The 115,343-nt window shown below is 61.9% G+C and carries 95 protein-coding genes and 3 riboswitches (2 of these 98 running past the window's edge); of the genes, 27 read left to right on the plus strand and 68 right to left on the minus strand.

What is annotated here, in order from left to right; translation table 11 throughout:
• Positions 1-829, plus strand: the 3' portion of a protein-coding gene (locus ACZ9HU_RS02860; protein ID WP_476102105.1) for an MFS transporter. The gene continues 506 nt to the left of window position 1, outside the view; only the last 829 of its 1,335 coding nucleotides appear in the window; the start codon falls outside the window, past its left edge; its stop codon occupies positions 827-829.
• Here ACZ9HU_RS02860 and ACZ9HU_RS02865 read toward each other — a convergent pair whose 3' ends face one another.
• From ACZ9HU_RS02865 to ACZ9HU_RS02905, 9 genes are all read right to left on the minus strand, one after another.
• Positions 830-1,597, minus strand: a complete 768-nt coding sequence (locus ACZ9HU_RS02865; protein ID WP_476102107.1) for a DUF1838 family protein — start codon at positions 1,595-1,597, stop codon at positions 830-832.
• A 74-nt stretch (positions 1,598-1,671) separates the two neighbouring features.
• Positions 1,672-1,965, minus strand: a complete 294-nt coding sequence (locus ACZ9HU_RS02870; protein ID WP_476102109.1) for a DUF1330 domain-containing protein — start codon at positions 1,963-1,965, stop codon at positions 1,672-1,674.
• A gap of 104 nt (positions 1,966-2,069) precedes the next feature.
• Entirely contained in the window at positions 2,070-4,475 is a 2,406-nt protein-coding gene (locus tag ACZ9HU_RS02875) for a TonB-dependent receptor (protein ID WP_476102111.1), read from the minus strand.
• A gap of 478 nt (positions 4,476-4,953) precedes the next feature.
• Positions 4,954-5,916, minus strand: a complete 963-nt coding sequence (locus tag ACZ9HU_RS02880) for an alpha/beta fold hydrolase (RefSeq protein ID WP_476102113.1) — start codon at positions 5,914-5,916, stop codon at positions 4,954-4,956.
• The gene (locus ACZ9HU_RS02885) at positions 5,913-6,974 is read right to left on the minus strand and encodes a DUF3089 domain-containing protein (protein WP_476102115.1); all 1,062 of its coding nucleotides are present in this window, start codon (positions 6,972-6,974) and stop codon (positions 5,913-5,915) included. The genes ACZ9HU_RS02880 and ACZ9HU_RS02885 overlap by 4 nt, the downstream gene beginning before the upstream one ends.
• Before the next feature lie 105 nt (positions 6,975-7,079).
• Positions 7,080-8,285: a class I SAM-dependent methyltransferase gene (locus ACZ9HU_RS02890; RefSeq protein WP_476102117.1), complete on the minus strand. Its 1,206-nt coding sequence runs from the start codon at positions 8,283-8,285 to the stop codon at positions 7,080-7,082.
• Between the two features lie 12 nt (positions 8,286-8,297).
• Positions 8,298-8,660: a hypothetical protein gene (locus tag ACZ9HU_RS02895; RefSeq protein ID WP_476102121.1), complete on the minus strand. Its 363-nt coding sequence runs from the start codon at positions 8,658-8,660 to the stop codon at positions 8,298-8,300.
• Positions 8,653-9,222 (minus strand): ureidoglycolate lyase, encoded by a 570-nt coding sequence (locus ACZ9HU_RS02900; RefSeq protein WP_476102123.1) that lies wholly within the window; start codon positions 9,220-9,222, stop codon positions 8,653-8,655. The genes ACZ9HU_RS02895 and ACZ9HU_RS02900 overlap by 8 nt, the downstream gene beginning before the upstream one ends.
• Positions 9,219-9,839, minus strand: a complete 621-nt coding sequence (locus ACZ9HU_RS02905; protein WP_476102125.1) for a cytochrome b — start codon at positions 9,837-9,839, stop codon at positions 9,219-9,221. The genes ACZ9HU_RS02900 and ACZ9HU_RS02905 overlap by 4 nt, the downstream gene beginning before the upstream one ends.
• A 192-nt stretch (positions 9,840-10,031) precedes the next feature.
• Between ACZ9HU_RS02905 and ACZ9HU_RS02910 the strand changes: the two genes are divergently transcribed.
• Positions 10,032-11,591, plus strand: a complete 1,560-nt coding sequence (locus tag ACZ9HU_RS02910) for an FAD-binding oxidoreductase (protein ID WP_476102127.1) — start codon at positions 10,032-10,034, stop codon at positions 11,589-11,591.
• Positions 11,592-11,658: 67 nt separating this feature from the next.
• Here the strand turns inward: ACZ9HU_RS02910 and ACZ9HU_RS02915 are convergent, their stop codons facing one another.
• Positions 11,659-12,696, minus strand: coding sequence for a DUF1838 family protein (locus tag ACZ9HU_RS02915; protein WP_476102129.1), 1,038 nt, complete (start codon positions 12,694-12,696; stop codon positions 11,659-11,661).
• Between the two features lie 186 nt (positions 12,697-12,882).
• On the opposite strand from ACZ9HU_RS02915, the gene ACZ9HU_RS02920 reads away from it, so the two are divergent.
• Positions 12,883-14,112 (plus strand): methyltransferase domain-containing protein, encoded by a 1,230-nt coding sequence (locus ACZ9HU_RS02920; protein WP_476102131.1) that lies wholly within the window; start codon positions 12,883-12,885, stop codon positions 14,110-14,112.
• Positions 14,113-14,123: 11 nt separating this feature from the next.
• Positions 14,124-14,486: a hypothetical protein gene (locus ACZ9HU_RS02925; protein WP_476102133.1), complete on the plus strand. Its 363-nt coding sequence runs from the start codon at positions 14,124-14,126 to the stop codon at positions 14,484-14,486.
• 112 nt (positions 14,487-14,598) lie between these two features.
• Here ACZ9HU_RS02925 and ACZ9HU_RS02930 read toward each other — a convergent pair whose 3' ends face one another.
• The 6 genes from ACZ9HU_RS02930 to ACZ9HU_RS02955 form a co-directional block, all read right to left on the minus strand.
• Positions 14,599-15,495 carry an alpha/beta fold hydrolase gene (locus ACZ9HU_RS02930; RefSeq protein WP_476102135.1) on the minus strand — a complete coding sequence of 299 codons (897 nt, stop codon included), beginning with the start codon at positions 15,493-15,495 and terminating at the stop codon, positions 14,599-14,601.
• Positions 15,492-15,890, minus strand: a complete 399-nt coding sequence (locus ACZ9HU_RS02935) for a c-type cytochrome (RefSeq protein ID WP_476102137.1) — start codon at positions 15,888-15,890, stop codon at positions 15,492-15,494. The genes ACZ9HU_RS02930 and ACZ9HU_RS02935 overlap by 4 nt, the downstream gene beginning before the upstream one ends.
• A 57-nt stretch (positions 15,891-15,947) precedes the next feature.
• Entirely contained in the window at positions 15,948-18,086 is a 2,139-nt protein-coding gene (locus tag ACZ9HU_RS02940) for a TonB-dependent receptor (protein ID WP_476102140.1), read from the minus strand.
• Positions 18,087-18,257: 171 nt separating this feature from the next.
• On the minus strand, positions 18,258-19,643 hold the full coding sequence (locus ACZ9HU_RS02945; RefSeq protein WP_476102142.1) for an MFS transporter: 1,386 nt from the start codon (positions 19,641-19,643) through the stop codon (positions 18,258-18,260).
• Positions 19,644-19,777: 134 nt separating this feature from the next.
• The gene (locus ACZ9HU_RS02950) at positions 19,778-20,413 is read right to left on the minus strand and encodes a hypothetical protein (protein ID WP_476102144.1); all 636 of its coding nucleotides are present in this window, start codon (positions 20,411-20,413) and stop codon (positions 19,778-19,780) included.
• On the minus strand, positions 20,410-21,225 hold the full coding sequence (locus tag ACZ9HU_RS02955) for an alpha/beta fold hydrolase (RefSeq protein WP_476102146.1): 816 nt from the start codon (positions 21,223-21,225) through the stop codon (positions 20,410-20,412). The genes ACZ9HU_RS02950 and ACZ9HU_RS02955 overlap by 4 nt, the downstream gene beginning before the upstream one ends.
• 174 nt (positions 21,226-21,399) lie before the next feature.
• On the opposite strand from ACZ9HU_RS02955, the gene ACZ9HU_RS02960 reads away from it, so the two are divergent.
• Positions 21,400-22,638, plus strand: a complete 1,239-nt coding sequence (locus tag ACZ9HU_RS02960) for an MFS transporter (protein ID WP_476102149.1) — start codon at positions 21,400-21,402, stop codon at positions 22,636-22,638.
• A gap of 12 nt (positions 22,639-22,650) precedes the next feature.
• On the opposite strand, the gene bluB is transcribed toward ACZ9HU_RS02960, so the two are convergent.
• The 7 genes from bluB to cbiE are packed head-to-tail and all read right to left on the minus strand — an operon-like array spanning position 22,651 to position 28,304.
• A complete protein-coding gene (gene bluB / locus ACZ9HU_RS02965) occupies positions 22,651-23,298 on the minus strand; it encodes a 5,6-dimethylbenzimidazole synthase (protein ID WP_476102151.1) in 648 nt (215 codons plus the stop codon).
• Positions 23,295-23,864 carry a cob(I)yrinic acid a,c-diamide adenosyltransferase gene (gene cobO / locus ACZ9HU_RS02970; protein WP_476102402.1) on the minus strand — a complete coding sequence of 190 codons (570 nt, stop codon included), beginning with the start codon at positions 23,862-23,864 and terminating at the stop codon, positions 23,295-23,297. Before cobO ends, bluB begins: the two co-directional genes overlap by 4 nt.
• A 22-nt stretch (positions 23,865-23,886) precedes the next feature.
• A complete protein-coding gene (cobF, locus tag ACZ9HU_RS02975; protein ID WP_476102153.1) occupies positions 23,887-24,651 on the minus strand; it encodes a precorrin-6A synthase (deacetylating) in 765 nt (254 codons plus the stop codon).
• Complete coding sequence (locus tag ACZ9HU_RS02980; RefSeq protein WP_476102155.1) at positions 24,648-25,955, minus strand: cobyrinate a,c-diamide synthase; 1,308 nt, start codon at positions 25,953-25,955, stop codon at positions 24,648-24,650. The genes cobF and ACZ9HU_RS02980 overlap by 4 nt, the downstream gene beginning before the upstream one ends.
• Complete coding sequence (gene cobM, locus ACZ9HU_RS02985) at positions 25,952-26,737, minus strand: precorrin-4 C(11)-methyltransferase (protein WP_476102157.1); 786 nt, start codon at positions 26,735-26,737, stop codon at positions 25,952-25,954. The genes ACZ9HU_RS02980 and cobM overlap by 4 nt, the downstream gene beginning before the upstream one ends.
• Entirely contained in the window at positions 26,734-27,093 is a 360-nt protein-coding gene (locus ACZ9HU_RS02990) for a cobalamin biosynthesis protein (protein WP_476102404.1), read from the minus strand. The genes cobM and ACZ9HU_RS02990 overlap by 4 nt, the downstream gene beginning before the upstream one ends.
• An 8-nt stretch (positions 27,094-27,101) precedes the next feature.
• The gene (gene cbiE, locus ACZ9HU_RS02995; protein WP_476102159.1) at positions 27,102-28,304 is read right to left on the minus strand and encodes a precorrin-6y C5,15-methyltransferase (decarboxylating) subunit CbiE; all 1,203 of its coding nucleotides are present in this window, start codon (positions 28,302-28,304) and stop codon (positions 27,102-27,104) included.
• Here cbiE and ACZ9HU_RS03000 point away from each other — a divergent pair.
• Positions 28,303-29,064 carry a cobalt-precorrin-6A reductase gene (locus ACZ9HU_RS03000; RefSeq protein ID WP_476102161.1) on the plus strand — a complete coding sequence of 254 codons (762 nt, stop codon included), beginning with the start codon at positions 28,303-28,305 and terminating at the stop codon, positions 29,062-29,064. The genes cbiE and ACZ9HU_RS03000 overlap by 2 nt on opposite strands.
• Here the strand turns inward: ACZ9HU_RS03000 and cobJ are convergent.
• From cobJ to ACZ9HU_RS03055, 11 genes are all read right to left on the minus strand, one after another.
• Positions 29,028-29,789 (minus strand): precorrin-3B C(17)-methyltransferase, encoded by a 762-nt coding sequence (gene cobJ / locus ACZ9HU_RS03005; RefSeq protein WP_476102163.1) that lies wholly within the window; start codon positions 29,787-29,789, stop codon positions 29,028-29,030. The two genes, ACZ9HU_RS03000 and cobJ, sit on opposite strands and share 37 nt — an antisense overlap.
• Positions 29,786-30,511, minus strand: a complete 726-nt coding sequence (gene cobI / locus ACZ9HU_RS03010; protein WP_476102165.1) for a precorrin-2 C(20)-methyltransferase — start codon at positions 30,509-30,511, stop codon at positions 29,786-29,788. The genes cobJ and cobI overlap by 4 nt, the downstream gene beginning before the upstream one ends.
• Positions 30,508-31,137, minus strand: coding sequence for a precorrin-8X methylmutase (locus tag ACZ9HU_RS03015; protein WP_476102167.1), 630 nt, complete (start codon positions 31,135-31,137; stop codon positions 30,508-30,510). Before ACZ9HU_RS03015 ends, cobI begins: the two co-directional genes overlap by 4 nt.
• Entirely contained in the window at positions 31,137-32,252 is a 1,116-nt protein-coding gene (locus ACZ9HU_RS03020; RefSeq protein ID WP_476102170.1) for a cobalamin biosynthesis protein CobG, read from the minus strand. The genes ACZ9HU_RS03015 and ACZ9HU_RS03020 overlap by 1 nt, the downstream gene beginning before the upstream one ends.
• Complete coding sequence (cobN, locus tag ACZ9HU_RS03025) at positions 32,249-35,515, minus strand: cobaltochelatase subunit CobN (RefSeq protein WP_476102172.1); 3,267 nt, start codon at positions 35,513-35,515, stop codon at positions 32,249-32,251. The genes ACZ9HU_RS03020 and cobN overlap by 4 nt, the downstream gene beginning before the upstream one ends.
• A gap of 7 nt (positions 35,516-35,522) precedes the next feature.
• Entirely contained in the window at positions 35,523-36,578 is a 1,056-nt protein-coding gene (gene cobW / locus ACZ9HU_RS03030; RefSeq protein WP_476102174.1) for a cobalamin biosynthesis protein CobW, read from the minus strand.
• Between the two features lie 203 nt (positions 36,579-36,781).
• Positions 36,782-37,001: riboswitch (cobalamin riboswitch) on the minus strand.
• 46 nt (positions 37,002-37,047) lie between these two features.
• Positions 37,048-38,040, minus strand: a complete 993-nt coding sequence (locus ACZ9HU_RS03035) for a HoxN/HupN/NixA family nickel/cobalt transporter (RefSeq protein ID WP_476102406.1) — start codon at positions 38,038-38,040, stop codon at positions 37,048-37,050.
• Positions 38,041-38,220: 180 nt separating this feature from the next.
• Positions 38,221-38,461, minus strand: a riboswitch (cobalamin riboswitch).
• Positions 38,462-38,527: 66 nt separating this feature from the next.
• A complete protein-coding gene (locus tag ACZ9HU_RS03040) occupies positions 38,528-39,715 on the minus strand; it encodes an MFS transporter (RefSeq protein WP_476102176.1) in 1,188 nt (395 codons plus the stop codon).
• A gap of 139 nt (positions 39,716-39,854) precedes the next feature.
• Positions 39,855-41,144 (minus strand): dicarboxylate/amino acid:cation symporter, encoded by a 1,290-nt coding sequence (locus ACZ9HU_RS03045; RefSeq protein ID WP_476102178.1) that lies wholly within the window; start codon positions 41,142-41,144, stop codon positions 39,855-39,857.
• A gap of 62 nt (positions 41,145-41,206) precedes the next feature.
• Positions 41,207-42,751 carry a sensor histidine kinase gene (locus ACZ9HU_RS03050; protein ID WP_476102180.1) on the minus strand — a complete coding sequence of 515 codons (1,545 nt, stop codon included), beginning with the start codon at positions 42,749-42,751 and terminating at the stop codon, positions 41,207-41,209.
• A 10-nt stretch (positions 42,752-42,761) separates the two neighbouring features.
• The gene (locus ACZ9HU_RS03055) at positions 42,762-43,427 is read right to left on the minus strand and encodes a response regulator (RefSeq protein ID WP_476102182.1); all 666 of its coding nucleotides are present in this window, start codon (positions 43,425-43,427) and stop codon (positions 42,762-42,764) included.
• Positions 43,428-43,716: 289 nt separating this feature from the next.
• On the opposite strand from ACZ9HU_RS03055, the gene ACZ9HU_RS03060 reads away from it, so the two are divergent.
• The 6 genes from ACZ9HU_RS03060 to ACZ9HU_RS03085 all read left to right on the plus strand — a co-directional run bounded on the left by ACZ9HU_RS03060 (position 43,717) and on the right by ACZ9HU_RS03085 (position 51,548).
• Positions 43,717-46,032, plus strand: a complete 2,316-nt coding sequence (locus ACZ9HU_RS03060; protein WP_476102184.1) for a TonB-dependent receptor — start codon at positions 43,717-43,719, stop codon at positions 46,030-46,032.
• Between the two features lie 72 nt (positions 46,033-46,104).
• A complete protein-coding gene (locus ACZ9HU_RS03065; RefSeq protein WP_476102186.1) occupies positions 46,105-47,403 on the plus strand; it encodes a M20/M25/M40 family metallo-hydrolase in 1,299 nt (432 codons plus the stop codon).
• A gap of 19 nt (positions 47,404-47,422) precedes the next feature.
• Positions 47,423-48,538 (plus strand): nucleoside hydrolase, encoded by a 1,116-nt coding sequence (locus tag ACZ9HU_RS03070; protein ID WP_476102188.1) that lies wholly within the window; start codon positions 47,423-47,425, stop codon positions 48,536-48,538.
• Entirely contained in the window at positions 48,535-49,851 is a 1,317-nt protein-coding gene (locus tag ACZ9HU_RS03075; RefSeq protein ID WP_476102190.1) for an NCS2 family permease, read from the plus strand. Before ACZ9HU_RS03070 ends, ACZ9HU_RS03075 begins: the two co-directional genes overlap by 4 nt.
• Positions 49,852-49,856: 5 nt before the next feature.
• Positions 49,857-50,978, plus strand: coding sequence for an adenosine deaminase family protein (locus ACZ9HU_RS03080; protein WP_476102192.1), 1,122 nt, complete (start codon positions 49,857-49,859; stop codon positions 50,976-50,978).
• A 39-nt stretch (positions 50,979-51,017) separates the two neighbouring features.
• On the plus strand, positions 51,018-51,548 hold the full coding sequence (locus ACZ9HU_RS03085) for a nucleoside 2-deoxyribosyltransferase domain-containing protein (RefSeq protein ID WP_476102194.1): 531 nt from the start codon (positions 51,018-51,020) through the stop codon (positions 51,546-51,548).
• Here ACZ9HU_RS03085 and ACZ9HU_RS03090 read toward each other — a convergent pair.
• From ACZ9HU_RS03090 to ACZ9HU_RS03105, 4 genes are all read right to left on the minus strand, one after another.
• On the minus strand, positions 51,535-53,298 hold the full coding sequence (locus ACZ9HU_RS03090; RefSeq protein ID WP_476102196.1) for an amidohydrolase family protein: 1,764 nt from the start codon (positions 53,296-53,298) through the stop codon (positions 51,535-51,537). The genes ACZ9HU_RS03085 and ACZ9HU_RS03090 overlap by 14 nt on opposite strands.
• 92 nt (positions 53,299-53,390) lie before the next feature.
• Entirely contained in the window at positions 53,391-54,659 is a 1,269-nt protein-coding gene (locus ACZ9HU_RS03095) for an amidohydrolase family protein (protein ID WP_476102198.1), read from the minus strand.
• Positions 54,649-56,085: an amidohydrolase gene (locus ACZ9HU_RS03100; RefSeq protein ID WP_476102200.1), complete on the minus strand. Its 1,437-nt coding sequence runs from the start codon at positions 56,083-56,085 to the stop codon at positions 54,649-54,651. Before ACZ9HU_RS03100 ends, ACZ9HU_RS03095 begins: the two co-directional genes overlap by 11 nt.
• A gap of 67 nt (positions 56,086-56,152) precedes the next feature.
• Positions 56,153-59,518, minus strand: coding sequence for a TonB-dependent receptor domain-containing protein (locus ACZ9HU_RS03105; protein ID WP_476102202.1), 3,366 nt, complete (start codon positions 59,516-59,518; stop codon positions 56,153-56,155).
• A gap of 190 nt (positions 59,519-59,708) precedes the next feature.
• On the opposite strand from ACZ9HU_RS03105, the gene ACZ9HU_RS03110 reads away from it, so the two are divergent.
• Together ACZ9HU_RS03110 and ACZ9HU_RS03115 are read left to right on the plus strand one after the other, a co-directional pair.
• Positions 59,709-60,287 (plus strand): RNA polymerase sigma factor, encoded by a 579-nt coding sequence (locus ACZ9HU_RS03110; protein ID WP_476102204.1) that lies wholly within the window; start codon positions 59,709-59,711, stop codon positions 60,285-60,287.
• Positions 60,220-61,266: a FecR family protein gene (locus tag ACZ9HU_RS03115; RefSeq protein WP_476102206.1), complete on the plus strand. Its 1,047-nt coding sequence runs from the start codon at positions 60,220-60,222 to the stop codon at positions 61,264-61,266. Before ACZ9HU_RS03110 ends, ACZ9HU_RS03115 begins: the two co-directional genes overlap by 68 nt.
• A gap of 4 nt (positions 61,267-61,270) precedes the next feature.
• On the opposite strand, the gene rutA is transcribed toward ACZ9HU_RS03115, so the two are convergent.
• The 4 genes from rutA to rutB are packed head-to-tail and all read right to left on the minus strand — an operon-like array spanning position 61,271 to position 64,263.
• A complete protein-coding gene (gene rutA / locus ACZ9HU_RS03120; protein WP_476102208.1) occupies positions 61,271-62,329 on the minus strand; it encodes a pyrimidine utilization protein A in 1,059 nt (352 codons plus the stop codon).
• Positions 62,330-62,339: 10 nt separating this feature from the next.
• Positions 62,340-63,140, minus strand: a complete 801-nt coding sequence (gene rutD / locus ACZ9HU_RS03125; RefSeq protein ID WP_476102210.1) for a pyrimidine utilization protein D — start codon at positions 63,138-63,140, stop codon at positions 62,340-62,342.
• Positions 63,140-63,523 (minus strand): pyrimidine utilization protein C, encoded by a 384-nt coding sequence (gene rutC, locus ACZ9HU_RS03130; protein ID WP_476102407.1) that lies wholly within the window; start codon positions 63,521-63,523, stop codon positions 63,140-63,142. Before rutC ends, rutD begins: the two co-directional genes overlap by 1 nt.
• Entirely contained in the window at positions 63,523-64,263 is a 741-nt protein-coding gene (gene rutB, locus ACZ9HU_RS03135) for a pyrimidine utilization protein B (protein WP_476102212.1), read from the minus strand. The genes rutC and rutB overlap by 1 nt, the downstream gene beginning before the upstream one ends.
• Before the next feature lie 169 nt (positions 64,264-64,432).
• Here rutB and ACZ9HU_RS03140 point away from each other — a divergent pair, with 169 nt between their 5' ends.
• The 4 genes from ACZ9HU_RS03140 to ACZ9HU_RS03155 all read left to right on the plus strand — a co-directional run bounded on the left by ACZ9HU_RS03140 (position 64,433) and on the right by ACZ9HU_RS03155 (position 71,379).
• A complete protein-coding gene (locus ACZ9HU_RS03140) occupies positions 64,433-65,059 on the plus strand; it encodes a TetR/AcrR family transcriptional regulator (protein WP_476102214.1) in 627 nt (208 codons plus the stop codon).
• 431 nt (positions 65,060-65,490) lie between these two features.
• Positions 65,491-66,762: an efflux RND transporter periplasmic adaptor subunit gene (locus ACZ9HU_RS03145; protein ID WP_476102216.1), complete on the plus strand. Its 1,272-nt coding sequence runs from the start codon at positions 65,491-65,493 to the stop codon at positions 66,760-66,762.
• Between the two features lie 19 nt (positions 66,763-66,781).
• Entirely contained in the window at positions 66,782-69,961 is a 3,180-nt protein-coding gene (locus tag ACZ9HU_RS03150) for an efflux RND transporter permease subunit (protein WP_476102218.1), read from the plus strand.
• An 11-nt stretch (positions 69,962-69,972) separates the two neighbouring features.
• Positions 69,973-71,379, plus strand: coding sequence for an efflux transporter outer membrane subunit (locus ACZ9HU_RS03155; RefSeq protein WP_476102220.1), 1,407 nt, complete (start codon positions 69,973-69,975; stop codon positions 71,377-71,379).
• 43 nt (positions 71,380-71,422) lie between these two features.
• On the opposite strand, the gene ACZ9HU_RS03160 is transcribed toward ACZ9HU_RS03155, so the two are convergent.
• The 7 genes from ACZ9HU_RS03160 to ACZ9HU_RS03190 all read right to left on the minus strand — a co-directional run bounded on the left by ACZ9HU_RS03160 (position 71,423) and on the right by ACZ9HU_RS03190 (position 82,101).
• Positions 71,423-72,409 (minus strand): DUF6607 family protein, encoded by a 987-nt coding sequence (locus ACZ9HU_RS03160; RefSeq protein WP_476102222.1) that lies wholly within the window; start codon positions 72,407-72,409, stop codon positions 71,423-71,425.
• Positions 72,410-72,427: 18 nt separating this feature from the next.
• Positions 72,428-74,536, minus strand: coding sequence for a TonB-dependent hemoglobin/transferrin/lactoferrin family receptor (locus ACZ9HU_RS03165; protein WP_476102224.1), 2,109 nt, complete (start codon positions 74,534-74,536; stop codon positions 72,428-72,430).
• A gap of 268 nt (positions 74,537-74,804) precedes the next feature.
• Positions 74,805-75,563: a GntR family transcriptional regulator gene (locus tag ACZ9HU_RS03170; RefSeq protein WP_476102226.1), complete on the minus strand. Its 759-nt coding sequence runs from the start codon at positions 75,561-75,563 to the stop codon at positions 74,805-74,807.
• A 128-nt stretch (positions 75,564-75,691) separates the two neighbouring features.
• Positions 75,692-77,416 carry an N-acetylglucosamine-specific PTS transporter subunit IIBC gene (gene nagE / locus ACZ9HU_RS03175; protein WP_476102228.1) on the minus strand — a complete coding sequence of 575 codons (1,725 nt, stop codon included), beginning with the start codon at positions 77,414-77,416 and terminating at the stop codon, positions 75,692-75,694.
• Positions 77,413-79,923: a phosphoenolpyruvate--protein phosphotransferase gene (ptsP, locus tag ACZ9HU_RS03180; protein ID WP_476102230.1), complete on the minus strand. Its 2,511-nt coding sequence runs from the start codon at positions 79,921-79,923 to the stop codon at positions 77,413-77,415. The genes nagE and ptsP overlap by 4 nt, the downstream gene beginning before the upstream one ends.
• 10 nt (positions 79,924-79,933) lie before the next feature.
• Positions 79,934-81,079: an N-acetylglucosamine-6-phosphate deacetylase gene (gene nagA, locus ACZ9HU_RS03185; protein WP_476102232.1), complete on the minus strand. Its 1,146-nt coding sequence runs from the start codon at positions 81,077-81,079 to the stop codon at positions 79,934-79,936.
• On the minus strand, positions 81,076-82,101 hold the full coding sequence (locus ACZ9HU_RS03190) for an SIS domain-containing protein (protein WP_476102409.1): 1,026 nt from the start codon (positions 82,099-82,101) through the stop codon (positions 81,076-81,078). The genes nagA and ACZ9HU_RS03190 overlap by 4 nt, the downstream gene beginning before the upstream one ends.
• Before the next feature lie 501 nt (positions 82,102-82,602).
• On the opposite strand from ACZ9HU_RS03190, the gene ACZ9HU_RS03195 reads away from it, so the two are divergent.
• From ACZ9HU_RS03195 to ACZ9HU_RS03210, 4 genes are all read left to right on the plus strand, one after another.
• Positions 82,603-85,332: a TonB-dependent receptor gene (locus ACZ9HU_RS03195; RefSeq protein WP_476102234.1), complete on the plus strand. Its 2,730-nt coding sequence runs from the start codon at positions 82,603-82,605 to the stop codon at positions 85,330-85,332.
• A 140-nt stretch (positions 85,333-85,472) separates the two neighbouring features.
• Positions 85,473-87,761 carry an alpha-N-acetylglucosaminidase gene (locus ACZ9HU_RS03200; protein WP_476102236.1) on the plus strand — a complete coding sequence of 763 codons (2,289 nt, stop codon included), beginning with the start codon at positions 85,473-85,475 and terminating at the stop codon, positions 87,759-87,761.
• Positions 87,758-88,885, plus strand: a complete 1,128-nt coding sequence (locus ACZ9HU_RS03205; protein WP_476102238.1) for an acyltransferase family protein — start codon at positions 87,758-87,760, stop codon at positions 88,883-88,885. Before ACZ9HU_RS03200 ends, ACZ9HU_RS03205 begins: the two co-directional genes overlap by 4 nt.
• Positions 88,886-88,919: 34 nt before the next feature.
• Positions 88,920-91,400, plus strand: coding sequence for a glycosyl hydrolase 115 family protein (locus ACZ9HU_RS03210; RefSeq protein ID WP_476102240.1), 2,481 nt, complete (start codon positions 88,920-88,922; stop codon positions 91,398-91,400).
• Positions 91,401-91,445: 45 nt separating this feature from the next.
• Here ACZ9HU_RS03210 and ACZ9HU_RS03215 read toward each other — a convergent pair whose 3' ends face one another.
• The 12 genes from ACZ9HU_RS03215 to ACZ9HU_RS03270 all read right to left on the minus strand — a co-directional run bounded on the left by ACZ9HU_RS03215 (position 91,446) and on the right by ACZ9HU_RS03270 (position 103,803).
• On the minus strand, positions 91,446-92,579 hold the full coding sequence (locus tag ACZ9HU_RS03215) for a CehA/McbA family metallohydrolase (protein WP_476102411.1): 1,134 nt from the start codon (positions 92,577-92,579) through the stop codon (positions 91,446-91,448).
• A gap of 59 nt (positions 92,580-92,638) precedes the next feature.
• Positions 92,639-93,154, minus strand: a complete 516-nt coding sequence (cobU, locus tag ACZ9HU_RS03220; RefSeq protein WP_476102242.1) for a bifunctional adenosylcobinamide kinase/adenosylcobinamide-phosphate guanylyltransferase — start codon at positions 93,152-93,154, stop codon at positions 92,639-92,641.
• On the minus strand, positions 93,151-94,602 hold the full coding sequence (locus ACZ9HU_RS03225) for a cobyric acid synthase (RefSeq protein WP_476102244.1): 1,452 nt from the start codon (positions 94,600-94,602) through the stop codon (positions 93,151-93,153). Before ACZ9HU_RS03225 ends, cobU begins: the two co-directional genes overlap by 4 nt.
• The gene (gene cbiB, locus ACZ9HU_RS03230) at positions 94,590-95,513 is read right to left on the minus strand and encodes an adenosylcobinamide-phosphate synthase CbiB (RefSeq protein ID WP_476102246.1); all 924 of its coding nucleotides are present in this window, start codon (positions 95,511-95,513) and stop codon (positions 94,590-94,592) included. The genes ACZ9HU_RS03225 and cbiB overlap by 13 nt, the downstream gene beginning before the upstream one ends.
• Positions 95,506-96,471: a threonine-phosphate decarboxylase gene (locus tag ACZ9HU_RS03235; RefSeq protein WP_476102248.1), complete on the minus strand. Its 966-nt coding sequence runs from the start codon at positions 96,469-96,471 to the stop codon at positions 95,506-95,508. Before ACZ9HU_RS03235 ends, cbiB begins: the two co-directional genes overlap by 8 nt.
• On the minus strand, positions 96,468-97,169 hold the full coding sequence (locus tag ACZ9HU_RS03240; protein WP_476102250.1) for an adenosylcobinamide-GDP ribazoletransferase: 702 nt from the start codon (positions 97,167-97,169) through the stop codon (positions 96,468-96,470). The genes ACZ9HU_RS03235 and ACZ9HU_RS03240 overlap by 4 nt, the downstream gene beginning before the upstream one ends.
• A complete protein-coding gene (locus ACZ9HU_RS03245) occupies positions 97,166-97,714 on the minus strand; it encodes a histidine phosphatase family protein (protein WP_476102252.1) in 549 nt (182 codons plus the stop codon). Before ACZ9HU_RS03245 ends, ACZ9HU_RS03240 begins: the two co-directional genes overlap by 4 nt.
• Positions 97,715-97,716: 2 nt before the next feature.
• Entirely contained in the window at positions 97,717-98,733 is a 1,017-nt protein-coding gene (gene cobT / locus ACZ9HU_RS03250) for a nicotinate-nucleotide--dimethylbenzimidazole phosphoribosyltransferase (RefSeq protein WP_476102254.1), read from the minus strand.
• The gene (locus ACZ9HU_RS03255; protein WP_476102414.1) at positions 98,730-99,137 is read right to left on the minus strand and encodes a DUF1636 family protein; all 408 of its coding nucleotides are present in this window, start codon (positions 99,135-99,137) and stop codon (positions 98,730-98,732) included. Before ACZ9HU_RS03255 ends, cobT begins: the two co-directional genes overlap by 4 nt.
• Before the next feature lie 212 nt (positions 99,138-99,349).
• Positions 99,350-99,535, minus strand: a riboswitch (cobalamin riboswitch).
• A gap of 115 nt (positions 99,536-99,650) precedes the next feature.
• Positions 99,651-101,183, minus strand: a complete 1,533-nt coding sequence (locus ACZ9HU_RS03260; protein ID WP_476102256.1) for a DHA2 family efflux MFS transporter permease subunit — start codon at positions 101,181-101,183, stop codon at positions 99,651-99,653.
• Positions 101,180-102,358, minus strand: a complete 1,179-nt coding sequence (locus ACZ9HU_RS03265) for an EmrA/EmrK family multidrug efflux transporter periplasmic adaptor subunit (protein ID WP_476102258.1) — start codon at positions 102,356-102,358, stop codon at positions 101,180-101,182. The genes ACZ9HU_RS03260 and ACZ9HU_RS03265 overlap by 4 nt, the downstream gene beginning before the upstream one ends.
• Positions 102,359-102,369: 11 nt before the next feature.
• Positions 102,370-103,803, minus strand: coding sequence for an efflux transporter outer membrane subunit (locus ACZ9HU_RS03270; RefSeq protein ID WP_476102260.1), 1,434 nt, complete (start codon positions 103,801-103,803; stop codon positions 102,370-102,372).
• 98 nt (positions 103,804-103,901) lie between these two features.
• Here ACZ9HU_RS03270 and ACZ9HU_RS03275 point away from each other — a divergent pair, with 98 nt between their 5' ends.
• Together ACZ9HU_RS03275 and ACZ9HU_RS03280 are read left to right on the plus strand one after the other, a co-directional pair.
• Positions 103,902-104,495, plus strand: a complete 594-nt coding sequence (locus ACZ9HU_RS03275; RefSeq protein WP_476102262.1) for a TetR/AcrR family transcriptional regulator — start codon at positions 103,902-103,904, stop codon at positions 104,493-104,495.
• A gap of 67 nt (positions 104,496-104,562) precedes the next feature.
• Positions 104,563-105,729, plus strand: coding sequence for an MFS transporter (locus tag ACZ9HU_RS03280; protein WP_476102265.1), 1,167 nt, complete (start codon positions 104,563-104,565; stop codon positions 105,727-105,729).
• Here the strand turns inward: ACZ9HU_RS03280 and madM are convergent.
• Genes madM through ACZ9HU_RS03295 form a run of 3 tightly spaced genes read right to left on the minus strand, consistent with a single transcriptional unit; the run spans position 105,713 to position 107,526 of the window.
• Positions 105,713-106,474 (minus strand): malonate transporter subunit MadM, encoded by a 762-nt coding sequence (madM, locus tag ACZ9HU_RS03285; RefSeq protein WP_476102267.1) that lies wholly within the window; start codon positions 106,472-106,474, stop codon positions 105,713-105,715. The genes ACZ9HU_RS03280 and madM overlap by 17 nt on opposite strands.
• On the minus strand, positions 106,467-106,832 hold the full coding sequence (gene madL, locus ACZ9HU_RS03290) for a malonate transporter subunit MadL (RefSeq protein ID WP_476102269.1): 366 nt from the start codon (positions 106,830-106,832) through the stop codon (positions 106,467-106,469). Before madL ends, madM begins: the two co-directional genes overlap by 8 nt.
• 37 nt (positions 106,833-106,869) lie before the next feature.
• Positions 106,870-107,526 (minus strand): GntR family transcriptional regulator, encoded by a 657-nt coding sequence (locus tag ACZ9HU_RS03295; protein ID WP_476102271.1) that lies wholly within the window; start codon positions 107,524-107,526, stop codon positions 106,870-106,872.
• A gap of 139 nt (positions 107,527-107,665) precedes the next feature.
• Here ACZ9HU_RS03295 and ACZ9HU_RS03300 point away from each other — a divergent pair, with 139 nt between their 5' ends.
• Positions 107,666-109,183: a malonate--CoA ligase gene (locus ACZ9HU_RS03300; RefSeq protein ID WP_476102273.1), complete on the plus strand. Its 1,518-nt coding sequence runs from the start codon at positions 107,666-107,668 to the stop codon at positions 109,181-109,183.
• Between the two features lie 3 nt (positions 109,184-109,186).
• Here ACZ9HU_RS03300 and ACZ9HU_RS03305 read toward each other — a convergent pair whose 3' ends face one another.
• From ACZ9HU_RS03305 to ACZ9HU_RS03320, 4 genes are all read right to left on the minus strand, one after another.
• The gene (locus ACZ9HU_RS03305) at positions 109,187-110,545 is read right to left on the minus strand and encodes a malonyl-CoA decarboxylase (protein ID WP_476102275.1); all 1,359 of its coding nucleotides are present in this window, start codon (positions 110,543-110,545) and stop codon (positions 109,187-109,189) included.
• 183 nt (positions 110,546-110,728) lie between these two features.
• The gene (locus ACZ9HU_RS03310) at positions 110,729-111,508 is read right to left on the minus strand and encodes a TIM barrel protein (RefSeq protein WP_476102277.1); all 780 of its coding nucleotides are present in this window, start codon (positions 111,506-111,508) and stop codon (positions 110,729-110,731) included.
• A gap of 22 nt (positions 111,509-111,530) precedes the next feature.
• Complete coding sequence (locus ACZ9HU_RS03315; RefSeq protein WP_476102278.1) at positions 111,531-112,940, minus strand: MFS transporter; 1,410 nt, start codon at positions 112,938-112,940, stop codon at positions 111,531-111,533.
• A 1-nt stretch (position 112,941) separates the two neighbouring features.
• The gene (locus tag ACZ9HU_RS03320) at positions 112,942-113,235 is read right to left on the minus strand and encodes a hypothetical protein (protein WP_476102280.1); all 294 of its coding nucleotides are present in this window, start codon (positions 113,233-113,235) and stop codon (positions 112,942-112,944) included.
• A gap of 57 nt (positions 113,236-113,292) precedes the next feature.
• On the opposite strand from ACZ9HU_RS03320, the gene ACZ9HU_RS03325 reads away from it, so the two are divergent.
• Both ACZ9HU_RS03325 and ACZ9HU_RS03330 read left to right on the plus strand, forming a co-directional pair.
• Positions 113,293-114,183, plus strand: coding sequence for a LysR family transcriptional regulator (locus ACZ9HU_RS03325; RefSeq protein WP_476102282.1), 891 nt, complete (start codon positions 113,293-113,295; stop codon positions 114,181-114,183).
• Between the two features lie 90 nt (positions 114,184-114,273).
• Positions 114,274-115,343 carry the 5' portion of an FdhF/YdeP family oxidoreductase gene (locus ACZ9HU_RS03330; protein WP_476102284.1) on the plus strand. The gene runs 1,174 nt beyond the window's last position, so only the first 1,070 of its 2,244 coding nucleotides appear in the window; it begins with the start codon at positions 114,274-114,276; the stop codon falls past the right edge of the window.

A 115,343-nucleotide genomic window follows, 5' to 3' on the forward strand; every position in this document is an offset into this window, starting at 1 on the left:
GAAGGGTGCTTTTGTCCATTGGCCCGTGCTGGCCACCCTGGCGCCGTGGCGCACGGTTTTTGTCATTTCAGGTTCGCTTGGTTTGTTTGTCGTGTTGGGCATGTTGACCACACGCGAACCGACGCGGCGTGGATTGTCGCCACTGGCCGCCCATCCGGGGACAAAGGAAAGCGCGGTCTGGTTCTGGCGCAATCGGGCGGTTCTGGCACCGCTCTATCTGGGCTTTGGCGTGTGTTTTATCGCGGCCTATGGTGGCGCGGCATGGCAGCCCACTATGCTGATGCGCGGCTTTGGCGTGACACCGCAATTTGTCGGGGCGTGGCTTGGCCCGCTCTCGATGCTGTTTTCGGCCACCGGGCCGCTGATCGGTGGCTGGCTGGTTGATCGTTCGATGAAGGCGGGCAAGCCTATGCTGCGCTTTGGCCTGCTCTCTTTTATGCCCTTGCTGGCGCTGCCATCCACCCTGGCGGTGTTGGCGGGCAATGCGAAACTTGCCGCCTTTATCGTGGCGTCGGGCAATGCGGTCTTCGCGGTGTGCGGCACATTGATGTTCGCCACGTTGCAGGCGATCGTTCCGGCACGGATGCGTGGCACATCAATTGCCCTGACCCTTGTCCTGAACACCCTGCTCGGCGCGGCTTGCGGTCCTTTGCTGGTGGCCAGTGTCAGCAATGGCATCCTGCATGATCCGGCCAAAGTGGGCTGGGCCATTGCCATGGTCGCCGGTCCGGCCGTCATCGTGGCCGCAGGACTTTTTACCCTCGCGCGCCGCGCCATGCACCGCGCGGTTGTGCAGGGCAGCGATACCGCCACCCTGCTTTTCACCTGATCATTTGGAATTCCACAGTGGCGCCAACAGCGCTGCGGGATCTTTAAGCACTTCCGGACGGAATTGGCGGGTTGCAGCCTTCCATTCCTCCGGGATGCTTTCCATGGTGGCGCCCTGCTTGCCGACGCCAATGGCGGTCAAATGGCCCGCAATATCGCCCATTTCCATCCACGGTCGCCAACTGCACACATTGGTAAAACTGACATCGCTGGGCACATGCGGGGCGCCGGACCGAACATCGGAAAGCCGCGCGTGGAAGGTGTTGCTTTCCGAATAGCGAAATGGCTTGGCCCCCGGGGCGAAACGCATGGCCGTTCGCGACCTTTCCGTGATGTAGAGATCATCGCCGCGCACCTCAAAGGGTAGCACTTCATGATCGATCTCCAGCCCCGGCACAGGTTTGGCCAAGGCAAAGCCCAGATCCGGACGGATGAAAATCTTTGATGGAGCATAGCCGCCCATCGGCACTTTGACATCGCGCCCGGTATAGGGATTTCGCCAATTGGTGAGGACATTGCCCGTTTCCGGGTCTGTGAACCAGGCGATCTCGGCATTGACCGCTTCATATCCGCCATCAGCCGAAGGCCGATAACGCGAAAATACCGCAGACCGGACGTTAAACAGGGGCCGCATCTCGTCCCCTGTGACGCCGTAATAGCGGGCTGAAACCCAGCTGTTGATCAGCCTGTCGTCAAGGCAACCGCGCATTTTTACGAAAGCCTTGAGACGGTCCTTGGGTTTGGACAGATCAAGCAGCGGTTGGCGCATGATAGTACGTGACAAAGCCGGAGCGGCCATGGTCAAGCCAAGCCCACCCAGCATGCTGCGTCGGGTCGCGCCGCTCACGATTGCACCACAAGGCGCGAGTTGACGCTGCCCCCCGCCCCTTCGCGCAGGGCCTTGGCGGTTTTATACCCATCACTGGCCATATAGGCGCGCGCGGCATCGGCATCGGGAAAGCGGATCAGGATGGCCCGCCCCGCATCCTCGCATTCGCCTTCGAAAACTTCCTCGATCACGCCACGGACAATATATTCGCCACCGAATTCCGCCGCGACCACCGCCGCCGCTTTGGCATAGGCCATGAACTGTTCGGCCTTGCCACCTTTCACGGTGGCCCAAATATAGGCTGTCATATCGCTCTCCTCTCATGCAAAAGGGCCGGCCCCGTTTTACAGAGCCAGCCCGATCGATTTAAATTGATGAGGCCGACAACCCAGCCATCGGCCTCATCCTGGTATTACATCTTGATTTTGACCTGCACGCCCAGGGTGCGCAAATCGGGCAGACCGACCAGAGCGGCCGAGCTGTAGCCAAAACGAGCCAAAGTATTATCGATCGCATAATTGTCGGAGATCGACGTGTAAGTGTGGTTATTGAACAGGTTGTTGACGAATGCCTCAACCGTCACGTTACCCTTCGACACACCGCCGCGCAGATTGAAGATATGACGATCAGGCGTGCGCAGGATATTGGCCTCGTTGGACCACTGGCCGGACTTATAGCTCCAGTCAAAGCGGGCAAACCAATTGCCGTCGATGTCCGAAGGCAGGCTGCCACGGAACATGATGCCCATGTTGGCCGAATACTTCGACGTATTCTTCATTTCCTTGCCCGAGAAGTCAAACATGCCGGTCAACTGGCTGACAGTCGTGCTGCGATACTGCTTGATATCCGAAGCGTTGATCGCGGCGGCACCGTCCAGCGTGATCATATCATTGACCTTGAACGAGAAATCACCCTCGATACCATAAAGATCAACATTGCCGGTGTTCGCAGCGACGTTTTGGAAGCTTGTGCCTGTTGCCGAGGTCGGATCCGCCACGATGATCGAGATCGCGTTGATCTGATCGCGCCACTGGGCATAATAAAGCGCCGCCGTGTAACGCAACGCGCCATTCATCGTCTTGCCCTTCACACCCACTTCATAGTTGGTGATCTTTTCAGGACGGATCGAGAGCTGACCACCGGCTGCCATAGCCGCATTCTGGATTGCCGAACTCGTGGCCAGAATGGCGGTATTGAACTGCGCGGGGTTCACACCCTTTGCCCAAGAAGCATAGGCCATGAATTGCGGCGTGAACTGATAGTTCACGATGGCGCGAGGAGCAAAGTTGTTATACTTCGCCGACGCCAACAGACTGCCGCCAGCATAGGTTCCTGCAGGCAGATAACCAGCTTGAATGGTCTGACCAGCAGGACGGGTGAACGCGCCCAGCCAGTCGATCTGATAGCGGCCTTCAACGCTGGCGGAAAGCTTGTCCGTGAAATCATAGGTCGCGCCAAAGAACAGGCCCGTGGTACGGCTTTCAGCCTTGCCACCCGGAATGAGCAAAGCACTGCTGAGCGCGGCGAAGCCGCCGCCGCCGCCCTGAACCTGTTGCGCCTTGAGGTAGGAGGCACCAACAACACCACGCAATGCGCCGAACTTATAGTTCACGCGCCCTTCCATCGACCAGTCATTGGTCTTGCGCTCGATCAGGTAAGGGAAGTCCCAATAGCCCTTGGGGTTGGTCGTCGAAGTGATGCTGCTGGTATCCAGGCCATCAAGATCGATCAGCGTCGACCAGACTTCGCGGTTATAGCCCGCCAAAACCGACGCCGTGATGTTCGGGTTGATAACCCATTCCGCCGTCGCATGCGCATGGCTGCTCAGACGACGAAGGCCATAGCCGTCCACGCCTTCGCTTGGGCTGACGACACGGTTGGTGCCCGATGCAAGCCATTGACGGATAGCGTCGGTATTGGTCACGTTGGCCGATACCGGATAGGCAAGCTTGGGTGCAACGCCGCAAATGTAGGCATTGGTAACTGCGGTACCCTGACCCTGCACGCCGCGGCTATTGCCCTGGAACGAACAGTTCGACTGGCTGGGCGCAATGACCGCGCCCGAGCTGGACTTGATATCATATCCATAGATGCGAGCCTGCGCCGGGGCACCGTCGCGATCTTCGCTCATCAGGCCGAACAGCTTGACCGTGAAATTCGAGGCCGGCTTGAACAACAGGGTCGCGGTGCCGATCGTGCTCTTCTGATCGCCCAGCGTGCCGCCGCCTGCGGCGCCATTCACCCACGAACCATTTTTGGCATAGCGTTCGCCGGTGACGCGGAAGGTCAACACATCGCCAAAAATCGGCCCTTCGACCGAGCCCTGAAGACGATAGTTGTTACGCGTGCCAACCATGCCCAGCATGCTGCCATGCCATTCGCTGGTCGGATCCTTGGTGCTGATGTTGATGGCGCCGGCAAAGGTGTTACGGCCATAATAGGCGCTTTGCGGACCCTTGACGATTTCAATCTGCTTGGGATCGGAAATCGACATGATGGCCGACGGCGAGGCAACCGCCACGCCATCGATAAACATCGACGTCGTCGTGGCCAGCGTGGTCGAAGGCGTAAAGCCACGGATCACGATCTGTTGGAACGAACGGTCGGCGTGACCGGACGAGTTGTCGTTGATGTTGATGCCGGGCGTGGACTGCGCCAGATTCGACATCTGCACGACGCCCTTCTGGGCCAAAGTCTCGGCCGTCAACGCCGTGACAGTGACAGGAACCTTGAGGATGTCTTCGCTGCGCTTACGCGCCGTCACCGTGATGGCGCCCGCATCGTCAACAGGCGCGGCGGCGGCCGGTTCGGCAGCCATGGCCGGGGCGGCAACGCCAAGCGCTACGAAAATTGCAATAGCTGAGGCTGACGCCGCCACAGAAGCTTTCAAAAAGCGAGTTTCCATTTTTCCCTCACTGGATAATTGTTAAGTCGGCAAATACCGATCCAGAAATTATTTTAGTTCCCGCTGCTATCTGTTCTTATAAAATTCTATCGCCGTTTAATTACCCGGCACCGAGCGGCGCTTTTCGTCCAAACCGAGAGGTGGTGATTTACGCCTGACGCAAAATACCCTGGCCCATAATTGACCTCAATAACTTGAACCCCCCGGTTTGGCCGATTCCGCTTGTCCCTATCGGCTAAGCAGAGAGTGCCTTGCGACTGTATTACTTGGCGCAAGAAATGAGGCGTATTCGCCTGTCGGATGCGAGGATTGAGCAAAATGGTCACATTCGAATGCTAGTGACGGCGGCCTTTGGGTCAAATGCGCAGGAATCCTTAGCGATAATTAATCATTATCGGGAAATCCGGCGCAAAAACGCCTGAAACGGCGGCAATGAAGTCGCCGGACATTCCAGCGGCATCATGTGGCCGCAATCTTTGACCACGATCAATGACTTATCCTTCGAACCCAATCTTTCAAAGGTTTGGCGGCCATCTTTGGCCAAGGGCACTTCCGGGTCACGGTCCGACCAAAGCGCCAGCGAGGGCACGCTAATCGCCGCCAGATCATCGGGGGTACCGGCAAACGGCGGCTTGGTACCAAAATGCCTTGGCCACCCCTGGGCTCGATTGTTCAACTCGGTCCATTCGCGAATGACATCGGGCGAAACCCGCGCCGGGTCGGCATAATTCATACGCAAAATTCCAGCCCAGAGAGCCGGAATATGATGACCACCCAACATTGCGTCAAAGGCCAGCACGGCCTTGAACCATGGCGAGAAATGGGGATCAGGTTTTAGCGGTCCGGCGGCAATATTGGCCAGCACTACCCCGCGCAATGTCTCGGGATGCTGCGCAGCAAAACGGGCAACCCCTTCACCCGCGCTGCTCGTGCCGACCAGGACAAAAGGCGGCAAGGCCATCTGCGCCGAAAGGGCCGCAATCAGTTCCGCTTCGGCATCGCCATTATACATGCCCTGCGGCTGCGGCCCGGACAGCCCCATGCCGGGACGGTCAAACCGAATGACGCGATAGTGGGGCTTCAATTCTTTGGCCCACGCATCCCACATATGGATCGAGGCAAATGACCCGTGGACCAACATCACGACCGGCGCGTCGGCGCGCGCCGGCCCTTCATCGACAACGTGCAACCGCTGATCACCAACCGTGATGAAACGTGAGGCAGGCGTCGCATAACGCGCCACCATCACCTGCTCATCCGGGCGCAACCATCCGGCCCGCGCCGCGCCGACATAGGCGCCGACACCCAGGACCGCCGTCAGCAACGCGGCCCCCGCCCAGCGCGCGGCCCTCACTTCCGACCCTTAAGATAGGAGCGCACACGCAACGTAGCATTCGCACTCGTATCGGCCCAGAACAACCCCAGATCGTGATAATGCATGGCCCCACCCGGCAGCGGTTCGAGATCAAGCCCGTTATCCACACGCGCCAGCAACAGACCGGATGCACAACGCGCCGACACAGCGCCAGCCTTCAAAGGTTGCAACGCGCCGAAACCGGGACTGCCCGGAACAGCCCCCTTGGATGCCGCAGAGGGCGCCTCCTTCAACCTTGCATCAAAGGTCAAAGGGTTCACGCAAAGGGTGATCTTCCCGGCATCATCGCCATATTTCTGCACATAGGTCGATTGCGAAAAGCCCGCCATCTTGGCCACATCGGCAACCCCGTCGATATAGGCATTCCATTGGACAACGCATGAGGTCTGATCCGGGGTGGCGCAGGGTTTCACACTCTTGAACCTTTTGCCAAACTCACCCTCGGCCAGATTGATGCCGATGATATAGGCCGCCACCAAACGTTTTTGCAGCGCCGCCCCGTCGATACGCTTTTCCAGCAAGGTCGCGGAATGAAACGCCCCTTGCGAATGTCCCGCGATGATAAAGGGGCGATCGCCGATCTGCTTGAGAAAGGCGTCAAAGGCGCGTTCAACATCGCCAAAGGCCAAGGCAAAGGCCGCCTCGCGCGCAGGGCCGCTGGCGAAACTGTTATAGGTCGCGGCGCGATAACGCGGGGCATAGACATCGCAGCATGCGGCAAACACACTGGCCTGACGCGCTATGCTGCTTTCGTCGGTCCATTTGTTGGCCTGCGCATCGGCGGTATTCTGGTTCATCTCGCCCGTGGCGCTGCGCAAAGTCGTGGGATGCAGGAAAAACACCGCAACCTTGGGTGATACCGCCGCTTTGACCGCGCCCTTGGGCAGGGCCGACGCCCAGCCTTTGGAGGCAAAGACCGACCAATTGGCCTTTGCGCTGTAATCGGGTGCAGGCGGCGTCTTGACCACGGCATCCTGCGCCCAAGCAGGCATCGAAACCGACAGGCACAGCCCCATCAAAACCAAAGCTTTACGCATCACTTCCCTCTCGCCCAGACAAAACGGCCGCCAAGATGCCCGATGATGCAGGGCAAATTGGCGGCCGGTTGGGATCTCAAGCAAATCTTCGTCAGGCGGACAGGATCAGTCCTTGATCGCCGAACAGGCATACCAACTGCCCATCAACGTGCGCCCTTCGGGATGGCCTTCGGTGAAGAAGTCATCCGTGTTGGGGTTAAGGAAATAGCTGCCCTTGCGATAGCCTACGGCCACCTTGTCCGCTGCGAAACCGGCGTCGGTCGCGACCTTCATCCAGTCGGTACGGGCCAGCGAGGTCATGAAGGGTTCGTTATTGTAATGCGATTCGAAATCGCAGCGCATCTGGTCCCACAGGCTGAGATGTTCGTGGCGCGGCGGCACGTCCACATGGCACATGATCCCGCCCGAACGCAGCAGGCGGTGGCTTTCCTTGAAAATCTGCCGCATGCCCTTGGCCGAAGTTTCGTGCAGCACCGCCGAGGAGCAGACAAGGTCAAAGCTGCCGTCTTCAAAATCGGTGTGTTCGGCATCCTGCTGGCTGAAATGGATGGCAACGCCCATGCTTTCGGCGCGGGCATGGCCATAGCGCAGCATCGGCGCCCCAACGTCCAAAGCGTAAACTTCGGCATCCGGGAAAGCCTGAGCAATGGCGACCGTCGAATGACCCACCGCGCAACCCAGATCGAGAATGCGCTTGGGCTTGAAATCGGGATAGAAGCCCTGAACATGGCTGGCCAGAGTATGGCCGCGCCCGTCATTCTTCCACCCGCCGTTCAGATTGCGCAAATAGGTCGAGGCGAAGCGATCATAAAGCGCGCCGGCACGGAAATCCTGATCCGACGTGTCGGTGATATAGCCGCCCGCCATACGGTGATGGTCAATCGAGCTGATATAGCGCGGCATCACCAGATCGGGGTTCAGACGCAGCGAGCCCTTGGGCGCGGCGGTCTGTTCGGCTACCTTTTCGGCCAGTTCATCATATTGACGGTCGATTGAACCATCGAGCGAGTGCCAGATGCGATCCTGATAGAACAACGAGAGCGTCAGCCAATATTGATGCAAAGGATGGTTTTCCAGCGCATTGCGGACTTCGCCGCTGCGCGTGGGGGCCTTGCCGTTCTTGGCCGTCACTTCGGGCACGATCACTTCGTCCAGAAGGCGGCGGTCAAGCGGATCCATCTTCATGTTGGTCCACATGCGCATGGCCAGGAAGTGATCTTCCATCGCCTGTTCGTCATGGGTGGCCTGCGGCATGACGGCGTGGCCGTAATGGGTGGAATTGGGGCGGGCGTTATCGGCAAGAGTGGCCATGGGGGAACCTCCTCAGTTAGCGTCAGCGGCGACTCGCGCCAGTTCGTTTTCGTAAGCGTTCTGATCGGCCAGAGCTTCCGGCAAAAGCCGGTCGCGGGCAACACCCAGAACGCGGTCATAGGCCTTTTGCTTATAGGCCCCGCGATAGGTGCGAGCGTCGGCATCAGGGTGATAGGCATCGATGTCGTCCGGCCCGTGCAGGCCCGCCGCCTTGAGCAAACGCTCATTGGCGTCCAGACGATCCTTCAGCACCATCACCTCGCCCAGCAGGGCCAACACCATACCGGCCAGCGCATCCTGCGTCGCGCTTTCCAGCACAACGGGCTGGCTGCCCTTGGAACGGGATGTCCGGTCCAGATTTTTGCGTTCAACCAAGATCTTGCTCCAAACTGAAACGAAACAGGCGCCCGGTCCGGGCGCGAATATCCTTTTTGTCGAGGTCCGGCCCATGGGCCTCCTCGGTCACGGCATCCTTGGATTTGAGATCATACCCGGTCTGGCTGGAAAGCAAGACGATGATCTGCGTATCGGGGACAATGGCAAAGGGGAATTCATGCCATGTGCCGCGGTGCATCGAAAAACCCGCGCCGCCGTCAAAATAAAAGGCGCGCACCGCCGAAAGATCCGGCAAATCGCCGTCGCTGGGCGGGGCCATCACCGCCACGAAAGGCTTGCCCCCCAATGGGATGAAGGCCTGCGTATGTTGGGCATGGCGCTCCATGTAACGGACCTCGCATTCGCGCGGGTCCATGCTGGCCAGGCTGATGTCGACCGGATGGTCACATTCGAACGGGGCGGGATAGCTCATCCGCACCGCACCTTTATAGAAATCGACCGCCACGCTTTTGACGCCCGTTCCGGGCCCGATGATCGCGCCAAACGGCGCCAGAGCCTCGGCCGTGGCTGGTTCGGGGGTTAAGGTAATGATCTCGCTCACTTTCCGCCCTTCCACATGCGGATCAGGACATCGCTGCGCGCCACGAAATGCTGCTTCAAAGCGCCCGCGATATGCAGCACCAGCAAGGCCCCGCCCAGCCACAGGCCATAAACATGCATGCGTGCAAAGAAGCCATATTTGAACAGAACCGGCGCGTTCCATGCGACGGGCGGCACGATATGCGGGATAAACCCATCCGGCCCAAAGCCATCCGTCCAGAAAAACCACATTTCCGGCGCGGGATAGCCCGCCCCCGCCGCCATGGAGGACAGCGCGGCCCAGCCCGAAAGCGGCAGGGCCAAAAGCAACAAATAGAGCAACCCCTGCACCGCAGCGGCCAGCACGACCTCAAAGCGCGAAGATGTGGCAGGCGGTGGCGGGCTGGCATGGGTCAACCGCCAGACGATACGAAAGGCCACCGCCATCAGCATCAACAAACCCAGCGTGTGATGGATCTGGCTGGATAGGATGTGGCTCGCCTTGCCCCCCGCATCGCGGGCGGCATAGGTCCAGCTCATGATGAAACCGGCAGGAACCTCGACCAGCACGGCCAACGCCGTTCCCCAATGCAGGGCGCGCGCGATACGGTTCCAGCCTGATGCTGCGGGTACTCCCATGGGCGACTCTTTCTCCCGCCGCGTATGATGTGCGGCTTATGATGGAGGATGCATGTGATACTGCCTCCCCCACTGTCCCTCGCCCAATTTGCCCGCAGACCGGATAAATCACCCCCGCACCTCGCCCGCCCCCCATGCTTGCGCCAGCGATAGAGGCTGGATATTCCCCCGACAGATGAAAGGCCACAACCAATGAGCGCGATAATGCAGGATGAGACGCTGATGGCCCGGCTGGTTCAGGCGCTGGGCGCGGACGCGGTGGTCGATGATGAGGCTCGCCTCGCCTATGTGGCCAATGACGTTTACCGCACAGGCGGCACGCCCTGGTGCATCCTGCGCCCGGCCAGCGTCGAGGCCCTGCAAACCGCCGTTCGCCTCTGCGCCGAGGCGGGCGTGGCGATTGTCCCGCGTGGGGGCGGGGCATCCTATACCGATGGCTATCTGTTTCCGGCGGGCGGCCATGTGCTGATCGACACCGGCGCGCTGAACGCGATGGAAATTGACGAACAAAACGCCATCGTCACCGTCGAGGCGGGCGTGACATGGGCCGCGCTCAAGGCCGCGCTCGATGCGCGGGGGCTGCGTACGCCCTTCTGGGGGCCGTTCTCTGGCATCGCGGCCACCGTGGGCGGTTCAATCAGCCAGAACAGCGTCAGCCACGGCACAGCCGCCCATGGCATTTCGGCGCAAAGCGTGCTGGGGCTGGATGTGGTGCTGGCCAATGGCGAATTGCTGACCACCAATGCGGCCGAATCGATGCGCTTTTATGGCCCGGACATCACCGGCCTTTTCACCGGCGATTGCGGCACACTGGGGGTCAAGGCGCGCATCCGCCTGCCACTGATCGCCGCCCTGCCCCATGCCGAGGCGCTCTCTTTTGCCTTTGACACCTTCGATGCCTATCACGCCGCCATCCGCCGCGCACAAATCGCCCGGATCGACGACAGCCATTTCATGATCGACCTTGCCCTTTCACAAGGCCAGATCGGGCGCCAGCAAAGCATGGGCGCCCGGATGCAAATCGCATGGAGCGTGTTCAGCAAGGCGCCCAACAAGATCAAGGGCCTGACCCAGGTTTTGAAAATGGCGTTGGCCGGTGAAGACCCGATGCGTTCGGGCCAATATATGTGCCATTTCATCGTTGAAGGCTTTGACGCCGCCGATGCCGCCCACAAGGCCGAAAGGCTGCGCCGGATTATCGGCGACGATGGGCGCGAGATCGCCAACACGATCCCAGCCTTTGTTCGCACCATGCCTTTTGCACCGCTTGGCAATATCCTTGGTCCCGATGGCGAACGCTGGGTGCCGATCCATGGCGTGCTGACGCATGAACAGACCGTGCCGTTCCACAATGCGTTCAAGGCGATGCTGGACGCCCGCAAGGCCGACATGGACCGACTGGGCATCTGGACCGGGACCATGGCGTCTCCGGTCAATTCGGCCGGGTTCCTCTATGAGATCGCGCTGTACTGGCCCGATGCGCGCACGCCCTATCATCTGGAAACGCTGGGTGATGAATGGATCGCCGGGCTGAAAGACTATCCGGCCAATCCCGAGGCCAAGGCCTATGCCAATGAGCTGAAGGAAGCGATTGTCGCGCTGATGCAGGAGTATGGCTCTGGTCATTTCCAGATCGGTCGCGCCTATCCCTATCAATCGCGTCTGACGCCGCAAGCCTCGGTGCTGGTGCGCGCGCTCAAGGATCAGCTGGACCCCAAGGGCGTGATGAACCCCGGCGCGCTGGGCTTCTAATCTGCCGGACACAAAAAAGGGGGCGGGAAGGTTCAGCCTTCCCGCCCCCCTTTTTTGCCCCTAACCCTTACTTGGCGAAGGGATTGCGCGGCGCGGGCGGCTGCGGCGGGCTCCAACCGGCGGGAACCGGCGCGGGCTTCTGCTCGCGGGCATAGTTCTCAAGGCTGGAAAGCGACGGGCCGTAATCCGTTTCCGGCGCATGCAGCCACTTTTCATCCATCGCGCGCGCAGCCGCCACCAGATCCTTGGGCAGACCGGCAATACCGTTGGGGATGGTCGAGAAGTGGGTGAAATAATTCATATGACCCGGCGCCTGACCCATCAGCATCCACGGCAGCCAAGGCGTCACGCGGCTCCACGAACCGGTGTGGGGAATGTGCGTCAGATAGGGATTTTCAACGTCCTCTTTCTTGACCACATAGATGAACTGTTCCGACACACGGTTCATGAACCCCGAGCTTTCACGCGGCCATTTGTCCGGTTGCAGCGCGTTGGGATACATCATGTCGATCCCGGTGTTCAGGATCATCGTGCCTTCCGGACCCCACTGCCAATCCTGCAGGAACGGCTTGGGTTCGCGCTTTGCCGTCTGTAACCCGCCATAGCTGGGCGGTTCGGGCACGAATTCGCTGATGGTGAAATTGAACGGGTCATTGGCAATAGGCACGACCTTGACGCGCTCGCCAGTGTAGGGATTGTCCCATTCCTTCAGGATTTCATTGGTGTTGATGTCGCGATAGAACACGATTTCACGCAACAGGCGGCGCCACGAACCATCGGCCTGACGATTGATGCGGACGAAGGAGAAGCCTTCGACATTCATCAGCGGGCGCACAGGCTCATTGTCGCGCACGCCAAAAATCTTGCCACGGATCCAGCCGCACTTTTCCTTGCCCGGCGCAACGTCGGCGTCCAGACGGGCATAGGTATCGCGGGTCCACTTGGGGTCCTTGAAGTCGATCTTGGTCACAAAATCGATCGGCGGCTTGCCCTTGGGCGCTGCCTTCTTGGCCGCGGCCTCAGCCGCCGCCGGCACCAAGGCCGCCCCGGCAGCCATTCCGGCCATACCCAGCGCGCCGCGCCGACTTAGCTTCATATCGTCCATCTTCATCCGACTCCTAGTACGCCCAAGCGGGGGAACTTCCGGGGCGCAGTTTTCCGTATTCCCGCCGCCGCCACACGGCGGCAGGCTTACGCTGTCCACCAGACGGATAGCACATGCCCCGCCGCCTTGCCTTTGGCGCGCGTGCAACCCATCTCTTATATCAGAGCCCCTACCGATGGAGTCGAGATGCTCAACACGTTTCAGCAAGCGAGCCACAAGATGCTCCCCACCGCGACGGCCGATGAAGCCGCGCGGCAGGAATTTGCCAAGAGCCTCAAGGGCTTTGTTCAAAGCACCCTGCTCCCCGGCCTGACGCCGGTCTATAACACGCGCGTTTCGGCGGCCTTTGAAAAAGAACATGGCCGCAAGCCCCAGAACCGTCGCGACATCCGCAACGGCATGGTCAAGGACGCCTATTTCCAGCACTATGCCGCGACCAACCGTATCGCGCAGGAATTGCTGTGGGAATCGGTGAATGTCTCGGTCGATCGCCAATTGCCCGAACTGATCGAGCGCGCCCGTGAACTTTCGGCCAGCACCAAGGCGGAACTGCGCATCCCGCCCGATTTCGTGCCGCCGCGTTATGTGACGGCCTTTGACATCCACTGCATGCCCGGCGGCTATTGCAGCGAAGTGGCCAAGGATGACGTGGCCGCCGGCGCGCTCTATGATCGCGGTGTGTTCCTCTATGCGATGGGCTATACCGGCCCGGACAATGATGACATGGGCCGGTCGGTCTGCAACTATCTGCGCCGCAACGCACCCGATTTCAAACCGCGCCGCATCCTCGACATGGGCTGCACGGTGGGACACTCCACCTTGCCCTATAAGGAATATTTCCCCGACGCAGAGATCTGGGGCATTGACGTTGGCGTGCCTTGCGTGCGTTACGCCCATGCCCGCGCCGCCGGGATGGGGCTGGAGGTCAATTTCGCCGCGATGAATGCGGAGGAAACCACCTTCGAAGACGGCTATTTCGACCTCGTGGTCAGCCACATCCTGCTGCACGAAACCAGCGGCAAGGCCATGCCCCGCGTGTTTGCCGAAGCGCATCGCGTGCTGGCGCCGGGCGGTTTGATGATCCATGCTGACTTGCCGCCGTTCGACCTGATGGACCCGTTCACCCAGTTCATTCTGGACAATGAAACCTGGTACAATAACGAACCGTTCTGGGGCGCGATGCGCGATATGGACCAGATCGCTCTGGCCGAAAAGGTCGGGTTTGACCGCGCTGCCGTGAAATTCGACACCGCGCCGATGGCCGTGATGGAATTTGCCGCCGCCGCCGATGGTTACAGCCAGCAGGCCGCCGAAGATGTCGCCGAACGCGAATTCACCGCCGGCGAATTTGCCCCCGGCGGAGGCTGGGAAGTGCTGATCGCACGCAAGGCCGATGCCGCGGCTCTGGCTGCATAAGAGGATTGGACATGAACGATACGATGGACCGCCCTCACGTCATCCGTGACGCCAAGGGCAAGCGCCCCCAGTTCTATGACACCGACGGGCTGGATACGGCCATGTCGATGATCATGGTGCTGGCGAGCGAAATATCGACCCTGCGTGACCGTCTCGACAGCGCCGAACGCGCCGCCAAGGCACAAGGGATCGACCTGGCCGCCGGAATCGAGGCTTTGGTGCTGGATCAGGAAGCATTGGAGGAACGCGAAGCGCGCCGTCAGGACTTCCTTGGCCGCCTGTTCTATCTGGCCCGCAAGGATGCGCAGGAAGCGCGCGATGCGGAGACCGGCGCTGGCTTTGCCAAGACCATCGAGGAAATTGCAGAGCAGTAAGATGAGGATGCGAGAGACTTGTCCCTCGCGCTCCCGTTACTGTCTTTGTTGAACCAAGGGTTGGGCCTTGGTTTAAAATACACAGCGTCGCAGGCCAAAAAGCCTGCGACACTTATTTTTTCATCAGCCGAACCGGAAGGTCTGGCGACACAGCGCCATCCAGCTTGACCTGCGCACGCTTGTCACCCCGCCCGTAAGCGTTCAGGAACAGACCAGCGATACGGTTCGCATCCTTGATCCCCTGCACCGCAGGCGGGCCCTTTTGCGAAAAGTCACAGATCAGCCCGCCAAAATAATGGCTGACATCCGACAAAACCAGACCATAGCGATGTCCACCCGGTGCGGCGGCCTCATAAGCGTCGAGGTGCACTTTCCACCCATCCGCATCCGTTGCCGTCATGCCCGGCACCAGATCCAGTGTCCCGGTTTGCACTAGCGCAGGGACAGAAACCTTGCCGTAGCCTTCACGGGTGATCAGGACCGGAATGGCGGCGGGAGGTGAAAACGCTATCACCGCCTTGGCCATGCCATCGCTTTGCGGCCCGGCCCAGCCCTGCGGCGCCACACTTTGTGCCCCGCCCAGAACCAGCGCGGTCAGCCCGCCATAGGAATGGCCCACCGCCACATAGGGACGATGCCCAATATGCGCCGTCAAGGCCGCAAAATCCTCCAACCGCGCCTTCCAACTGGCAAGACCGGGAAATTTTGCCGTGTCGGGATGTTCGCGCGAATCCACATGCAACGGGGCCAGAACATGCCACCCCGCCGCGATCATCGGGCCAAGCAGCGCATCATAAAAGCGGGGCGATGATCCCGCGCCATGACTGAACAGGATCGTCCCGACGCTGTGGGCGGGACGCCATTCGGTGATGCGGACCTTGCGCCCGACTGCGGCCTCGATTTCGTACACATGCGATGAAGCCGTCGCCAGCGCGGGGATAGCCGCGCCAGCGCCCAAGGCCGCGCCCGATGCAATCAGGGCGCGGCGTGAAAAGCGGGGGCCGTTCACTTCAACGTCTTGAGATAGGCGATCACAGCCTTGCGATCCTCCGCCTTGGGCAATCCGGGGAAGAGCATGATCGTGCCCGGCACCACCTTGGCGGGAGCCAGCAGCCACTTGTCGAGATTGGCTTCATCCCAGGTCAAGCCGGCCTTGGCCATGGCGGGTGAATATTTGAAATTGGCGGCCGCGCCAGCCTTGCGGCCGAACACGCCCGACAGGTTCGGTCCAACCTTGGCCGGAGCGCCCGGCACCACCGCATGACATGCCCCGCATTGCAGGAACAGCAACTTGCCACGAACCGCCGGATTGGCGCCCTGCGCCTGCGCGCTGCCGGCCATCGTCATACCTGCCGCCAGGCCCAAGGCCAGAGCGGTCAGCCCCTTGAAACGCGAATCCACCATTCCACTTCCTCCATTCTACGAGGCGAGCGGCACCCATCAACGCCGCCCGTCCCTATCTTACATCTTATAGGTGAACGTTAGCTGCCAAGTACGCGGATCGCTCATGTAACGCGGGCGAACAACCGAGAAACCAAAGCCCGTGGTCCAGACGATCTGGTTGGTCAGGTTCTTGACATTGGCGCGCAGCGACCAGTTATCTTTGCCAAAACCCAAATAGGCGTTGGCAATCGTGGTGGCCGGAACATGACCGATATAGAGATTGTCCGGCGTCGAATAATAATCCGAACGCGCCGTGGTGTTCACACCCATCGACACTTCGCCGCCATGGGCCGGGACGCTGGCGTCGGCGCCGAACGATGCCTGATATTTGAACACATTGGTCATCGCATTGCCGACATAGGAACCAACGCCCGCGATCGTGGCCGATGATGCCTTGTACTTGCCGTCATTATACGTGCCATTGGCCCAGAGCGTCAGGCCGGTGATGGGCTTGATCGAGAATTCGGCCTCGATCCCCTTGTGGTCGGCGGCATAATTCTGGGTGATGAAGGCACCCGTGCCGGTCACGCCCTGTTGTTGCAGGCTGGAATAATCGTTGAAGAAGGCCGAGATGTTGAGCTTGGCCTTGCGGTCAAGGAATTCGGTCTTGAGGCCGATTTCATAGGCCTTCATCTTCTGCGGGGCGAAAGGCGAATTCAAAGCCACCGCATCGCTGGCCAGACCATTATAGCCGCCCGCCTTGAACCCTTCGGAAAAGCTGGCATAGGCCAGAATGCGCGGCGTGATCTGATATTCCAGCGCCGCCTTGGGCAGGAAAGTGCCCCAACTGTCCTTGCGATTGACCGCGATGCCGGTGATCGTCGCGTTCAGCTTCTTGTCGTCCTGCGTATAGCGACCGCCCAGCGAGAGCGTCAGTTTCGGCGTAAAGTGAATGCCGATCTGGCCAAAAGCGGCATAGGAATTGGTCTCGATGTTGAAGACCGTCGTCGAAGGCGTGAAGAAGATGCTGGACTTCAGCGTCTGGGCGCCCGTTTCACGGAAGTAGTAGAGACCGCCGACATAGCTGACCTTGCCGTCCAGAACATCGCCATGGAGCTGAAGTTCCTGACTGAACGAAGTGTCATGCAGCGACGAGGTACGGTCGAACAGCGAGGTATAGCCCGGCAGCGACAAGCCCAGCGCCGACCATGGCACGCCGCCCGAAAAATCCTGCGCCCAATTGTCGCGCAAATGGCTCCATCCCGTGATCGAGGTCAGCTTGGCATTGCCGACATCGGCCTCGATATTCAGATTGGCGCCATACTGTACCACTTTGGTAAAGCTTTTGGACGGGCTCAACACTGTTTGATACGAACCGCTGGTGGGGGTTACGGCCAGATAGTCATTGCCCGCATAGGTGGGGGAAAGGGCCGACGGATAAAGCCCATCACCATCCAGTGTCGAATAATAGCCCGACAGGCGCGCCGTCAGGCCGGACCCGACATAGGCCAGATCGCCCTTGATGCCGTAATAGTTTTCCGCGCCCACTTTGCGGGCCAGCGTGGCATTATACTGACGCCCGCCATCCTGACCGCGATACAGCGAGGAAACGCCCGCACGCCATACCCCGTCCGAGGAAAGCGGCGTGTTGCCAACCAGCTTGACACTGCGGCCATCCCAGCTGCCGGTCCCCACTTCCACTTTCAGGCCCGGCGTATTGCCCGGTATGCGGCTGACAATCTTGAGCGCGCCGGCCGAGGAATTGCGCCCATAAAGCGTGCCCTGCGGCCCGCGCAGAACCTCGATCCGTTCAATATCCAGCAGGTCGATGAAGGATGCAGCCGCGCGCGGCTGATACACATCATCGATATAGATGCCGACTTCGGGTTCAGAGGTGACATTCGCGCCATCCGTCACACCGCCGCCACGGATATAGGGCGTGATCCCCGCCGAACCGCCCGACACGGTGCGGATCTGGACATTGGGGGCAATCTGGCTGATGTCCTTGACGCTGGTGATGCCCTGTTTGGCGATCGTTTCCGAACCCAGCGCGGTGACGGCCACGGCCACCTTTTGCACGGTCGATGCGGTGCGCGTGGCGGTCACGGTGATCTCGGCATTGTCGGCAACAGGCGCCGTTTCGGCGGCCCTCGCTACGCCTGACATGCCCAGCGCAAGCAAAGCTGCGCCAGCATAAAAACGGTAAGAATTCCTCATGATGATGTCACTCCCCGTGCATGGTTTATCCCATGCATTCGCCGGGAAAACTTGCGTCAGATGACAGACCGAACCATCGCCGCAGGGGGCTTTCTCCGCAGAGCGGGCAGAAAATGTTCGCCCTGCGGAGAGGTGTACCGACATGGTGAAAAGCCACCTTGCGGCAAGGACTTATCCGCCAATTTCCGGCAGGCGATAGCGGCTGAACACCAGCAGGGCGAGACACTGCATCGCGGCTGGAATGGCGCTGTAAAGCAGAACGATTCCGGTGATGGCATGAGGAGTTTGCGCGGCCGCGCCGCCGGTCGATGAAACGAAGCCAAACGCGGTCATCACCAGCCCGGCAATAACCGGCCCCATGGCAAAGGCCAGCTTTTCAAAGGCCGAGAACAGGCCCGCAAAAACCCCTTCATTCGCCACGCCCATCAATCGGCGCTGATAATCGACCGTATCGGTCATCATCGAAAGCGCCAGCAGGATAAACCCGCCATTGACCATGCCGATGATCACCGCACGTACCAGAACCAGCACATGCTGCGTACCCAAAGCCTGGGCGCCAACATGCATCACCACATCATCGGCCGGCGTCGCCCACAGCCAGGTGACCGTCACAGCCACCCAAACCATGGCCGCAACCATATACGAACGCGGCTTGCCAATCCGGCGCGGCAGCCAGAGCCACAGCGGTTGCGCCGCAAGGCTGGCCGCCGACATGCACAGGATGAACATCGGGATCAGCCAGATCGCCTGAAGCGCGTAAAGGAACACAAAGCCGATCACCGTATAGGAAGCGGCCTGACCCACGTTCGAGACAAAACTGGTGGTCAGCAGCACAAGGAAAGGCTTGTTCTGGCGCACTACGGCCAATTGCTGGCGCAAATTACCCGGCACATCGCCTGCCATGATCAGAGGCACGCGGCGCAATCCGCTGGCCGTAATCAGCATGGAAACCAGACAGATCGCGCCCAGCACATAGCTCATCATGTGCCAGCCTTCTGCTGCGCCGCCGAAATGCTCGATGATCGGCTGCGCCACGCCCACCCCGATCAACACCCCAAACGTGGCAAAAAACATGCGCAGCACCATGATCCGGTTGCGCTGATGCGGATCACCCGACAATTCGGCCGCAATCGCCAGATAGGGCACCGAATAAATACTGAAGGCCGTCGAGCCGATAAAGAACAGCGCGCAGACCGTTGCCGCCGCCCAATAGGGGCTGGAAAAACTGGTGGCCGCAAACAGCGCCACAAACGAGGCCGCCGTACCAATGGCCCCGCCCAACAGAAAGGGCGTGCGGCCATAGAGCGCCTTGACCCGATCCGACCATGCACCCACCAGCGGATCGCACAGGATCAGCCACAATTTCGGCCCCAATACCACCAGACCGGCCAGCCAGGCCGGAACACCCAACATCGTGGTCATGAACAGAGGCAGCAACACGGCGGGCGTATCGCGGAACACTTGCGCGCCCAATTGCCCGATGCCATAGCGCAGCACGACGCCGGTTGGCACTTTATCGTGAAGCTCGGCTTGATTTGTAACAGGGGCGGATGACATCGCAGGCATTTCCTGTGGTTTTGGGGGATTGTTCGGTTGGCCCGATTGCACGGGCGCGCCCATCCGTATTCTTGCGCAAGAGGCCCGAACAAAGCGCCTCGCGCCAATTTTATCCACTGATCGGATAACGGGGCCTATTTTTCGGACCAATCGGTCAATTCAAACCACGCAGGCACCATATCCCATCGCATCAAGAGGAACATTCCGTCCCCGGCCCTTACCCAAAGATCCGCCGGCGGCCAGTCATCGCGCCAACGAAGACGATAGTGCCATGCATCAAATTGTCCGGCCGTCACCGACAGATCTTCCTGCCCCATATAGGCGACGGAAATCTGCATCGCCTGCATATGCAGATCCTCTTCGCCATTGGGCGAGATGGAGTTGGTGACGCATAGAATTTCACGATATTCACCCGGTGCGTCGGTCCCCCGCTGATGGATGATCAACGCGTCGCCGGACAAAGGGTGCAGCCCAAGATAGGGCAAGGCCCGCCCCAAAGGCAGATATTCTGCACCACAGCGCACACCGTGCCCATCGACATCAAAACGCATCAGACTTTCCGCGCCATCCTGCCAGATGCGGCAATATCCATCTTGGGGATGCCAATCATCGCCCATGCCGATGGAGACCTCGCGGATCAGTCCGATATCCTCCATCACGCAAAGCGCGCGCAGCAACCGTCGCCCCTGCGTTGAGATCAGGTCGAATGTCTCATGCCCCGTTTCGCGCCCCGTCGCATCGCGATAGGCAATCCGCCCGCACAGGATCATAGGGCCTTCAGGAATTGCGCAATGGCATCGGCCCATGCCTGCGGTTCCTCATCGCAAATGTCGATGCCGCCCCCTGCAATCTCGGCATAGGCGAAATCGGGCCGCATGGCCCGTGCCGTTTGTGCCCATGGATGGGTCATATCCCCCGTATTCGACAGGATCAGCACCGGCAGGGCCAATTGCTGCAAGGGCACAGTATGGTCATAGGCAAAGGCGGCCGTATGGCCATAGGCATAGGCCCCCATGGCATAGGCCTGCATCGCCTGAATCACATAATCGCTGATGCGATCCGGTGCGACCCTGCCTTCGGAAAGTCTCTCGCGGATGCGGGCGATATCCTGGAAATGCGCTCCCTCTGCCCGCGCGACAAAGGCAACTTCGCGGCTGCAAATATCCGTTGCCAACGCCTCACGCTCGGCATCGGGCAGGATCATCGGCCCATGGATGATCAAACCCGTAACACGCTCCGGACAGGCCAAGGCGAATTCGGTCCCCACCAGCGCCCCTGTGTGATGCCCCGCAACCCCGGCGCGCCCGACGCCCAGCGCGTCCAGCACCGGGGCAACACATTGCGCATAATCGACAATCGAAGGCTGTGAAGGCGGCGCGTCGGACAGGCCAAAGCCCGGCATATCGATGGCGACAGGCGCAAAGCCATGGGCGATCAACGGGTCGAAAACATTGTCAAACTGACCGCTTGCCATAATGGCCTGATGCAGCAGAACCAGCGGCATGGCACCGTCGCCCAGCGCAGATGCGGCATATTGATAATGGATTTGGCCAAAGGGACCATCGGTATAGGCGCGGCGCATGGGAACCTCCTGATAGGTCACAAGAGACTGCCCAGCAACGGACTTAATGCCCCGCCTGCTTCGCCAACTATCCGCACAGCGGACTGCGCCGCCCCCGCCATTGCCGCAAGGCCGCCCTGCTGCGCCAATTCGTTCCTTAACCCGCCCCACACGACCTTATTGCACCGAGGCACCATGAACAATCTGTCCGCCCGTCCCCTGACCTCGAAAGAGGAGTTTTCTCGAGGGTGGGGTGTCATTCTGGCCTCGACACTGGGTATCGGCTTGGGGATGGCGGCGGTGCCGACCTATTCGATGGGCCTGTTTGCGCCCCATCTGGTTCGCGAATTCGGCTGGTCGGTGGGGCAAATCATGGCGTCGATGTCGATCATCACGCTGATGTCGCTTTGGGCCGGACCGACTTATGGCGCATGGGCGGAACGTATCGGGGCGCGGCGGATCATTCTGGTGGCCATTCCGCTTTGGGGTCTGGGCTTTATCTCGCTTGCGCTGCTCAATGGTTCGTTGGTGCAGTTTTATCTGACCTGGCTGGCCATCGGGCTGGTGGGGGCCGCGACATTGCCCATCACCTTTACCCGCGCGGTCAACCGCGGCTTTGATAAGGCCAAAGGGCTGGCCTTGGGACTGGCTATGACCGGAACCGGCCTGTTCGGCATTTTCGGCAAGCCGTTTTTGGGTGCCATTCTGGCCGCCTATGGGTGGCGGCTTGGGTTTGTGGCGGTCGGACTTCTTCCCATCCTGATTGCCTTTCCCGCGGCATGGTTCCTGTTCCGCGAGGATGATCGCAGCCTGCCCGATGGCAACCATGTGCCGGTGGAGCGGCCCGGCATGACCGTGCCCGAGGCGCTGCGCGACTGGCGTTTCTGGTTGATCGCGGCGGCGTTGGTGCCCACATCCTTTGCCATGGGCGGGCCGGTGCCCAATCTGGAACTGATCCTCAAGGATGGCGGCCTGACGGCGGAGCAAGCGTTGACGGTTACGCCGCTGATCGGGCTTGCCGCGATTATCGGGCGGCTGGTGGGCGGCTGGTTGCTTGACCGCATCTGGGCGCCGCTGGTGGGTTTTGTCATCCTCTCCCTGCCTGCGGTCAGCCTGTGGTATCTGGGCAGCGGCCTTCTGGATGTTGGCAACGCGCGCCTTGCCACCTTTGTCCTCGGCTTCGCGCTGGGCATTGAATATGATATGGTCGCCTTCTTCGTCGCGCGTTATTTCGGGTTGCGACGCTATGGGGCCATCTATGGCTTGCTCTATGTCTGCTTTGCGGCCGGGGCCGGGTTTTCGCCGATGATTTTTGGCCATAACCACGACACGACCGGCAATTTCCACGCGATCCTGTCGGCATCGGCTGTGGCGCTTTTGCTGTCGGCGGCCAGCTTCCTTCTGCTGGGACGCTATCGTCAGTTCGAAAGGTAACCGCCCCGCGTCCTAGCGCTCGAACAGGCGGTCGGCCAAGGGTTCGCGCGCTTGCCAATGGCGCCGCGCCAGTTCGGGTTCATCGGCGGCTTCCTCTGGATAACCAAGGCACAGAACCGCCACCAAGGACCAATGGGCCGGTACGTCCAGCATGGCCGTCACGACTTGCGGGTCAAGGATAGATACCCATCCTATCCCGATCCCGCGAATACGCGCGGCCAGCCACATGGTCTGGATCGCCGCGGCACAGGAATAGCGCAGCATTTCAGGCATCGTGGCTATGCCAAGCCCATGGCCTGCCTGCGCCTGTTCATCGCAAAATACCGCCATCAATTCCGGCGCCTCGCGAATACCGTGCAACTTGAGCGCGAGATAGGCCTCCTCTTGCGCCCCTCCGGCATAGCGTCGGGCCGTCAGGGCCTTTTGCGCATCCACATGGGCGGCCAATCCTTCGCGCAGACCGGCGCTGCGCAAGCGGACAAAGCGCCACGGCTGTGCATTGCCGACCGATGGCGCCAAGGCGGCGCTGGCAAGCACTTCGGCCAAATCCTCCTCCGCCACCGGGCGCGGGGAAAAATGCCGCACATCCCGGCGCCAGCGGAGCAGTTGCATGAACTGCCCGGCAAAGGCCGCGTCAAATTGGGGCGGGCCCTCGCTCAAAACTCAATGCCCGCCTGCGCCTTCACGCCGGAGCGGAAGGGGTGTTTGACCATCGCCATTTCCGTGACCAGATCGGCCGCCTCCATCAAGGCGTCAGGCGCATTGCGTCCCGTCACGATCACATGCTTCATTTCCGGCTTGGCGCCCAAAACCTCCAGCACTTCATCCAAGGGCAGGTAATCATAGCGCAGCACGATATTGAGTTCATCGGCCAGAACCATATGATAGGCCGGATCGGCAATCATCCGCTTGACCTCTTGCCAAGCCACGCGGGCCGATGCGATGTCACGGCTGCGGTCCTGTGTGTTCCAGGTAAAACCTTCACCCATCGGCTTGAATTCGACATTGTCGGGAAAAGCGTCAAAGACTGCCTTTTCACCCGTGACCATCGCGCCTTTCACGAATTGGACGACGCCCACCTTCATCCCATGCCCGATGGCGCGCACCACCATGCCAAGGGCGGCGCTGGTCTTGCCCTTACCCTTGCCGGTGTGGACGATCAGCAGGCCCTTTTCACGGGTTTTGGTTTCCATGATCGTGTCGCGCGCGGCCTGTTTCTTGCGCATTTTCTCGGCATGGCGCTCATTATCAGTTTCCACCACTTCGTTCCCTTCGCATCAGATAGACATCCATGATCCAGCCATGCGCCGCGCGTAATTCCGCCCGACGTTCTGCAATGCGCGGCGCGGCCTCTCTCAAAGGCCCATGTTCGAGCGCCTCTTGCGGCATACCCAGATAGGCGCCCCACCAGATCGTGATCCCCGCCGGGTCCAGAACGTCAAAGGCACAGCCACCGTCCAGCATCACCACCAGAGTATCGAACCCATCGGGCCAGCCATATCGGCCCAGCAACCGCCCGGTGGTAATCACCAAAGACCCCGCCAGAGGGTTGAGCGGAATGGCATGGGCTGCGGTCAAAGCCTGAATGCTGGTGATGCCGGGGATGACCTTGACCGCCACCTCCATCCCGCCTGCCATCAACCTTTCGGCAATCCGTAGGCTGCTGTCATAGAGCGAGGGGTCTCCCCAGACGAGCAGGGCCATCCGCCCGCCATGCGGCAAATGCAACGCCATCTGATCCCGCCAAGCCTGCGCAATGGCATCGTGCCATTCATGCACCGCGCGCCCATATTCGGCCCCGCCGTCACGGACGGGCATGTCGAATTCGACAATGCGGGCGGTACGATCGAGAAACTGCGCACAAATCTCGCGCCGCACATCGACTAACTCCTCTTTTCCCTCGCCCTTGCGCGGCAAAAGAATCAGCTCCGCATCCCGCATGGCCCGCACCGCCTGCGCCGTCAGATGGTCCGGATTGCCGGTGCCAATGCCGATCAGGAACAGTTCCATCATACCGGGGCTATCATGTGAAAAAAGCTGCCCGTGACATGGCCACGCCATGATCCGGTTTCAGCGACAGCCGCACCATTGGCATCGGTGACATGGGCCAAAGGTGCATCGCGCTGATCCACGATGGTGGAATAATGAAACTCATGCCCGCGCCATGACGATCCCGCCGCAATCCCGCCGATTGGGGCCAACAATTGCGCCTGACGATAGCCAAGGTGCATCTTGCGTTTGGCATGGCTGGTTGTCAGGCTCAAAAGGCCCGCCATGGTGTGACGTTCCCCGTTCTTGTCGATCAACCCTTCGCCCAGCACCATATAGCCACCGCATTCGCCATGAACGGGCCGGGTTTGCGCATGACAACGCAGGCCGGACAGAAAGTTCTCCGCCGCCGCAATCCGCCCGCCGTGCAATTCGGGATAGCCGCCCGGCAGCCAGACCAGATCGGCGTCCTTATCCGGCGCCTCGTCCGCCAAAGGCGAGAAGGGCAGAACCTGCGCGCCCGCCGCCCGCCATCCAGCCAGCAGATGGGGATAGATAAAGGAAAACGCCTCATCCTGCGCCAAGGCAATCCGCTGAGCTGGGGGCTGACCGAATGCCGAACCCGGCACGCTATCAACCCTGCCTTGCGACGCTTGGCGTAGGGCCACCAAATCGACATGCTGACGCAGGAAATCGGCATAGTCATCCAGCTTCCGGTCAAGGTCGGCATGCTCGACCGCCTGTACCAACCCCAGATGGCGTTCGGGCAGGGTCAGATCGGTCCGGCGTGGCAACACCCCCAGCACCGGGATGCCCACGGCCTCCAACCCCTTGCGGATCAGGCTTTCATGGCGCGCACTGGCAACACGGTTCAGGATGACGCCGGCGAAAGGCAGATCGGGATCGAAGCGGTGAAACCCCAAAGCCGTGGCCGCCGCCGATTGCGCCTGACCCGATGCGTCAAGGACCAGCACCACCGGCCACCCCAGCCGCCGCGCGAGATCGGCGCTGGCCCCATTGCCCCATGCGCCCGCCGCCGCCACGCCGTCGAACAGGCCCATCGACCCTTCGGCCAGCACCATGTCCGCGCCGACGCAATGGGCGGCAATGGAGTCCATCAACCCTTCGCCCATGGCCCAACTGTCCAAATTGAATGATGGCCGCCCGCATGCCGCGCGGTGAAAGGCCGGATCGATATAATCCGGCCCGTTCTTAAAAGGCTGAACCACCACCCCATCCTGCCTCAGCGCGCGCAGCAGGCCCAGCATCACTGTGGTCTTTCCCGCCCCGGATGAGGGCGCGGCGATCAAAAGGCCCGGAACACTCATTCCTCGACCCCCGCGAAACGCGATGCGGCATTCTGCGGGCGAAACCGACGGTCATAATTGGCGGCATAGAGGCTGCTCTCCCCAAACCCGTCGGCGTTCAGAACCGGGCCGACAAGGATTAGCGCAGTGCGCTCCATTGTGCCCGCCACGGCATCCGCGACCGTGGCCAAAGTGGCTCGCACAATCCGCTGATCGGGCCAGCTTGCGCGCCACACCACCGCGACCGGGCAATCACCGCCATAGGAAGGGGCCAGATCCTCGACCACCTTGGCCAGATTGTGAATCGAGAGGTGTATGGCCAAGGTCGCGCCGCTCATCGCAAAATTGCGCAGGTTTTCGCCCGGCGGCATCGAACTGGCCCGCCCCGGCGTACGGGTCAGGATCAGCGATTGCCCCAGTTCCGGCAGGGTCAATTCGCATTCCAACGCCGCCGCCGCCGCCGCAAAGGCAGGCACGCCGGGGGTCATGGTAAAAGGAATATCCATCGCGCGCAGCCGACGAAGCTGCTCCCCCATGGCCGACCACACCGAGAGGTCACCCGAATGGAGCCGCGCCACATCCTGTCCCCGCGCATGGGCCTGCGCGATTTCCGCCATGATCTGATCCAGCGAGAGCGGCGCTGTGTTGACGATATGCGCGCCGGGGGGACAATGGCCCAACACCGCCTTCGGGATCAGCGATCCGGCATAGAGACACACCGGACTGGCCGCGATCAGGTCGCGCCCGCGCAGGGTCAGAAGATCGGGCGCGCCCGGCCCCGCGCCAATGAAATGAACGGTCATAGGATGTGCCCCTCGGCAATGGCGCATGTTGCCATGCGGTCGATGGAAATGCGGCGCGGATGGATCAGACGGGCGCCCGCACCACCCCCGGCCAGAGCGGCGGCTTCGGCCACGCTGCCTGTGCCTCGCGCGGCCTGGCTATGCTTGGAAACGGTTGCGGTCCGGGCGGCGCGCAAAGCCTCTGCGTCGAGCCCGATGACCGGCAATCCGATTTCGCGGGCCAAAGGTTCCAACGCGCCGAGCTTATCCTTCGCCGTGGCCAGATGGGTGATCTCCACCGCCCCATGCCCCGCCAAGGCGCAACGCAGGGACGCAAGTGAAGCGCCCCCGCGAAAGCCAAATCCGGCCACGATCATGACGCCCCTCATCGCGTGACGCTCCATTGCACGATGGGATAGCGGGCCTTCCACCCGCGACGGGGGCCGATGGGTGCGGCATCGGACAATTCGATGCGCAGCAAAGTCCCGCCCTTTGCCCCATGCCAGAGTGTCAGCAAGGCTTCGGTCTCCAGCGTGACCGCATTGGCCACAACCCGCACGCCCGCCGGCAACCGATCCCACAAAGCCTCCAACATGGTTTGAGACAGGCCCCCGCCGATAAAGACAGCATCGGGCAAAGAACCTTCGGGCAAGGCGTCGGGCGCTTTGCCCTGCACCACGGTCAATCGCGGCACGCCCAATTGAACGGCATTCGCCCGCGCTCGGGTTGCCCGGATGGGGTCGGCCTCCACCGCAATCGCCCGATTGGCGCGGTGGGCCAGCAACCATTCAATAGCAACCGAGCCGGAGCCCGCGCCAATATCCCACAACAATTCCCCCGCGCGCGGGGCCAGAGCCGACAGCGTCAGGGCGCGAATGGGGGACTTGGTTATCTGACCATCATGGGCGAACCAACTGTCGGCCAAACCCGGTGTTTGCGGCAAGGCTGCGCCATCACCGGCAACATCGACGCCCACGGCAACGGGGTGAACGACATCGGTGAAATCATAAACCGCCGCGAAAATTTCACGCAGCCTTTCGCGTGGCCCGCCCAAAGCCTCCATCACATGAAGGCGTGACGCGCCAAAGCCCAGATCATCGAGATAGGCCGCCAATGCGCCCACCGCATCGCCGTCACGCAACAGGACGATAATCCTTTGCCCCCGCGCCACATGCGGACGCATTGTTGTCAAAGGCGCGGCATGAAGCCCAAGACACACAACGTCCTGTACCCCCCACCCCAATCGCGCCGACGCCAGAGTAAATGTCGATGGCGCGGGATGGGCCACCCATTCATGGCGTTCCAGATGCCGCGTCACGCTGAGCCCAGCGCCAAACCAGAACGGATCGCCCGATGTCAACATCACCACCGCCCGCCCGCGATGTTGCATCAGTCGCGCGATTCCATCGGCAAAAGGCGCTGGCCATTCGATGGTCGGGGCATTAAGAGCCTGCAAAAGAGCAAGATGGCGCGGCGGGCCGATCACCACGTCCGCATGCGCCAGCGCTTCGCGGGCCGCGGGCGAAAGGCCGTCGGCCCCGTCCTCCCCCATGCCGATGATCGTCAACCAGGGCGCAGGATCAGCCATGAACCACATCCTCATTCTGGGCGGCACGACCGAAGCAAGCGCTCTGGCCCGACTGCTGGCCGACGCGGGTATGCAGGCCACGCTCAGCTATGCCGGACGCACGCAACATCCGCGCCCCCAGCCAGTGCCGGTGCGGATCGGCGGATTTGGCGGTGTTGACGGCCTGATCCGCTTCATCCGTGATGCGGGCGTCACCCATCTGGTCGACGCCACCCACCCCTTTGCCGCCCAAATGAGCGCCAACGCTGTCGCGGCGGCCAAACAGGCCGACATCGCCCATATCGCCCTGACCCGCCCCGCGTGGGCCGCGCAACAAGGCGACCAATGGACCCATGTCGCCGATATGGATCAGGCCATTGCCGCCATCGATGGACCGGCGCGGCGCGTCTTTCTGGCCTTGGGCCGAATGCATGCCACGGTTTTTGCCGTCCATCCCCAGCATCATTACCTGCTGCGCTTTGTCGATGCGCCCGATGTGCCGCCGCCTTTGCCTCGGCACAGTCTGGTGGTGGATTGCGGCCCTTTCTCCGTCGCGGGTGATCGCGCATTGATGGAGGAGCATCGCATCGACCTGATCATCTGCAAGAATGCAGGCGGCGTTGGGGCGCAGGCCAAGCTGATCGCGGCGCGCGAATTGGGTCTGCCAGTGTTGATGATTAATCGCCCCGCATTGCCCGAAAGGCGCGAGGTACACAAACCCGAAGCGGTGCTGGACTGGATTCTTCACGACGCCACCTCTGCCATTGAGCGGGGGGTGTAGAGGATCGGCCCGCGCGGGCGCTCGATGATCCGCGTTTGGCTTGACCCGACGATCACCATCGTGCGCATATCGGCCATTTCCGGCGTTGCGGATTGCAGGCCCACGACGCGCAACACTTCATCCGGCGTTGATACGGCGCGGGCGAACAGGACGGGGCGATTATCGCCGCAAACCTCCCGCAGGACGGCGAGCACGCGTGAGAAACCTTCAGGCCTAGATTTGGATCGCGGATTATAAAACGCCATCGCGAAATCGGCCTCAGCGGCCAGACGCAGCCTCTTTTCGATCACAGCCCAAGGTTTAAGATTGTCCGACAGGTTGATCGCACAAAAGTCATGCCCCAATGGCGCGCCCGCACGAGCAGCAGCGGCCAACATGGCGGTAATCCCCGGCAAGACCCGAATATCCAGATCGCGCCAGGCGCTCTCCCCGCCCTCTAACGCCTCAAACACGGCCGAGGCCATGGCAAAAACCCCCGGATCACCCGATGAGACCACCACCACCACCCGCCCTGCCGCCGCTAGGGTCAGGGCATGGCGCGCACGGTCCAATTCCACCCGATTGTCCGACGGGTGCAGCGTCAATCCATCGCGCGGCGCAATCCGCGCGACATAGGGGATATAGCCGATCACATCCGCCGCCTCGGCGATGGCCGCGCTGACCTCTGGCGTGATCATGGCGTCGTCGCCCGGCCCCAGACCGACGATGGAGAGGCGACCGCTCATGGCCGACGCCCCTGTCCATGGATCAAAAGGATCGAGAAATAGGGCGTCACCTCATCGGCCTGCGCCAAAGGCGTCACCCGCTGGCCCGGCATGGCGGCATATTCGACCAGCCACGCGCTGTCCGCTCGTCCGGCAGCGGCAATGGCGCGGCGCAATTTGGGCATGTTGCGCCCGATCTTCATGACCACCAGCGCGTCCGTATCGCGAATGCGGCGCACCAGTTCTTCTTCGGGCAAAGTCGCCATCGCCACGGTCAGGACATCGTCGCCCCACGTGATCGGCATACCCGTCGCATTCCACGCGCCCGCCATGCCGGTAATGCCCGGCACGACCGATACCGGCGCCACGCCCGACAGGCGCGTGTGCAAATGCATGAAAGAGCCGTAGAAAAACGGATCCCCTTCGCACAGGACCACAACATCGTCGCCCGTCCCGGCAATATCCAGCAGCCTCTGGGTACATTGCGCGTAGAATCCCGAAAGACATTCATTATAACGCGGATCGGTCAGCGGAATTTCGGTGGTCACCGGATATTCCATCGCGATTTCAACCGCATCGGCGCGCAACATGCCATCGGCAATGCGCCGCGCCTGTCCGGGGCGCCCCGCCTTGCGGAAATAGGCGATGTGGCGCGTGCCGCGCACCAGTCGATCGGCGCGCACGCTGAGCAAATCGGGCGCACCGGGGCCAAGGCCGACGCCGTGAATGGTGCCGATGATCATTCCGCGCGGCTCGCCAATGCGTTGATGGCGGCCACGGTGATCGCGCTCCCCCCCAATCGCCCTTCAACGATACAGCATGGGGCGGGTATCGCGTTCCATAAAGTATCCTTGGATTCCACCGCGCCGACAAAGCCCACCGGGCAGCCGATTATCGTGGCTGGGCGTGGACATTCCGGTTCCTCCAACATGTTGAGCAGGTGGAACAAGGCCGTAGGCGCATTGCCGATCGCTACGACTGCGCCCTCCAGATGGGGACGCCATAATTCCAGCGCGGCGGCGGATCGTGTGTTGCCCATAGCCATCGCAAGGGCAGGCACCTGCGGGTCATGCAGGGTACAAATCACCGCATTATCGGCGGGCAGGCGCGCCCGTGTCACCCCTTCGGACACCATCCGCGCATCGCACAGGATCGGCGCCCCGCCCGCCAGTGCCGCCCGCGCCGCATCCGCAAAACCGGGCGAAAAACGGATATAGGGGGCCAGAGCCACCATGCCCGCCGCGTGGATCATACGCACCGCCACCGGCTCTTCCGAGGTAGAAAAGCGCGCCAGATCAGCCTCCTCGCGGATCGTCGCAAAGGATTGGCGATAGATCGCCGCCCCATCGGTTTGATAGGCGTAAGGCATCAGGCTACTCCGAAATGCGAGAGGATTTGGGCTTCATCAAGGCCGGCAAAGCAGGCGGGCGCCCCGGCGACGGCGCAAAAGGCCAGATCGAATCGGCCATCACAGCCGGTTATCGTGACATCGGCCTCCTTCGAACGCGCGCATCCTTTGGCGCAGCCGGAGACATGAAGGCTGCCGCCCAAATGCAGGGCAAGCGCGCGCGCCAGTGGTCTGGTCGCCACGCTGGCCTGCGGACAAAAAGGGGCGCCGGAACAGGCATCGACCCGCAACAAGGGGTCGGTGGGACGGGATAGCCAATCTCCGTCCAGTTCTCCCCCCTCTGCGACAAGAACGCGCCAGGGCGTGATGCGCAACGCAAGATCCCCTATGGCCGCGGCCAAATCCTCGGCCTTTATATGGCCAAAGGCCGCGCCATAGGCCATGCCCATCGCACATGGCCCCGGCGCAATGATGGGACGAGCGGCGACGGGACGGATCGAGCCTTGCGCCCATGGCGGCATCGGGGCCAAGTGCCGCGCCATGCGTTTGGATTGCAGCCCCCCGCTTTCGACAAACCAGTTGGCCAGCGCGATCAGCGCATCAGCCTCGCCGCCATTTTCCAACGGCGCGCCCGAATCTTGGCCATCGGCCCGTAGGATCAAGCCCCCCGTTTCGCCGCGTTCGACCCGAAAATCACCAGATTGCCCCATCAAGATCGGCGCCGCGCCAGCATCGATGACAAACCCCGCCTTGCCCGGCAAATCGGGCCAATCATCGATCCGGGCCAACAAATCGCGCGCGATGCGGCAGGTATCATCGCCCTCCTGCCAATCTGGGGCGACCAGCACATTACGCTTGCGCTCCTGAACCGCGTCGGCATCAACCAACCCATGGCCGATCAGGTCGCGAAGCAGGGCGGGCCAGACTTCGCTGCGCACGCCCCGGATCTGGAAATTGGCGCGGCGCGACAGGTCGATCATGCCATTGCCATAGGTCATGGCCAGACCGCACAGGCTGTGCAACCGATCCGCCGTCATCCGCCCCAGATAGGGTTTGACCCGAACCAAAAGGCCATCGCCCGCCGCCATCGGATGCCACGCATCGGGGCACCATCCCTGCACCTTGAAGCCGGTCATGCCTTGCCCTCCGACAGTTTCAGATTGGCCAGAATGGCGTTGCGGCGCGTCGGCCACAGACCTGCGGTATAGAGCGCGGCAAACCGGGCCTCGATCGCGGCCAGCGCCAGTGGATTTTCAAGGGCCATAAATTCACGCACATCGCTTTGGCCAAGGGTGGCCTCGTAATAGAGGTCGAAAAGTTGCGGCGGCACATGGCCCGCCAGATGGGCAAAGGCGCCCAGATGATCGAGCGTGGCCGAAATTTCCGCCGCGCCGCGAAAGCCGTGCCGCATCATGCCCGCGATCCACCCCGGATGCGCGGCGCGGGCGCGGACAACGCGCGCGATTTCCTCGGTCAGGGCGCGCGCAACGGGGCGCGCCGGATCGCGGCTGTCCAGATGATAGAGTGCCGCATTGCCCCCGGTGATCGCCTGGGCAGCGGCAAAGCCGCCTTCATGCGCGGCATAATCGGCCGCCAGCAACAGATCGCTTTCCGCCAAATCCTGAAGGTGGACAAAGGCATCGGCCCCGGCCACGCGGGCGCGCAGGCCACCGGGATCGGACGCCCCTTCGCCATGATCGAGCGCAAATTGCGACGCCGATAGCCACGCCTCTCCTGCCGCCCGGCGCGCCTCCTCGGTATAGACCTCTGTCGCATCGCCCATTGACAGACCATAGCGACCACGCGGCGGTCCATACACACGCGCCCCGGCGTCTTTTCCGGCAAAGGGGTTCCAGTCATCCGGTTCATCGCGCCGGGACAGCGCCCGTACCGCCTGACCAAAGAGCAGGGGCAGCATCGGAAAGGCATCACGAAACAGACCCGAAACCCGCAAGGTCACATCGATGCGCGGCCTGTCCATCATGGCCAGAGGCAGGATCTCCAATCCTGTCACCCGGTCCGAGGCCATATCCCAGACCGGCTTTGCCCCCAGCAAATGCAGCGCCACGGCAAATTCCTCGCCGGCCGTGCGCATCGTCGCCGAACCCCAAAGGTCCACCACCAAAGCCTTGGGGTAATCGCCATGATCCTGCAAATGACGGCGGATCAATTCCTCGGCCAGCACGACGCCCTGCGCATGGGCCGCGCGCGAGGGTACGGCCCGTGGGTCAATCGTGTAGAGATTGCGCCCCGTCGGCAAAACGTCGCTCCGCCCGCGAAAGGGAGAGCCCGACGGTCCCGGCGCCACCCTTTGCCCCGCCAGAGCGGTCAAAAGGCCCCGGCTTTCGGCTTCGCCATATTCGCCGCGGCCAAAGATGTGGAGGCCGTCGCCAAACTGGCTCTCCTTGATGTCACACACGAAGCGGTCGATGCGGGTGATGACCTCCATGGGCGTCGCATCGGGATCAAGGCCCAGTTCTGCCTCCAGCCCCAAAGCTCGTGCCTCATGGACAATGTTGGCCTGCAACCGGGTCCGACGCGCGGGATCAAGACCCCCGGCATTGGAAAATTCATCCAGTAGCGCCTCAATCCGGCCCAGCCCTGCGCCTTGGGCGCTGGTGCCCATCGGGGGCGGGACGTGGCCAATGGTAACGGCGCCGATCCGGCGCTTGGCCTGCGCCGCCTCGCCCGGATCGTTGACGATGAAGGGATAGATGACCGGCAAGCCTGCGGTCAGCACTTCCGGCCAGCATTGATCGGAAAGCGCGACCGCCTTGCCCGGCAACCATTCCAGCGTGCCATGCGCCCCGATATGGACCATCGCGTCGAAACCCTGCGCCCTGAGCCAAAGGTAAAAGGCGACATAGGCATGGCGCGGGTGGCGCGAGAGGTCGTGATAATCGCCATCGCGCGCGGCCCTTTCGCCTCGTTCGGGTTGCAGGGCCACCATCGCATGGCCAAGGTTGATCGCCAGGAAGCGAAAGGCCCCGTCGATAACGGCGGGGTCATCCTCGGGCGCGCCCCAGCAATCATGGATAGCCTGTTGCAAAGGCGCGGGCAGATCGGCCAAGGCCCGCCGATATTCCGAGAGCCGCCAAGACAGCGTCTGAGCCTGCAACGCCATGGCCAGATCAAGCCCCGGCGTGACGCAATATCCCGCCTGTGCCATGTCGGCCACAATGGCCTGCGTCGAGGAGAGCGCATCGAGCCCCACCGCATGGGCCATCGCCTCGGGCCGCCCCGGATAGGTGGATAGCACGAGCGCCACGCGCCGCTCCGTCACAGGCTTGGCCGCCAGAGCGATCCAGCCCGACACTTTTTCGACAATGGCGGCGACACGGTCACTTTGCGAAAGATGCCGGTTTCGGGCAAAGCCAAGCGCAGCATCGCGCGGATCCCCGGCCTTGAAACTGGCCACGCCCATGAACACCCGGCCATCGATTTCGGGCAGGACGACATGCATGGCCAAATCGGCGGGAGATAGTCCGCGCGCCCCCTCGGCCCAAGCTTCTTGGCCAGAGGTCGCCAATGCGATCTGGAACACGGGCGACCCGGCAATATCAAGCGGGCTGTGCCCATGTTCATCAAGCGCCGAAAAGCCCGTGGCATTAACGATGGCGACGGGGGATAGCTGGCGCAGCCACGCCTCTATCTGTGCCTTCGCCGCAGGCTCCTTGAGCGAGGGCGCAAAGAGCGAAAGCGCGGCATAGCCCTTGGCCTCAAACCCGGCGTGGAGGGCGATAAAAGGATCGAGGTCATCGGCAACCAGATAAGACCGATAGAAAATGATCACGACCAGCGGCTTGTCGAAATCGCATGCCGCCGGATCGCACAGACCCCTTGCCGGGTGCCATGCCCCCACCGTCGGCAAAGGCTCAAAAGGCTCCACCCGCCGATCCGTCAGACCCGCCGCCCCGGCCAGCAAGGTCAAAGCCCCATAAGCCCCATCCGCCCCGCCCGCATCACACATCGCCGCCAGATCGTGCAATATGGCGGGGGGCAAGGTCGAAGCCTGCGCCAACCGATCATCGGGCCGCCCATCTCCGGGCAGAACAGCCAAGGCAATCCCTTGATTGCGCGCCAGCAATTCGACCTGTTGCAAGCCATAGGGCCAATAGGCCGCGCCCCCGATCAACCGGATCAGAATCGCCTTGGCCCCGGCCAGCGTCCGCTGGATATAGGTGTCGACCGACAAGGGATGCTGTAAAGAAGCGATATTGGCGAGGCGAAGTGTCGGGAAATCCGCGTCCTGCGCCCGCGCCTTGTGCCACCCGCCCGCAAACGCGCCCAGATCGCTGTCCGAAAACGACAGGACCACCAGATCCGCGGGCGATTGCCCCAGATCCTGCGGGATGGCGATTTCCTCCATCCCGTGCGTTTCGCGGAAAATGACATGCATCGGGTGATCAGTCCGCCAGAGCGGCGAGGATCGCAGTCGGCTTTACATGGTCACGCTCGGCAATCGCGACCAGAGTGGTCTGACGTGGCTCACCCATGCGCCACGGGCGGTCATATTGATGGCGCACGCGACCGCCTACGGCCTGAATCAGCATGCGCATGGGCTTGCCCTGAACCGCCGCATAGCCTTTGACGCGCAGGATTTGTTGCTCGCGGGCCAGAGCCTCGATCCGGGCGACGAGATCAGCGGGATCGGCAATCTCACCAAAGCTAACCACCGTGCTGTCGAAATCATCGTGTTCGTGGTCATCTTCGCCATCATGGTGCGATGGGCGCGCGGCAATGTCATCTTCCGCCGCAGCGCCAAGGCCGAGGATGATGCGCGGATCGACCGAGCCTTCGGCCAATTCGATGATGGGAACAGGTTTGGCCGAAAGATCAGCAATGATCGCACGGGCCTTGGCCACGGCGTCTGGTCCGGCAAGATCAATCTTGGTCAACAGCACCATGTCGGCGCAGGCCAGCTGATCCTCGAACACTTCGGCCAGCGGCACTTCATGATCAAGCCCCGGATCGGCAAGGCGCTGCGCCTCCAGCGCGTTCAGGTCGGGGGCAAAACGCCCCTGCGCCACGGCTTCGGCATCGGCCAGAGCCAGCACGCCATCGACCGTGATCCGGCTGCGAATGGCGGGCCAGTCAAAAGCCTTGAGCAGGGGTTTGGGCAAAGCCAGGCCCGATGTTTCGATCAGGATATGGTCCGGGCGCGGATCAAGCGCCAGCAGTTTTTCCACCGTCGGGATAAAGTCATCCGCCACCGTGCAGCAGATGCAGCCATTGGCCAGTTCGACGATATTTTCCGCCGGGCAATCGGGAATGGCGCAGGATTGCAATATGTCGCCATCCACCCCCAGCGTGCCAAATTCATTGACCACCACGGCCAGCCTGCGCCCGCCCGCGTTGCGGATCAGATGGCTGATCAACGTGGTCTTTCCCGCGCCCAGAAAGCCGGTGATGATGGTAACGGGCACTTTGGCCAGATCGGCCGCCAATGCGTTCATGGTCATAACTTCCCCGCGCGCCGAAACGAGACCCAATTCAGGCCTCGGAGCGAGAACAGGCGGGGGCTTGCCGGAAAATCCGGTCGGCGCGCGACGGCGGGCCGACGCGCAAAGCGCCCGACACCACGCAACCCGTGCAGCCCCAGCCGCACAGTTTCGTCGCTCAGACGGAAGTTGACCGTGCCGTGACCATCCCCTGGACCAAGGCAAGAGCGACCAGAGCGCCGGCAGGTCTCCTGGCTCGCGGGTCACAGCTTGATGCACGCCTTCCCAGATCTGCATAGCAAGACCCAGTGGCCGCCCCGCGTGGGGCATGTGCATCGCGCTATCCGCTTACAGTTGCAGGGACAGCCGCGGATTTGGGCCGTTTCCGGCCCGCACCGCATTCCCGATTAAGCCCTTTCAGGCACCGGCGCGATCATGTGAGGGGCAAGCCCTCGATTGAGGATCTAGCCCATAAGAACGCCCGGCGCAATCACGGCGCGGGCGAAATCTCGATTTCATCCAACCGCTTCCAGCGATAGATCGCGAAACTTATGATCCAACAGGCGGCAAACAGGCCGATGATCGAAAAGCCCAGATTGTTGAAATTGCGCCCCAATCTCGCCACCATACCCCATGGCCATCCGGTCAGGCTCAGCTTATCGCCGATCAGGGCCAGCGTCTCGATCCCGCCAATCACGATCGCCACAAGGGCCGACATCATCGTAATGGTGATGTTGTAGTAAAGCTTGCGAACCGGCTTTACAAAGGCCCATTCATAGGCCCCCACCATCATCACACCGTCCAGCGTATCGACCAGCGCCATCCCGGCCGCAAACAGCGCGGGCAGGACCAGCAACCGGCCCAGAAACATACCACTGGCCGCCTGATTGGCCGAAATGCCAAGGATGGCGACCTCGGTCGCGGTATCAAACCCCAGCCCGAACAGAAAACCCAGCGGCGCCATATGCCATGGCCTCGAAATCAAACGAAACATTGGCCCGAACAGGCGCGAGAGTATCCCGCGCGACACCGGCAACATATCCAGATCATCGGCATCGACAACGCCCCCGGCGCGAACATGGCGAAACTTGGCCCAGACAGAGCGCAGGATGGCCAAGTTCATCCCCGCAATGGTGAACAGGAACAGGGCCGAAACCGCCGTCGCGATCATGCCGCCCAAATCCTTGAACGCGCTGAACCGCGACAGCGCACTGGCGGTCAGGGCAACGCTGATCGAGGCAACGGCGATGATCCCGGAATGGCCCAGCGCGAACCAGAAGCCTGCGGAAATCGGGCGCTGGCCTTCCTGCATCAATTTGCGGGTGACATTGTCGATGGCGGCGATGTGATCGGCATCGACCGCATGGCGCAGCCCCAAACCCCATGCCAAAAGGGCCGTGCCCAACATCAAAGGCTGCGCACCGAACAGGGCAAAGGCCCAGACCCAAGCCATAATATTGGCCGCCACCAAACCGGCCATCATCGCGCCGATACGCCAGCGCAAAGGCGCTGACAAAAATCTCTTTCTCACAAGCAGGAACCCCCGGCCTTGAACGACACAGCCGGACCTTTCGCAAAGCGCCGCGCGCCCTGCGTCCATTCCGACCAACACACGTCGCTCAGACGGAGTTCACCGTGCCGCGGCCATCCCCTGGGCCAAGGCAAGAGCGACCAGACGCCGGCAGGTATCCTGGCTCGCGGGTCAAGGCTTGATGCATGCCTTCCCAGACCTCGCATGATTTAGCGTCCGGCCCAGTGGCTGCTTCCCCCATGTGTGAGGAAGCCTATGCATCGCGCTCACCGCTTACAGTTGCAGGGACAGCCTCGGCCTCGGGCTGGACAGGCCAGCCCTCACCGTGTTCCCGAATTAAGCCCTTTCGGGCACCGGCGCGATCTTTTGCCCGGAGCCAAGCCCCGGACAGATCGGTTCTTACGCCAAAGCCAGTCTAAAGCAATCCCTTTGAAAAGGTTCAGTCCTGAGTGCGGTAAGGCCCAAGCAACGCGATCAAAGCCACCACCAACGCCAGTCCGGCGGCCGATGCGCCCAACGCCAGGCCATAGCCGCCCGTGCGATCAACACTGAACCCCACCAACATCGGGCCAAGTGCCGCACCAAGGCTGAATGTGCCCAGAATGACGCCATAGGTCGCGCCATAGTTCTTCATCGCGGCATAGCGACTGGTGAAAAACGCCAGCATATCAACCTCGGCGCCCGCGGCCAGCCCCAGCATCAGCGCAGCCGGCAACACCGGTCCGCCCAGCCCCAGCAAGATGCACGAGCCCACCGGCATGGCCAAAAAGATTGCGGCGACAAAGGGCGCATAAAACCGGTCGAACAACCAACCCACGATCACCCTCGCCGCAATCACCGCCAGACCGATGCTGGCCGCCATCTTGGCCGCCAAAGCGGCGTCCATCCCGCGATCAACCAGCAAGGGAACCAGATGAATGATCAACCCGGCCACAATCACCCCCACCAAAAAGGCAATGGCCAGCAACATGAAGATCGCCCGATTGCGTTCAAAATGTCCGGCATGGCGCTTTTCCGGCGTCGGCGCTTCCCGACTTTGCAGGAACGAGAGAGGAATCCCGACAAGGGCCGCCGCCCCGGCCATCACCAACGTTGCCGTGCGCCATCCATCCTGGGCAAAAATCGGCCCCAAAAGCGCGGGAACCAAGGCCGCCGCCAAGCCTGTCCCGACCAGCATGAGGCCCAACGCGAGACCTCGCGCTTTATCAAAACGCATGGAAACCATCCGCGCCCATGCCGCCGGCGTCGTCCCACATCCCGCCAGCGACACCATCAGCCACAGCCCGTACCAGCCCCAGACCGACGATCCGGCAAAGGATAAAGCCAAAAGCGCCAGCGGCATGGCGACATAAGAGGCCAGTGCCAAAGGCCGCAGTCCGATACGATCAGCCAACCGCCCGACCAATGGCGCCGACAGAAAGATGCCCAATTGCTGAAACGTAGCCGCACCCGAAACGGCCGCCCGGCTCCAGCCAAATTCGGCCTGAAGCGGTTTGACAAACAGGCCCAGCGAATAGAAGCCGATCCCCATTGTGCCGAACCCCACGCCCAGCGCGGCGGCCAGCACGATAGGCCAGTGGCGCGCCAATTCCTGTCGCGCGGTGATATTGGTATTGCGATCCGTCATCGGTTCAGCTTGCGAGCATAGGCTTCGCCCTGCAAGCGACAATCATCCGACAGGCGGATAGGTCCGAAATTCTGTCGAACGTGATGTCACGCCCACGGGCGCGACATCATAGACCGCAACCCCGCCAAAGGCCGGGCCGTCACGCCAATTGCCGCACGCTGACCTCTTGCCCCTGTTCCTCGACGCTGTGGCGCAGGGCCGCGGCGACGGCCAGATCGCCCACGACATTGGGAACGGTACGGCACATGTCCAGCAAACGGTCGATACCGATGACCAGACCGATCCCCTCATTGGGGACATGCAGCAGGGCAAGCAGCATGGCCGTCAAAGGCAGGCTTCCCGCCGGTACGCCCATCGTGCCGAGACCCGCCAAGATCGACAGACCAAAGATCATGAATTGCTGCCACATGGTCAATTCCATGCCAAAACATTGGGACAAAAAGATCACCGTCACCGTGGTATAGACAATCGTTCCGCCCTGATTGGCCACACATCCCAGCCCCAAGGTTGGCCGAGCGACGCGCGCGGGCAGGCCCAAATCCTGTTCGGCGGTATGGAGCGCGGCGGGCAAAGTGGAAAAGGAGGATGACGTCGTAAACGCAATCACCATGACCGAGCGCAACGAACGCAGGAACTGAACCGGGCTGATATCGCCCGCCATCCACGCCAGCCCCGCCGATACGACCAACAGGTGGAGGCACAGCGCCGCCACAACGACGCTGAAATAGCTGCTGAGATGAACCAGCAGCGTCCAGCCGAAAACCGCCGTCATGTCGAACATCACGCATAGCACCGCAATCGGGGCAAACCGCGCGACCAGCGTGACGATGGACATGCCAACCTCGAACAGGCCCTCGGTCGTCATGACCAGATGGCGGATATTGCGATTGCGGCTGCGGCTGATGACAAAGCCGACCAGCACCGACATCACCGCCAAAGCGGTGACCGGACGGCCCAGCAACAGATCAAGCAAGCCGCTGATATTGCCAGAGGGATTGATGCCCCCTGCGACCCCGGCATTCTGGCGCAGGTCAATGGCCATGCCTTCGCCCGGGCGGAACAGATTGGCCATCGCCATGCCGATCACCGCCGAAACCACCGTCATGCCCAACATATATGCAAACAGGCGCAGCAACAGATCGCGTATCATCCGCCCCCCGCGCAGCCGGGCAAGCCCGGTCACAATCGCGGAAAACACCATGGGCAGGATCAACAGGAACAGCACCTGAAGAAACAATTGTTCGACCGGGCGCACCAGATTGGCCAACGCGAAGTCCAGCCATTCGCGCCGCACCGGCAGCACATGCACCATAGCCCCGGCCAGCGCCCCCACCACCAAACCCGCCAGCAGCGGCCAATGCGGCAAAGGCTCTGTCCAGCGCAGTGATGGGGCAAAACGGGACGGGGGAGGATTGTTCGATGATGCCATGGAAATGGTGCAAACCGACTGTGGAGCCTGGCGTGTGAAACAATCCGCCTGTCATCACCCTGTCACGATTGGGCCTCGTGCTTATGGTTTGCGGCCATGACGAAACTTTCCGCATCCCCTGCCATCACGAAATCAACCGTGGCACGCGTACCGCGCCCATCCGCCCCATCGCCCAGCGTGACGCGGGCACCCAACCGATCGGCCAAGGCGCGCACAATCGGCAGGCCCAGACCGCTGCCGCTGCTATTGGCGTTCACGGCCATGCGATAGAACCGTTCCCACACTTTCTCGCGTTCGCCGGGCGGTATGCCGGGGCCATCATCCTCGATCTCAACCCGCATCGTCTGGCCCATGCGAAGAACGCGAATGACCACTTTTCCGCCCGGTCGATTATAGGCGACCGCATTGTCGAGCAGATTGCCAAAAATCTCCGCCGCCAACGCCGCCTCGCCCGCGGCCATGCCATGTCCGCGTTCCTCAAAACTGATATCGACGTCGGCCCGTTGCAATGCGGGTAAACGCGCCGCGATCACGTCGGTCACCACCAGCGCGGGGTCGAACTGGCCACCACTGCGCCCTGCGGCCTTGCCAACGGCCTGTTCGTCCAGCCGCGCCAAGGCCAGCAATTGCTGCAACAATCGCTCCAGCGTATCGACCGAATGGGCTATGTCATCCAACGCCATCCTGCCTTGCGGGCTTTGCGGGCCATAGGTCTGCAACACATCGAGATGGACCCGCAAGACGGCCAGTGGCGTGCGCAATTGATGCGAGGCGTTGGAGGTGAATTGGCGCAACGAACTCACCGCCTGCTCCGCCCGCGCCATCAGCGCATTATAGGCCCGCGCAATCATCTGGGCTTCACGCGGTCCATCGCCATCGGGCAAGCGTTGGAAATGCAACGGATCGTGCGGATTGGCCGCGATGCGGTTCGTAAGCGTGGCAAAGGGAATCAGGCCCCAAGCGAGCGCCGAATAGAACAGCAGCAAAGCCACCAATGTCACCAACACGCTGGCGCTGACCACGCGTTGCAATGCCACTCGCGTGGCCAAGGCCCGATCTTCGGTGAAATCGGCCACCTGGACCGCGACCAGATGACCGTTATGTTTCAGGGTCCGCATTTCGGTTGCGATCCGCACCGGGCGGCCATTGAGCATGCCGTCGCGCAGATAGGCGGGCTGGACCACCCCTTCGGCATCACGCGGATCGACATATCCGCGTGTCAGCGCCGGATCGCGCGATGTAACCGTAAAACGCGCGCCCGGATGCAACGGCCCGCTCAACCGGCCATCGGCGCCATAATCGGGCGGCGGGCGCAAATCCGCGCGTCCGGCCATCAACCTGTCGCCGTCATAGATGCTGTAATAGGTCACCGGAGCGGAACGCCGTTGCAACAACGCCACCGCCATGGGCAGCAGCCTTTCGCGCAGGATTTCGTCGTAATTGACCGCGCGGCTGATCAGGCGCGTCGAACCGACCAGAATGCGATCCGACGTATCATTGGTCGACGAATCGATCATCCAGCAGGTGATCGTCGCGAAAATCGAAACCAGCACGACCAGCGGTACCATCACCACAACGGTCAGATGCCCCCGAAGAGAACGGGGCATCCATCGCATTCTAATGGGCATCGATCATGTAACCAAGCCCGCGCACCGTATGGATTGTCGGGCCATCCGGGCTCAGCTTGCGGCGCAGGCGGCCGACATAGACCTCCAACGCATTGGGCGCGACAGCTTCGGACAGGGCAAAAACTTCGGCGGCCATGCGATCCTTGGGTACGACCTTTCCGGGGCGGCCCATCAATGTTTCCAGCACCGCCATTTCGCGGCGGCGCAGGTCAATCGGCGAATTGCCCAATTCCACCCGCCGCGTCGAACGATCCAGCGTCAGCGCCCCAATACGCAGCACTGGATCAGGGCTGCCCAGACTGCGCCGGACCAAGGCCCGGACCCGCGATTCGAGTTCGCGCGGATGAAACGGCTTGGCCATATAATCGTCGGCCCCGTAATCCAGACCGGCCACACGATCATCCACCGCATCGCGCGCGGTGACGATCACGATTGGCGTCGTATCCCCGCTGCGCCGCAATTTTTTCAGCAATTCCAAGCCATCGCCGTCGGGCAATCCAAGGTCGAGGATTATCGCATTGAACGGGTCGCCCGCCGCAAAGGCTTGGGCATCTTCGCAATTATGGGCCACATCGACGGCAAAGCTGGCCGCCTCCAGTGATGCCGCCATGCCACGCGCCAAACGAGGGTCATCCTCCACGATCAGAACGCGCATGATTTCATCTCCAAACCCCAATGCCATCGCCGAAAGGCGGCAGCCCCTGAACGATTGTTACCATGAAACGGCAATCTCTTGTCAAAAAATACGTAAAACGCGCATCCCCTGACCAAATCCATGACAGCTTGATGACAGGCATCGCCCCCTAGCACCGAAAAGCGAGAGGACGGGCAGGATAGCTCGCGGACCGAAATAAGCTCTCCATGGATCACGCCGCCCGGCAGAAGGCAGGCAAGGACCATGGTGAGCCGGAGGCGGTCTGGCGATCGCAATTGAGGGATGGTTTATGAACAACAAGCTTTATGCAGCACTGCTGCTTTCGGTTTCCAGCCTGGCGGTTTCGCCGGCCATGGCGCAAACGGCGGGTCAGGGCGACGACATCGTGGTTACCGCGCTCAAGCGCGAAACGCGCGTGCAGGACACCCCGCTGGCCATCACCGCGATGAGCGGCAACACGCTCAACAACATGGGCGCGGCCGGTATTGCCGATGTGGCGCGTTCGGTCCCCAGCCTCAACCTGCTGGCCAGTGAATCGGGCCGTACCCGCGTGTCGATCCGCGGCATTCAGACCGCCGGTGAAGCCACGGTCGGCATCTATTTCGGCGAAGTTCCGCTGACAGGTCCCGCCGGCACCACCTCGGACCCTTCGGGTTCGACCCCCAACCTCAACCTGTTCGACACCGAACGCCTCGAAGTGCTGCGCGGGCCGCAGGGCACGCTGTATGGTTCGGGTTCGATGGGCGGCACGCTGCGCGTTCTGTTCAAGCAGGCCAATCTGAGCAAGTATGAAGCCTCTTTCGATGCGGGCGCGGAAACCACCAAGAATGGCGGCACCGGCTACAGCATCAAGGGCGCGGTCAACGTGCCGATCATCGAAGACAAGCTGGCCGCGCGCGTAGTGCTGTATCGTCAGCGCACCGGCGGTTTCGTCGATGATCCGTCCATCGGTCGCTATAACATGAACAGCGTGATGACCACCGGTGGTCGCGTGATGCTGGGCTTCCGCCCGACCAACAACCTGCGCATCAATTTCATGGGCATCATCCAGGATCAGCACACGGGCGGTACCTCGCTCTGGGCGCCTTCGGTGGGCAATTACACATCGGGCCTGCGCATCTATACGCCCGCCATCGACAAGCAGAAGATCTTCTCGCTCGACACCAAGTGGAACACGTCGATCGGCACGATCTCGCTGGCCAACGGCTATTACCGTTGGGATGTGCGTCAGACCAACGACAATTCCGACAATTATCAGTCGGTGGCCAATTCCTATCGCTATTGCGGGCTTTTCCAGAACACCTATGCCGGTTCAATGCTGCAAACCGGCCCGGCGGGCACCACGACCTCGTCCAGCAACTGCGCTTCGAGCGCTGGCGGTTACACCTCGGCTCAACTGCGCGCCAATTACCTCAATTGGGCCAACAGCCAGATGCCGATCGGCAATTATCAGCCGCGCTGGGTGGAAAATGTCACCAACGAACTGCGCCTCAATTCCGATGGCAAGGGTCGCATCAACTATACGCTGGGCGCCTTCTTTGAAAACCGTAAGGACCGCGTCGACACGACCGTATTCGCGGGCGTTCCCGGCACCGGCATGATGCGCATGCCGCTGGTCGATCTGGGCTCGCGCTTTGTGCGCAATGAAATCAACCAGACGGCTCAGTTTGGTGAACTGTCCTATCGCCCCATTGATATCCTGAACATCACGGCGGGTCTGCGTCACTATCACTATACCAAGACCGTTGGCGGCGCCTATCTGGGTTACAACTATTACAACGGCCAGACGCCGATGAACTATACCACGGTCAACGCCAATGCCGACGGCTTCATCCAGAAGTATAACGTCGAGCTGAAGCCCACCCGCGACCTGATGATCTATGCCACCGCATCGCAGGGCTTTCGCCCCGGCGGCGCAAACCTGACGCCGGGCATTCCGGCCTCGGCCACGCAGTACAAGGCGGACTCGCTGTGGAACTATGAACTGGGCTTCAAGAGCCAGTGGTTTGACCGCAAGCTGACCTTCAACGCCGACATCTATCGCATCGACTGGACGAACATGCAGACCTCGGTCACCGCGACCTATGGCAATTTCAGCTATATCAGCAATGTCGGGTCGGCACGCATCGAAGGTATCGAAGCTGAACTGAGCGGCACGCCCACCAAGGGTCTGTTCCTCAACAGCTCGCTCTCGATCGTCTATCCGCGTCTGACCGCCGATCAGGTCAATTCGGAAGTGACCGCCGCGGGCCGCGTGGGTAACATCCTGACCGGCATTCCGCGCACCACGGCCAGCGCGGGCGCTGAATATGGCTGGGATATCAACAACAAGTGGAAGGGCATGATGCGTGCCGACTTCTCCTATACGGGCAAGATGACCACGCAGCTTAATCCGACCAACGCGCTCTATCGCACCTATGGCAAGTATTCGCAGGTCAACCTGCGCGCCGGTATCGAGAACGAGCGCTATGGCGTCTATGTCTACGTCCGCAACCTGCTCGATGCAGGCGGCGTCAGCTACTACTCGGCGGTGAACGGCACGCCCGATTACATCGCCACCCAGACCCCGCGCACCATTGGCGTCAACCTGCGCGGCAATTTCTAATCTGCTGAACGACCATTTTCCCGGTCAGGTTTCGGCTTGACCGGGAAATCTTCCAAGCGAGGATGTCTCCTTATGCGTAACACTCTGTTTGCTTTTGCATCGCTGGCCACCATCGCCATGATCGCGCCCCAGGCCAGCGCCGCCACCCCCGAAGAGGCGGCCGCCAAGGCGCTGCTGAAAAGCCCCAAGTTTGCCAAGGCGACCGCCTCGCTGGCGGGCGATTATGATCGGATCGTTGCCGACATCATCACCCTGACCGAAATCGCGGCCCCGCCTTTTAAGGAAGAAGCCCGCGCCAAGGCCTATATGGCCATGCTCAAGGCCGAAGGTCTGGAAGATGTCGAGATGGACGGCGTGGGCAATGTGATGGGCCTGCGTCGCGGCACCGGGGCTGCGAAAGACGAGGCGACGCCCCTGATCGTCATCACCGCCCACCTCGACACCGTTTTCCCCGAAGGCACCAATGTGAAGGTCCGCCGCGAGGGCGACACGCTTTACGCCCCCGGCATCGGCGATGATACGTGCAGCCTGCCGGTCCTGCTGGCTTTCATCCGCGCGATGAAGGCGGGCGCCTTCTCGACCAAGGCCGACATCCTGTTCATGGGCAATGTGGGCGAAGAAGGTCCGGGCGACCTGCGCGGCGTGCGCTACCTGTTCTCCAAGGGCAAGTATAAGGACCGCATCACCCATTTCATCAGCTTTGAACCCGGCCAGCCCGAACGCATCACCAATGCGGGCACCGGCTCGCGTCGTTACAAGGTGACGTTCAACGGTCCGGGCGGCCATTCGATGGGCGATTTCGGTCTGGTCAACCCGGCCTATGCGATGGCCAACGCCATGGTCGGCTTTGCCAAAATGCAGGTCCCGACCGAACCCAAGACGGTCTATAACGTGGGCATCGTCGAGGGCGGCACCTCGGTCAATTCGATCCCCTTTGCCACGGCCATGACCATCGACATGCGTTCGAACGGCAAGGCGGAACTGGACGCTGAAGAAAAGACCTTCCTCTCGATCCTGCCCGAAGCCGTGGCCGCCGAAAACGCCGCCCGCTCGACCGCCAAGGGCAAGATCACCTATGACGCCAAGCTGGTGGGCGACCGCCCCGGCGGCACCACGCCGATGGACGCGCGCATTGTGAAGGTCGCCGATGCCGTGGCCAAGGCCAATGGTTTCGCCCCCAAGTACAGCGCCGGTTCGACCGACAGCAACATCCCGATGAGCAAGGGCATTTCCGCTCTCACGCTGGGTTCGGGCTTTGAAACCTTCCGCAACCACTCGCTGGACGAAGGGCTCAAGCTCGAAAAGGCGGTCAACCTGCGCAACTTCAACAATGAACTGGCCACCGTGCTGGTTCTGGCCGAAGCGAAATAAGCAGGAGGGGGATCAGGGTATGAAATTGTGGCTGACATTGCTGGGCAGCGCGTCCCTCGCCATGGGCTCCCTCGCCATGGCCGCGCCGCCCCGTGCCGTCAGCGGTCCGGTCGAGGCGGACAGTCGAACCCCAGAAAATCGCACGATGGTGTGGTTCGACAATGACTTCCTCGGCCCCGGACAGAGCAATCTTCAGGCCCTGATCCCTTTGATCCGCGACCCACAGGTCAACCTTGTGGGCATTGGCGTCGTCACCGGCGACCAATGGCTGGAGGAAGAAACGCAACACGCCCTGCGCTTCCTCGAAATTGCCGGCCGCGCCGATGTGCCTGTGGCGCGGGGCGCTCAGACGCCGCTGATCCGCTCCCTGCCCGAAATGAAGGCATGGGAGGCGCGTTTCGGCCCCATCCCGTGGAAGGGCGCATGGAACGCGCCCAAGCCGGGCCGCACCTATCACCCCGAAGACCCCGATCTGGTCCCGCCCATGGTCGAGGGTGCGCCCACCGCAAAACCCATCGCGCAGGATGCCGTCCACCGCCTGATCGACACCGTCCGCGCCCACCCCGGACAGGTGACGATCATCTGTGCCGGGCCGCTGACCAATATCGCGCTGGCGCTGCGCATCGCGCCCGACATTGCGGCCAAGGCCAAAGGCATTACCATGCAGGGCGGCGGCTATGACATGCAGGGCGCGCGCGTTCTGGACAATGCCGACTATGCCACCGATTTCAACTTCGTCTTTGATCCAGAGGCCGCGCATATCGTCCTGACCGCGCCTTGGAAAAAGATCACCGTGGTCGGCAATGTGACGACTTCGGCCCGCATGACCAAGGCATTGGCCGACCAGATCGGCGCATCGGGCACGCCGACGGCGCGCTATATCGCCCAATATGCCCGGATTGATCAGCCCTTGTGGGATGAAATGACGGTGGCCGTGGCTCTGGACCCGACACTGGTGACCAAGAAATTCACCGCCCGCATGGATGTCGACCTGATGCCCGGCGCGGGCTATGGCACGGCCCAGATGTGGAAAGACGAATTGGCCCCCCATCGCGGCGAACAGATCGTCGAAGTGGTCGAGACCATCGACGTCCCTCGCTTTATCGCCAGGTTTACGGCACAGGCCCGCCAATGATTGCAAAGCTTTGGCGCCAACGCCTTGATGAACGAGGCACCACCCTGCCGCGCGAAGCCGTGGCGGGGCTTACGACATTTATGGCCTCGGCCTATCTGGTGGTGGTGATCCCGCGCCTGCTGTCGGGCGGAGGCATGGATCAGGGCGCAGCGACAACGGCTACACTGATCGTCATGGCGCTGGGCAGTCTGGCGATGGGCCTTTACGCCAACCTGCCCTTTATCGTCGGGCCGGGGATCGGCGGGGCGGCCCTCTTGGGCATCACTCTGACACAGGTTGAACATCTTTCGTGGCAGGCGGCTCTTGGCATTGCCATGGCGTCGGGCGTGCTGTTTACCTTGCTGACGGTGACAGGCGCGCGCGGTTGGGTGATGCGATTGGTGCCGCGAGAGATCAAGCTCGGCCTTGGTGCTTCAATTGGCCTGTTCATCGCTTTGCTGGGCGCGCGCGATGCGGGCATGGTGGCGGTCAATGCCAAGACGAACGCCCTGTCGCTGGGTGACTTTACCCAACCCGGACCGATCATGGCCCTGATCGGCCTTGGCGTAGCCGTCGCCTTGCAGGCCCGGCGCGTTCCCGGCGCCATCCTTGCCGGGATTGGCGCGGCCGCTGTTATCGGTGCCATGATGGGCGTCACCCACGCCCCGGCCAGCCCCATTGCCTTGCCCCCTTCGGTGGGGCCGGTGCTGGGCCATGTCGATTGGGCGGCGGTCTTTACCATCAAGGCACTGCCTTACCTTTTCGCCTATTTCGTCGCGGAATTTTTTTCGACCATGGGCACCACGCTGGCCGTCGGGGCCAAGGCGGGGTTGACCGATGCGGACGGCAATCTGCCCCGGATCGATCGGCCCTTTCTGGTCGATGCGCTGGCGGCCACCTTCGGCCCGGTCTTGGGCATTCCGGGCGGCACGGCGCTGGTTGAATCGGCGGCGGGGGCAACGGCGGGCGGACGTACCGGCCTCGTGCCGATCACGGCCTCGATCTGCTATCTGGCTTCTTTGCTGGCCATTCCGCTGGCCATGGCCATTCCCAAACAGGCGACGGCTCCGGCCCTCATTCTGGTAGGCGCGGGGATGATGGGCTCGCTGCGTCAATTGGGCGGGGAAAGGCTGGATGAAACCCTGCCTCCGGTGCTGATGCTAATGGCCACTCTTATCGCCAACAGTTTCGGCACCGGGATCGCGGTCGGTCTTGTCTCCTATGTTCTGGTCAGCCTGATCGGCGGACGGGCGCGGCAGATTTCGCCCAGCCTGTTGTTGCTCTCACTGCCGCTGGCCTATTATCTCTACACCACCGCCACCGGACATCGGTAATCCACATGCCCATTGCCATGGAAGAAACGCTGGCGGTTCTGCCGCCCTCGGCCACAGGCCGGGTGGTGAGCACGGATCAGCGGAAGTTTTTCACGCGCCTGCCCAAGGTGGAGATCCATTGCCACCTGCTGGGCGCCATGCGCGAGGAGACCTTTCGCGATCTGGCGATACGCTATGACGCGCCGATCCCATCCGACATGGCCGCAGGGCTTTATACCCGCGGGCGAAAACCCGTGGGCGTCCTCCACGCATTGCGCGCGATGGAACAGCATCTTTTGCGCCGCCCCGAGGATCTGGCCCGGTTGGTGCGCGAATATCTGGAGGATGCCGCGGCCGATGGCGTCCGCCATGCCGAGTTTTTCTGGAACCCAACCGCGACGCTGGCCGCCCATGGCCTGCCCTATGATGAAATCCAGCAGGCCATGGTGGAAGCGATAGAGGCTGCGGAGATTTCCGCCCTCCTGATCCCGGCCATTGATCGCGAGGCCCCGCCCGCCGAGGCAACAGCGATGGTCGAAGCCATGCTGGCCCATCGCCACGACAAGGTTCCCGGCATCGGCATCGATTATCGCGAGAATGACGGGCCGCCCGAATGGTTTGCGTCGGCCTATCATCTGGCACGCGCCAATGGACTGCGCGCCACGGCCCATGCGGGTGAATTCGGCATGCCATGGACCAATGTCGCCATCGCGGTCGATGCGTTGGGTGTGGACAGGATCGATCATGGTTATACGGTGATCGATAATCCCGATTTTGCGCAACGCATGCGGGATATGGGCATGGTCTTTACGGTGGTGCCGACAAATTCCTATTATCTGCGCACGATGACGCCGCAGGAATGGGCGCAAGATCACCCAATCCGCAAAATGCTGGCCATGGGCCTTGCCTTGCATCCCAACAGCGATGATCCGCAATTGCACCGGGTCAGCCCCGCGGGCGCATGGGAATTGATGTACAGCCATATGGGCGTCAGCCGAGATGACCTGCGCGCCATGATGCTGGCGGGCATCCGCGCCAGTTGGGTCGGCAAAGCGCAAAAGGCCGAATGGTCCGCGCACTGGCCGCAGGAATTCGAACAGCTTTGCACGCAGGTTTCATGGGAGGAAGATGCGGCAAGCCGTCGCTGATTGCTTGCCGTGTTTGGCCCACCGGACTATCGGCGAGGCATGAAATTTCTTCTGCCGCTCGCCCTATGCCTGCTTGCCGCGCCTGCGGCCCATGCGGTGACCATCACATCGCCTGAACCTTTGCCCGCCAAGCATGATCGCCCCCGCATATTCCTTGGCGGCAGCATCGATATGGGCAATGCGCCAGATTGGCAAAAGCGCATGATCGAGGCGTTGGCAGGGGATGATGTGGTGATCCTCAATCCCCGCCGGCCCGACTGGAACCCAAAATGGCGGCCCGAAGCCGATGAACCGGAATTTCGCCGTCAGGTCGAATGGGAACTGGGCGCATTGGAAAGCGCCGATGTCATTGTCCTCTATTTCTCGCCCGGATCGCAAAGCCCGATCAGCCTGCTGGAAATGGGCCTGCATGCACGAAGCGGCAAGCTGATCGTGCTGTGCCCGCCCGGATATTGGCGCAAGGGCAATGTCGATATCACCAGCACCCGTTACGGGGTCGAGCAGGTGTCAAACCTGCCCGACCTGCTGGCCGCCGTGAAGCGCCGGGTGGCCGCCATCAATAGAAAGTGATGTTGTCCACCTCGACCCAAAGGCGCTGACCGCCCCCACGCGTGCCGCCCAATTCGATCTGGACAATGCCGTCGCCAGTAAAGGCCGGTCCCGGCTTGCCGCGCTGGGTCGCGGCCACCAGTGCGGAGAACGGCACTTCAACGCTGGTCCATGCGCTGTTTCCAGTAACGGGTGCGCTCCACACCCCGTCCAGACCGTTGAGGCGAAGGACATAGGCCCCATCACCCTTGATGTCGAAACGGACGCCTTTATAGTCCGCCAAATTGACCGGCACCACCGAACCGCGCGTCAAAGGCACGGCAAAACCGGCATAGGCATCGCCCTTCATCGCCATTTTGGCCGATAGCAACAGCGCCTGTCCTCCGCCATCACGCGGGACGGTCTGGGTAATCTCGACGGTGCGGTCCATGCCGCCATCGCCGGTTTCCAGACGCAAAGTATCAAGCGAGGAGCGGCGATCCTTGCGCTCGAAATCATCCACCAGCGCCCCAACCTTCACCGAAGGCAGGCGGTTGGCCAGATTGGCGGCGGGCAAGGGCGGAGCGCCAACGCCGCTGACCAGACGGCCGTCGATATAGACCTGCGTGATTTTGTGGATGTCGGCGATGTTTTCCCACGGCTTGCCGTCGATCAGCAGGATGTCGGCCCGCTTGCCCGCCGCAATCGTCCCGCGATCCGCGTCAAGGCGCATAACCTTCGCGCTGGTTTGCGTGGCGGCGACCAAGGCCTGTGCCGGGGTCAGTCCGGCCCGAACCAGCAATTCCAATTCATGCAAGGTCGCCGTACCATGGGGCGTTCCGGGCATGCCCGCATCCGTCCCCACCGAAATCGGCACGCCTGCGTCGAACAAGGCCTTCACATTGCGCAAAGCATAGGAAAATTTGCGCTGGCGGATTTCGTCGGCCTTGGGCTGACCGGGCTTATCGGGATCATAGACGGCCAGCGTGGGGGCCATGCCCATCCCGCTCTTGGCGATTTGGGCGACTTCCTCGGGCGTGGCCAAACGGTCCTGAATGACATGGCCCAGCGAATCCACCCCCGACATGGATGCCGCCACCCCGCGCTCCACCGTCACCGTATGGGTCAGCACCGACCAGTTGCGCTTATGCGCTTCCTCGGTCAGCGCCTTCAATGTCCAGCGATCCATGCTGGTGTTGTCGGGCGCCGAACCATAGCGCCAGCCATCGGTAAAGGCCTTGATCAGATCAGGCTTGTACGCCTCCAGCCCCAGAATCGCCGCGCGGGCGGCTTCGGGCGTGTTGATCCAGATGGTTGTGGACTGATCCGCCCAATCGGCGCCGTGGCCGCCCGGCGTGCTGATGCGGGCGGCAAAATTCACATGGGGCGCTACCATCTGGGCCAACCATGCGCGGCGGGGCGCATAGGATTCGGGCTGCTGGTGGAAATCATTGACCGTGGTGATGCCCGATTGGACATAGGCCGTGGCAATTTGCGGCGTAGTGTCGGGCGATCCGCCCGGCGTCCAATGGGTGTGAACGTCAAAGAAGCCCGGAACCAACGCCTTGCCCTGCGCCGCGACCTTCTTCGTTCCGGCGGGCAGTTTCAGCTTTGGTCCTACCGCCGTGATGCGGCCATTTTGCACCAGAACCGTTTCCTTGACCGGCGCCGCGCCGGTGCCGTCAAAGACCGTGGCATCGATAAAGGCAATGGCCGGTTCTGCCGCCTGTGCCGATCCAATACCGGGGATCAATGCTGCACCGCAAAGCAGGATAAGAGACTTCTTTGACATCACATCATTCCTTGGTCACCCCACCGGCGATGCCGATGAGAACGTCCCTGTTTTCATGGGGCCGGCCAATTGCCAAGCCACCATGGGCGGGATCACTGATGGTATTTGGCGTATTGCCGGGCCAATGCTTCGGGGCGCGAATCGGTGCTGATCGGGGCGCCCCGGACAAAGACCTGCTCGACCTGCGTCAAAGGCTCCAGAGGGTCGCCGCTCCACACCACGATGTCGGCCTGTTTGCCTTTCGAAAGGCTGCCAATTTGACCGTCCAATCCAAACAATCGGGCAGGCGTGAGCGTAATGGCGTCGATGGCATCGGCATAATTCAGCCCCCGCGCCACCGCCATACCGGCGTTGAACCGCATTTCGGCCACACGATGGGTGCTGTCATTGCCGATGATGGCCACCTGTACCCCGGCCTTGCGCAGGATAGCCGCGCTGTCGGAACGTGCGCCCAAAACCTCGAATGACGTGGGCAGATTGTCGGTCGGGTTCAGGATCACGCCCACCTTGGCCTTGGCCAGACGGTCGGCCACGCGCCATGCTTCTTCACCGCCACGGATGATGATGCGCAGCTTGAATTCACTGGCCAGATCCAGCGCCTGAAGAATATCGGCCCGGCTATGCGCGCCGACGACCAGCGGGATTTGCCCCGACAGGATCGGCTGCATCGCCTCCAGATCGACATGCGACAAGGAAAGCGAACGCAGGTTGCCCGCTTCATAGGCCTTGCGATTGCGGGCATAGAGACGCGCATCGTCCAGCGCCTCACGCAGAAGCACAAGATCCGAAGCGCGCGATCCGCCGCCAATCTTTGCGCCCGCCTCGCCCAATTCGAGCACAGCCGCGATCCGGCCGCGACGCAGGATCGTTGCCCCATCACCCAACGTAATCGCCGCCGCCAGCCCCGACATCAGATGGTGCCCCCCGGCATCCCCGCGCGCGCCATCGGGCAGGGTGATGGCCGATGTGACCCCGCCCGCCCGCGCCACGCCCAGCGCGGTGGAATCCGCGTTCAGGGCAAATTGGACATCGGCCCCGATGCTCAGATCCCCGGCGGAGGGATGCGCATCATTGGTGCCCGACACAGACGAAACCTCGACCAGCCCCAGTGTCGTGTCAGAAGCGATCAGGCCTGCGGTGATCGTCTTGCCGGTGGCATCGACCACCTTGGCTCCGGCGGGCGCGGCAATCCCGGCGCCGATTTCGGCAATCGCGCCATCACGCAAAACCAACGTTGCATCCTCGATCACACGCCCTTCGCCCGCCAGAACGCGGGCATGGACAATGGCCACAGGCACCGTTTGCGCCATTGCCGGGGATGCCAGCAGAGCGGCGACCAAAAGCGAGATTTTACTGCGCATGGACCACCTGCCCTCTCTCAAAATCGGATTGATGCTGATAGCGCGGATCGTGCCGGTCATATTGCAGGACGCCATCGATAAAGACCTTTTCGGTCAAGGCATAAATGCTGAAGGGATTGGCGCTCCAGATGACCACATCGCCGTCCTTGCCCGGAACCAGCGATCCGGTGCGATCGGCAATGCCCATCACGCGTGCGGCGTTGGATGTGAACCAACTGACCGCGTCGGCCTGGCTGATATTGATGCCGTGGCGGCGCCCGGCGGCCAAGGCTACGGCGGTTTCCACGTTCAAACGCTGTGCCAATGCGGCCTCGTCCGAATGGATCGCCACACAAACGCCCGCCTGTTGCAAGAGGGCGGCATTTTCCTCCACCGCGTCATAGGCCTCCATCTTGAAACCCCATCGCTGCGCCCATGTGGCAACGCAAATACCTTCGCGGGCCAGAATGTCGCGGATCTTATAGGCCTCGACAGCATGGTGGAATGCGGTGGTGCGATAACCGAATTCCTTGCCCATATCGACCATCAGCGCCATTTCATCGGCGCGATAGCAATGGTTTTCGAGCATGATCTGGCCGTCCAGCACGCCTGCCTGCGATTCCAGCGCAAGGTCACGCTTGGGCGCTTCGCCGCCCTGACCGTTGGCCTGTTTGTTGCGATAGGACCGCCAGCGATTGCGATAGTCGGTGGCATCGATCCACGCCCGGCGGAAACCGGCCATGTTGCCCATCCGTGTGGCGGGCGAGCGGCCGCGGCTGCCATACCGGCCTTTGGGGTTTTCACCGCAGGCAATTTTCAAGCCATAGGGCGCATCGGGAATTTTCATCCCCTGCATCGTGGCCGAGGGCACATTCTTGACCGAAACGCTGCGCCCGCCAAACAGGTTGGCCGAACCGGGCAGGATGAGCAGCGAAGTCACCCCCCCTTCACGCGCACGGTCGAACGAGGGATCCTGCGGCCAGAGCGAATGTTCGGCCCATACCTGCGCGGTGTTGGGATCGACATTCTCATTGCCATCGGCATGGCCCTGAACCCCCGGAGCGGCAAAGACACCCATGTGCGAATGGGAATCGATGACGCCCGGCGTCACCCATTTGCCACGCCCGTCGATCACCTGCCAACCGGACGGGACGGCAATATCCTTGCCCGCCGCGCGGATCTTGCCATCCTCGACCAGAACCGTTCCGCCCTCAAACAGATGCCCCGCCCCGTCAAAGACATTGGCCCCGACGATGGCGAAAGGCGCCGATTTTGCTGGTCGATAGGTGCTGGCATAGGCGGGCGGCGGAGGAGGCGGCGGGGATGCGATCGGCGCCGGATTGGCAACAGGCTTGGGCGGCGCGGCGCTGGCCGCCATGCCCAACAGGCTGACGCCAAGGGCCAGCGCCCATCCGCCACGGATGGATCGGGAAAGCGTTTTCGTCACGAAAATTCTCCATCTGGAGGCGAAAGAGGGGGCGGCGCGTCAAGCCATGCGCGCCGCCCGAGTGGCATCAGAACTCGCGCCGGATGCCGCCATAGAGATAGCGGCCATAGCCCTGATAGAGCGAGCCCATGTAGCCAAAGGCGCTGATCGCCAAAGGCGGCTTTTCATCGGTGATGTTGCGTGCGCCAAGGCGGATGCTGGTGCCCTTGAGCGCGCCTTTGCCGAACTCATATTGTGCGTAGAGATTGCCCGTGGTCTGGGCCTTTACGCGCCAGTAATTGCCCGAAGCATCGACCGCGCTCGTATCCCAGACCGCGCCGGTATATTGGACCGAGCCGCCAACGGTGATGCCGTTCAGCTTCCACGTCAACGAGCCCTGCGCCTTCCACGCCGGACGACCGTCCTGACCCAGCAGCGAACCGCCGCCGGTGATGATCGTGCCCGAATTGATCAGGCCTGCCGCGCGCCCATCCAGCAATTGCTGGATCTGGGGCGAAGGCGAGCGATAGAAGCGGATCAGATGCGCGCCATTGCCCGTCAGCGTGAAATCGCCAAAGCGGGTGCCGCGCAGACGCCACGACAGGCCAATATCCAGCCCGCGCACGTCCTGCGGCTGAAGGTTTACATATTGATCCTTCACATATTGCACCTGCCCCGCCGCGGCCAGACCCGTGTTGGCGTAAAGCGCAATATCGTCCGCCGTGGGCGCAAGACGGATGACATTGGGGTTGCTCGACCCCTGCTGGCGCAACAGATAATCGAGGATCAGCGCATTGCCTTCGCCGAATACGCCCACAATGCCCTTCTGCTTGACCGCCCAATAATCGACGGTCAGCGTCAGGCGGCCCCAGCTGGGCGGCAGGAATTTGGGTTCAAGTACGGCGCCCACAGACCAGCTCGTCGATTCTTCGGGCTTCAGGTTCGGATTGCCCGAACGTTGGGCCGTGGCGACATAGGATTGCGAGCAATTGGCAAAGGAGGAAATGCGTCCGGAGCGCAAATCAGCCTCACAACGTGAATAGTCGACACGCGTATTGCCACGGGTAACGATAGAGGCGTTCATAACCTCCAGATTGGGCGCCTTGAAACCCTGCGCCCATGAACCGCGCAGGCGCAGGCCATCAACGATGTCCCATGAGGCGGCGAATTTGGGTTTCGCCACGCTGCCGAAATCGCTGTAATGTTCGTAACGGCCCGCCGCCTGAAGATCGAGGCTGCGCACCAGCGGCACATGCATGTCGGGCGAGATCAGCGGAATGGCGAATTCAGTATAGGCCGCCGCCACGACACGGCTGCCGCGTGTGTCGGGGGTGGGGCTGACACCATATAGGTCGCTGGGCTGGGTCACGCCGGTAACGGTGTTGGTCCATGTGACCGTGCCATCGACGCGCGCATCACGGTCGTCCATCTGCGTGTCGCGACGCACTTCGCCACCAAAGGCAACGCCCACATCGCCGCCCGGCAGCCGGAACAGATCCTTGCGCGATGCCTTGAAGTCGGCCGAAGCCAGCGTGGTACGGTCGCGGCGCACCGACACGACCTTGATCGCATCAATCGCGGCCTGAGTGTTCACCGATGTGCCGAAGGGATTATACGCGTCGACCGTCGAGAGCGCGAGCTGGTTTTGCAGCGCGGTGGCGCTGACGCCATTCTGCTTGTCGATGACACTGGCCTCGGAATAGAGCAGCGCCGATTCCCAGTCATAACCATGCCATTGCCCGCGAAGCCCCGCCAAGGCGCGGAACTGGCTGTTGTTCACCACGTCATACGTCGGCCCGAGATCGGTAAGCCGGATCGAGGAAATCGTGACCGGCAGGCCCGCCGCGCCAATATTCAACCCCGACAGCCGGTTGGGGTTCGCCGTGCCATTGGGCAAGGTCGTCGCGCCAAACGGGTTCCAGTAATTGGAGGCCGGGATGACCATCGGGATCGAACTGATCGAAAAAACGCTGTCCTGCACGCTGGTCGAACGGGCCATGTAATAACCCAATTCGCCAAAGGCGGTGACATCATCGTTCAGATCATAGTGCCACGTACCGAACAGATTGAGGCGACGCACCGCCGGCGAAATCGAGATATTATTCCTGGCATTGCCATCCCAGCGCAGATTTCGGTCGGTGCCGGAGGTCGACAATGTGCCCGTATCGACACACATCCCATTGGCCAAAACCGCCTTGCACCCCGAATTGGTGGTGGGCTGAATATGGAACGTGCCCGAAGCGCTGGTAACCGCGCTGCCATTTCTGGTGATCGCGCTGGTGCGGCCGATGGCGCCAAAACTGCCGTAATTGGTCAAAGTGCTGCGCAGGTCGAGCGAGGTCAGACCTTCAAAGCTGGTCCCGGCAAACAGGGCACGTTTATCGGCAGAGGACGTATAATCCTGATCCGCTGACTCCAGCGCGGTACGGTCAACATAGGAAAAATTGAGCGAGAAATTTCCGCGCCCTTCGGAAAAATTGTGCCCGACCAAGCCGCTGACCTGAAGATCGCGCAGATGCGTCCCTTCCGCTCCGCCATATTGCAGATCGACATAGCCGCCCTCGACGTTGCCGCGCGTAACGGTATTCACCACGCCCGCCACCGCATCGGCACCGTAAAGCGCGGCCGCACCATCGCGCAGAACCTCGACCCGTTGCAACCCGGCGACCGGAATCGTATTCGAGTTATAGGTGATGACAGGCGCAAGGTTTTCGTCGGCCTGGCTGCCCGGATGGGCCACCATGCGGCGGCCGTTGAGCAGAACCAGCGTGCTGCCGACACCAAGATTGCGCAGATTGATCGAGCCGACGTCGCCGCGTGCGAAATTGCTGCTGGTCTGACCCGAGGTGCTGTTGAACGATACATCGCCCATCTGTGGGATCGAGCGCAACAGATCATCACCCGACACCGCGCCGGTCGCCTTGATCTGGTCCAGATCCATGACTGTGACGGGCACGGCCTCGTTGATCTTCGCGCCCTTGATCTGGCTGCCCACGACGGTGATGGCGGATGCCTGTTCAGGTGTAACGGGGGCCTCAATCGGCGCGGCAATTCCGCCGCTGCTCTGTTCAATCGGCGCGGCGCCGCTGGTGGTCAGGGCGATGGCGCGAAATTCCGGCGCATTCTGACGCCCCGGAACCTTGACCAGTTTCAACGCAATCGAGCGGCTGCCGACATTGCTGGCCGCGACGCCCGTGCCGTTGATCAGCACCGCCACCGCGCGTTCGGGCGACATGCGACCGTCCACCGGATTGGTGACGATGTTCTTGAACTGATCATAGGGGAAAAGGATCTGCACGCCCGACTGGCGCGAAAATTCCGCCATTGCGGCGGGCAAAGTCTGACGCGCAATATGAAAATCAACCGCGCCGGCCTGCGCCGATGCGGGCGCACAAACGGCCATGCTGATCGCCATGGCGCTGGCGCAATAGAACTGATGTCTTGAAATGCCCACTCACGTTCCCCCGTGTTTTAAAGCGTTGCAATTGGTGGGAACGAACGAGACGAACGTTTCTGCCATCACCTATTTTGCTTATGACAATTTGTCATTACCCTGCGTTTTTTGCGTATGGCAATGCGCAAGCTCTTCGATGAAGTGACACGCCCAAGCGCAGCATGGGCCGATATGCAGGGGCACAATTTTCGTGACAGATCCGGTTCGCCTTCGGCTCGATTGGTTCAAAGCCGCCATCCTTCCCCATGAGGCCGCGCTGCGCAGCCGCATGCGCCGCGTGATGCGTCAGGCGCAGGACGTCGAAGATGTCGTGGCCGAAGTCATGGCGCGGGCCTATGCCACCAGCGATTTTACGCGCGTGGGCAATGGGCGGTCCTATCTGTTCCAGATCGCGCGCAACCTGTTGATCGATCAGGCGCGTCGTCAGAAAATCATCACGCTCGAAGAAATCGCCGACCTTGATCTGGTGGCCGATACGCTTTCGGCCGAACGGATGTTGCAGGCCCGCGATCACCTTCGCAAATTGTCGGCCATCGTCGATACGTTGCCCCCGCAATGCCGACAGGCGTTTCTGTTGCGGCGGGTTCATGATATGCCGGTCAAGGAAATAGCAGAACAGATGGGCTTGTCCGTCTTCACCGTTGACAAGCATATTGCCAAAGCCACTTTAAAAGTCATGCAGGCCATTGGCCATTTTGAGGATGCGCGTTTTGACACTCTCGACCACGCCCGGTCAGACCCCGCAAGGGCAGCAAAGACAGGCGATTGAGCAGGAAGCCGCGCGCCTTTTTCACGAAGCGCGTGAGGCCGATACGCCCGAAGCATGGGATGCGGCCTATCGATGGGTTGAACGCAGCCCCGCCCATGGCGTGGCTTTTGCCAAGGCCGAGGCGAGTTGGGACATGGCCAAGGCGCTGGCCGGGCCAATGGCCCATCAACCCGAACCCAATGTCCAGATTGCAAATGCGGTCAATGATGACCACCCTCCCTTGCAGGTTTCCCGTCGCCGGTTTGGTGCATGGACCGCAGGTGCCGGGCTGGTGGCGGTCGCTGGCGGGGCGCTATGGCGCTATGTCATGCCCGAAAGATACAGCACCGGCATTGGCGAAACCCGCATGGTGCAATTGCCCGATGGCAGCAAGGTCCGCCTGAACACGGACAGCGCGATCGACGTGGCCTTTGAAAAGGAAATCCGTCAGGTCCGTTTTGTAAAGGGCGAGGCGCATTTCCGCATCGCCCGCGATAGCGCCCGGCCCTTTCTGATTTCCGCGCGTGATGGTGACGTCGAAAGTTCGGGCACGGAACTTAACCTGCGCGTCAGACCGGACTTGACCGAATTGACCGTGCTGGACGGCAAGGTCGCGGTGCTGGATCACGGGCGCACCTTGACCGAGGTGTCTTCGGGTTCGAGCGCGATGATGCGCGCCGCCGCCATTTCGGTCATCCCCCTGCCCAAGGGCGAATTGGCACAGAAAACCGCTTGGCAGCAGGGCGAAATCTATCTTCAGGGCGAAACGCTGGCGCAGGCGGTCGAAGAGTTCAACCGCTATCGCAAAACGCCCATGGTGATCAGCGATTCCCGCATCGCCAATATCCGGGTGGGCGGCATGTTTTCGGCGCGCAATTCCGATGACTTCATCGCCACCATCCATGAATCGCTGGGCATTGACGCGATTGGGGGCAGCGATGGTTCGATCATGCTGATCCGCAAGGCCCGCGCCGGAGAGACGCAGGCCGACGCCACCTGACGCTCTACTGGCGGCTTTTCATCAAAGGCTGAATGCGGGTGCCAAAAGCCTCCACCCCTTCGACAAAATCATCGAAAGTCAGCAGAACCCCGCCCGTATTGGGCACCAAGGCCATTTCATCCAGCATCCGCGCCACGCTTGCATAAGATCCCACCAACGTACCCATATTGATGTTCACCGCACCCTCCGGGGCGGCCAGTTGGCGCACATTGGTGTCGGTGTTGACCGTATCCTTGGCCCCCTGTTCGGCCAGCCATGCGATCGCGTCGAGATCAACGCCGTCATTATAGCTCTTCCACTTGGCCATCGCCTCTTCATCGGTTTCCGCCGCGATCACCATCACCAGCACAAAGACCTGAACATCGCGCCGGGTCACCTCCAGCGCCTTGGCCAGACGGTCATTGTTGAAGGAAAAGGCGGTCGGCGTATTCACCCCCTTGCCAAGACAGAAGGCATAATCGGCCCATTTCGCCGAAAATGCCAAACCGGCATCCGATGATCCGGCACAGATGATTTTCATATCGCCTTCCGGTTGGGGCCGGACGCGGCAATCCTCCATCTTGTAATAATCGCCCTTGAAATCGGAGACGCCGGTCGCCCACAATTCGCGCAGGATATGGGCATATTCGTCCAGCATCTGATAGCGGTTGCGGAAATGCTCGTCGCCGGGCCACACGCCCATCTGGGTATATTCGGGAGGCTGCCATCCGGTGATCAGGTTGAGGCCAAAGCGGCCATGGCTGATGCTGTCGATGGTTGAACACATCCGCGCGGCAAAGGCGGGCGGGATAATCAATGTCGGGCAAGTGGCGTAAATCTTGATCTTTTCCGTCACCGCGGCCAATCCGGCCATCAACGTAAAACTTTCCAGCCCATATTCCCAAAACTCGGTCTTGCCGCCAAACCCGCGCAGTTTGATCATCGAAAGCAGGAAATCGAGCCCATATTTCTCTGCGCTCTGGGCGATCTGTTTGTTCAGGTCAAAGCTGGGGTGGTATTGCGGCGCGTTCTCGCTGATCAGCCAGCCATTGTTGTTGATGGGCACGAAAACGCCGACTTGCATGGGGCTGCTCCTAAAATGGCGTGGCTCCATTGGTGAGCCAGGCGATGGTGTCGCGGTTGAACAATTCGGAGGCGGTGACATTGAGAGCATGCCCGCCCCAATCCACATGGCGGTGCAACGCATGGGGCAAAGCCGCCGCCAGACCCGCCGAATTACGCCATGGCACGAGCAGATCATCAGAAGCGCTGACCACAAAGACCCGTGAACCGACCGCGTCCAGCCAGCGCGAAGCATCAAAGGCCCGCGCCGCCGCGATACGCTTTTCCATCACCGCATCGCCCGGCCAATGTGCCAGATGATGCTCGGTTTCTTCACGCAAGGCGGCGTCGTGATCGCTCAACCAATCGGGCGGGAACAGGAACAAGGGCTGCGCCTCAAGATAGGCGCGCGGTCCGGCATGGCGCAAAATCGACAATCGCACATCGAAACAACGCGCCGTTTGCGGGTCCAGCCGCGCCCATCCATTGATGACGACGATCCGGTCCACGCGCTCCGGCGCCATGCGCGCCGCCTCCAGCGCGGCCATACCGCCGATGGCGTGGCCAATCATGCTGGCCCGCGTGATCTTGAGCGCATCCATCAGCGCCAGCATATCCGCGCCCAGATCGCCCAACGTCACAAACTCGGGCAAGGCGCGATCGCTGCGCCCCGTTCCGCGATGGTCATAGGCAATCACGCGAAAATGCCCCGCCAGCGCCGCGATATTAGGCCGCCAATAGGCCGCCGAACCACCCAACCCGCTCGACAGGATCAAAGGTTGCGCGTCGGGACGGCCATGTTCCTCATAATAAAGGCTCGCCGCCTCTGGCATCAGCCGATATGCGCCACGCTGGCGATTTCGACCAGGCAATCAGGTTTGACCAGATCGGCCCGGATGCAATAGCGCGCCGGTTTGTCGCCCGGAAAATATTCGGCATAGACCGCGTTGAAAGCGGCATAATCGCCAAGGTCTTTCAGGAAAATGTGGTTCATCGCCACGTCCGCCATCGTCGCCCCCGCCGCCTCCAGCGTGATGGCGATCACGTCCAGAATATGGCGCGTCTGCGCCGCCGCGTCTCCCACATGCAGCACCACGCCCCCTTCGCCCAGTGCCAGCACGCCCGAAACATAGACCGTGTTGCCAGCCTTGGCGCCCGCGGAATAGGGCGCGATGGGGGTAGGGAACTGTGGCGGATTGATCGGTTCAAAAGGCATCATTCCCCTCCCTTAGGCAATTGCCCCAGGCTGCCGCAAAAATCGCCCACGGTGCTGACCCAGCCAAAGAATTTTTCGACATTATAGATCGTGGCCTGATGCACGAAATCGGGGCCGAGGTGGTGGGTGGCATCCTCGATCATCACGCTGAAATATTCGAGATGGAACGCGTCACGCAGCGTCGATTCCACGCAGACATTGCTGGCGATCCCGACAAAGACGATGGTCTTGATCCCGCGCGAACGCAAAACGCTGTCGAGCTGCGAATTGAAAAAGGCGCTGTAACGGGTTTTGTGGACGCGAATATCGCCCGGTTGGGGTTTCAAAGCATCGACCAGTTCATAATCCCAACCGCCACGCGCCAAAAGCTGGCCCTGTAATTCCGGCCTCGCGCGCATGGTTTTGAGCGCATTGGATTTGTGCCAGTTGGGCGATCCCGGCCCGCCTGCCTCGACATAATCCTCGTCCCAGCCATTTTGCAGGAAGACAACCTGCACACCGGCCCCACGCGCCGTGTCCAAGACCTGCGCAATGCGGCCGATGACGCCCGCCGCCCCGGCGATGTCAAATCCGGCCAGATCGACATACCCCCCCGGCGAAGCATAGGCGTTCTGCATATCGATAACGACCACGGCGGTCGTCGCCGGATCGATGCGCATCGCTTCTGGTCGTGCTGGCAGGATCGCGCTTGCGCCGCCTGTTGGCCCGCGCCCTTGCAATGGATCGATGGTCCCCGTCATACCCGGTTCTCCTCACGCGATTCGTCAAGTTTCCCAGAAAGATGTCGATCACGCAAGGCTTGCGCCTCACCGTTAAAATGCGCATGTATCGGAGGCCGTCCTGCATTCGCCCGGCGACCCGAAATGAATGCTATGGACCATGTCGTAAAAACCTTATATACTGTCTGGTATGAAATTCGATCCTGAAACGCTCGTGGCCCCCGGCCCTGCGCAACGTGGGCGCCCGAGACAGTTCTGTCCCGACGCGGCGCTGACGGCTGCGCTCAAAGTGTTCTGGGAGCGCGGCTATGAAGGCGCCTCCATGGCCGAATTGACCGAGGCGATGGGCATCACCAAACCCAGCCTCTATGCCTGTTTCGGCAATAAGGAAGCCTTATTCCGTAAGGCGTTGGACCTGTATGAACGCGACAAAATGGCCTATGTCCGGGCCGGCCTGACCGCGCCAACGGCCAAGGGCGTTGCCGAAGCCTTTTTGCGCGGGGCGCTGGCGATGCAAACCGGCAATGATCCGCGCGGCTGCCTTGGCGTGATGAGCGCTGTGGCCTGCACCAATTATGCCGATTCGATTCGTGACGAAATCGTGTCGCTTCGCGTTGCGACCGAGCGGGCCATGACCGAACGTTTTCAACGCGCACGGGACGATGGTGATTTCTCATCCGACATCGATCCGGCCGCAATGACGCATTACCTGACCGCCGTTCTTCAGGGCATGTCGGTCCATGCCCGCGCCGGCGCCTCGGCCAAGGAATTGGAAGGTCTGGTGCAGACGACCCTGTCCCTTTGGCCGGGCAGGTAAGTTAATTCACCGCAAATTCAGGTGTATGAATAAAAAATACCGAACGGTATAAAAATCTGGTTGACGCTGAGGCCACCTCATTCTATACCGTTTGGTATTGAAAGGGCGCGGGCCGATAACCCCCCGTCCACCAAGCGCAGGATAGTCCCATCCTGCCCGACCTGACCCTTTCAATGGACGCCTGAACAGCGCGTCCAACCCAAAAGGCACGGCATTCACCCCAATGCCGGATGCCCAGACCGGTTCCCGTCCGGGGCGCAATCCCCCCCACCCCCCCGTGTCACGGACGGGACCGGTTTTATCCATCATCACGTGGCCTTTGCGCCTCGTAATCCATCTCTACCCGGCGCGCCGGGGAAGGCATGTTGCCGCGCCCATCCCGCGCGACGCAGTCATCCCCGGCGCGTGTCCTGCCTGCCCGGAGCCGACCCATGGACATGCTGACCACCCTGATTGACGACGCGATTGAGCGTGAAACCCATGAGCCAAAGGCAACAAAGAACCCCCTTATCCGCCGCGTGGCCTGGGCCGCGATTGCTCTGGCATTTGCCGGCGGCGTGGGCTGGAAAGTTCTTCATAACGAACCCGCCACCGCCGCGGTCATGCCCACCCCGACGCTGGGCGTGTCCAGCCCGCTTGTCGCGCCCGTGACGCAATGGGACGATTATGTTGGCCGTTTCGCCCCCAGCCAGAGCGTCGAACTGCGCCCGCGCGTCGGCGGCCAGATCACCGCCCGCCATTTCCGCGATGGCGACATCGTGCAAAAGGGGCAACTGCTCTTCACCATTGACCAACGCCCCTATCGCGCCGCTCTGGCCGAAGCATCGGCCAATGTCGCCTCGGCGCGCAGCGCACTGGCGCTGGCCCGCAATGATCTGGCCCGCGCAACGCGCCTGTCGGGCGATGAAGCCATTTCGGCGGGCGAACTCGATGGCCTCAAGGCTCGGCTTCAGGCCGCACAGGCCTCCCTCGCCGCTGCCGAAGCGCGCCAACAGGCCCGCGCGCTGGACATGGAATTCACGCAGGTCCGCGCCCCCATCGCGGGCCGCATCTCCGACCGTCGCGTCGATGTGGGCAATCTGGTCGCTGCGGGCGAAGGCCCCAATGCCACGCTGCTGACCACGATCAACGCGCTCGATCCGATCTATTTCACCTTCGATTCCTCCGAAGCGCTTTTCCTGAAAGCCCAGCGCGACAAGGCGGCGGGCAACACCAGCACCAAAGTCGAAATCAAGCTTCAGGACGAGCCCGATTACCGTCATCAGGGCCAATTGGACTTCACCGACAACGGGCTTGATCCGCATTCAGGCACGATCCGTGGCCGCGCATTGCTGGCCAACCCCGGCCTTTTCCTGACCCCCGGCATGTTCGGCGCGATGCGTCTGAGCCATGGCGGCACGGTGCAGGCTCTGCTGGTGCCCGATGAAGCGATCCAGTCCGATCAGGCCCGCAAAACCGTGCTGGTCGTCGCCCCGGACGGCACATTGACGGCTAAGCCGGTCATTCTTGGGCCAGTCGTGCGCGGATTGCGCGTGATCCGTTCGGGCCTTGCGCCCACCGATCGCGTGGCCATCACCAATCTTCAGGCCGCGATGCCCGGCGCCAAGGTCAACACCCGCCCGGCCACCATCACCGCCCTGCCCGCCCAGCAGCCCACGGCCATCGCCACCCCGGCCGCCGCCGAAGCCACGCTGGCCCGATAATTTCCAGGGGAATTTTCCCATGCGCTTTTCCCGTTTCTTCATAGACCGCCCGATCTTCGCGGCGGTGCTGGCGGTGCTTATCACCGTGGTGGGCGCGCTGGCCTTTGTGGGCCTGCCCGTCTCGCAATATCCCGAAGTGGTGCCGCCAACAGTCACCGTTTCGGCCCAATATCCCGGCGCCTCGGCCGAAACCGTGGCGGCCACCGTTGCCACGCCCATCGAGCAGGAAATCAACGGCGTCGACAATATGCTCTATATGAGCAGCCAGTCGACCGGCGACGGCAAGGTGACGATCACGGCCACCTTCAAGATCGGCACGAACCTTGATGCCGCGCAGGTGCTGGTGCAGAACCGAGTGGCGATTGCCGTGCCGCGTCTGCCGCAGGAAGTGCAAAGACTGGGCGTGGTGACGCGCAAGACCAGCCCTGACTTCCTGATGGTGGTCAATCTGCAATCGCCCGATGGCAGCCTGCCGCGTGACTATATCTCGAACTATGCGCTGACGCAGGTCCGCGACCGTCTGGCCCGGCTTGACGGCGTGGGCGATGTGCAGCTGTTTGGCGGCCGCGATTATGCGATGCGCGTGTGGATCGATCCTGCCCGCGCCGCCGCGCTCAACCTGACGGCGGGCGAGATCGTTGCGGCCCTGCGCGCACAGAATGTGCAGGTATCCTCCGGCGCTCTGGGCCAGCCCCCCTATTCCAAAGGCGAGGCTTTCCAGCTTGGCGTCGAAACGCAAGGCCGCCTGACCGATCCGCAGCAGTTCTATGATGTGGTGATCCGCACCGACGCCGCCGGCCATCAGGTCCGCGTGCGCGATGTGGCCCGCGTCGAATTGGGCGCGCAGGATTACGGCATCAACACCTATCTCTCGAACAAGCCTACCGTGGTGATCGCGGTGATGCAGCGCCCCGGCTCGAACGCTCTGGCCGCCGCCGCGCGCATCAAGTCCGAGATGGACACGATCGCCAAGACCTTCCCCAAGGGCTTGGAATATTCGACAATTTATAACCCCACCGAATTCATCAGCCAGTCGATTGATGCCGTCTATCACACGCTGTTCGAGGCGGTGGTGCTGGTGGTGCTGGTGATCCTCATCTTCCTGCAAAGCTGGCGCGCGGCGATCATTCCGGTGTTGGCCATCCCCGTCTCGCTGATCGGTACGGCGGTGATGTTGGCGGCGGTGGGCTATTCGCTCAACAATCTCTCGCTCTTTGGGCTGGTGCTGGCCATCGGCATCGTGGTCGATGACGCTATTGTCGTTGTCGAAAATGTCGAGCGCAACATGGCTTTGGGCATGAGCCCGCTGGAAGCCTCGCGCACGTCGATGGATGAAGTGGCCACCGCGCTGGTTGCCATCGTGCTGGTGCTTTGCGCGGTGTTTGTCCCCACCTTGTTCATCACCGGCCTTTCGGGTCAGTTCTACAAGCAGTTTGCCGTCACCATCTCGACCGCAACGGTCATCTCGCTGCTGCTCAGCCTGACGCTTTCGCCTGCTCTGGCCGCTCTCCTGCTGCGCGGGCACGTCGATGCGGCCCATGCGCACTTGCCCCGCTGGCGGCGGATGCTGCAAACGGGTGCGGACCGGTTCAACACCGGCTTCGACCGGATGAGCGCAGCCTATGCCCGCCTGACCCGCCGCCTTTTGGGCAGCCCCAAGCGGATGATGGCGGCCTATGGCGCGCTGATTGCGGCAACCATTGGATTATTTGTCATCACGCCTTCGGGCTTCATCCCGGCGCAGGATCAGGGCTATTTCCTCGCCATCGTGCAATTGCCCTCGGGCGCCTCGCTGGAACGCACGGACGGCGTGGTGCGTGACGTTGCTGCGCGTATCCTGCCCATCAAGGGTATTCGCGGCGCGGTGATGTTTGCCGGGTTCCACGGCCCTTCGCGCACATCGGCCCCCAATTCGGGCGCGATCTATTTCCCCTTCAAGAGCTTTGCCGAGCGCAAGGAAATGGGCGTGACCTATCAGGGCATCATGGATCAAGCCAACAAGGCGATGGCCGGTTATGACAAGGCGCGCATCATCCTTGTGCCGCCCCCGGTCATTCAGGGCCTTGGCGCAGCGGGCGGCTATCGCTTCATGCTGCAGGACCGCGAAGGGCGCGGCTATGACGCTCTCAATGCGCAAGCATGGGCGTTGATCGCCAAGGCCAATGCGCAGGCCGGATTGAAGCAGGTCTATACATTGTTCGATGTGGGCACACCGCGCGTCTATGCCGATATTGACCGCCGCAAGGCCGACCTGCTGGGCGTGCCGCCGGAACGCATTTTCGAAGCGTTGGAAGTCTATCTCGGCTCAGCCTTCGTCAATGACTTCAACCTTTTGGGCCGCACCTATCGCGTCACCGCACAGGCCGACCCGGAACACCGCTCGACCGTGGCCGATATTGCCAACCTGAAAACCCGTTCGAACACCGGCGAGATGGTGCCCATTGGTGCGGTCGCCAATTTCGAGGACAAGACCGGTCCCTATCGCGTGGTGCGCTATAACCTGCAACCGGCCGTAGAGGTCGATGGCGACAGCGCGCCCGGCTTCTCCACCGGCCAATCATTGGCCACGATGGAAAAGCTGGCCGATGATACGCTGGCGCCCGGTTACGGCGGCGAATGGACCGACATCGCCTATCAACAGGTCCATGCAGGCAATACCGCCGCGATGGTCTTTGGCATGGCAGTTCTTTTCGTCTTCCTCGTGCTGGCCGCGCAATATGAAAGCCTGACGCTGCCGCTTTCGATCATCCTGATCGTCCCCATGTGTCTGTTGGCGGCCATGTTGGGGGTCAATCTGCGGGGGATGGATAACAACATCCTGACGCAAATCGGTCTGGTGGTGCTGATCGCTCTGGCGGCGAAGAACGCCATTCTGGTGGTGGAATTTGCCAAGCAGGCCGAGGACGAGCAGGGCATGAACCCCATCGATGCTGCGGTCTATGCCTCGCAAACCCGTCTGCGTCCGATCCTGATGACCAGCCTTGCCTTCATCCTGGGCGCCGTGCCTCTGGTGATTGCAACCGGCGCAGGCGCGGAACTGCGTCAGGCGCTGGGCACGGCGGTGTTCTTTGGCATGGTGGGCGTCACCGGCTTTGGCCTGATTTTCACCCCCACCTTCTATGTCTTGTGCCGGAAAATGGCGCTGCGTTTTGCCAAGGCCCGTCGCGGTCATGGCGGCGCGATGCAACCGGCCGAATAAGGAAATTTGCGATGACACGCATCATTCCAATCCTGCTGGCCACCAGTCTGCTGGCCGGATGTGCGGTGGGGCCGAATTATCACGCCCCGGTTGCCGCCTCCTCGGCCAAGGCCCCCTTTGCGGGGGCCGAAGCGCCCGGTTTCGCCGCCGCCCCTGCCGCCGATCAATGGTGGACCATGTATGGCGACCCGGTCCTTGATGGCCTTGTTCACGATGCTCTGGCCGCCAACACCGACATCCGTGTCGCCGTGGCAAGGGTAGAGGCCGCCCGCGCCAGCCTGACCGGTGCGCGCGCGCCGCTCCTTCTGCCTGAAACGACATTGTCGGCCTCGGGCAATCGTCAGCGCATTTCCTCGATCCAGACCATTCCGGGCCAATCGCGTGAGCGCTGGGCCTATGATGGCGGATTGGCTTTGTCCTATGAAGTCGATGCCTTTGGCCGTTTGCGCCGGGGCGTAGAAGCCGCCAAAGGCGATGCCGCCGCTGCGCAGGCCGATGCCGATGCGGTGCGTCTGGCCGTGGTGTCCGATACGGTCCGCGCCTATCTGGACGCCACCACCAGCGCCGAGCGCGAAAAGGTGGCGCAGGAAACGGTGGACCTGCTCGACCGATCGATCCGCATCACCGGGGCGCGGGTCGATGTCGGGCGGTCTGATCGGCTGGACCTGATCCGCGTTTCGACGCTGCGCGATCAGCAGGCCGCATCGATCCCGCAATTGCAGGCCGACCGTCAGGCCGCCCTGCTTCGCCTTGCAACGTTGACCGGGCGCACACCTGCGGACCTTCCGGCGGCGCTGCGACAGGTAAACGTGACGCCGGAATTGAAGCAGCCGATCCCAGTGGGTGATGGGGCGGCATTGCTGGCGCGGCGTCCTGATGTGCGTGCTGCCGAACGCCGCCTTGCCGCCGATACGGCGCGCATTGGTGTGGCGACGGCGGATCTCTTCCCACGCATCACGCTGGGTGCCTCCGGTGGTGCCACGGCGCTGGGCGGAATGGATGTAACGGGGGCCTCGGCCTCGCGCTGGTCATTGGGGCCGTTGGTCAGCTGGACCATCCCCAATATCGTCGCGGCGCGGGCGCGGATCGCGGCGGCCAAGGCCGAAACCAAAGCCTCGCTGGCGCAATTTGACGGCGCGGTGCTGATCGCGCTGGAGGAAACCGAGAGGGCCTTGTCCAACCTGTCCCATGCCCGCCAACGCGCCGATACTTTGCAGCGCGCCCGCGATGAGGCATCACGCGCGGCCCGCATCAGCCTTGCCCGTCAACGCGAGGGGCAGATTGATTTCCTCACCGTACTGGATGCGCAACGCACCTTGGCCGGGGCTGAGGCTGATCTAGTCGCGGCCCGCCGCGCCGCCGCCTTTGCCGAGGTCGATGTGTTCCGCGCCCTTGCCGGAGGATGGCAGGCGACATGAAAAACGGGCGGGGGGGTGTCGCCTCTCCCCCCCGCCCGCCCTGTCAGCGCGTTACTTCGGCAATGACCGCCCGCGCGCTGACAATTGCTTTATCGGTGGTGATTTTTCCGGCCCGGATATCATCGGCCAGCCCCATCAACCTTTCAGCGCCCGCCGATCCGGTTTCGGCTACCTCGGCCACTTTGACGCCCTGCCCTTTGGCGATGGCATCGCCCCATGCGCCGCGCACCGCAGCCCAGTAGTCCTTGGTCGCGGCCCAATAGGCCTCGGCCGCTGCGACATCGAACCGGCCATCGCGGACATAGGTGTTGAGGCCCGATTCCTGCACAAAGGGCACGATCTGACCCGATCCTGCCGGGTCGGGGCCTTCTTTCAAATTGTCCTGCCAATGGATCCAGCCCGTCGGCGTCGGCGAATGGCGATTGATGGCCAGATAGCGGTCATAGGCCGGATGGCGCACCGCATCGCGCCGGGCCAGCGGGCGGAGCGTCCAGCTTGAACGCCAGCGGCGTACCCCGCCCTCGTCGCTCCATTGGCCCCATCCGCCATAGCGGGGGGAATCGTCGGTCTGCCACACGGTTTGCGACCAGCGGCCCGCGCGCATGGTGGCCGGGATGGTTTCAAGTTTCCATTCCCCCTTGCCCGCATAGGTCAGCAGGTTTTCGGGTTCATAGTTCCAGTCCTGCCGCCAATGCTTGATGACCATGGTCTTGCCGCTCTCATCTTTCACCACCAACAGGTGCTGCAAGGCGATATGGCGGCCGGCGTCCTCAATCACGCGCACCACCTCATGCCCGCCTGACAGTTTCGACGGGATCGCCGTGTAATCAGCCCGCCAGCTTGTCGTTTCGCGCAGATCGAACGTCACCTTGTAATCGCCCGCCATGGCCAATATCGCGGCGCGATCAGCGGTAAAGGCCTGGGCATTGGCCTGAGCTGAACGCGGGGCGATGGGGCCGTCGGCCATGGCGGGCGCTGCCGGGGTCATGGCCAGACCCAGCAGGAGGGATGCAAGAAGGGCTTTCTTCATGGGAATTATCCTTAAAGTTCAGAAACGGGCGGTCAGCGAGACGGAGGCATTGCGCCCCGGCTGGGTATAGGCATCGGTGACGGTCGAACTGGCCGACAGACCACGCACATCGCTCCACCATGCGTATTTGGCGTTGGTCAGATTGAACACGCCCGCCCGCAGCGTCAGCGCCTGTCCAAGGCGGACATAGGCGGTGGCGTCGAGGATCGTGAAAGCGCCGGGGCGATAGCACAGGCTGTTGCTGCAATCGGCGGCATTGGTGGCCGACATTTCCTTTTGCGCCGAATGGGTCATGATGATCTGTCCGCCGATACGCCCGCCCGGCGCGTCATAGCCCAGTCCCATAATCAGCTTGAGCGGGTCGATGGTGGAAAGCGGGGTCCGCGCGCCATCGGTGCCGGTGACAGTGCCTGTGGCATAGGAAATCGCCAAGCGCCCGGAAATGCCGTTGCGCGCGCGCAGCGCCACCTGGCCCTCCGCGCCCGAAATACGCACGCGGTTGAGGTTGATGAATTGATAGACCGCCGGATTGCTGGGGGTGAAGGCGCCGCTCACCACCTGCTGGCTGATGAAATCGCGATATCGGCCCGTAAAGCCGGTGATGCCTGCGCTGATGCCGCCTTGGGCAATACGGATCCCGCCCTCGAAGGTCTCGCTGGTTTCCGGTTTCAGGTTCGGGTTGGGCACCGAGGTATAGCCAAAGGCAAGGTTCTCGAAGAACTGGTTGACCTGTGTCGGGGCGGGTGCCTTGAACCCTTGGGCATAATTGCCGAAAACACTGACCAGACCCAGTTTGACCCGCGCCCCGATCTTGGGCGAAACGCGCGATCCACTCTGCCCCTGCCCGGTGAAATTCGAGGTCAGCCCATCGCCCTTGGGGCTGAGCCGATAATGGTCGAAACGCAGGACAGGATAAAGCGTTAACACCTTGCCCCCCACGCCGATCTCGTCGCCCAGATAAAAGCCGGCCAGCGTAAAATCGGTGGGCGGAAAGGCGCGGGTGGGAAATGTCTCATTCGTGGGCGGAACGGTCCCATCACGCACCCCCTGCTGACGGGTAAAGCTGGCGTCGGCGCCATAGACGAAGGCATGGGTCAGCGGGCCTGTGTTCAGGTTGGAGTGCAGTTCCGCCGACAGGCCGATCACCCGATTGGCAAAAGTGTTCAGGCGTGTGCGGTCCGCCGCCGCATTGCGATCCTCGGCGGAATATTGGCGATTGTCGGCTTTTTGATACCAGCCCGTGATCTGCGCCATCTCGATCGCGCCCGCCCCCTGCCATCGCCAATCAAGGCTGACGCGATCTCGCCGGATCGTGTCACGCCCGCTCAGGCCGATCACACTGGTTGAGGCGGAGGCGGTCGGCGCGACGCCGGACAGCCCATTTGTGTAAGTGTGATTGTCCAGATGATCCAGCGTCAGGCGCAGGCGATGCGCCGCGGACGGCGCCCATACCAGTTTGGCCAGCACCGCGTTGGATTGCGTGTCCTGCGGATTGGCGGCGGTGCGGGTGGAATTGGCGGCATTATTGCTGCCCTTGGTTTCCTGTTCATGCCCGTCGCGCCGGGTATAGGCGATCAGCGCGGACCACGCCCCGGATTTGCCCGCAAGGATGCCGGTTTCGGTCGCCTTGTCGTCCGCGGAATCATAGGCGACGCGGCCAAGCCCGGCGACCTTGCGTCCATTTTTCAGGAAGTCTTCCGGGTCGCTGGTGATGAAGCTGACGGCGCCGGCCAGGCCATCGCTGCCATAGAGCGCCGAGGCGGGACCGCGTAGAATTTCGACCGATTTGACCAGGCCGAGGTCCACATAGTCTCCTCGCCCCGCAGATTGCGCGCCAAATTCAAAACCATCAGGAACGCGAACACCGTCCACCTGAACCAGCACCCGATTGCCTTCCAGTCCGCGAATGTTGAAACCGGCGTTGCCATCGCGCCCCGTCGTGCCGCTGGCGGCGCCAAAGCGGGCGGGTGCGCGATGGACCGATACGCCCGGCTCAAAACGGATCAGGTCCTTGATGTCGGCGGCCATTTGGTCGGCGATTTGGCGGTCGGTGATGACCGAGACGGTGGCGGGCACTTCACCGATGGTGGTCGGACGGCGGGTCGCCGTCACGGTGATCGCGTTCATCGGGTTAAGCGTGACGAGCGGATCGCCGTCCTGCGCGGAGGCTGGCGAAGAAAGGCAGGTTGCGGCGAGCAGGAAACCCGCAACCGGATACCGCCGGAAATGGCGGATAGGTGACGAATGAAAGGAAATGACACGGCCCCTTAAACTGCGATTGATTCGCAATATCGTTTAAGGCGTGAAGACGTGAACGGTCAAGCAGCGACAAGCCGCTTAACTCAAGTTTTTGCGAATTATTCTCAATTTATGGTTTGAAAGCCGGTACCAGCCCTCACGACTGGCTCAATTCCGCAACCAGATCATAGGCATCGCCGCGATAATAGCATTGCGCCACCTCGATCACTCGCCCATCCGGCAGGAAAGCGCGGCGGTCGATGAACAGGCAGGGATCCCCCTTTTCGACGCCCAAAAGCGCCGCATGTTCCTCGCTGAAGCCAATGGCGCGCACACGTTGCAACACGCGTACCGGACGCAATCCACGCAAGTCCAGCGCATCATAGAGCGATTCCTCAACCGCATCGGCCGAAGGCAGACCCCATGCCGGAACCGCCACATGCTCCAACGCCATGGTTTCACCATCGGCATAGCGGATACGTTGGAACCGATAGACCGGCGATCCGGGCGAAAGGCCCAGAGAGAGCGCCTCATCAGGCGTAACCGCACCTTCACTGCGATCCAGCCACCGGCTGGACGGCTTGCGCCCGCGCGAAAGCATGTCTTCCGAAAAGGAGGAGAGCTTGGAAATACTCTTTTCCACGCGGCCCGATGACGCAGGCGCCGCGCCGCCGACGAAGGTTCCCGCCCCCTTGCGCCGTTCCAGCAAACCTTCATCGACCAGCTTGTCGATTGCCTTGCGGATCGTGACGCGCGACAGGGCATAGACCTCGCCCAATTCCCGCTCGCTGGGCAAGGCGCTGCCCACCGGCAGGCGGCGATTGTCGATGGCGTTGCGCAACAGTTTTTGCAGACGCAGGTAGCGCGGACCGGCCTCATCGTCATCCAACGTGCCTACCTGATCGATAAAGGCCATAATACTCCTTTGCCCACATGCCGGGGCGGGTGTGGTCTGCTTTCGGTCTTATCCAAAATGGAATGGGGCTCGGCAAGGCTTTAATGTGCCTTGCCAAGCCCCCTCCTGCAAACGCCTGTCGATATGTCTTATGATGTCCAGGCGGATATGGTGTCGGCGGGGAAAAGCAGATGCCACTGCCCTGCGAACTGGCCGCCCCCGCGCAGGCCAAATTGTTCAAGCGCCGCCATATCGGGCGCAGCGACGCATTCCACAACCAGACGGCTGCGACCAGCGCGCACAAAGGTAACAGGACCAAGCGCGGCCTGAACACCCGATGGCAAGGCGGTGATGGAGAGATCAGTCAGCCCGACTTCGGCCTTGTCCGCCGCCGGTTGTGCCGGAGCAGGGGCCACCGTGATGCCGCCCGCGATGGCCGCCTGAATTTCGCTGGCGACACTGTCGGCCTGCGGGCCAAGGATGACCTGAAGCCCCTGCGCCGAAGGACGGATCAGACCGCGCGCACCCAATGCCTTGAGCGCGGCTTCATCGACCGCCTCCTGATTGGAGACGACCAGGCGCAGGCGCGTGGTGCAGGCGCCGACCTCCACCAGATTGCCCGCGCCGCCCAGCGCCGAGACAAAGGCCGCCCCGCGTCCCATTTCGGTCGAGACATCGGCAACAGCGGCGCTGTCATCTTCACGCCCCGGCGTTTTCAGGTCGAACTTGACGATGGCAAAGCGGAACACCGCGTAATAGATCGCGAAATAGGCCAAACCGACCGGGATCAAGACCAAGGGCCGGGTCGCCTTGGAAAAGTTCAGCACAAAGTCGAACAGACCGGCCGAAAAGCCAAAACCCAGATGCACGCCTAGCACAGACATCAAGGCCATGGCCGCCCCGGTCAAAACCGCATGCAGGGCAAAGAGCGCAGGCGCCAAAAACATGAAGCTGAATTCAATGGGTTCGGTCACGCCCGTCAGGAATGAAGTCGCCGCAAGGCTGGCCAGCATACCGCCCGTTTCGCGCCGCTTTTCCGGCCGCGCGCTGCGATACATGGCAAGGCAGGCCGCAGGCAGGCCGAACATCATCACCGGGAAAAAGCCACTCATGAACGCGCCCGCGCCCGGATCGCCCGCAAAGAAGCGACGCAGATCGCCCGTCACCCCATGATAATCGCCCAGTACAAACCACGCGATATTGTTGAGGATATGATGCAAGCCCGTCACCAACAGCAGGCGGTTGAGCAAGCCATAGGCAAACAGGCCAATCTCACCGCTGCCCAAGGCCGCGCGCGAGGCTCCATCGACGCCCGCATTGATGGCATCATGGCTGAACCCGACCATGGCCGCCAGCACGACGCCGCAGGCCCCCGCAATGATCGGCACAAAACGCTTGCCGCCGAAAAAGGCCAGAAAATCTGGCGGTCGAAAGCCGGAGAAGCGGTTGTAACCAAGCCCGCCGACCATGCCCGAAATAATGCCCAAAGGCACCGCGACGCGGCCGATCTGGCCCTGACGCCACGCACCTTCGACGGCGCCGCGCGCGGTTTCGGCAACCCCCACCACTACATCGGCGGGCACCTTGAGCAAAGCCTTTGCCCCTTCGGAGGCGACCAGAAAACAGACGACGCCCGCCAAAGGCGCCGCACCATTGCCATCACGGGCAAAGCCGGTCGCCACACCAATGGCAAACAACAGGCCCAGATTGGCAAACATCGCCTCACCCGCCGCGCTGACGAAAGGCAGGCCCAACAGATCGGGTTGGCCAAGGCGGAGCAACAATGCCGCCACCGGCAATACCGCAATCGGCAACATCAGGGCGCGGCCCAAACGTTGCAACCCTTGCGCAAAGACGTGGAATGAAGCCGTCACAGCGCAATCCCCCCAATAAATTCAGCCGCCAAGGCCCGCACCTGCGCCGGGCCGGCAACCTCCAGAACACGCTGGGCCAATTGGCGGCACTCCGCGATGTTCAAACTGCGGACCAGCGCCTTGATTTCCGCCACCATGGCGGGCGCGGCGGACAATTCGCCCACGCCCAGACCGATCAGGATCGGCACCGCCAAAGGATCAGAGGCCAGACCGCCGCAAACACCCACCCATCTGCCATGACGCGCGCCGCCCTGACAGGTCTGACCGATCAGGCGCAGGACCGAAGGGTCCAACCCGTCCAGCCCCGCCGCAACCGCCGGATTTCCGCGATCCATCGCCAGCGTATATTGCGTCAGGTCATTCGTGCCGATCGACAGGAACGCACATTCCGCCGCCAGCGCATCGGCCATCACCGCCGCCGCGGGCGTTTCAACCATCACGCCAATGTCCGGCAACGCGACGCCCAAATTCGCCGCTTCTTCGGCGGCCACTTTTTGCAGGGCGCGCAATTCATCCACACGGGCCACCATGGGGGCCATGATCTTGATCTTGCGCCCGACGCTGGCGCGCAAGATGGCGCGCACTTGCGTCCGCAGGACATCCGGACGGGCCAGACCAACACGCAACCCGCGCAATCCCATCGCCGGATTTTCTTCGGGCGCAATGGGCAGATAGGGCGCAGGCTTGTCCCCGCCAATATCGAGCAGGCGGATGATCAGCGGACGTCCATCAAGGGCATCGGCGATCCCGGCATATTGCGCGGTTTGTTCGTCCTCGTCCGGCGCGCTTTGGCGGTCAAGGAACAGGAATTCGGTCCGCAACAGGCCGCAACCCTCGGCCCCGCCAAGGACAGCCGGGGCGGCTTCGGACAATTTGCCCAGATTGGCAAAGATCTCGATTCTGGTGCCGTCGGCGGTGCGGCCTTCCTCATGCGCGCTGGCCATGGCCGCGGCGCGTCGGGTGGCGCGCGCCTCGATCATGTTGCGCACCGTCACCAATCGATTGGCCTCTGGCGCAACTTCAACCGCGCCGCCATCAGCGTCCAACACCAAGGGCGTGCCTTCGTCGATCAACAACAAACCTTCGCCCAAGGCCACCAAGGCGGGCAGGCCCCGGCTCGATGCAATAATGGCGACATGCGACGTCGGCCCACCCCGCGCCGTGGCCAAGCCGACCACGCGGGACAGGTCGAGCGCCGCCACTTCGCTGGGCATCAGATCTTCGGCGATCAGGATCGCGCCATGCGGCGGCAAAGGTGCTTCGGGTTCGCCGCCCACCAATTGCCATTGCAGGCGCAGTTCCAGATCCATGAGATCGCCCGCCCTTTCGGCAAAGCGCGGATCGGGCAATTGGCGCAAGGCCTCGGCCTGCGCCCAAAGGGTCTTGCGCCAGCCTTGCGCCGCCGTCGCCCCGGCGTCGATAGCGCCGCGTGCGGTCTCGATCAGTTCTTCATCATCCAGCAGGGCAAGATGCGCGCCAAGGATCGCTTTTTGCTGGGCAGTGCCGCTCATGGATTGCGCGCTCAATTGCGCGCGCAGCAACGTCAGTGCGTCATTGAGCAGCGATTTTTCCGCCAACGCCCCTTGTGAGACGGTAGCCAATTCCGGTTCGGCGCGACGCGGGCGCCATGCGGTGCCCACGGCCATGCCGGTTGCGGCGGTAACGCCCGTGATGCGGTCCCCGGCCTGCGGAGCCTGAACGGCAAAAACGGGCGCTTCAATCACAACATCCTGCGACAGGGCAAGAAATTCGCCCATCCCGCTTTCGATCAGCGCGCAAATTGCGTCGAGCGCTTCGCCCGCTTCATCGCCCTGTGCGACCAGACGGATGGAATCGCCGTGGCCAACGCCCAGACGCAGCATGGCGCTGGGGCTGGTGATCGCAGCCGTTGCGCCTGACTTCTCCACGGTCACTTTGGCCGCAAACCCGCGCGCGCATTCGGCAAGCCGCGCACTTGGGCGGGCGTGCAGGCCGTGAGCCAAGGGTACGCGGAGGCTGCGTTCGATCTGTTCCCCCGCCATCACCTGATCCGCGCCGGATTGCGCATGGCCAATGATGCGGCCCAAAATACGGCCCTTGGCCACCATGCCCTGTTCAATCAAGGGCTGCCATTGCCAGCCTTCGGCCTCGATCAGGATGATCGGCATCACAAGGCTTTTGGCCCGCGCAACGACCGAGGCGACATCGACGCGCAGCAAGGCTTGCCCCGCCTTGACCTGCTCTCCAACCTTGACCAGAGGCGTGAAGCCCGCGCCGCCGAGGCGGACCGTTTCCAGCCCGAAGTGCAGCAGAAGATCGAGCCCCGGCGCCAAACGCAGCGTCACCGCATGGCCTGCGGCGTGAACCGCCAGCACCTCTGCATCGGCGGGCGCGTGGACCGTGTCGGACACCGGATCAATCGCCAAACCCGGCCCCAGAAGGCCGCTGGCAAAGGCATCATCGGGAACATCGCCCAGCGGGCTGATCCAGCCATCCATCGGGGCGAGCAGGTCGAAAGCCTTATCCATCACCGCCTCTTTAACCCGCAAAACGGCAGGCGCCGCCAATCCAAGTCTGCGTCACGATCAGATCCGCGTCCAGCGCGACAAAATCCGCCGTCATGCCCGGCGCAATCTGCCCAATCCGGCCTTCAAGCCCAAGGAAAGCCGCAGGCGTGGCCGAGGCCATTTGCGAGATCTTTTCCATCGGCAAACCCGTCATGGTCAATGTGTTGCGCACAGCCGTTGCCATATCCAGCCCTGACCCTGCCAGCGTTCCGGCGGCATCGGTACACATGCCATCACGCACATAGATCGGACGACCATCCAGCATGAACGGCTGACCGCCATTGCCCACACCGGGCATGGCGTCGGTCACCAGCATCAGACGCTCGGCGCCCTTGACCCGGCAGGCCAGACGAACCGCCGCATTGGCGACATGGACGCCATCCACGATCAGGCCGCAATAGACATCATCCCGATCAAACGCCGCGCCGACCATGCCGGGCGCGCGATGCATCAGAGGCGTCATTGCATTATACAGATGCGTCACGCCGCGCACGCCATGTTCGAAACCGGCGACGGCTTCCTCATAGGTGGCATCGGTGTGACCTGCGCTGATGACCACGCCCGCGCGGGCCAGCGCCACGATCTGTTCCGGCGCCGCCAGTTCTGGAGCCAGCGTGAGCATCACCACACCCTTGCGAGGGCGGGTGAGCAAAGCCATGGCCGCATCGTCGAGAACGCAAAGACGCTCCTCGCTGTGGATGCCCTTGCGCGCCGGGTTGATAAAGGGGCCTTCGATATGAACGCCGACAATGCCGGGCACGCCCTGTTCAATGGCGTCGTCCACCGCATCAAGAGCGGCAGCGACAACATCAACCGAATCGCTGATCAAGGTTGGCATCATGGCCGTCGTGCCAAAGCGCGCATGGGCCGCGGCAATGGCCGCCACGCCATCGGCGGTGGTGCAATCATTGAACAGCACGCCGCCGCCGCCATTGACCTGTGTATCGACAAAGCCGGGCAGCAGATAACCACCGGCAAGATCGATAACCGAGTCAACCGGGCCTTCCCCGGCCTGTCCGATGGCGGAAATCCGGCCATCCTCAATCGTCAACCGGGCCGAATTGCGCCATTCACCCGCGATAAGGGCCTGACCGTTCAGGGCATCAACAGTGGTCATCGCGTGCGTGTCACCTTGGCGAGATAGGGAGGTTGATCGGGATCATGCCCGCGCGCCTGCGACAAAGTGTTAGCCATGCGATAGAAGCTGGCAATCATCAAAAGCGGGGCCAGTTCATCACGGGCCGTCAGGGCAGGCAAATGGACCACGCCTTCGGGCGCATTGTCGCGCACATCGGCCAGCCAAACACGCGCGCCGCGCTGGGCAAATTCGCCCGCGATCTTGCGCACATCGTCGCCCGTCGCATCCTCACCCGCAAAGGCCAGAACCGGGAAGCCCTCGCGCACGACGGCCATCGGTCCGTGGCGCACTTCGGCGGCGGAGAATGCCTCGCCATGCAGGCCTGAGGTTTCCTTGAGCTTGAGCGCGGCTTCCTGCGCAATGGCAAGGCCATAACCGCGGCCAAGGATGAACAGATTGCTGGCATCGACCAGACCGCCGATCAACGGCGTCCAGTCCAGAACAAAGGCCCGATCCAGCAAGGCAGGCAGAGCCTCCACATCACGGGTCAGCGCTTCATCACCCGACCATGCCGCCACCAATGCGGCAATCCCGGCCAGCGAGGTGATATAGGACTTGGTGGCCGCCACCGAACGCTCCACCCCGGCATGCAGCGGCAGGGTGAAATCGGCCATCTGGGCCAGAGGCGATGCCTCATCATTGACCAGCGCGACGACAGTGGCGCCCGAAGCCTGCTGACGTTCAACCGTCGCCAGCATGTCCGGACTGCGGCCCGATTGCGAGATGGCCAGGCACAATACGCCGCCCTTGGCCGCATGGACCACCGGCGCGTCATAGACCGACACCGTCGAGAAGGCCGCCGACGATGTCGGCAGGCCAAGCCGGGTTTCGATCATGTATTTGGCAAAGGTCGCCGCATGATCCGACGAACCGCGCGCACAGGTCACCACGAAAGCAGGCGGGCATTGCGCCAAATGGGCCGCAAGGCGGGCCAGTTCACCCTTATTGCGCGCCATGAACCGGGCCACCGACTCGCCCGCCTCGGCGGCCTCGGCATACATCAGGGTAGAGGTGATATTGCGCCGATTATCTTCAGACGCGCGGTCATCAAGCGAAGGTGTCACGAATTGGTTCCTGCCTTGCGCCCATCCCGACAAGGGAGGGGCTGTCGTGCCGCAGATGTCGGCAAGTGATATTTAATTGGTATTATTTTAAGCGTGACACCATTGCAACAGCTTTCATTCGTATTCGCATTTTGGCGTACAAAACCCTTACCAACCCGCTCCCGGAATTGAGCGTTGGACGGCACGCAATTTACCCTAAATCGCGAGAAAGCTTGGGCTATACGGCCTTGATTCGCATCAAAAGGCCCATCCCACCCGGATTGTCAGGCCAGCGTACAGACATGTGGCAATACCAAAATGAGCAAATGTGTCATCAAAATGACTTGACACGTCGCGCCATCCAGCAGATTTCTGAGCGCAGAACGGGGCAGATCCGGCACAGATATGTGCCACCCCCGGGGGTTCAGAGGGTTTAGCTCAATTTTTTGAGGGGGTTTTATGACGATCTCGCGTGTTTCGCTTGTTTCGCCGCTTTCACGTGTTGCCAAGATGGCCATGCTTTCCACTTGTGGTGTTTCCGCGCTGATGGTTGCCGGCGTTGCCCACGCCCAAACCGCCGCTCCTGCGGCGCAGGCCGACGCTTCGGACGGCATTGTCGTCACCGGCTTCCGCGCCAGCCTCAAGTCGGCGCTGGACGCCAAGCGCAAGGACACGCGCGTTTCGGACGGCATTTCGTCCGAAGACATCGGCAAGTTCCCGGCCGAAAACATCACCGAATCGATTCAGCGCATTTCCGGCGTCCAGATGTCGAACATCAACGGTCGCGGCGCAACGATCAGCATTCGCGGCCTTGGCCCCCAATATGCGATGACCACCATCAATGGTCAGACCATCAAGAGCGCCGACTTCACCGACGGCTTCCGCTTTGACATCATCCAGACCGAACTGGCCAGCGCCATTCAGGTCATCAAGTCGCCCACCGCCGACATGGATGCAGGCGGCCTGTCGGGCACGGTGAACATCGAAACCACCAAGCCGCTGGATTATCGCAAGCGCCAGCTGGTCGTTTCGGCCAAGGCGCAGAATTCGCAATATGCGGGCGGCAAGATCACGCCCAAGGTCGGCGTCAGCTATATCGACCAGTTCCTTGACGGCACGCTGGGCGTCTATGTCAACCTTGGCTATCAGAAGCTGAACGACCGCGCCGACTATATGTGGATGGACCGCTGGACGCGCAAGACCGTTGGGACCGATACCAACATCCTGACCCCGCGCCGCCCGCGCTATCGCCGCATCGACCGCGAAACCGAACGCCTGATGGCCAGCGGCGGTCTGCAATGGCGCCCTTCGGATCGCATCGAAGTCGGCTTCAACGCGATCTATGCCAAGGACAAGACCACCTATGACGTAAACCAGCAGGTTTTCCTGTTTGCCGATGACCCCACCAAGGGCTCCGTCATCACGGTCAATTCCTATGCCAATGGTGCGGCCACCAATGTGACGGCCACCAATTTCACCATGGAAAACAACCGTCAGCACGAAGACCGCAACCTGACGACCCAGCTTTACACGCTGTCGGCCAAGTGGACGGGCGACAATGGCTGGAGCGGGCGCGCGATTGCCAATTATTCCAAGGGCACCTCGTATCAGCGCGAAGCGGCCGCCATTCTGGGCATCAATATCGCCAGCGCCACGCTGGACATTTCGAACCCGGAATCGATCAAGTTCAACACCACGTCGGACCTGAATTCGACCGCAACCTATGCGCGCGGCTCGCTTACCCGCAACGAATATCCCAATGGCGCCACGCGCAACATGCGCACGACCGAATGGTCGAGCCAGGCCGACCTGTATAAAGAAGTCCACTTTGGTCCGTTCAGCAAGCTGGCCGCGGGCGTCAAGTTCCGCCACGAAACCTTCAACCGCTTTGTTTCGCGCCACGACCTGATCGCGCTGGGTTCGGCCCAGCCCGCCGCGTCCAGCACGATCTTCCCGGCCATGGCCACCAACAACTATCCGGTCAGCGGTTTCCTGAACAATGCTTCGGGCATCCCCAACGCCTGGGTTGGCCCGGATCTGGCCGCCTATGACAAGGCGCTGGCCGCAGCCGGTATCGTGGTGCCCGAAATCTTTGCGCCCGAAGCCTCGTATCACGTCGATCGCTATATGCCTTCGGTCTATGGCCAGGCCACGATCGACACCGAAATCGCGGGCATGCCCCTGCGCGGCAATGTCGGGCTGCGTTATGAATACACGACGCAAAAGGTGCAGGGCAATGTCACCGCTCCGCGTACCGATGGCTATACCGAAGTTCAGAACAAGATCGGCAACTACAACCTGAACCAGAAATACGGGAACCTGCTGCCCAGCATGAACCTTGTTCTGGAACCGGCCAAGGCGGTTCAGGTCCGTCTGGCTGCGGCCAAGGTGCTGGTCCGTCCGATCATGGACAGCAACACCTCGATGGCCCAGACGCAGTCGTTCTCGCGCCCCGGCGGCGTGCCGACCTACACGGTCGATCTGGGTCAGGCCGGTCTGAAGGCTTTGACCGCCAATCAGGTCGATGTGGGCGTCGAATGGTATTATGAACGCTCCAGCGCGATTGCCATCAACGGCTTCTACAAGTGGATCAAGAACGGCACCTATTCGTCGCTGATCTGCCCGTCGTCGTACAATGGCACGTCGCTTTCGACCAATTCTTCGGGTGACTGCGTTGATGGCGCGGGCAATGCCTATGACATCACCCAGTCGTTGAACGATCCCAGCACGATCAAGGTCAAGGGCTATGAAATCAGCCTCAACCATTCGTTCGACAAGATGCTGCCGGTCAAGGGTTTCGGCCTGATCGCCAACTATACCCGCGTGATCCCGCAAAAGCTGGCCGTGGGCACGGGCTACACCATCCGCAACCTGTCGAAGGTGACGTGGAACGTGACGCCTTACTGGGAAAACCGCTACTTCTCGTTGCGCGCATCGGTCAACTATCGCAGCGGTTATGACCAGAACAATGCGGACAGCTTCTTTGCCCGCGAAGGTCACACCGTCAAGGCACGCACCCAGGTTGACCTGAGCGCCGGTTACACGCCGGACGCGCACCTCAGCTTTACCGCTGGCGTGATCAACCTGAACAACAGCCGTGAAAAGGCAACCTACACCGGCACCTCCGTGTGGCAGGAATCCAGCTTCTATGGCCGCAGCTTCTATGCCTCGGCTTCGTACAAGTTCTAAGAACCTACCCTGACTGTCCGGCAAGGGAATGGCGGGGCGGGGCACAAACCCCGCCTTGCCAGACCCTTGCCGGATTTTTTGTTTTTACGCCTCGTTTTGCCTGATTGACCTGCCTGTCTGCACGGAAGAAAACTGGACCCATGCTCAGCCCCAAATCCCCCGCGCGTCTGACCAGCCTTGCTCTTGCCCTGATGCTGGGCGGCGCGGCGCAAGCGGCCGATACGCCCGATATTGCCGCAGCGCGTGCGGCCATCGCGCGTTTGGGGGTCAAAGCGGCAAAGGTTGACCTGAACATCCGCCCTGCCGCGCATCCCACCTATCGGGTACGCATTCGCAACGGCGCGATCATGGCCAGCGGTTCCTCCTCGGTCGCGCTGGTGCATGGCGTGGCCCAGGCGTTGGAGGCCAAGGGTAAGCTGCATTTAAGCTGGGAAGGCCGCCGCGCAGCGCCCCTTTCCCGCACCGACAATTTTGACAGCGGCGAGGTGTCGTCGCCCTTTGACCTGCGCGCCTATCTCAACACCTGCACCTATGGCTACACCACCCCTTGGTGGAACTGGACCCGTTGGAGCAGCGAGATCGATTGGATGGCGGCCCATGGCATCGACACGCCGCTGGCCATGGAAGGGCAGGAATATGTCTGGCGCGCGCTCTGGCGCGAGGAAGGCATGGACGAGGCCGCCATCGGGCAAAGCCTGTCCGCCGCGCCATTCCTGCCGTGGCAGCGGATGGGCAATATTGCGGGCTATCGCGCCCCGCTCTCACCCGGATGGATCGAGAAGAAGCATCAGTTGCAGGTCCAGATCCTGAAACGGATGCGCAGCCTTGGCATGAAGCCGGTGCTGCCCGCTTTTGCCGGCTATGTGCCCGAAGGTTTCGCCAAAGCACACCCCAAGGCGCGCATTTATAAAATGCGCAGTTGGGAAGGTTTCCCGCCGACCTATTGGCTCGACCCGTCCGATCCGCTTTTTGCGCGTCTGGCCAAGCGTTTCATCGAGATCTACAACGCCACCTACGGCGCGGGTGATTATTACCTTGCCGATGCGTTCAACGAAATGGTCCCCCCGATTGCCGAGGACGGATCAGACGCCACCAACGCGCAATATGGCGATGCCATCGCCAACACCGCCGCCGCCAACACGCAGGCCGAAAAAGTCGCCGCCCTGCCGCCTGCCGTGCGCGATGCGCGTCTGGCCGCCTATGGCGAGAAGCTCTATCATTCCATCACCGCCGCCGCGCCGCACGCCACTTGGGTGATGCAGGGCTGGCTGTTCGGTGCGGACAAGGCGTTCTGGACCCCGGACGCGGTCCGAGCGTTCCTGTCCAAGGTGCCCGATGACAAGATGCTGGTGCTTGACATCGGCAATGACCGTTATCCCGGCATCTGGCAGCAGACGCAGGCCTTTTACGGCAAGCAATGGGTTTACGGCTATGTCCATAATTACGGTGGCAGCAACCCGGCCTATGGCGATCTGGGCTTTTACAAATCGGACATCGCCGCCGCGCTGAACAATGCGGGCAAGGGTCAAATGGCCGGTTTCGGCATGTTCCCCGAAGGTCTGCATTCGAACAGCATCGTCTATGCCTATGCCTATGATCTGGCATGGGGGCCAAAGCGCGATTTGGGCGAATGGCTGATGAATTACACCACCGCCCGCTATGGCACCACCTCGCGCGCGCTGGTTTCGGCATGGCAAACGGCCATCGGCGGGGCCTATCAAACCCGCTATTGGACCCCGCGCTGGTGGAACCAGATGGCCGGCGCCTATCTCTTCTTTAAGCGCCCCAGCATGAGCGGCGCGGATTATCCCGCCGCCCCCGGTGATCCTGCGGCACTGCGCCGGGGGATCGAAGCGATGCTGGACGCCGCGCCTGCGCGCCCTTCGGCCTTGTTCGCCAAGGACATCGTCGATCTTACCCGCCATTATGCCAGCATGATGCTGGACGATCGGCTTAAGGCCGCGCTGGCCGCCTACAAGGCAGGCGATGTGGCGAGGGGCGACAAGGCCCGCGCGCAGGTTGAAAGCCTTGCCCGCAAGATCGACACATTGGCCGCCAATCAACAGGAAACGCTGGCTTCTTGGGTACGGGACGCCCGCGCCTATGGCGATACGCCGCGTGAAAAGGAGGAATTCGCAACGCAGGCCAAGGCCATCGTCACCATCTGGGGCGGGACGGGCCATCTGTCCGATTATGCCTCGCGGGCATGGTCGGGGCTTTATGCCGATTACTATCTGCCGCGCTGGCAAATGATGCTGGATGATGCGCGCGCCGCAGCTCTGACGCACAAGCCTTTGGACGAAGCCGCCTCTATCGCCCGCATTCGGGTGTGGGAGGAAAAGTGGGTGGCCAATGGCCAATCTTATGCCCATGCCGCCCCCGCCGATCCGGTGCGCGCCGCCGCGCAATTGTTGAAAGAACTGCCGTGAGTGAACTGGCCGCCAGCAAACCCCAGCGTTTCGTCTCGCTCGACGTGTTTCGCGGTGCGACGATGTTCCTGATGATTCTGGTCAACACCGCAGGACCGGGCGCACGGGCCTATGATCAGTTGATCCATACCAAATGGATTGGCTTCACGCTGGCGGATCTTGTGTTTCCCACATTCCTGTTCGCCATGGGCAATGCGATGAGCTTTGCCATGCGCAGGCCCCTGCCCGCCGGGCCCTATCTGGCCCGCTTGCTGCGACGCGGGGCGATCATCTTTGCGCTGGGCTTCCTGATGTACTGGTTCCCCTTTATCCGCCACACGAACGCAGGATGGGAATTCATCCCCTTTGCCCAGACCCGCGTGCCGGGCGTGCTGCAACGACTAGCGCTGTGCTATGTGCTGGCGGGCGTCATGGTACGTTGGCTGGATTGGCGGGTAGTATTGGGCGCCTGCGCGGCATTGCTGCTGGGCTATTGGGCCATCATGCTGCAATTTGGCGTTCCGGGCGATGCCTTTGGCAAGATGGGCAATGCGGGCACGCGGTTCGACATGTGGCTGCTGTCGCCGGGACATCTCTACAAGAAAGACGGCGGTTTCGATCCTGAAGGTTTCCTTGGCACCCTGCCCGCCGTGGTCAATGTGCTGGCCGGTTATCTGGCCGGTTTGCTGATCCAGCGTAGAGGCGATCTGCGTGACGCTTTGCGGGTGATGCTGGTGGCGGGCCTTGCCTGCATCGCGGCGGCTCATGCGTGGGAGCCTTTGTTCCCCATCGCCAAGAAACTGTGGACCAGCCCCTTTGTCCTGCTGACCACCGGGCTGGATCTGCTGCTGCTGGGCTGGACCATCTGGATCATCGAATTGCGGGGGAAACAGGGCGGGGTCCGCTTCTTCACCATTCTGGGGCGCAATCCACTGGCGATCTATCTGTTTTCCGAAATGTTCGTGACAGTGCTGAACATGGTGCCGGTGGGCGAGGACGGGGTTTACGACTGGGTCGGCATCCATCTGTTTCAGGCGGTCGCGCCGGGGGCATTCGGATCGCTGCTCTGTGCGCTGGCATATACGATGCTGTGCTGGGCCGTGGGTTGGTGGATGGACCGCAAGGGCCTGATCCTGAAAGCATGAATGTACCGATAAGCCCCTTGGGGCACGGGAGAGAATGATGAAATTTGCAAAGAATGCCATGCTGGCCGCCGCCCTGTGCGCGACCAGCCTTTCGAGCCACGCCCAAGCGGGGGATGATGCGATCATCCGCTTTGCCCCGGTCAAGGGCGGCTTCGCGCTGGCCGATAAAACCCATGCCGCGCCCATTATCGTTTCGCCGGGCGAAGCCATGGCGGTCCGCCACGCCGCGCAGGATCTGGCCAAGGATCTGGAACGCGTGACCGGACAGACCCCGCGCCTTCTCGATCAGGCGACCGCATCGGCGCAGGCCATCATTATCGGCACGCTGGGGCAAAGCCCGATGATCGACGCCATGGTCAAGAAGGGCACCATTAAGGCGCAAGCACTGGTGGGCAAGTGGGAAAGCTTCCTGATCCTGACGGTGGAACATCCCCTGCCCGGCGTCGATCACGCACTGGTGGTCGTGGGCAGCGACCGTCGCGGAACGGCCTTTGGCGCCTATGAAGTTTCGCGCGCGATGGGGGTCAATCCGTGGAACTGGTGGGCCGATCTGGCGCCGCGCCATCACGATACGCTCTATGCCGCGTCCGGATTGCATCACTTTGGCCCGCCTTCGGTGCGCTATCGCGGCATCTTCGTGAATGACGAGGATTGGGGCCTGTTCCCATGGGCCGCGCAGAACTTTGACCCGGAACGCAAGGATATTGGCCCCAAAACCTATGCCCGCATCTTTGAACTGATGCTGCGGCTGAAAGCCAACACCCTCTGGCCCGCGATGCACAAGACCACGGCGGCGTTCAATTCCGATCCCGCCAATGCCAAACTGGCGGACGACTACGGCATCATCATGGGTTCTTCGCATTCCGAGGTGATGCTGCGCAACAATGTGGGCGAATGGAAAGACGCGCCCGACGCCTTCAACTATGCCGCAAACCCGGAAAAGATCCGCCTCTATTGGGAGGAGCGGGTCCAAAAGAACGCGGCCTATGAGAACCTGTGGACCATCGGCATGCGGGGCCTGCACGATACCGGCATGGTGGGCACCAGCACGATGGCCGAAAAGGTTGCCCTGCTGGACAAGGTCATCAAGGATCAGCGCGCCTTGCTGGACAAACATGTCGCGGGCGGGGCGGAAAAGGCCGGACAGATCTTCGTGCCCTATAAGGAAGTGCTGGAAATCTACCGCTCCGGGCTGAAGGTGCCGGAGAATGTCTCGATCGTCTGGCCCGACGACAATTTTGGCTATATCCGCCAATTCCCCAGCAAGGCCGAAGCATCGCGTTCAGGCGGCGCAGGCGTCTATTATCACCTCTCCTATCTGGGCTATCCGCTTGCCTATCTCTGGCTTTCGACCACCCCGCCCGCGCTGGTGCGTGAAGAAATGGTCCGCGCCTATGACAAAGGTTCGCGCAATATCTGGATCGTCAATGTCGGCGATATCAAGCCTGCCGAAATCGGCACGACCCATTTCCTCGACATGGCTTGGGATGTCGAAAAGCATCGTGGCGAGAGCCAGAAGGAGTACCTGAAGGGCTGGCTGGGCGACGCTTTCGGGCCGGAACTGGGCGCGAAGGCCGCGGCGATGATGGATGAATATTTCCTCCTCAACTTTGCCCGCCGCCCCGAACATCTCGAATGGCCGGCCAAGGCGGAAGATCGACACCTCTCCGACTTCACCTTGGCCGAGGCGCATGATCGCCTGCGTCGCTGGCGCGCTTTGGCGGCACAGGCACAATCCTTGGCCACCCAAGTTCCCGCCGACCGGCAGGATGCATGGTTCGAACTGGTCGAATTTCCGATCCGGGCGGCGTCGGCGGCCAATATCCGCTATTTCGCCGCCGAATATTACGACGAAATGATCGAGGTCATCGCCGCCGAAGCCTATTCCGCAGGCGGCGCCATCGCATGGGCCGAGGATGAAATTGCGGCCATTACGGCGCGCTATAACAATGCCGTCGCGGGCGGGAAATGGCGCAACATCATGCCCGCCGAACCCGCCGATCCGCAATGGCGCATCTATCGCCCGCGCCCGATTGTCACCCCGGCAGCCTCCCTGCGCAGCGCGCCAGACCGGTTTTTCGCCCGGGTCGATGCAACCCAATTGCCAGAAATGCCGGTGCTGGAAGCAGAAAGCATCCCCGCCAAAGGCTGGCGCAAAGTCGAGGGCATGGGACGCGGCAACGGTGTGATGATCTCCGATGCACAAGGCGCGCCTTGGTCGGCCAATGTTACGCTGGCACCGGGCCAATCAGGCATATCGCTTGGCATCCTGCCCATGTTCCCCGATGGCGATGATCGCGCGCTCAAGATCGAAGTCAGTATTGATGGCGGGGCGCCTATTGCCCTGACCGTACCGCGTCAGGTCGGCAATGCGGCATGGGTCGAAGGCGTTTTGAGCAACCTGATCAAAGTTCCGGTTCCCGGCCAATTGGCATCCGGCCGGCACCGCATTGCCGTAACAGCGCGCAGCGGCGGTATCGCATTGGACCGCCTGATTTTCACGACGGCACCGTAATATTTCATTGGGGCCAGCTGATACCCAGCCGGCCCCAATGCTGCATCAGAAATTAGGATCGAAATTGAAATAGATGGGGTTCGACAAAGCCACCATCGTGCCGGTCATCCCCGCCGACATGGGCACGGCTGCATAGTCAGCCTGCGGCCCGGTCACTTCCAATCGGTAATAGCTGCGTTTGCCTAACGGGGGCGTATCAGTGAACGTGGCCTCGGCATCCTTGGCATTGACCGGGACGGTGGCGAATGTTTCACCATCGCGCACCACACGCACCTGATATTGCGCCCAAGGGATGGTCGCATTGGAAAGGCGGATTCGGAATGTAACCGGCTTTCCATTGGCGCGAAGATTATCCCCCATCATGCCATCGATTTTTTCGTCGCTGTCCAGATCGGCATAGAATTCAACGCGGGGATCATGTGGATTTGCGCTGATCGAGGTATGGCCCTGGGTCAACGCATCCACCACCCCTTGCCGATCGCGTTTGGCCGCATAAACCCAGGTGGTCGGCGTGCCCACATAATTGACCATCCGTTCACCGCTCATCGCGCTGCGGTCCTCGGGCTTGTCGGGCCAACCGTGGTGGGAATCGCTGCCCCCGCGTCCGGCCAGCATCCGCCCGGATTTGAGCATATCATCCCAGACCAGCAGCGCGGGCGGGTTCTTGGCCCAGTTCGAGCTGTTCCAGACCTCGATGGAATCCACCATGTCAAAGGAGAAGCCAAAGTGATCCTTATTCGTGGGATGGTTGCCCGACATATGCACGCCCATCGCCTTGCGCAGCGGGATCAGTTTTACGTCGCGGGCATCGCTCATCGCACGCAACATTTTTTGGTCGTAGGGATGGGATGAGAAGATATTGACGTGCCCGCGATCCGTCGTCCATTCCGCAGCATAAAGCAGCACGATACGATCCGAGCGCCATTCAGGATCGGCCCAGGTGTGATGCTGGGTATCGCCATCGACGTGATTGTCGTGATCGGTAATGCCAAGGAAGTCGAAGCCTTCACCTTCCGCAAATCGGATGATTTTGCCCACCGAATTGTTGGTCGTATCGCGGCTGTGGCGGGAATGGAGGTGGAGATCACCCTTCATCCAGACCCCCGGTTCAACCGGCGCCGAAACGCCTTGGGCATGGGCGGTTGTCGCCATCAGCATGCCGCAAAGCATCGCGTTCATTTTTTTCACAAAACTTCCCCGAAACTGGTCAAGAATCCATGGGAAGCCTTATGGCATATTCAAGCCAAAGACTTGAGCGTTAATGGCAATCCGGCGGCGACAAATACGACTTCATGCGCCACTTTTGCGATCCGCTGATTGAGCCATCCGGCCTCATCCCGAAACCGCCGCGCCAGGGCGTTATCGGGGACAATGCCCAGCCCTACCTCATTGGCGATCAGCGCAATAGGAACGCAGCATTTTTCTATCGCGCTGCACAATGCGTCCCCTGCTGCGATGCAATCGTGATCCGCCAAAATCAGATTGGACAACCACAGCGTCAGGCAATCGACGAGCAAGGCTCCACCTTCGTGCTGCGCCGCAACAATTGCGCGGGGCAGGTCAATCGGCGCCTCCATCGTGCGCCAACGCGGTCCGCGATCCGCTCTATGCTGCGCAATACGATGCGCCATTTCATCATCAAATGCCTGCGCCGTGGCAATATAGGTCAAGGGGCCGGAATGGGCTTCTATCCACGCCTGACCATAACGGCTTTTGCCCGAACGCGCGCCGCCCAATATCAACAAACTCGTCATGCCGCGTCCCGCGCCAGCGCGATAAGTCCGTCCATATCGAGATGCTCCTCCAATGCCGCTGCCACAGCGTCCAGCGCAGCGTCAACCTCTGCGGCATAATCGCGCTGATCCGAGGCAATGCCCAAACGCGCCAACAGGGCCGCCCGCAATCGGGTCGAACCCAAAAGCCCGTGGCAATAGGTGCCCATCACCAGACCATCCGCGCTGATCGCGCCATCTGTCTGCCCATCATCAAAGCGGGCGAATGGCGGAACATAGCCCTCGGTTTGCCCCATATGCATTTCATATCCGGCAAACCCCGCGCCCAGAGCTGTTCCGCTCACCTCACGCAACATCTTGCTTTCGCCCAGCACCGTAGAGACATTAAGCAATCCCAACCCCGGAGCCTTGCCCGGCGCGCCCTCGATTCCATGGGGATCATCAATGCTGCGACCAAGCATTTGATATCCGCCGCAAATGCCCAAAACCGCACCGCCGCGTCGATGATGCGCCAGAATGTCAATATCCCACCCCTGCGCCCGCAGAAACGCCAGATCGGCCAATGTCGCCTTTGAACCGGGCAGCACAATCAACCCCGCCTCCGCCGGGATAGGCGTTCCCGGAGGGATCATCACCAACTCGACGCCTTGCTCCATTTTCAGCGGATCAAGATCATCGAAATTGGCAATGCGCGGCAAGATGGGACAGGCGACGATCAACTTGCCGCCCGCAATATGCCGCCCCTTTTCCAGCACCACCGCATCCTCGCTGGGCAAGCGGACAACATCGCCTAACCAAGGCACAAGCCCAAAGCCGCGCCACCCCGAACGTTGTTCAATGGCCGCGTAACCATCTGCAAACAGAGCCGGATCGCCGCGAAACTTGTTGATGATAAACCCATGAATCATCGCGGCATCATCGGGGTCAATCACCGCCCGCGTACCCACGATCGAGGCAATCACCCCGCCCCGGTCAATGTCGCCGACCAGCACCACCGGCACGCACGCCGCTCGTGCAAAGCCCATATTGGCGATGTCGCCGGATCGCAGGTTGATTTCCGCGGGCGACCCTGCCCCCTCCACCACGACAATGTCGCAATTGGCCCGCAGCCTTTCGAAACTGTCCAGCACTTCGGGCAGGAGGCCACGCCGCCCTTCGCGGAAATTGCCCGAACCCAGCGTCCCGCGCACCCGCCCGTGAACCACCAGTTGCGACGTTCGATCAGCCTGCGGTTTCAGCAAAACCGGGTTCATATCGGTGTGCAACGGCACCCGCGCCGCCAAGGCCTGCAATGCCTGCGCGCGCCCGATTTCGCCGCCGTCGCTGGTGACGGCTGCATTGTTCGACATGTTCTGCGGCTTGAAAGGCATGACGCACAGCCCCCTGTTGGCCAGAGCGCGACAAATACCGGCCACCAGCACCGATTTGCCGACATCCGACCCGGTGCCTTGCAACATTATCGCAGCCATAAAACCCCCACCAAGACAAACATCAGCGCGCAGCCCCGCCGATAGACCGACAATGCCCGCGCCAATTGCGCCAAACCCGCCGGTGGTCCATCACCGATCCACGGCTTATCGCGCAAGACGCCGTCATAACTGATCGGCCCGGCCAGTCGGGCGTGAATGGCCCCGGCCATGGCGGCTTCGGGCCATCCGGCATTGGGCGAGGCATGACGGCGGCAATCGCGCCACATGATCCGCCACCCGCCACCCATCATACATAACAGAGCGCCGGATAGACGCGCCGGTATCCAGTTGGCCACATCATCGCTGCGCGCGGCGGCCCATCCGAAATCGCGCAAATCCGGTTCAGGATGGCCAATCATACTGTCGGCCGTATTCAGCGCCTTATACACCCACAATCCCGGCAGCCCCAAAGCCACCAACCAGAACAGCGGGGCCGCGATCCCATCACAAAAGCTCTCGGCCAGACTTTCAATCGCCGCGCGGGCGACGCCATCGGCATCCAATTGCGCCGTATCGCGCCCGACGATCATGCCCACCGCCCGACGCGCTTGGGGCTCATCACCCATCTTCAACGGGCGCCAAACGGCACGAACATGGTCATCCAGACTGCGCATGGCCAAACCGGGCCATGCCAAAATAGCCAGCCACAAGGTTGATCCCGGTAGTGCTTGAGCCAGATTTTGAAGGCCCCAAGCGCCGCCGCCCGCAACCAGCACCAGCAACGCAACGGTCAATACCCCGAAAACCCGCTTTGTCACCGGCGCGAACCTGGCGCGATTGCCATATCGTCTCGCACGGTCGATCAACCATGCGAACAGTCCCACCGGATGGCCCACGGCCCGGTACAACCATCCCGGCCAGCCCAGCGCCAAATCCAGCGCCATCGCCCCCAAAATGAACAACTCACCCATCGGCGAGCACCTTGTCCAATCGTTCGAAATCCTCATCCCGCGCTGGAATGCCCAATCGCAACCAATGGGGGGCATAATCAAAGGGCCTGCTCAGAATGTGCGCCTGCGCCAACGTGTTGAACAGGGTTTGGGCCGCATCGTCCTCGATCAGGCGGAAATGCGGACATGCCCCGCGCGTTTTCAGCCCATGGCCCGCCAATAGTCTGTCCATCTGCGTGGCCCGCTGCGCCAAATCGCGGCGCGCCTGTGCGATCCACGCTGCATCCTGATAGGCCGCGCGCCCCATCGCAATGGCCCCTGCGCTCAACGGCCAATCGCCCAAAATAGCGCGCAACATGGCTGTCACTTCCGGCGGAGCAATCACAAAACCCAGCCGCAATCCCGCCAGACCGAAGAATTTGCCAAAGGAGCGCAAGGTAATCAGCCTTGGCCATTGCCCGACCTTGGAACTGACCGAAAACTGCGGGGCCGCATCGGCAAAGGCTTCATCCACCACCAGCCAGCCATCGCGGCGCATCAGGCGATCATGCCAATCGCGCAGATCATCACGCGCAACAATCCGCCCGTCGGGATTGTTTGGATTGGCCAGCAACAGCGCCGCCGTGCCGCTGTTAATATCGCCCGCAGCGCCTTCGGGAAAAGCCGAAGCATGGGTGCGATAGGACGGCCAGTGATAGGCGCCGCGCCCCAGCCATTGCCCCATCAGACGCAGCGCCATTTCGCTGCCCGGAACAGCACAGCAGAATTGGGGCGCCACACCAAAATGCTGGGCCGCTGCGGCCTCCAGTTCGGCCAAATCCTGCGCACCCGGCAAAGGATACCAGTCAATTTCGACCTGCCCCTGCCACGGCACGGGGTTGATGCCGGTGGAAAGGTCCAGCCAGTCGCGAAACCCGCCGCCAAAATGCTGGACGGCGGCGGCAAGAGAGCCGCCATGGTGCGTGAACAACTCCGTCATCGCGCCGCCGCCCATGCCAGCAGCAGGGCCGTTTCAACCAACTCGATGCCTGCGCCATGACTATCGCCCGATATGCCGCCTATGCGCCGCATGATCCACATGCGCCAAATAATAATTGCCGGAACCGCCACCAGCAGCCAAGGTGCCCAATGAGCGGCCAAAGCGATAATCGCCCCCCAAAGCGCCACGTGTCGCCAACTGACCCCATCGCGAAACAACGTGCCCAACCCTTCGTGCAGAGGCGGCAGTGTCAATGTCCAGACCAAAGGCCCGACCCGCGCCGCCATGGCAATGGGGACCAGCCAGAAAACCGCGTCCAGATCACGCAGCAACACCAGTTTGGCCAGCAATTGCAAAGCGATGGCGATCACGCCGAAACTGCCCACATGGGGGTCGGACAGGACATCGCGCAACCGTGCGGGATCTTTATGCGCGGCCCCTGCGGCATCGGCTATATCGCCAAGGCCATCAAGATGCAGCCCCCCGGTCATCCAAGCCCAGGCCGCAACGCCGCCCAGTGCGCCCACCCAGGGATCGATATGGCACAGCCCCCAGACCGCCATGGCGACAAAGCCGCCTACGACAATCCCGGCGACCGGAAACCATCGCATCGCGGCGGCAAAGTCCGACCTTTCCGCCGAAATGGAGGGCAGCGGCACGCGCGTCAGAAATTGCAGCGCAAGGATCAGATGCTTCACGCCCAAAGCCCCGTCACCTGCGCCCCGTCATCCCACACGCGCAGGCTGATGAGCGAGGCATAGGGCAGATGGAACGCCCAGGTTTGTCGATAATCCAGCCCCAGCAGGATCGAAAGCGCCGCCCTAATTGGGCCCGCATGGGTGATGACCAATGCATCATCGTCGATCGCGCAAAGGGCAATGGCCACCCTTTCGCGTAAAACACCCCAGCTTTCGCCACCGGGCGGTGGATTGCCCACTGGGTCATCCCAGAAACGCTGAACCGCCGCGCCCAGATCCTCCGGATCAGCGCCGTCCCACGCCCCAAAATCCAATTCCCGCCATCGCGGATCAAGGCGCAATTCGGCCCCAAAATCCTGCGCAATCGCCTGTGCCGCCGTGGCGGCGCGCGACAGATCGGAGGCAATGACCCGCACCACGGTCAGGCCGCACACCCTTTCACGGCAATGGGCCAGTCCGGCCATGGTCGGCACAGCCTCGCCATGCCCCCACAGCCGCCCGGCCTGTTCCACCGCGCCATGACGCAACAGATGGAGGCACCTCACCTTCACAAAGCCGCAGCCACGCTGGCCTGTTCAAAGGTGGCCATTTGGTCGTGCGCGGCCAAAGCGCTGCGCAGCAAGGGCACAGCCACCGCCGCCCCGCTCCCCTCGCCCAATCGCATACCAAGGTGCAGCAAAGGAACGAGGCCCAGATGTTGCAGCAATCGCTCATGGCCGCTTTCGGCCGAACAATGCGCGGCAAGGCAATGGGCGGTCACATCCGGTGCCGCAACAAACAATGGCGCCAGCGAGGCACTGGCAATAAAACCATCGAGCATCACCGGAATGCGCATCCACCGCGCAGCCAGCATGGCGCCGGCCATCGCCGCAATCTCGCGCCCGCCAAGGCGGCGCAGCGCCTCAAACGGATCATCGCAAAGTCCGGCGTGCAGATTGAGGGCTGCGTCGACCACAGCCATTTTTCGCACGATGCCAGGCGCATCAACGCCTGTGCCGCGCCCCACCCAATCGCGCGCGATGCCGCCAAAGGCCAGCGCGCAAAGGGCGGCGGCAGGGGTTGTATTCCCTATGCCCATTTCGCCCACAAACAATAGATCGGCGCGCGGATCGACCGCCCCCGCCCCTGCGTTGAGAGCGGCCAGACATTCCGCCTCGCTCATCGCGGGTTCCTCTGAAATATCGCCGGTCGGACGGTTCAGATCGAGCGGGATGATGGTCAGATGCGCGCCGCAAGCGCGCGCCAGCGCATTGATGGCGGCTCCGCCCTGCTGGAAATTGGCGACCATCTGCTCGGTCACTTCGGCGGGATAGGCGCTGACGCCTTTGGCCGCGACGCCGTGATTGCCGGCAAAGATGATGCCCTGCACATGGTCGAGTGCGGGCCTTTCGCGCCCGCTCCACCCGGCCATGAAGATCGCCAGATCCTCAAGGCGCCCCAAGGATCCGGCCGGTTTGGTCAATTGCGCCTGGCGCGCGCGCGCCCGCGCTGCGGCATCCGCATCCACAGCGGGCAAGCCGCAAAGGGCGGCAAGGAATGCCTCTTTCGTGGCAAAATGAGTCATGTCGCGACAAATCCTTCGGGCGGAGTGCGGGTGATGAAATGGCCCTTCACGCCCTGCGGCCATTGGCGATAGGGCACCTGGCCATGATCGCTGGCGGCCTGAAGCGCGGCATATTCCAGTATCGCCTGCGCGCTTTCGCCATCGGGGGTAAAATCGCCCAGAACATAACCGATCCGCCCCGGCGCACGAATATGCACCACGCAATGCCTTTGACAGGCAAAAAGACAGGGCATTTCCTCGACCGCCACGCCGGACAGGTCGGGATCCTGCGTCTGCCGTTCCCGCAAAGCCTCGGCCAACAAGGCCCCGCCGCGCCGGCCTTGGCTATCCTCTCTCTCATCGGCCGAAACCCGGCATGTCGAGCAGACCACCACGCATGGCCCCTTGTCCACCGCGCGCAACATCAGGATGCGGTCCTGCAAGGTGCAAAAAATTGATTCAATTCGGGCATGGGCATGTTCCTTCGGCCTGACGATCCCATCCCGCCCGACCCCATCGCACAGCACCCATGCCGCATGAAACACACGACAAATCATGCCGCCCGACCGTGCCGTGCGGAACCACATTGTCGCTGTTCAGGGAACATCCCCGTCCGCGCCGCACACCCTGTCGGCCCGAAAAACGACCGCGTCAGGCAGGTCTCCTGGCTTGCGGGTCAACGCCGGTTCGGCCGCCTTCTCAGGATTGCTCCCAATGGCATAGGGCCGCTGGCTCACCGCTCACAGTTGCAGGGGCAGCCCGGGTCTTGAACCCGTGTTCCCTTTTGATCCCCTCGCGGGGAACCTGTCGCTGATGTGCAAGTATCGAGGGCCGCATTCCCACGCAAGGGGTTTATGGCAGCGCCCGGCCGCTTAGCCCACGAAAAAGGGGCGGAATTTCTCCCGCCCCCTTCGTTGCGACCCGTTCGGGTTATTTGTTCAATGCGCCGCGCTGGTGTCGATCGGCCCCTTGGGTTTGGGCACCAGCCACACGATCATCGCCGCCACAACAAAACAAACCGCAATGGTGCCAAAGATGTGAAGCGTGGCCAACATCACGCTTTGCCCCTGAACCAATTGATCCAAGGAAGCGATGGCGCTTTGCTGGCTTTGCCCGGCGTCAACCATGCTATCAATCGTGGCCTGACCTTGCGGCATGGCCCCGGCGATGGCGCTTTGCGAGCGCGTCGCTTCATTCTCCCACCCGGTCTGGACCAGCGAGGTGGCAAAGGCCCCCGCCACGGTGCGCATGAAATTGGACACGCCCGCCGCATTGGCTTCCTCGCCCGGATCCACGCTGGCCATGGCAAGGCCGATGGTGGGGATGAAGAACATCACCATGAACGGCCCGGTCAAAAGTGTCGGCATCGCCGCCTGCCAGAAGGTAACGTCGCTATTGAAACTGGTGCGCCATGCGGCAAGGCCCGCCAGCCCCATGATCCCGGCAAAGATGATTTTGCGCGGGTCATATTTTTCGGCCATCTGCCCGACGATGGGCGCCGAAAGGACGGCAAAGACCCCCATCACCCCGGTCGCATATCCCGCCCATGTGGCGGTATACCCAAGGTTTTGCTGCAACCACAAAGGCAGGATCACAACCGTGGCAAAGAAAGCGCCGAAACCCACCGAATAGGTCAGCGCCGCCGCCGTAAACCCGCGATGACGAAAGATGCGCAGGTCCACAATCGGGTTCTTTTCGGTCAGCTCCCAGATCATGAAACAGGCAAAGCCAATCGCCGCAATCACCGCCAGAGCCTGAATTTCGACCGAAGCGAACCAGTCATGGTTGCGGCCTTCGTCCAGCAGGATCTGAAGCGCGCCGACCCAGACGATCAGCAGAGCCAGACCCACCTTGTCGATCGGCGCCTTGATGATTTCATCCTTGCGCCCGCGCAGCAGCACCAACAGCATCAGGCCGCCCGCCGCCGCCACCGGCACGCCGATGAAGAAGATCGAGGGCCAGCCAACATTGTCGCACAAAGTCCCGCCCAGCACCGGCCCGACAATCGGCCCGACCAGTGTGGTCATCGCCCAGATCACCGTGCCCAGCACCTGCTTTTCCGGCGGCAACAGGCGAAGCATCAAGGTTTGCGCCAGAGGCATGATCGGCCCCCCGCACAGACCCAGCGCCACGCGGCAAGCCACCAGCATGCCCAGCGAAGTCGACATGCCGCAAAGCGCCGAGAGAACCGCAAAGGACAGATAGCAGGTGAGAAACACCCTCTGTGCGCCGAAACGCGCCGAAAGCCACCCGGTCAAAGGCACTGTGATGGCTTCGGCCACCGCATAGGATGTGATCACCCAGCTGCCCTGTGACGCCGAAACGCCCAGTGAACCGGCAATCGTCGGCACCGAAACATTGGCAATGGTGGTGTCAAGCACCACCAGAAAATTGCCCAGCGCAATGGCCAGCACCACCAGCCATAATTGCGCCCCCTCCAAGGGCCGGTCAGGAGAGGTTGCCTTGATCATTTCGAAACGTCGATATCAGCCGTCATCGACAGGCCGACGCGCAAGGGGTGCGCGGCCAGTTCCTTGGGATCCAGCGCGACGCGGACGGGCAGACGCTGAACCACCTTGATCCAGTTGCCGGTCGCGTTCTGGGCCGGAACCACGGCAAAGGCCGCACCCGTACCGCCCGAAAAGCCCACGACCGTGCCGTGATATTCGACCGATGAACCATAAAGGTCGCTCTTGAGCGTCACCTTCTGGCCCGGATGAACCTTGGAAAGCTGCACTTCCTTGTAATTGGCGTCGACATAGGCGGCGCCCACGGGGACGACCGACATCAGGCTCTTGCCCGGTTCGGCGCGCTGGCCCACCTGAACCGCACGGCGGGCGACGATGCCATCAAAGGGAGCGCGGATGATCGTGCGTTCCAGATCAACGCGGGCCTGATCGCGCGTGGCGCGTGCGGCCAGCACCTCCGGGTTGGTTTCGGGCGTCGTGTTTTCGATCAACACACGGTTGGCTTCCCGCGTGCCCGATGCGGCCTCACGATTGGCGGCGGCCAATGAAACAGCCGCCTCGGCGGCGCGAAGGTTGGCGGTGGCGGTGGCCATGGCGCTGCGCGCAACGGTCAGTTCTTCACCCGAAACCGAACCCGACGCGGCCAGAGCCTCGCGGCGTTTCAGATCAACCGCGGCCTTTTCCACATCGGCGCGGGCCGCTGTCAGGCTGGCCGTGGCGCGGGCCTGATCGGCGGCGCGTGCGGCAATCTGGGCGCCAAGGCCAAGGTCGGTGGCCGACAGGCCGCGCACCCGGCGCTCGGTCAGCGCCAGATTGGCTTCAGCCTTGGCCAGCGCAATCCGAGCATCTGTGTCGTCAAGGCGGACGAGAACGTCGCCTTTTTTGACCATCTGCGTGTCGGAAACCAGGACTTCGCGCACGGGGGCGACGACCTGCGCGGTGATCAAAGCCGTGTCGGCACCCACATAGGCGTTGTCGGTTTCGACATGGTTCGAGGCATAGAGGACATCATAGGCCCCATAGGCCACCGCCACCGCGGCAATGCCCAGCGCCAGACGCGTGAACATCTGCTTGCGCTTGGCCTTGTTGGCCTCATCGCTCTGCGCGGTCAGGGTTTCGGCATCAGGCTCCACATCATGTTCGTGGATACGGGCGACGGATGAAGTTTTGGAGGACATGGGGGGACTCCTTAAGCCTGAAAGCCACCGCCCAGCGCGCGCACCAGCGCGACATCAAGGGCAAAGGCACGAGTTTTGAGGGCAGCGGTGGCGCGGCGGGCGGCAATCAATGAATCTTCGGCAACCAACACGTCGAGAACCGTGGCAAGGCCGCCGCGATAGCGGTTATTGGCAACATCCCATGCCGCCTGGGCGGCGGACTGGGCCTGTTCTGCGCTGGACAGGCGGCGGGTCAGTTCCTGACGGCTGGTGGCCGCATCGGCAATTTCCTGAAGCGCGTGGACCAGCGTGCCGTCATATTGGGCAACGGCAACGGCATAATCGGCCTGCGCCCCGCGCTTGGCGGCGACAAGGCGGCCACCGTCAAAGATGGGCAAAGTCACAGCCGGACCCACCGAGCCATATTCCGATCCCGACTTGACCAGATTGGACAGGCCCAAAGATTGCAAACCGATCATCCCGGCCAGATTGATGTTGGGATAGAATGCGGCGCGGGCCACCTTGATCCGTTCCGCCGCCGCATCGGCATGGGCGCGGGCGGCCACCATATCCGGACGACGGCCCAGCAATTGGGCGGGAATATTGGTAGGCAAACCGGGGCTGGCCAGTTTGGTCACAGCCGGGCGTGCGATAGCAAGACCGCGATCCGGACCGGCCCCAACCAGCGCCGCCAAACGGTGACGGTTGAGCGCGATCTGTTCATCAATCGCGGCCAGATCGCCCTGCGCCGTCGCCAGATTGGCACGGGCACGCGCCACGGCGCCTTCATTTTCCAGCCCCTGATCCCGGCGCTGTTCGATCAGTGCCAATGTGCGGGCGCGGATCTTTTCCGCCTCCAGCGCGGCGTCCTGTTCGGCATAGGCAGCGGCAAGGTCAGAATAGGCCGTGGCAATGCCGGTCGATACCGCAAGACGGGCGGCCGCCGCTTCGGCGCCTGCGGCCAGACGGTCAGCCTTGGCGGCGCGCAAAGCCGCCCGGTTCTTGCCCCAGAAGTCGATTTCCCAATTGAGGCTTAGCGAGGCCTGACTCGTTTCGCGCCAGCCTTTGGGGGCAAAGGCGGCGGGAAAGAGGTAATTGTAGCTCTGCTTGGCAAGGCCCGCATCGCCATTGCCCGAAACAGTCGGCAGCAAGGCGCCACGAGCCGTGCCCACAGATGCGGCGGCGGCCGCAAATCGCGCCTCGGCCACGCGCAAGTCGGTGGCCCCTTCCAGCCCTTCGGCAATCAGTTTGGAAAGCTGCTCATCGCCATAAGTTCGCCACCAGCCATCGACCGGCCAATCGCCTTGCGGCGCGGTCAGGCTTTGGCTGGCGGCGAACGTTTGGGGGGCCTTAGGCGCCGGGGACGGGATGGGATTGGCGCCTAAGGCAGGCGTGGCCAGCAGGGCCCCTGCCACAAGGGTCAGGGCTGCTGTGGGGTGCCACGCCGGGGGGAGGAAGCGACTCATTTGCTCACCTTTAAAACCATACTGTACGGTTCAGTTATCGATTTTGCTTGCCTCGTCAAGAGAAAACTGTACAGTCTGGTTTAGAAATGAGAGGAAATATGCGGCAGAAATCGGATTCCCGCCGCCAATGCATTCTGGAAGCGGCCACAAGCCTGTTTCGCGAAGTCGGTTTCGGACGGGTCAGCATGGCCCAGATCTCGGCGCGTGTTGGCGGTTCAAAAGCTACTCTTTACAGCTATTTCCAGTCCAAGGAGGAGCTGTTCGCCACCGCCATGATCGAGGCCATGGAGGAACAGGGACAGGCCATGATCGACCTGTTGGACCCAAGCGAACCCGACGTTCGCAAGGTTCTGATGCGGTTTGGCCTGGCTTATGTAAATTTCATCACGGCGCCTCAGGCGCTGTGCTGTGTTCGCACGGCCATCGCCGAGGGAACGACAGACAACGGGCTTGGCGCAACGCTTTATCGCCTTGGGCCCAAGCGCGGCTGGGACGATATCGCCTCCTATATTGCCGCCGTGATGGAGCGGGGCAACCTGCCCAAAGGTGACGCGCATATGGCCGCGATGCATCTTAAAGGCATGCTGGAATCCAGCGTGTTTTATCCGATGCTTTATGGTGCCGAACCGGAAATGGACATCGACACCGTGGTAAAAGGCGCCGTGGACGCCTTCCTGCGCGCCTACGGGTAAGGCAAAAAGACTGGAAATGGTCCGCCGCCCGGTTCATGGCTAAGGCACTGAACCGGAACAGGTGGCCATGACGACAGAATCCCCGGCGCGCAGCATTTTCCTTTGCGCAGGTTGTACAGCGCTGGCCTATTTTGCCGTGGGGCTTCCTTTGGCGGTCCTGCCGGGATGGGCGCTCAAGCTGGGTTTCGGCCCGGTCATCGCGGGGTTCCTGATCTCGGCCCAATATGTCGCAACCGTGCTGAGCCGTATTGTTGTCGGGCCGATGATCGATCATTCCGGGCCGCGCCGGGCGATTGTGCTGGGCTTTATCACCTGTCTGGGCGCAGGGGCGATGACGATTGCCGCCTTGTGGATCACAACTCCTCTGGCCGCGCTGGCGGTGATGATGGTCTCGCGGATCCTGCTGGGTTTCAGCGAAAGTCTGGTCAGCACAAGCGCGATGGCTTGGGGCATCATGCGACTGGGCGCGCATCAATCGGCGCGGATGATTTCGTGGAACGGCATCGCCACCTATGCCGCAATTGCCGGCGGCGCGCCGGCGGGCGTGTGGATCTATGGTCTGGGCGGAATTACCGCGCTGGGGATTGCGCTTCTGGTGCTGGGCGGCATTGGCCTTGGCTTCATCTGGCCACAGCCCGAAGCGAAAGTGCCCACAGCCGAACGATGGCCCATGCGGACCGTATTGGGCGCCGTCATGCCCTTTGGCACCGCACTGGCGCTGGCCACGATTGGGTTTGGCGTGATTACCAGTTTTGTGGCGCTCTATTTCAACGCCTTTGGCTGGGCCAATGCGTGGATGGCGCTGACCGCCTTTGGCTGCGCCTTTATCGTCTCGCGCCTGCTCTTTGTGCGCAGCGTGGGGCGGCATGGCGGTTTGACGGTATCAGCAGTTTTCATCACGATCGAGGTTGCCGGTCTTGCGTTGATGGCCGCGTCGAACAGCGCCCATATGGCGATTGCGGGCGCCGCTGTCACTGGATTTGGCTTTGCCATGGTGTTTCCGGCGCTGGGCGTATTGGTGATCGAACGCGTGCCCGCCCAAAGCCGGGGCACGGCGTTAAGCACATTCGCCCTGTTCATCGACGTAGCCCTTTGCCTAACCGGTCCGTTGGCTGGTGCTTTGGCTCAGCATTCAACCTATGCCGCGCCCTTTGCAGCAGCGACGGTTGCCGCGGCGCTGGGCTTGGGCATGGTCATGCTGATGCTGATGCTGCGCGTCAAACCAAAGCCTTGAGCAGCAGGAACAGGATCGAGGGGCAAAGCAGGCAGCCAAGCCCGGTGTGAAAGGTCGCGGTCAACGCGCCATAGGGCACCAGCTTTTCATCGGTGGCCGCCAGACCGCCCGCTACGCCGCTGACCGTTCCGGCAAGGCCGCCAAAGATCATCGCGCTGCGCGGATTGTTGAGGCCCATGAAGCGCGCCGCCATGGGCGTTGTCGCCATCACCAGCACCGCCTTGAGCACGCCCGTCGCAATCGAGAGCGCCATGACCGGCGAGGACGCACCCAAGGCCGCCCCCGTCACCGGCCCTACAATATAGGTCACAGCCCCCGCACCCAGCGTGGCCAGCGACACCGGATCGCGATAGCCAAAGCTCCACGCAATACCGGCCCCCACGACAAAGGGAACAACTGTGCCCAACAGCAAGGCAAAAGCGCCTAGAAAACCGGCCTTGCGGGCTTCAATCGCATCCACTTCAAAGGCGGTGGCGACAATGGCAAAGTCGCGCAGCATCGCCCCTCCCATCAGCAAGAGGCCCGCAAAAGCCGGGACATCGGCCAGCCCCTTCTTGCCCCCGGTGATCACCCCGCCATACCAGGCCAAAGCGAGAGCCGCGAGAATGGCAATCGCGCTGGCATGGATCCGCCCGCGAAACAGCAGGCGCGAGACAAAGGCGCTGGCCCACATCAGCGCCCCGACAATGGCAAAGGCCAGAACCAGCGGTTGATCGGCAATGATCTTATGCGCGATCTCAATCATGCGCGGCACCCGTCATCCGGCTGAGCAAGGCGACAAGGCTGAAACAGATCGCCACCACGACAACCCCGGTCAGCACCGCCATCGGCCCGCCTTCGAGCGCGGCCAGAACGTTCTGCTGCGCCGCCATGGCCACCACAATGGGAATATACATCACCGCCCAGAACTCGACGCCCAGCTTGAGCCCCGGCGTCAATCGCCCCGTTTTGGCCAACCACAGCCGCGCCCCGATCAGCAGCATCATGGCAATTCCCACCCCGCCGACATTGGCTTTGACATGCAGCGCCATGCCCAGCGCCTCACCCAAAGCCACACCGATCAGCGTGCAAAGCGCCAGAAGCGCAGTTCCGTATATGGCCATTTGATCCCTCTCCCAGCCGGTTATCAACGACGCTTTTTCAACGTCCGGCGGTGTATTTTTCCAGTGCAAGCGATGCGTGGAACATGTGCGAGCGCATGCACTTGGCCGCCTCTTCGCCATCCCCGCGCATGATCGCGGCCAGCAATTCGCCATGTTCGGCCCGCGACCGCGCCGGCCGTCCACCCCCGCGCAATTGCGTGCGCCGAAACGCCGCCATCTGATCGCGCAGCGCCAGAGCCTGCTGGACGATGAAGGCATTATGGGTGCCTTCATAAATGGTCTGGTGAAATTCCCAGTTCATCCGGTCATAGGCGTCAATATCGCCCGCCGCGACCATCGCCTCGGAATCCTCATGCAATTGCGCCAGTCGGCTGCGTTCCACCGGGTTCATGCGATAGGTGGCCAAACGCACGCACATGGCCTCGATCTCGGCGCTCATTTCGAACATGTCGATGATGCGCTGGGTGCTGACGCCCGATACGACCGCTCCGCGCCGGGGCCGCATTTCGACCAGACCCACGGCAGCCAATTGCCGGATCGCCTCACGCACCGGCGTACGCGAGGCGCCGAAACGGTCGCCAATCTGCTGTTCGTCCAGCGCGCCGCCCGGCGCCAGTTGCCCGGTGGTGATCTCATCGGCCAGCGCGATGCGGATGCGTTCGGAAAGCAGCAAATTGGGCGTTTCCTCAAACATGATCCATCCCGCTTCCCATCTCGTTGCGTGTATGCGCTATTTTTCTCATATCCGCTTCTTGCATACACTAGAACCGCAATCAACCATGTTGTATGGGCCTGTGTTCACGGATTCCCAAAATCGGTTCAAGGGACATATCATGGCGCAAGACCTCTTCTCGATCTTTCACAACCGCAGCATCGCCGCGCCCGATGCGCCCTTTCTGATCCTGCCTGATGGCGGCGCGATTACCTATGCGCAAGCCGTGGCGCGCAGCGGCCAGATGGCCAACCTGTTCCGCGCCGCTGGCGTCAAGCCGGGCGACCGTATCGCGGTGCAGGTGGAAAAGAGCGCCGATGCGCTGCTGACCTATCTGGCGGCACTGCGGATCGGGGCGGTCTATCTGCCGCTCAACACCGCCTATACGGCGGCCGAGGTGCGCTTCTTCCTGTCTGACGCCACGCCCGCCCTGTTCATCCATCGCCCTGAGGATGAGGCCGCGATGGCCGCCCTTTGCGCTGACCTTGGCATTGCCGCGCGCCTGACGCTGGGCCAATCGGGTGAAGGCTCTTTGCCATCCGGCGCCGATGCGCAAAGCGCACAGGCCGATGTTCACCCTGTTGCGATGGATGATCTGGCCGCCATCCTCTATACATCGGGCACGACGGGCCGGTCCAAGGGCGCGATGCTGACACAGGGCAATCTGGCCTCCAATTCGGCCACGCTCAAGGATTACTGGCGTTTCAGTGAGGGTGACGTACTGCTCCACGCCCTGCCGATTTTTCATACGCATGGGCTGTTCGTCGCCACCAACATCACCATCACTGCGGGCAGCGCGATCATCCTGTGCCCCAAATTCGACGTGCGTGAACTGATCCGCCTGATGCCGCAGGCCACGGTGCTGATGGGCGTGCCCACCTTCTATTCGCGCCTGTTGAACGAGGCGGATTTCACCCGCGAACTGGTTGCCCATATGCGGCTGTTCGTATCGGGATCGGCCCCGCTTTCGGCCGAAACGCACAAGGAATTTTCCGCCCGGACTGGCCATGCCATTCTCGAACGCTATGGCATGACCGAAACCAACATGAACACCTCGAACCCCTATGACGGCGACCGGGTTCCGGGCAGCGTGGGCTTCCCCCTGCCCGGCGTTGAACTTCGCATCGCCAACCCTGAAACGGGCGAAAGCCTTCCGCAAGGCGAGGTGGGCGTCATTGAAGTGCGCGGGCCGAATGTGTTCAAGGGCTATTGGCAATTGCCCGAAAAGACCGCCGAGGAATTGCGCGAAAACGGCTTTTTCATCACCGGCGATCTGGGGGTGATTGATGAACGCGGCTATGTCTCGATCGTGGGCCGGGCCAAGGATCTGATAATCTGCGGCGGCTTTAACGTTTACCCGGCTGAGGTCGAGGCGCTGATCGATGCCATCCCCGGCATTGCCGAAAGCGCGGTCATCGGCATCCCGCACGCCGATATGGGCGAAGGCGTGGTGGCCGTGGTTCAGGCCCGCGATCCGGAACTGGACGAGGCCAAGGTGTTGGCCGCCATTGCGGGCGATCTGGCGCGGTTCAAACAACCGCGCCGGGTGATCTTCCTGCCCGAACTGCCGCGCAACACGATGGGCAAGATCCAGAAAAAAGCGCTGCGCGAAACCTACGCCGACTTGTTCAAAAAGTAAGCCTTACCCCGCCGCGCGCCATAATTTGCGCGGCGGGGCCAGCAATCCATTCATGCCCGCACTGGCGTTGACAACGCGGTGGCGGGCATAGGCGTTGTGGTTGCTCTCCACCGTATCCAGATCATAGAGATAATTGACCATCAGCCCATGGGATTGCGCCATGCCCCGCGCGCCGGTGTCCGCCATCCAGCATAGACGTTCAACCCGCGCGCCATTGCCGACATGGAAACGCGCCACCGGGTCGATCAACCGCCCCTCGCCATCCCTTTCACCCAGCAAATAACGCGCGCCCAACCGCATCAGTCCGGCGCGGCGCGGATCATGGACGTGCCATTCGCGCATTGGCTTGTCCTCCAATGCGGATTGCGCGGCCTCATCTCCATCGGCGGCGAGCTTTTTCAACCATCGCGCAAAGCCGGGAATGGGCGAGAGCGTGACATAGGTTTCAAGGCCGGGATATTCCGCGCCCAGATCCTCGACCACTTGTTTGATCAGGAATTGACCAAAGGAAATGCCCGCAAGACCCGCCTGACAATTGGAAATGGAATAGAACACGGCGACCTTGGCACGCGCGGGGTCCAATTCGTCGCGCCCCTGCGCCAGCAAGGACTGGATCGACGAGGGGATCGCATCGCACAGCGCCACCTCGACAAAAATCAGCGGTTCATCGCCAAGGGCAGGATGGAAAAAGCCGTAACAGCGCCGGTCCGACGGCAAAAGGCGCGCGCGCAATTCGTCCCAAGTGGCGATGGAATGCACCGCTTCATATCGGATGATGCGTTCCAGCAAATCAGCCGGGCTGGACCAGTCGATCCGCCGCATGACCAGAAAACCCCGGTTGAACCATGACCGCAAAAGATGCGCCATATCCTGATCCAGCACGCGCAGCGCGGGATCATCCTTGACAAAGCGCAGCACGTCGGCACGCATATTGACCAGCGCGCCCGTCGCCATCGGCGCTTGATTGAGGCGACGCAGCACCTCTTGTCGCGGCGCTTCGGCAAGGCGGGAAATGGCGGCCATACGCAAAGGCGTGGGGTCGGCGTCATAGGCCGCCATGGCGATGCGGATCGCCTGGGCATCGGGCGCGAAACCTTGCGCCAGATCACACAGAAACACGCGTCTATCCGCATCATCCAACCGCGCATAGGCCCCAAGAATATCCCCGGCGAGATGGACGCCCGAAGATTGGCTGCGCTCATCCAGCAATTGCTGGCACATGCCAATCAGCGCCTGTGGCCCCAATGCCGGTGAAACCTGCCCGATCACCGGGCGGGCGGCGGCCTGCGCCAGCCTGCGCAGCCGGCGAAACAGCGTTTCCAGCAGATCTTTGGCAGGGGCGGCACGATCAGAAGCCATCATGGGGCAAACCTTTGGCGAGAGTCGTTTTGGTGTGCGCAGTGTATATAAAATTGCCTCTTGGTATACATGAAAAAGATAAACTGTATTATACGTATATGCCGTCAGGCGCCATAACGAAGAAAGGCGCCCACCCTCTGGCCGAAACCAGAGGATGAACGCCTCTTCCCGTCCATGCGATAGAATTCAGATCGAGCGTGCCAGTTCCCGGATATAATCCAGCGCCTGAGCCGTGGATGCGACGGATGGATGGCATTCCACGCCAATGGCCCCATCATAACCAGCCTTGCGCAGCAGGCCCAGCATCGCGGCCCAATCAATGGCGCCGGTTCCCGGTTCGCCACGCCCCGGCGCGTCGGCAATCTGGACATGTTCGATGATATCAATGTGGCGGACGATCTGAACGGCGGGATCTTCGCCTTCGACAACGGAATGATAGAGGTCATAGAGCAAACGGACCTGCGGCGCATCCACCGCCTTGATCACATCCACCGCATCGACCGTCTGGCTGAACAGCACGCCGGGATGATCGACCCGCGTGTTCACCGGTTCCAGCATCGCCACGACGCCCAATTCCTGCGCAATCGGCACGATGCCCGCGACGGCTTCGGCCACAATCGCCAATTGAACGGCGCGTTTCATATAAGGGACGCCCGGCCCCGAACCCACAACCACGCGATGACAGCCCAGCGCCAGCGCTCCTTCGGCCGCCCGGCGGAACAGGTCGCGGAAACCGGCATGGGTTTCCCTTTCAATCAACCGCGTGCGCGGATCGGCCAACACCGAGATCATCGAGACGCCGTGATCGCCCAAAGCCCGCGCCAAGGACGCCGTATCGCGCCCCTCGGTCGTGAACATTTCCGCCTTCCGAAACCCGGCGGCGGCGGCGGCGGCGACCCGATCCTCCAACCGCTCGCCCGCTTCCTGAAACATATATTCGAGATTGACCGAAAGCTCGAAAGCCATTGCAAAACCTTTCTTTGAATAATCAGAACAAGCGCGCGGGCAGGCGCAGCGCCAGCAGCACACAAACCGCCAACATCGCATCAATGGCGCAGGTCGCCGCCATCGCCGGATAGGCACAGGCCCCGCTCCACGCGAAATAGAGGCTGCCCACCAAAGCCACGCCCAAGGCGCTGCCCAATTGCTGGGCGGTCTTGAGCAGGGCGCTGGCCGCGCCCGCATGGTCACGGTCCACGCGCGAAACAACGATCGGGCCGATACACCCCGTCGTCATCCCCATCCCCGCGCCGGTCAGCACCAAGAGCGCGGCAATCAAGGCCCAGGGCCATTGCGCCACCGTCGCGCCAAACAGCACCGCGGCGCAGGCAGGCAGCATCACTCCCGCACCGATCACCAGCACCCAACGACCAAGGCGCGGCAGGAAATTGCGGCTCATCACCCCGATCCCGAACATCGCGCCAAGTCCGTAAGGCATGTGCAAAAGGCCGGTGAAAAGCGGCGTTTGTCCGCGTTCCGTCTGAAGCGCAAAGGCAAAGACCAGCAAAAACCCGGCCCCCGCAGCACCGAATACAACCGCCAGCGCCAGCCCTTGGCGAAAGGTGGGAATGGTAAAGAGCGCAGGATCAAACAGCGCGGAACGCCCCGCTCTCACCCGGCGTCCGACATGACGCCACGCCGCCATGCCCAGAGGCAAGACCGCCAACAACGTTATGAAATGCCCCGCCCCGCGCCCCGCTTCACCCGCGCCGATCAAGGGCCAGAACAATGCCGCCATGGCCAGCGCAAAAAGAACCATGCCGCCAAGATCAAATCCCGCAGGCCGCCGCGAGCGCGCCTCTGGCAAAAACACCAGTCCGGCAATCACCGCCCCAAGCCCCACCGGCAGGTTGATCAAAAACACCACCCGCCAGCCCAGTTCAAACAGGTTCGCTTCAATCAGCATGCCGCCCAGAACAGGCCCGGCAATGGCAGCCAGCCCGCCGATAATGCCAAACATCGCCATGCGCGAAACCCGTTCCAGCGGGCTGAACAGGATCTGGACCAGAGCCAGAGATTGCGGCGCCATGATCGCCCCGGTTGCGCCCTGCAACAGGCGGGCGGCAACCAGTTGCGCGCCCGTTGCGGCCAATCCGCAGGCCCCGGAGGCCAGCGTGAAACCGACGACACCGACAATAAACATCCGCCGATAGCCGTAGGAATCCCCCATACGCCCGCCCGCCATCAACAACAGGGCAAACGCCAGAGAATAGCCCGCCACGATCCATTGGGACGCCTGCGTATCGGCCCCCAGACTGGCCTTGATCGCAGGAAGGGCGGTGTTGACGATCGTCATGTCGACGATTTCCAGAACCAGCGCGATGATCAACGTGAACAGCGCCAGCGTCTTTTGCCGGGCCGACAATTGGGCTCCGCTGCCATATTGCTGTGCCGCCATTTCAGGTCTCCATGCTGCCGACTTTGGGCGACTGCTTTTGTTTTGCGTTTGCCGGACGAATGAACGCGGCCACTGGGCAGAAACGATCCTTCGCTATGCCGGCGGTCAGTCGGAAGGCGGTCTCCCCCGATCCCACGGCAAACATCTCTCTCCTGCAATTTGCGATTGTTGCCCCGGAACGCCGCTGAATCGCTAAATTTGAGCAAAGTTTATCGTTATCAATCGTCGCGTCGTCAAGAATTAAAATTCTAATTTTGTCATGATCGCCGTTAGGAAGCCGATCGTTGGAGCGCATAGACCGAGAACCGCAATCCGGTTAATTGATAGACTATCGCTATTGAAAGGCTCAATTATGAACCTGCGGACGTTGCGCTACTTTGTGACACTGGCGCGGGAACAGCATTTCGCCCGCGCCGCGGAAATATGCGGCATCACCCAACCCTCGCTCTCCGTTGCTCTGTCCGCGCTGGAGGAGGAATTGGGCAAAAGGCTGGTCGAACGTGACCGGCGCTTTGTCGGCCTGACCGAACATGGGCGCGCGCTTTTGCCGTGGGCACAACAGATTGTGGCGGCCCAGGAAGGCATGTTCCAATCCCTGTCCGGGCTGGACGGCGGCCTGCGCGGGGAATTGCGGTTGGGAGTCATCCCCGCCGCCATGGCTCTGATCGGGCCGGTTTGTAAGGCGCTGACCGACAGGCATCCTCATACCACACTCTCCATCCGCTCGCTCAGCGCCGACGAAATCGCCGATGGTCTGGCCGCGTTTGAACTGGACGCGGGGGTTTCCTATGCCGATGATACGGCCACATCCGGCATGATCAGCGTGGATTTACAGGAAGATCGCTTCATCTTCGCCTGTGCCCGTAACGCCGCGATCCGCGCCATGCCCATGATGAGTTGGCGCGATGCCGCCGCGCATCCGCTCTGCCTGCTGCATCCGGGCATGCAAAACCGCCGGATCATCGATGCATGTTTCGCGTGGCACGGGGTCACCGTGACACCGCGCATCACCGCCGACACTTTCGTGGCCCTGATGGCCACCATCGAAACCGGCAGTTTCGCCACGATCATTCCCGAAAGCCACCGCAATCTGCTGCGCGGGCTGGAATGGGCGCGCTTTATCCCGATGGAACCCATGCCTGATATCAGCCGCGTCGTCCTGATCACGCCCGATCGCACGCCGATCAGCGAAATGGCGCAGGCCATCCTGATGGCGGCCCGCAAGGTGGCAGGGCATAATTGATAGGCAATCCCTATCAAACATCACCTTTTCCAATTTGCTCCTTTTCGCAAATGCGCGAATGCCAAATGCATCAGGCAAGGCAGGCGCAAGATGAGCAAGCAGATCGACGGCATCGGCGAATATACAGGTCCGGCGGGCGGATGGGGGGCGCTGGCGGCGGTTGCCCGCACGGTCCGTACCCAGATGAAGGCCAGCACCGACACCCGCGCCCTTTTACAGATGAACCAACCCGACGGGTTCGATTGCCCCGGTTGCGCATGGCCCGACCCGAAACACACGTCCTCCTTCGAATTCTGCGAAAACGGCGCGAAGGCTGTGACATGGGAGGCGACCGTCAAACGCGTCGATCCCGATTTCTTCGCCCGCCATTCGGCCAGCGAACTTTGGACGTGGAGCGATCATCAGCTTGAGGACGCAGGACGCCTGACCGCCCCCTTGCGCTATGATCCCGACAGTGATCATTTCGTTCCCATCGGCTGGGACGAAGCCTTTGCCCGCGCCGGGGCCTCGCTGCGCGCGCTCGACCATCCCGACATGGCCGAATTCTATTGCTCGGGCCGTGCATCGAACGAGGCGGCTTTCCTCTATCAACTCTTTGCCCGCGCCTTTGGCACCAACAATTTCCCCGATTGTTCAAACATGTGCCACGAGGCCACCAGCATGGGCCTGCCCGTTTCCATCGGCATCGGCAAAGGCACGGTCACGCTGGAGGATTTTGACAAGGCCGATGCGATTTTCTGTATCGGACACAATCCGGGCACGAACCACCCGCGCATGCTTTCCACCCTTGCCGCGGCATCCAAACGCGGGGTGCCCATCATCGTCGCCAATCCCATGCGCGAACGCGGGCTGGAACGGTTCAAATCGCCCCAACACATGACCGAGATGCTTTCGCCCCATGCCACGCCTTTGGCATCGGCCTATCATCAGGTGGCGATTGGCGGCGATCTGGCGATGCTCAAAGGCATCATGAAGGCGCTGTTTGCGATGGAGGACAAAAGTGGCGACATTCTGGACCACGCCTTTATCGCGCAGCACACGCAGGGCTTCGATGCGCTGAGGGCCGATATTGATGCGGCATCATGGGTTTGGATCGAGGCGTCATCGGGCCTGTCACGTGATGCAATGGAAAGCATGGCCGAGACTTATGCCCACGCGCA

The organism is Novosphingobium sp. Sphag1I (assembly GCF_056279125.1).

Coding starts and splice junctions, on each gene's coding strand:
- ACZ9HU_RS03070 (WP_476102188.1), top strand. CDS start 47,423: ATGAAATTGTGGCTGACATTGCTGGGCAGCGCGTCCCTCGCCATGGGC.
- ACZ9HU_RS03320 (WP_476102280.1), bottom strand. CDS start 113,235: ATGCGCTCCAACGATCGGCTTCCTAACGGCGATCATGACAAAATTAGA.
- ACZ9HU_RS03210 (WP_476102240.1), top strand. CDS start 88,920: ATGATGAAATTTGCAAAGAATGCCATGCTGGCCGCCGCCCTGTGCGCG.
- ACZ9HU_RS03140 (WP_476102214.1), top strand. CDS start 64,433: ATGAAATTCGATCCTGAAACGCTCGTGGCCCCCGGCCCTGCGCAACGT.
- ACZ9HU_RS02920 (WP_476102131.1), top strand. CDS start 12,883: ATGCTCAACACGTTTCAGCAAGCGAGCCACAAGATGCTCCCCACCGCG.
- ACZ9HU_RS03155 (WP_476102220.1), top strand. CDS start 69,973: ATGACACGCATCATTCCAATCCTGCTGGCCACCAGTCTGCTGGCCGGA.
- rutD (WP_476102210.1), bottom strand. CDS start 63,140: ATGCCAGAGGCGGCGAGCCTTTATTATGAGGAACATGGCCGTCCCGAC.
- ACZ9HU_RS03035 (WP_476102406.1), bottom strand. CDS start 38,040: ATGATGGCCGGTTTGGTGGCGGCCAATATTATGGCTTGGGTCTGGGCC.
- ACZ9HU_RS03310 (WP_476102277.1), bottom strand. CDS start 111,508: ATGGCTTTCGAGCTTTCGGTCAATCTCGAATATATGTTTCAGGAAGCG.
- ACZ9HU_RS03300 (WP_476102273.1), top strand. CDS start 107,666: ATGGCGCAAGACCTCTTCTCGATCTTTCACAACCGCAGCATCGCCGCG.
- cobJ (WP_476102163.1), bottom strand. CDS start 29,789: ATGAGCGGTCGCCTCTCCATCGTCGGTCTGGGGCCGGGCGACGACGCC.
- ptsP (WP_476102230.1), bottom strand. CDS start 79,923: ATGGATAAGGCTTTCGACCTGCTCGCCCCGATGGATGGCTGGATCAGC.
- ACZ9HU_RS02865 (WP_476102107.1), bottom strand. CDS start 1,597: ATGCGCCAACCGCTGCTTGATCTGTCCAAACCCAAGGACCGTCTCAAG.
- ACZ9HU_RS02935 (WP_476102137.1), bottom strand. CDS start 15,890: ATGGTGGATTCGCGTTTCAAGGGGCTGACCGCTCTGGCCTTGGGCCTG.
- ACZ9HU_RS03235 (WP_476102248.1), bottom strand. CDS start 96,471: ATGACGGAGTTGTTCACGCACCATGGCGGCTCTCTTGCCGCCGCCGTC.
- cobT (WP_476102254.1), bottom strand. CDS start 98,733: ATGACTCATTTTGCCACGAAAGAGGCATTCCTTGCCGCCCTTTGCGGC.
- ACZ9HU_RS02945 (WP_476102142.1), bottom strand. CDS start 19,643: ATGTCATCCGCCCCTGTTACAAATCAAGCCGAGCTTCACGATAAAGTG.
- ACZ9HU_RS02905 (WP_476102125.1), bottom strand. CDS start 9,839: ATGGGAGTACCCGCAGCATCAGGCTGGAACCGTATCGCGCGCGCCCTG.
- ACZ9HU_RS02925 (WP_476102133.1), top strand. CDS start 14,124: ATGAACGATACGATGGACCGCCCTCACGTCATCCGTGACGCCAAGGGC.
- ACZ9HU_RS03160 (WP_476102222.1), bottom strand. CDS start 72,409: ATGAAGAAAGCCCTTCTTGCATCCCTCCTGCTGGGTCTGGCCATGACC.
- ACZ9HU_RS03050 (WP_476102180.1), bottom strand. CDS start 42,751: ATGCCCCGTTCTCTTCGGGGGCATCTGACCGTTGTGGTGATGGTACCG.
- ACZ9HU_RS03020 (WP_476102170.1), bottom strand. CDS start 32,252: ATGACCGGCTTCAAGGTGCAGGGATGGTGCCCCGATGCGTGGCATCCG.
- rutC (WP_476102407.1), bottom strand. CDS start 63,523: ATGCCTTTTGAACCGATCAATCCGCCACAGTTCCCTACCCCCATCGCG.
- ACZ9HU_RS03065 (WP_476102186.1), top strand. CDS start 46,105: ATGCGTAACACTCTGTTTGCTTTTGCATCGCTGGCCACCATCGCCATG.
- ACZ9HU_RS03295 (WP_476102271.1), bottom strand. CDS start 107,526: ATGTTTGAGGAAACGCCCAATTTGCTGCTTTCCGAACGCATCCGCATC.
- ACZ9HU_RS03115 (WP_476102206.1), top strand. CDS start 60,220: ATGCGCGTTTTGACACTCTCGACCACGCCCGGTCAGACCCCGCAAGGG.
- ACZ9HU_RS03015 (WP_476102167.1), bottom strand. CDS start 31,137: ATGCCTTACGCCTATCAAACCGATGGGGCGGCGATCTATCGCCAATCC.
- ACZ9HU_RS03195 (WP_476102234.1), top strand. CDS start 82,603: ATGACGATCTCGCGTGTTTCGCTTGTTTCGCCGCTTTCACGTGTTGCC.
- rutB (WP_476102212.1), bottom strand. CDS start 64,263: ATGACGGGGACCATCGATCCATTGCAAGGGCGCGGGCCAACAGGCGGC.
- ACZ9HU_RS03215 (WP_476102411.1), bottom strand. CDS start 92,579: ATGAACGCGATGCTTTGCGGCATGCTGATGGCGACAACCGCCCATGCC.
- ACZ9HU_RS03280 (WP_476102265.1), top strand. CDS start 104,563: ATGACGACAGAATCCCCGGCGCGCAGCATTTTCCTTTGCGCAGGTTGT.
- cobW (WP_476102174.1), bottom strand. CDS start 36,578: ATGACCATGAACGCATTGGCGGCCGATCTGGCCAAAGTGCCCGTTACC.
- ACZ9HU_RS03305 (WP_476102275.1), bottom strand. CDS start 110,545: ATGATGGCTTCTGATCGTGCCGCCCCTGCCAAAGATCTGCTGGAAACG.
- ACZ9HU_RS02980 (WP_476102155.1), bottom strand. CDS start 25,955: ATGAGTGTTCCGGGCCTTTTGATCGCCGCGCCCTCATCCGGGGCGGGA.
- cobI (WP_476102165.1), bottom strand. CDS start 30,511: ATGATCATCGGCACCATTCACGGCGTCGGCCTTGGCCCCGGTGCGCCC.
- ACZ9HU_RS03270 (WP_476102260.1), bottom strand. CDS start 103,803: ATGAGTCGCTTCCTCCCCCCGGCGTGGCACCCCACAGCAGCCCTGACC.
- ACZ9HU_RS02870 (WP_476102109.1), bottom strand. CDS start 1,965: ATGACAGCCTATATTTGGGCCACCGTGAAAGGTGGCAAGGCCGAACAG.
- madM (WP_476102267.1), bottom strand. CDS start 106,474: ATGATTGAGATCGCGCATAAGATCATTGCCGATCAACCGCTGGTTCTG.
- ACZ9HU_RS02960 (WP_476102149.1), top strand. CDS start 21,400: ATGAACAATCTGTCCGCCCGTCCCCTGACCTCGAAAGAGGAGTTTTCT.
- ACZ9HU_RS03260 (WP_476102256.1), bottom strand. CDS start 101,183: ATGATCAAGGCAACCTCTCCTGACCGGCCCTTGGAGGGGGCGCAATTA.
- nagA (WP_476102232.1), bottom strand. CDS start 81,079: ATGACCACTGTTGATGCCCTGAACGGTCAGGCCCTTATCGCGGGTGAA.
- cbiE (WP_476102159.1), bottom strand. CDS start 28,304: ATGGCTGATCCTGCGCCCTGGTTGACGATCATCGGCATGGGGGAGGAC.
- ACZ9HU_RS03095 (WP_476102198.1), bottom strand. CDS start 54,659: ATGCGCAGTAAAATCTCGCTTTTGGTCGCCGCTCTGCTGGCATCCCCG.
- cbiB (WP_476102246.1), bottom strand. CDS start 95,513: ATGGGTGAGTTGTTCATTTTGGGGGCGATGGCGCTGGATTTGGCGCTG.
- ACZ9HU_RS03040 (WP_476102176.1), bottom strand. CDS start 39,715: ATGACGGATCGCAATACCAATATCACCGCGCGACAGGAATTGGCGCGC.
- ACZ9HU_RS03060 (WP_476102184.1), top strand. CDS start 43,717: ATGAACAACAAGCTTTATGCAGCACTGCTGCTTTCGGTTTCCAGCCTG.
- cobN (WP_476102172.1), bottom strand. CDS start 35,515: ATGCATGTCATTTTCCGCGAAACGCACGGGATGGAGGAAATCGCCATC.
- ACZ9HU_RS03080 (WP_476102192.1), top strand. CDS start 49,857: ATGCCCATTGCCATGGAAGAAACGCTGGCGGTTCTGCCGCCCTCGGCC.
- ACZ9HU_RS03090 (WP_476102196.1), bottom strand. CDS start 53,298: ATGTCAAAGAAGTCTCTTATCCTGCTTTGCGGTGCAGCATTGATCCCC.
- cobM (WP_476102157.1), bottom strand. CDS start 26,737: ATGACCGTTCATTTCATTGGCGCGGGGCCGGGCGCGCCCGATCTTCTG.
- cobF (WP_476102153.1), bottom strand. CDS start 24,651: ATGATGGAACTGTTCCTGATCGGCATTGGCACCGGCAATCCGGACCAT.
- cobU (WP_476102242.1), bottom strand. CDS start 93,154: ATGACGAGTTTGTTGATATTGGGCGGCGCGCGTTCGGGCAAAAGCCGT.
- ACZ9HU_RS03315 (WP_476102278.1), bottom strand. CDS start 112,940: ATGGCGGCACAGCAATATGGCAGCGGAGCCCAATTGTCGGCCCGGCAA.
- ACZ9HU_RS03165 (WP_476102224.1), bottom strand. CDS start 74,536: ATGAACGCGATCACCGTGACGGCGACCCGCCGTCCGACCACCATCGGT.
- rutA (WP_476102208.1), bottom strand. CDS start 62,329: ATGCAAGTCGGCGTTTTCGTGCCCATCAACAACAATGGCTGGCTGATC.
- ACZ9HU_RS03325 (WP_476102282.1), top strand. CDS start 113,293: ATGAACCTGCGGACGTTGCGCTACTTTGTGACACTGGCGCGGGAACAG.
- ACZ9HU_RS03275 (WP_476102262.1), top strand. CDS start 103,902: ATGCGGCAGAAATCGGATTCCCGCCGCCAATGCATTCTGGAAGCGGCC.
- ACZ9HU_RS03225 (WP_476102244.1), bottom strand. CDS start 94,602: ATGGCTGCGATAATGTTGCAAGGCACCGGGTCGGATGTCGGCAAATCG.
- ACZ9HU_RS03190 (WP_476102409.1), bottom strand. CDS start 82,101: ATGTATGCCGAGGCCGCCGAGGCGGGCGAGTCGGTGGCCCGGTTCATG.
- ACZ9HU_RS03145 (WP_476102216.1), top strand. CDS start 65,491: ATGGACATGCTGACCACCCTGATTGACGACGCGATTGAGCGTGAAACC.
- ACZ9HU_RS03075 (WP_476102190.1), top strand. CDS start 48,535: ATGATTGCAAAGCTTTGGCGCCAACGCCTTGATGAACGAGGCACCACC.
- madL (WP_476102269.1), bottom strand. CDS start 106,832: ATGGCCATATACGGAACTGCGCTTCTGGCGCTTTGCACGCTGATCGGT.
- ACZ9HU_RS03255 (WP_476102414.1), bottom strand. CDS start 99,137: ATGTTGCGCGCGGTGGACAAGGGGCCATGCGTGGTGGTCTGCTCGACA.
- ACZ9HU_RS03150 (WP_476102218.1), top strand. CDS start 66,782: ATGCGCTTTTCCCGTTTCTTCATAGACCGCCCGATCTTCGCGGCGGTG.
- ACZ9HU_RS03045 (WP_476102178.1), bottom strand. CDS start 41,144: ATGGCATCATCGAACAATCCTCCCCCGTCCCGTTTTGCCCCATCACTG.
- ACZ9HU_RS02990 (WP_476102404.1), bottom strand. CDS start 27,093: ATGATCGTGGCCGGATTTGGCTTTCGCGGGGGCGCTTCACTTGCGTCC.
- ACZ9HU_RS02950 (WP_476102144.1), bottom strand. CDS start 20,413: ATGATCCTGTGCGGGCGGATTGCCTATCGCGATGCGACGGGGCGCGAA.
- ACZ9HU_RS03170 (WP_476102226.1), bottom strand. CDS start 75,563: ATGGCCTTTATCGATCAGGTAGGCACGTTGGATGACGATGAGGCCGGT.
- ACZ9HU_RS03000 (WP_476102161.1), top strand. CDS start 28,303: ATGAACCACATCCTCATTCTGGGCGGCACGACCGAAGCAAGCGCTCTG.
- ACZ9HU_RS02940 (WP_476102140.1), bottom strand. CDS start 18,086: ATGAGGAATTCTTACCGTTTTTATGCTGGCGCAGCTTTGCTTGCGCTG.
- ACZ9HU_RS02955 (WP_476102146.1), bottom strand. CDS start 21,225: ATGCGCCGCGCCTATACCGATGGTCCCTTTGGCCAAATCCATTATCAA.
- ACZ9HU_RS03200 (WP_476102236.1), top strand. CDS start 85,473: ATGCTCAGCCCCAAATCCCCCGCGCGTCTGACCAGCCTTGCTCTTGCC.
- ACZ9HU_RS02915 (WP_476102129.1), bottom strand. CDS start 12,696: ATGGACGATATGAAGCTAAGTCGGCGCGGCGCGCTGGGTATGGCCGGA.
- ACZ9HU_RS03085 (WP_476102194.1), top strand. CDS start 51,018: ATGAAATTTCTTCTGCCGCTCGCCCTATGCCTGCTTGCCGCGCCTGCG.
- ACZ9HU_RS03265 (WP_476102258.1), bottom strand. CDS start 102,358: ATGTCCTCCAAAACTTCATCCGTCGCCCGTATCCACGAACATGATGTG.
- cobO (WP_476102402.1), bottom strand. CDS start 23,864: ATGCGCAAGAAACAGGCCGCGCGCGACACGATCATGGAAACCAAAACC.
- ACZ9HU_RS02910 (WP_476102127.1), top strand. CDS start 10,032: ATGAGCGCGATAATGCAGGATGAGACGCTGATGGCCCGGCTGGTTCAG.
- ACZ9HU_RS02885 (WP_476102115.1), bottom strand. CDS start 6,974: ATGCGTAAAGCTTTGGTTTTGATGGGGCTGTGCCTGTCGGTTTCGATG.
- ACZ9HU_RS02890 (WP_476102117.1), bottom strand. CDS start 8,285: ATGGCCACTCTTGCCGATAACGCCCGCCCCAATTCCACCCATTACGGC.
- ACZ9HU_RS03055 (WP_476102182.1), bottom strand. CDS start 43,427: ATGCGCGTTCTGATCGTGGAGGATGACCCTCGTTTGGCGCGTGGCATG.
- ACZ9HU_RS02875 (WP_476102111.1), bottom strand. CDS start 4,475: ATGGCTGCCGAACCGGCCGCCGCCGCGCCTGTTGACGATGCGGGCGCC.